This window comes from Pectobacterium colocasium (assembly GCF_020181655.1).
Lineage (GTDB): Bacteria > Pseudomonadota > Gammaproteobacteria > Enterobacterales > Enterobacteriaceae > Pectobacterium > Pectobacterium colocasium.
In genome coordinates this window covers 3,975,094-4,090,436 of the sequence record NZ_CP084032.1, presented here as the reverse complement: position 1 = coordinate 4,090,436, position 115,343 = coordinate 3,975,094, and the positions used below count along the sequence as shown (strand labels likewise).

Annotated in this window: 96 protein-coding genes and 1 riboswitch (2 of these 97 only partly in view); of the genes, 52 read left to right on the top strand and 44 right to left on the bottom strand. The window is 53.0% G+C overall.

What is annotated here, in order from left to right; translation table 11 throughout:
• On the bottom strand, positions 1-471 hold the beginning of the coding sequence (gene lptD, locus LCF41_RS18465; protein ID WP_225085814.1) for an LPS assembly protein LptD. It extends 1,938 nt beyond the left edge of the window; only the first 471 of its 2,409 coding nucleotides appear in the window; the start codon lies at positions 469-471; its stop codon lies off the left edge, out of view.
• 149 nt (positions 472-620) lie between these two features.
• On the opposite strand from lptD, the gene djlA reads away from it, so the two are divergent.
• Complete coding sequence (gene djlA / locus LCF41_RS18460) at positions 621-1,496, top strand: co-chaperone DjlA (RefSeq protein WP_225085813.1); 876 nt, start codon at positions 621-623, stop codon at positions 1,494-1,496.
• An 81-nt stretch (positions 1,497-1,577) separates the two neighbouring features.
• Here the strand turns inward: djlA and rluA are convergent, their stop codons facing one another.
• The 4 genes from rluA to LCF41_RS18440 all read right to left on the bottom strand — a co-directional run bounded on the left by rluA (position 1,578) and on the right by LCF41_RS18440 (position 9,671).
• Entirely contained in the window at positions 1,578-2,231 is a 654-nt protein-coding gene (rluA, locus tag LCF41_RS18455) for a bifunctional tRNA pseudouridine(32) synthase/23S rRNA pseudouridine(746) synthase RluA (protein WP_225085812.1), read from the bottom strand.
• 168 nt (positions 2,232-2,399) lie between these two features.
• Complete coding sequence (gene rapA / locus LCF41_RS18450; RefSeq protein ID WP_225085811.1) at positions 2,400-5,303, bottom strand: RNA polymerase-associated protein RapA; 2,904 nt, start codon at positions 5,301-5,303, stop codon at positions 2,400-2,402.
• Positions 5,304-5,578: 275 nt separating this feature from the next.
• Positions 5,579-7,945: a DNA polymerase II gene (locus LCF41_RS18445; RefSeq protein WP_225085810.1), complete on the bottom strand. Its 2,367-nt coding sequence runs from the start codon at positions 7,943-7,945 to the stop codon at positions 5,579-5,581.
• 127 nt (positions 7,946-8,072) lie between these two features.
• A complete protein-coding gene (locus LCF41_RS18440) occupies positions 8,073-9,671 on the bottom strand; it encodes a sensor domain-containing diguanylate cyclase (RefSeq protein WP_225085809.1) in 1,599 nt (532 codons plus the stop codon).
• 146 nt (positions 9,672-9,817) lie between these two features.
• Here LCF41_RS18440 and LCF41_RS22210 point away from each other — a divergent pair, with 146 nt between their 5' ends.
• The gene (locus LCF41_RS22210) at positions 9,818-10,588 is read left to right on the top strand and encodes a DedA family protein (RefSeq protein ID WP_250160540.1); all 771 of its coding nucleotides are present in this window, start codon (positions 9,818-9,820) and stop codon (positions 10,586-10,588) included.
• A 117-nt stretch (positions 10,589-10,705) separates the two neighbouring features.
• Here the strand turns inward: LCF41_RS22210 and ilvN (LCF41_RS18425) are convergent, their stop codons facing one another.
• Both ilvN (LCF41_RS18425) and ilvB read right to left on the bottom strand, forming a co-directional pair.
• Entirely contained in the window at positions 10,706-11,035 is a 330-nt protein-coding gene (gene ilvN, locus LCF41_RS18425) for an acetolactate synthase small subunit (RefSeq protein WP_225085808.1), read from the bottom strand.
• A 5-nt stretch (positions 11,036-11,040) separates the two neighbouring features.
• On the bottom strand, positions 11,041-12,705 hold the full coding sequence (gene ilvB, locus LCF41_RS18420) for an acetolactate synthase large subunit (RefSeq protein WP_225085807.1): 1,665 nt from the start codon (positions 12,703-12,705) through the stop codon (positions 11,041-11,043).
• 515 nt (positions 12,706-13,220) lie between these two features.
• Here ilvB and LCF41_RS18415 point away from each other — a divergent pair.
• Complete coding sequence (locus LCF41_RS18415; RefSeq protein WP_225085806.1) at positions 13,221-14,843, top strand: family 43 glycosylhydrolase; 1,623 nt, start codon at positions 13,221-13,223, stop codon at positions 14,841-14,843.
• Between the two features lie 4 nt (positions 14,844-14,847).
• On the opposite strand, the gene thiQ is transcribed toward LCF41_RS18415, so the two are convergent.
• The 4 genes from thiQ to sgrR form a co-directional block, all read right to left on the bottom strand.
• Positions 14,848-15,558 carry a thiamine ABC transporter ATP-binding protein ThiQ gene (thiQ, locus tag LCF41_RS18410; RefSeq protein ID WP_225085805.1) on the bottom strand — a complete coding sequence of 237 codons (711 nt, stop codon included), beginning with the start codon at positions 15,556-15,558 and terminating at the stop codon, positions 14,848-14,850.
• Positions 15,545-17,152 carry a thiamine/thiamine pyrophosphate ABC transporter permease ThiP gene (gene thiP, locus LCF41_RS18405; protein ID WP_225085804.1) on the bottom strand — a complete coding sequence of 536 codons (1,608 nt, stop codon included), beginning with the start codon at positions 17,150-17,152 and terminating at the stop codon, positions 15,545-15,547. The genes thiQ and thiP overlap by 14 nt, the downstream gene beginning before the upstream one ends.
• Positions 17,128-18,111, bottom strand: a complete 984-nt coding sequence (gene thiB, locus LCF41_RS18400; protein ID WP_225088223.1) for a thiamine ABC transporter substrate binding subunit — start codon at positions 18,109-18,111, stop codon at positions 17,128-17,130. The genes thiP and thiB overlap by 25 nt, the downstream gene beginning before the upstream one ends.
• A gap of 80 nt (positions 18,112-18,191) precedes the next feature.
• A riboswitch (TPP riboswitch) is annotated at positions 18,192-18,288 on the bottom strand.
• 37 nt (positions 18,289-18,325) lie between these two features.
• Positions 18,326-19,984 carry an HTH-type transcriptional regulator SgrR gene (sgrR, locus tag LCF41_RS18395; protein ID WP_225085803.1) on the bottom strand — a complete coding sequence of 553 codons (1,659 nt, stop codon included), beginning with the start codon at positions 19,982-19,984 and terminating at the stop codon, positions 18,326-18,328.
• Positions 19,985-20,074: 90 nt separating this feature from the next.
• Between sgrR and sgrT the strand changes: the two genes are divergently transcribed.
• On the top strand, positions 20,075-20,239 hold the full coding sequence (gene sgrT / locus LCF41_RS18390) for a glucose uptake inhibitor SgrT (RefSeq protein WP_225085802.1): 165 nt from the start codon (positions 20,075-20,077) through the stop codon (positions 20,237-20,239).
• A gap of 184 nt (positions 20,240-20,423) precedes the next feature.
• Here the strand turns inward: sgrT and tnaA are convergent, their stop codons facing one another.
• Positions 20,424-21,824, bottom strand: a complete 1,401-nt coding sequence (tnaA, locus tag LCF41_RS18385) for a tryptophanase (protein ID WP_225085801.1) — start codon at positions 21,822-21,824, stop codon at positions 20,424-20,426.
• 107 nt (positions 21,825-21,931) lie between these two features.
• On the bottom strand, positions 21,932-22,042 hold the full coding sequence (gene tnaC / locus LCF41_RS18380) for a tryptophanase leader peptide (RefSeq protein ID WP_225085800.1): 111 nt from the start codon (positions 22,040-22,042) through the stop codon (positions 21,932-21,934).
• A gap of 526 nt (positions 22,043-22,568) precedes the next feature.
• Between tnaC and LCF41_RS18375 the strand changes: the two genes are divergently transcribed.
• The 4 genes from LCF41_RS18375 to LCF41_RS18360 all read left to right on the top strand — a co-directional run bounded on the left by LCF41_RS18375 (position 22,569) and on the right by LCF41_RS18360 (position 26,410).
• A complete protein-coding gene (locus tag LCF41_RS18375) occupies positions 22,569-24,188 on the top strand; it encodes a methyl-accepting chemotaxis protein (RefSeq protein WP_225085799.1) in 1,620 nt (539 codons plus the stop codon).
• A 238-nt stretch (positions 24,189-24,426) separates the two neighbouring features.
• Positions 24,427-25,266, top strand: coding sequence for an AraC family transcriptional regulator (locus LCF41_RS18370; protein WP_225085798.1), 840 nt, complete (start codon positions 24,427-24,429; stop codon positions 25,264-25,266).
• A gap of 101 nt (positions 25,267-25,367) precedes the next feature.
• Entirely contained in the window at positions 25,368-26,102 is a 735-nt protein-coding gene (locus LCF41_RS18365) for an AzlC family ABC transporter permease (protein ID WP_225085797.1), read from the top strand.
• Entirely contained in the window at positions 26,099-26,410 is a 312-nt protein-coding gene (locus tag LCF41_RS18360) for an AzlD domain-containing protein (protein ID WP_225085796.1), read from the top strand. Before LCF41_RS18365 ends, LCF41_RS18360 begins: the two co-directional genes overlap by 4 nt.
• 319 nt (positions 26,411-26,729) lie before the next feature.
• On the opposite strand, the gene leuD is transcribed toward LCF41_RS18360, so the two are convergent.
• The 5 genes from leuD to leuL form a co-directional block, all read right to left on the bottom strand.
• Positions 26,730-27,332, bottom strand: a complete 603-nt coding sequence (gene leuD / locus LCF41_RS18355) for a 3-isopropylmalate dehydratase small subunit (protein WP_039545752.1) — start codon at positions 27,330-27,332, stop codon at positions 26,730-26,732.
• A 13-nt stretch (positions 27,333-27,345) separates the two neighbouring features.
• Positions 27,346-28,746: a 3-isopropylmalate dehydratase large subunit gene (leuC, locus tag LCF41_RS18350; RefSeq protein WP_225085795.1), complete on the bottom strand. Its 1,401-nt coding sequence runs from the start codon at positions 28,744-28,746 to the stop codon at positions 27,346-27,348.
• Positions 28,747-28,748: 2 nt separating this feature from the next.
• Positions 28,749-29,840 carry a 3-isopropylmalate dehydrogenase gene (gene leuB, locus LCF41_RS18345; RefSeq protein WP_225085794.1) on the bottom strand — a complete coding sequence of 364 codons (1,092 nt, stop codon included), beginning with the start codon at positions 29,838-29,840 and terminating at the stop codon, positions 28,749-28,751.
• Positions 29,840-31,438, bottom strand: a complete 1,599-nt coding sequence (gene leuA / locus LCF41_RS18340) for a 2-isopropylmalate synthase (RefSeq protein WP_225085793.1) — start codon at positions 31,436-31,438, stop codon at positions 29,840-29,842. The genes leuB and leuA overlap by 1 nt, the downstream gene beginning before the upstream one ends.
• Before the next feature lie 99 nt (positions 31,439-31,537).
• The gene (leuL, locus tag LCF41_RS22460; protein ID WP_225088222.1) at positions 31,538-31,621 is read right to left on the bottom strand and encodes a leu operon leader peptide; all 84 of its coding nucleotides are present in this window, start codon (positions 31,619-31,621) and stop codon (positions 31,538-31,540) included.
• Between the two features lie 228 nt (positions 31,622-31,849).
• On the opposite strand from leuL, the gene LCF41_RS18330 reads away from it, so the two are divergent.
• The 4 genes from LCF41_RS18330 (at position 31,850) to cra (ending at position 37,522) form a co-directional block, all read left to right on the top strand.
• The gene (locus LCF41_RS18330; protein ID WP_225085792.1) at positions 31,850-33,655 is read left to right on the top strand and encodes an AMP-dependent synthetase/ligase; all 1,806 of its coding nucleotides are present in this window, start codon (positions 31,850-31,852) and stop codon (positions 33,653-33,655) included.
• A gap of 378 nt (positions 33,656-34,033) precedes the next feature.
• The gene (gene ilvI / locus LCF41_RS18325) at positions 34,034-35,752 is read left to right on the top strand and encodes an acetolactate synthase 3 large subunit (protein WP_225085791.1); all 1,719 of its coding nucleotides are present in this window, start codon (positions 34,034-34,036) and stop codon (positions 35,750-35,752) included.
• A gap of 2 nt (positions 35,753-35,754) precedes the next feature.
• Entirely contained in the window at positions 35,755-36,246 is a 492-nt protein-coding gene (ilvN, locus tag LCF41_RS18320) for an acetolactate synthase small subunit (RefSeq protein WP_005975253.1), read from the top strand.
• Positions 36,247-36,517: 271 nt separating this feature from the next.
• Complete coding sequence (cra, locus tag LCF41_RS18315) at positions 36,518-37,522, top strand: catabolite repressor/activator (protein ID WP_180778507.1); 1,005 nt, start codon at positions 36,518-36,520, stop codon at positions 37,520-37,522.
• Positions 37,523-37,618: 96 nt separating this feature from the next.
• Here the strand turns inward: cra and LCF41_RS18310 are convergent, their stop codons facing one another.
• Positions 37,619-38,056 (bottom strand): L-alanine exporter AlaE, encoded by a 438-nt coding sequence (locus LCF41_RS18310; protein WP_225085790.1) that lies wholly within the window; start codon positions 38,054-38,056, stop codon positions 37,619-37,621.
• An 883-nt stretch (positions 38,057-38,939) separates the two neighbouring features.
• On the opposite strand from LCF41_RS18310, the gene mraZ reads away from it, so the two are divergent.
• From mraZ to lpxC, 16 genes are all read left to right on the top strand, one after another.
• Positions 38,940-39,398: a division/cell wall cluster transcriptional repressor MraZ gene (gene mraZ / locus LCF41_RS18305; protein WP_015841733.1), complete on the top strand. Its 459-nt coding sequence runs from the start codon at positions 38,940-38,942 to the stop codon at positions 39,396-39,398.
• Between the two features lie 2 nt (positions 39,399-39,400).
• Positions 39,401-40,345, top strand: coding sequence for a 16S rRNA (cytosine(1402)-N(4))-methyltransferase RsmH (gene rsmH / locus LCF41_RS18300; RefSeq protein ID WP_225085789.1), 945 nt, complete (start codon positions 39,401-39,403; stop codon positions 40,343-40,345).
• Positions 40,342-40,662, top strand: a complete 321-nt coding sequence (ftsL, locus tag LCF41_RS18295) for a cell division protein FtsL (RefSeq protein ID WP_180741529.1) — start codon at positions 40,342-40,344, stop codon at positions 40,660-40,662. The genes rsmH and ftsL overlap by 4 nt, the downstream gene beginning before the upstream one ends.
• Positions 40,663-40,685: 23 nt before the next feature.
• Complete coding sequence (locus LCF41_RS18290) at positions 40,686-42,449, top strand: peptidoglycan glycosyltransferase FtsI (RefSeq protein ID WP_225085788.1); 1,764 nt, start codon at positions 40,686-40,688, stop codon at positions 42,447-42,449.
• A complete protein-coding gene (gene murE, locus LCF41_RS18285) occupies positions 42,436-43,941 on the top strand; it encodes a UDP-N-acetylmuramoyl-L-alanyl-D-glutamate--2,6-diaminopimelate ligase (RefSeq protein ID WP_225085787.1) in 1,506 nt (501 codons plus the stop codon). Before LCF41_RS18290 ends, murE begins: the two co-directional genes overlap by 14 nt.
• Positions 43,938-45,299 (top strand): UDP-N-acetylmuramoyl-tripeptide--D-alanyl-D-alanine ligase, encoded by a 1,362-nt coding sequence (gene murF, locus LCF41_RS18280; protein WP_225085786.1) that lies wholly within the window; start codon positions 43,938-43,940, stop codon positions 45,297-45,299. Before murE ends, murF begins: the two co-directional genes overlap by 4 nt.
• Positions 45,293-46,375 (top strand): phospho-N-acetylmuramoyl-pentapeptide-transferase, encoded by a 1,083-nt coding sequence (gene mraY, locus LCF41_RS18275; RefSeq protein ID WP_225085785.1) that lies wholly within the window; start codon positions 45,293-45,295, stop codon positions 46,373-46,375. The genes murF and mraY overlap by 7 nt, the downstream gene beginning before the upstream one ends.
• A 3-nt stretch (positions 46,376-46,378) precedes the next feature.
• Positions 46,379-47,695, top strand: a complete 1,317-nt coding sequence (murD, locus tag LCF41_RS18270; RefSeq protein WP_225085784.1) for a UDP-N-acetylmuramoyl-L-alanine--D-glutamate ligase — start codon at positions 46,379-46,381, stop codon at positions 47,693-47,695.
• Positions 47,695-48,897, top strand: a complete 1,203-nt coding sequence (ftsW, locus tag LCF41_RS18265; protein ID WP_225085783.1) for a cell division protein FtsW — start codon at positions 47,695-47,697, stop codon at positions 48,895-48,897. The genes murD and ftsW overlap by 1 nt, the downstream gene beginning before the upstream one ends.
• Positions 48,894-49,985 (top strand): undecaprenyldiphospho-muramoylpentapeptide beta-N-acetylglucosaminyltransferase, encoded by a 1,092-nt coding sequence (gene murG, locus LCF41_RS18260; RefSeq protein WP_225085782.1) that lies wholly within the window; start codon positions 48,894-48,896, stop codon positions 49,983-49,985. The genes ftsW and murG overlap by 4 nt, the downstream gene beginning before the upstream one ends.
• 62 nt (positions 49,986-50,047) lie before the next feature.
• Entirely contained in the window at positions 50,048-51,508 is a 1,461-nt protein-coding gene (gene murC, locus LCF41_RS18255; RefSeq protein WP_317630292.1) for a UDP-N-acetylmuramate--L-alanine ligase, read from the top strand.
• 8 nt (positions 51,509-51,516) lie between these two features.
• Entirely contained in the window at positions 51,517-52,437 is a 921-nt protein-coding gene (locus tag LCF41_RS18250) for a D-alanine--D-alanine ligase (protein WP_225085781.1), read from the top strand.
• A gap of 1 nt (position 52,438) precedes the next feature.
• Entirely contained in the window at positions 52,439-53,260 is an 822-nt protein-coding gene (ftsQ, locus tag LCF41_RS18245; protein ID WP_225085780.1) for a cell division protein FtsQ, read from the top strand.
• A 56-nt stretch (positions 53,261-53,316) separates the two neighbouring features.
• Positions 53,317-54,573 carry a cell division protein FtsA gene (gene ftsA / locus LCF41_RS18240; RefSeq protein ID WP_010298002.1) on the top strand — a complete coding sequence of 419 codons (1,257 nt, stop codon included), beginning with the start codon at positions 53,317-53,319 and terminating at the stop codon, positions 54,571-54,573.
• Between the two features lie 68 nt (positions 54,574-54,641).
• Positions 54,642-55,793: a cell division protein FtsZ gene (ftsZ, locus tag LCF41_RS18235; RefSeq protein ID WP_005975217.1), complete on the top strand. Its 1,152-nt coding sequence runs from the start codon at positions 54,642-54,644 to the stop codon at positions 55,791-55,793.
• A gap of 104 nt (positions 55,794-55,897) precedes the next feature.
• Positions 55,898-56,815 carry a UDP-3-O-acyl-N-acetylglucosamine deacetylase gene (lpxC, locus tag LCF41_RS18230; protein ID WP_137740178.1) on the top strand — a complete coding sequence of 306 codons (918 nt, stop codon included), beginning with the start codon at positions 55,898-55,900 and terminating at the stop codon, positions 56,813-56,815.
• A gap of 12 nt (positions 56,816-56,827) precedes the next feature.
• Here the strand turns inward: lpxC and LCF41_RS18225 are convergent, their stop codons facing one another.
• Complete coding sequence (locus LCF41_RS18225) at positions 56,828-57,355, bottom strand: DUF721 domain-containing protein (RefSeq protein WP_225085779.1); 528 nt, start codon at positions 57,353-57,355, stop codon at positions 56,828-56,830.
• 27 nt (positions 57,356-57,382) lie between these two features.
• On the opposite strand from LCF41_RS18225, the gene secM reads away from it, so the two are divergent.
• From secM to mutT, 3 genes are all read left to right on the top strand, one after another.
• Positions 57,383-57,898, top strand: coding sequence for a secA translation cis-regulator SecM (gene secM / locus LCF41_RS18220; RefSeq protein ID WP_225085778.1), 516 nt, complete (start codon positions 57,383-57,385; stop codon positions 57,896-57,898).
• A 113-nt stretch (positions 57,899-58,011) separates the two neighbouring features.
• Positions 58,012-60,714: a preprotein translocase subunit SecA gene (secA, locus tag LCF41_RS18215; RefSeq protein WP_225088221.1), complete on the top strand. Its 2,703-nt coding sequence runs from the start codon at positions 58,012-58,014 to the stop codon at positions 60,712-60,714.
• A 95-nt stretch (positions 60,715-60,809) separates the two neighbouring features.
• On the top strand, positions 60,810-61,205 hold the full coding sequence (mutT, locus tag LCF41_RS18210; protein ID WP_225085777.1) for an 8-oxo-dGTP diphosphatase MutT: 396 nt from the start codon (positions 60,810-60,812) through the stop codon (positions 61,203-61,205).
• Between the two features lie 63 nt (positions 61,206-61,268).
• Here the strand turns inward: mutT and yacG are convergent, their stop codons facing one another.
• The 3 genes from yacG to coaE form a co-directional block, all read right to left on the bottom strand.
• Positions 61,269-61,463 (bottom strand): DNA gyrase inhibitor YacG, encoded by a 195-nt coding sequence (gene yacG, locus LCF41_RS18205; protein WP_225085776.1) that lies wholly within the window; start codon positions 61,461-61,463, stop codon positions 61,269-61,271.
• A 76-nt stretch (positions 61,464-61,539) separates the two neighbouring features.
• Positions 61,540-62,292 carry a cell division protein ZapD gene (gene zapD, locus LCF41_RS18200; RefSeq protein ID WP_225085775.1) on the bottom strand — a complete coding sequence of 251 codons (753 nt, stop codon included), beginning with the start codon at positions 62,290-62,292 and terminating at the stop codon, positions 61,540-61,542.
• Positions 62,285-62,911 (bottom strand): dephospho-CoA kinase, encoded by a 627-nt coding sequence (coaE, locus tag LCF41_RS18195; protein WP_225085774.1) that lies wholly within the window; start codon positions 62,909-62,911, stop codon positions 62,285-62,287. The genes zapD and coaE overlap by 8 nt, the downstream gene beginning before the upstream one ends.
• 283 nt (positions 62,912-63,194) lie before the next feature.
• On the opposite strand from coaE, the gene LCF41_RS18190 reads away from it, so the two are divergent.
• Entirely contained in the window at positions 63,195-64,235 is a 1,041-nt protein-coding gene (locus LCF41_RS18190; protein ID WP_225085773.1) for a GMP reductase, read from the top strand.
• Between the two features lie 87 nt (positions 64,236-64,322).
• On the opposite strand, the gene hofC is transcribed toward LCF41_RS18190, so the two are convergent.
• From hofC to nadC, 4 genes are all read right to left on the bottom strand, one after another.
• On the bottom strand, positions 64,323-65,528 hold the full coding sequence (gene hofC / locus LCF41_RS18185) for a protein transport protein HofC (RefSeq protein ID WP_225085772.1): 1,206 nt from the start codon (positions 65,526-65,528) through the stop codon (positions 64,323-64,325).
• Positions 65,519-67,015, bottom strand: coding sequence for a type II secretion system protein GspE (gene gspE, locus LCF41_RS18180; RefSeq protein ID WP_225085771.1), 1,497 nt, complete (start codon positions 67,013-67,015; stop codon positions 65,519-65,521). Before gspE ends, hofC begins: the two co-directional genes overlap by 10 nt.
• A gap of 2 nt (positions 67,016-67,017) precedes the next feature.
• On the bottom strand, positions 67,018-67,464 hold the full coding sequence (ppdD, locus tag LCF41_RS18175; RefSeq protein WP_225085770.1) for a prepilin peptidase-dependent pilin: 447 nt from the start codon (positions 67,462-67,464) through the stop codon (positions 67,018-67,020).
• A 312-nt stretch (positions 67,465-67,776) separates the two neighbouring features.
• Positions 67,777-68,667, bottom strand: coding sequence for a carboxylating nicotinate-nucleotide diphosphorylase (gene nadC, locus LCF41_RS18170; protein ID WP_225085769.1), 891 nt, complete (start codon positions 68,665-68,667; stop codon positions 67,777-67,779).
• Between the two features lie 430 nt (positions 68,668-69,097).
• On the opposite strand from nadC, the gene ampD reads away from it, so the two are divergent.
• Positions 69,098-69,664, top strand: a complete 567-nt coding sequence (gene ampD, locus LCF41_RS18165) for a 1,6-anhydro-N-acetylmuramyl-L-alanine amidase AmpD (RefSeq protein ID WP_225085768.1) — start codon at positions 69,098-69,100, stop codon at positions 69,662-69,664.
• 4 nt (positions 69,665-69,668) lie between these two features.
• Positions 69,669-70,523, top strand: a complete 855-nt coding sequence (gene ampE / locus LCF41_RS18160) for a beta-lactamase regulator AmpE (protein ID WP_225085767.1) — start codon at positions 69,669-69,671, stop codon at positions 70,521-70,523.
• A 78-nt stretch (positions 70,524-70,601) separates the two neighbouring features.
• On the opposite strand, the gene LCF41_RS18155 is transcribed toward ampE, so the two are convergent.
• Positions 70,602-71,960, bottom strand: a complete 1,359-nt coding sequence (locus LCF41_RS18155) for an amino acid permease (protein WP_225085766.1) — start codon at positions 71,958-71,960, stop codon at positions 70,602-70,604.
• Between the two features lie 667 nt (positions 71,961-72,627).
• Between LCF41_RS18155 and pdhR the strand changes: the two genes are divergently transcribed.
• The 4 genes from pdhR (at position 72,628) to lpdA (ending at position 79,768) form a co-directional block, all read left to right on the top strand.
• Positions 72,628-73,392 carry a pyruvate dehydrogenase complex transcriptional repressor PdhR gene (pdhR, locus tag LCF41_RS18150; protein ID WP_015841704.1) on the top strand — a complete coding sequence of 255 codons (765 nt, stop codon included), beginning with the start codon at positions 72,628-72,630 and terminating at the stop codon, positions 73,390-73,392.
• A 141-nt stretch (positions 73,393-73,533) separates the two neighbouring features.
• On the top strand, positions 73,534-76,197 hold the full coding sequence (gene aceE, locus LCF41_RS18145) for a pyruvate dehydrogenase (acetyl-transferring), homodimeric type (RefSeq protein ID WP_225085765.1): 2,664 nt from the start codon (positions 73,534-73,536) through the stop codon (positions 76,195-76,197).
• A 14-nt stretch (positions 76,198-76,211) separates the two neighbouring features.
• The gene (gene aceF / locus LCF41_RS18140; RefSeq protein WP_225085764.1) at positions 76,212-78,107 is read left to right on the top strand and encodes a pyruvate dehydrogenase complex dihydrolipoyllysine-residue acetyltransferase; all 1,896 of its coding nucleotides are present in this window, start codon (positions 76,212-76,214) and stop codon (positions 78,105-78,107) included.
• Positions 78,108-78,343: 236 nt separating this feature from the next.
• Complete coding sequence (gene lpdA / locus LCF41_RS18135; RefSeq protein WP_039278363.1) at positions 78,344-79,768, top strand: dihydrolipoyl dehydrogenase; 1,425 nt, start codon at positions 78,344-78,346, stop codon at positions 79,766-79,768.
• Between the two features lie 62 nt (positions 79,769-79,830).
• Here the strand turns inward: lpdA and LCF41_RS18130 are convergent, their stop codons facing one another.
• Positions 79,831-80,727, bottom strand: coding sequence for a LysR family transcriptional regulator (locus tag LCF41_RS18130; RefSeq protein ID WP_225085763.1), 897 nt, complete (start codon positions 80,725-80,727; stop codon positions 79,831-79,833).
• 118 nt (positions 80,728-80,845) lie between these two features.
• On the opposite strand from LCF41_RS18130, the gene LCF41_RS18125 reads away from it, so the two are divergent.
• The 6 genes from LCF41_RS18125 (at position 80,846) to LCF41_RS18100 (ending at position 89,455) form a co-directional block, all read left to right on the top strand.
• Complete coding sequence (locus LCF41_RS18125; RefSeq protein WP_225085762.1) at positions 80,846-82,039, top strand: serine hydrolase domain-containing protein; 1,194 nt, start codon at positions 80,846-80,848, stop codon at positions 82,037-82,039.
• Entirely contained in the window at positions 82,036-83,220 is a 1,185-nt protein-coding gene (locus LCF41_RS18120) for an MFS transporter (protein ID WP_225085761.1), read from the top strand. Before LCF41_RS18125 ends, LCF41_RS18120 begins: the two co-directional genes overlap by 4 nt.
• Positions 83,221-83,417: 197 nt before the next feature.
• Entirely contained in the window at positions 83,418-85,325 is a 1,908-nt protein-coding gene (locus tag LCF41_RS18115) for a rhamnogalacturonan lyase (RefSeq protein ID WP_225085760.1), read from the top strand.
• 248 nt (positions 85,326-85,573) lie between these two features.
• Positions 85,574-86,197 (top strand): hypothetical protein, encoded by a 624-nt coding sequence (locus LCF41_RS18110; RefSeq protein WP_225085759.1) that lies wholly within the window; start codon positions 85,574-85,576, stop codon positions 86,195-86,197.
• A 245-nt stretch (positions 86,198-86,442) separates the two neighbouring features.
• On the top strand, positions 86,443-87,621 hold the full coding sequence (locus LCF41_RS18105; RefSeq protein ID WP_225088220.1) for a dienelactone hydrolase family protein: 1,179 nt from the start codon (positions 86,443-86,445) through the stop codon (positions 87,619-87,621).
• A gap of 121 nt (positions 87,622-87,742) precedes the next feature.
• Positions 87,743-89,455: a hypothetical protein gene (locus LCF41_RS18100; protein WP_225085758.1), complete on the top strand. Its 1,713-nt coding sequence runs from the start codon at positions 87,743-87,745 to the stop codon at positions 89,453-89,455.
• A gap of 98 nt (positions 89,456-89,553) precedes the next feature.
• Here the strand turns inward: LCF41_RS18100 and LCF41_RS18095 are convergent, their stop codons facing one another.
• Both LCF41_RS18095 and LCF41_RS18090 read right to left on the bottom strand, forming a co-directional pair.
• On the bottom strand, positions 89,554-90,882 hold the full coding sequence (locus LCF41_RS18095; protein ID WP_225085757.1) for an MmgE/PrpD family protein: 1,329 nt from the start codon (positions 90,880-90,882) through the stop codon (positions 89,554-89,556).
• Positions 90,883-90,991: 109 nt separating this feature from the next.
• Positions 90,992-91,975: a helix-turn-helix transcriptional regulator gene (locus tag LCF41_RS18090; protein WP_225085756.1), complete on the bottom strand. Its 984-nt coding sequence runs from the start codon at positions 91,973-91,975 to the stop codon at positions 90,992-90,994.
• A gap of 208 nt (positions 91,976-92,183) precedes the next feature.
• On the opposite strand from LCF41_RS18090, the gene LCF41_RS18085 reads away from it, so the two are divergent.
• A complete protein-coding gene (locus LCF41_RS18085) occupies positions 92,184-94,484 on the top strand; it encodes a TonB-dependent siderophore receptor (RefSeq protein WP_225085755.1) in 2,301 nt (766 codons plus the stop codon).
• Between the two features lie 104 nt (positions 94,485-94,588).
• Here the strand turns inward: LCF41_RS18085 and LCF41_RS18080 are convergent, their stop codons facing one another.
• Positions 94,589-94,900, bottom strand: coding sequence for an ArsR/SmtB family transcription factor (locus tag LCF41_RS18080; RefSeq protein WP_225085754.1), 312 nt, complete (start codon positions 94,898-94,900; stop codon positions 94,589-94,591).
• A gap of 248 nt (positions 94,901-95,148) precedes the next feature.
• Here LCF41_RS18080 and LCF41_RS18075 point away from each other — a divergent pair, with 248 nt between their 5' ends.
• The 3 genes from LCF41_RS18075 (at position 95,149) to yacL (ending at position 100,044) form a co-directional block, all read left to right on the top strand.
• Positions 95,149-96,549 (top strand): RtcB family protein, encoded by a 1,401-nt coding sequence (locus tag LCF41_RS18075; protein ID WP_225085753.1) that lies wholly within the window; start codon positions 95,149-95,151, stop codon positions 96,547-96,549.
• A gap of 368 nt (positions 96,550-96,917) precedes the next feature.
• Entirely contained in the window at positions 96,918-99,515 is a 2,598-nt protein-coding gene (gene acnB / locus LCF41_RS18070; RefSeq protein WP_180741566.1) for a bifunctional aconitate hydratase 2/2-methylisocitrate dehydratase, read from the top strand.
• A 169-nt stretch (positions 99,516-99,684) separates the two neighbouring features.
• Positions 99,685-100,044 (top strand): protein YacL, encoded by a 360-nt coding sequence (yacL, locus tag LCF41_RS18065; RefSeq protein WP_015841688.1) that lies wholly within the window; start codon positions 99,685-99,687, stop codon positions 100,042-100,044.
• A gap of 99 nt (positions 100,045-100,143) precedes the next feature.
• Here the strand turns inward: yacL and fsa are convergent, their stop codons facing one another.
• From fsa to LCF41_RS18045, 4 genes are read right to left on the bottom strand one after another with little or no spacing between them, the layout of a single operon-like run.
• Positions 100,144-100,809 carry a fructose-6-phosphate aldolase gene (gene fsa / locus LCF41_RS18060; protein ID WP_225088219.1) on the bottom strand — a complete coding sequence of 222 codons (666 nt, stop codon included), beginning with the start codon at positions 100,807-100,809 and terminating at the stop codon, positions 100,144-100,146.
• Between the two features lie 53 nt (positions 100,810-100,862).
• Positions 100,863-102,122, bottom strand: coding sequence for a PTS ascorbate transporter subunit IIC (gene ulaA / locus LCF41_RS18055; RefSeq protein ID WP_225085752.1), 1,260 nt, complete (start codon positions 102,120-102,122; stop codon positions 100,863-100,865).
• 16 nt (positions 102,123-102,138) lie between these two features.
• On the bottom strand, positions 102,139-102,426 hold the full coding sequence (locus LCF41_RS18050; RefSeq protein WP_015841685.1) for a PTS sugar transporter subunit IIB: 288 nt from the start codon (positions 102,424-102,426) through the stop codon (positions 102,139-102,141).
• A gap of 22 nt (positions 102,427-102,448) precedes the next feature.
• Positions 102,449-102,892: a PTS sugar transporter subunit IIA gene (locus LCF41_RS18045; protein ID WP_225085751.1), complete on the bottom strand. Its 444-nt coding sequence runs from the start codon at positions 102,890-102,892 to the stop codon at positions 102,449-102,451.
• A gap of 321 nt (positions 102,893-103,213) precedes the next feature.
• On the opposite strand from LCF41_RS18045, the gene LCF41_RS18040 reads away from it, so the two are divergent.
• Positions 103,214-104,404 carry a LacI family DNA-binding transcriptional regulator gene (locus LCF41_RS18040; RefSeq protein ID WP_225085750.1) on the top strand — a complete coding sequence of 397 codons (1,191 nt, stop codon included), beginning with the start codon at positions 103,214-103,216 and terminating at the stop codon, positions 104,402-104,404.
• Between the two features lie 45 nt (positions 104,405-104,449).
• Here the strand turns inward: LCF41_RS18040 and LCF41_RS18035 are convergent, their stop codons facing one another.
• From LCF41_RS18035 to LCF41_RS18010, 6 genes are all read right to left on the bottom strand, one after another.
• Complete coding sequence (locus tag LCF41_RS18035) at positions 104,450-105,139, bottom strand: SDR family NAD(P)-dependent oxidoreductase (RefSeq protein ID WP_225085749.1); 690 nt, start codon at positions 105,137-105,139, stop codon at positions 104,450-104,452.
• Between the two features lie 44 nt (positions 105,140-105,183).
• The gene (locus LCF41_RS18030) at positions 105,184-105,651 is read right to left on the bottom strand and encodes a NanQ anomerase/TabA/YiaL family protein (RefSeq protein WP_225085748.1); all 468 of its coding nucleotides are present in this window, start codon (positions 105,649-105,651) and stop codon (positions 105,184-105,186) included.
• 61 nt (positions 105,652-105,712) lie between these two features.
• On the bottom strand, positions 105,713-106,900 hold the full coding sequence (locus LCF41_RS18025) for a sialidase family protein (protein WP_225085747.1): 1,188 nt from the start codon (positions 106,898-106,900) through the stop codon (positions 105,713-105,715).
• A gap of 3 nt (positions 106,901-106,903) precedes the next feature.
• Positions 106,904-108,319 (bottom strand): sodium:solute symporter family protein, encoded by a 1,416-nt coding sequence (locus tag LCF41_RS18020; protein WP_225085746.1) that lies wholly within the window; start codon positions 108,317-108,319, stop codon positions 106,904-106,906.
• A 37-nt stretch (positions 108,320-108,356) separates the two neighbouring features.
• A complete protein-coding gene (locus LCF41_RS18015; RefSeq protein ID WP_225085745.1) occupies positions 108,357-109,241 on the bottom strand; it encodes a dihydrodipicolinate synthase family protein in 885 nt (294 codons plus the stop codon).
• A 173-nt stretch (positions 109,242-109,414) separates the two neighbouring features.
• Positions 109,415-110,551, bottom strand: a complete 1,137-nt coding sequence (locus tag LCF41_RS18010) for an iron-containing alcohol dehydrogenase (protein WP_225085744.1) — start codon at positions 110,549-110,551, stop codon at positions 109,415-109,417.
• Positions 110,552-110,787: 236 nt separating this feature from the next.
• Here LCF41_RS18010 and dtnK point away from each other — a divergent pair, with 236 nt between their 5' ends.
• The 3 genes from dtnK to LCF41_RS17995 all read left to right on the top strand — a co-directional run bounded on the left by dtnK (position 110,788) and on the right by LCF41_RS17995 (position 114,051).
• Entirely contained in the window at positions 110,788-112,116 is a 1,329-nt protein-coding gene (dtnK, locus tag LCF41_RS18005) for a D-threonate kinase (protein WP_225085743.1), read from the top strand.
• Entirely contained in the window at positions 112,109-113,089 is a 981-nt protein-coding gene (locus tag LCF41_RS18000; protein WP_225085742.1) for a D-threonate 4-phosphate dehydrogenase, read from the top strand. Before dtnK ends, LCF41_RS18000 begins: the two co-directional genes overlap by 8 nt.
• A gap of 146 nt (positions 113,090-113,235) precedes the next feature.
• Positions 113,236-114,051, top strand: a complete 816-nt coding sequence (locus tag LCF41_RS17995; RefSeq protein WP_225088218.1) for a DeoR/GlpR family DNA-binding transcription regulator — start codon at positions 113,236-113,238, stop codon at positions 114,049-114,051.
• A 63-nt stretch (positions 114,052-114,114) separates the two neighbouring features.
• On the opposite strand, the gene LCF41_RS17990 is transcribed toward LCF41_RS17995, so the two are convergent.
• Both LCF41_RS17990 and LCF41_RS17985 read right to left on the bottom strand, forming a co-directional pair.
• Positions 114,115-114,993, bottom strand: a complete 879-nt coding sequence (locus LCF41_RS17990; RefSeq protein WP_225085741.1) for a metal ABC transporter substrate-binding protein — start codon at positions 114,991-114,993, stop codon at positions 114,115-114,117.
• A 40-nt stretch (positions 114,994-115,033) separates the two neighbouring features.
• A protein-coding gene (locus LCF41_RS17985) for a metal ABC transporter permease (protein WP_225085740.1) crosses the window boundary here: on the bottom strand, positions 115,034-115,343 show its final stretch. The gene runs 545 nt beyond the window's last position; the window shows 310 of its 855 coding nt (coding positions 546-855); its start codon lies beyond the right edge, outside the window — the gene reads right to left on this strand; it ends in the stop codon at positions 115,034-115,036.

Here is a 115,343-nt window from a genome sequence, read left to right as displayed (position 1 = left end):
ACGGCCCACCATCTGATAGTCGCCTTCATAGACGTCGGTATCTTTGGTGTTCAGGTTGGCCCAGGCTTTAGGGCCTTTCAGGATAACCTGATTGTCATCATAGTGGACATTTCCCGTCGCGGTAATCGTCCGCGTGGGTGTGCCGCCCTGCGTTGCCGGATCCAACTGATTCAGTTCCACCTGCTCGGCAGTCATGACGCTGTTGCCCTGCTGGATGTTAACATTACCAGTGAATTTGGCGCTGTCTGGATAGTTGGCTTCGGTTTTATCGGCCTGAATGTTGACCGGTAGTTGATTGGGATCGCCAGTGACCAGCGGTCTGTTGTACGTGGGTACACCCAGCATGCACTGTTCAGCGAGATCGGCCAGCGCGTGCTGGCTGTAAAGCGCCGACCAAACCAGAGTGGCCAGCAGAGTTGGGAAACTTTTTTTCATACGCAGTATTAGGTGTTCCGTCATCAGGGGCATCATGCCGGCAAACGGTCAGAGACTATATCACTCGTTAGCGTTGCGCCAGTGTTAAATCCCCACCGCCTATACGCACCGCCGTTAGGTGCAAAGATAAATGACAGGTATGATAAAGCAATTTTTGGCTGACGGCATGAGGATTTGAGGAGTATATGCGGTATTGGGGAAAGTTGCTGGGGTTAGCATTGGGAATCGTCTCAAGCGCTGGCATCTGGGGAATGATCATGGGTTTACTGATGGGGCATTGGATTGACAAAGCCCGGGCATCGCGTCGCCGTGATTATTTTTCGGCTCAGTCTACTCGCCAGTCCTTGTTCTTTCTCACGACCTTTCAGGCTATGGGGCACCTGACCAAATCCAAAGGCCGGGTGACGGAAGCTGATATCAAGATTGCGACCAAAATGATGGATCGCCTTGAGCTATTTGGTGAAGCCAGAAGCGCGGCTCAACAGGCTTTCCGCGAAGGGAAGGCTGGTCATTTCCCTTTGCGCATAAAATTACGCAAGCTGCGCGATGCCTGTCTGGGACGCTTTGATTTAATTAAGATGTTTCTGGAAATTCAGCTTCAGGTCGCGTTTGTTGATGGTGTTTTGCACCCGAATGAGCGACGTGTGTTGTACGTGATTGCCGATGAGCTGGGCGTGACGCGCGAACAGTTTGAGTTCTTCCTGCGCAATATGGAAGGAACCTCGGGGCAACAGTCCCGGCAGAATCAGTCACGACAGAACGGTAAATCGCATCAGCGTCGTAATAATGGCTATTCCAACGGTCACTCTTATGGCGGTCAGCGTCCGGCGTCACCGCCACGTGGGCCAACGGTCGAAAGCGCCTGCCGTACGCTGGGGGTGCGCAGTAGCGATGATGCCGCGACGATTAAGCGTGCTTACCGTAAACTCATGAGCGAGCATCATCCCGATAAGCTGGTCGCCAAGAAGTTGTCGCCGAGGATGATGGAGATAGCCAAGCGCAAAGCGCAGGATATTCAGGCGGCCTATGAACTGTTGAAAAGCGCGAATCAAGCAAAATAACCCGCACCTTTCCCTTCTTTTTACTTCCCCGTTTTACCGCTCTACCACATTCGATGTGCAAATACCGTCGGCACGGTTGCCTCAGAAATCCGCTTCGCAACGAAAGTGCATCGGGGTATTGAAAGCCGGGTGCGTGATAGCCAATTCTTGTGCGTGCAGCAACAGGCGGGGCGCCATCGCTTTAGCATCAGGATGTGCATAAAAGCCATCGCCGAGGATCGGGTGGCCGAGTGCCAGCAGATGAACGCGCAGTTGATGGGAGCGTCCCGTAATCGGCATCAGCTTGACGCGTGTCGTACCGTCATCGTCGCGTGAGAGTACCTGATATTCTGTCTGTGCCGCTTTGCCTGTTTCAAAGCAGACTTTCTGTTTTGGGCGGTTCGGCCAGTCGCAGATAAGCGGAAGGTCGATGACGCCTTCATCCTGTGCCATATGCCCCCAGACGCGGGCAAGGTAGGATTTTTTCGGTTCGCGTTCGCGAAACTGGCGCTTTAGTTCACGCTCGGCGGCCTTTGTGAGTGCGACGGCAATGACGCCGCTGGTCGCCATATCCAGACGATGAACGGATTCGGCTGTGGGATAGTCAGCCTGAATGCGGCTCATCACGCTGTCTTTGTGTTCTGGCGCACGGCCGGGAACCGACAGCAAACCGCTGGGTTTATTCACCACCATGATGTGCTGATCCTGGTAAAGAATGTGCAACCAGGGATCGGTAGGCGGATTATAGGGTTCCATCGGAGCACCTTCAGACAACATATACTGTGTGATATTAGGGAGAACACGGGGATGAGGTTCCCGCAGGGAGACCTCGCCCCGTGGTATGCCCGTGTATCTCGATTTTGCAAACAACGTGTCTTTATAACAGCGGTATGAGGTTTATGCCTATACCGCTGTCAGAAACGTTTACTGGTGTGTAACCACCACCAGACGAATCGCATCCAGACGCCAGTTAGCCTCATGGAGATTGCTCAGCACCTGCTCACGCTGGTTTTCCAGCGCAGTCAGTTCATCTTCACGAATATTAGGGTTGACGGCTTTCAGCGCTTCCAGACGCTCCAGCTCGCGGCGCAATTGCAGGTCAGCCTGCTCCTGTGCGTCGGTAATCAGCTGGCGTGCCTGCGTTTCGACTAACGCTTCCGCCTGCTGCAACATCGCGTGAACATCGGCCTGTACCGCATTCACCAGCTTGCTGGACGTATGACGGTTTACCGCGTTGAGCTGGCGGTTGAAGCTCTCAAACTCAACCTGAGCCGCCAGATTGGTCCCTTTACGATCCATGAGCAGGCGAACCGGCGTTGGTGGCAGGAAACGGGTCAGTTGCAGGTGTTTTGGCGCCTGTGCTTCTACAACGTAAACCAGTTCAGCCAGCAGTGTGCCGACCGGCAGGGCTTTATTTTTCAGCAGCGACACCGCACAGCTTCCGGTATCGCCGGACAGCACCAGATCGAGCCCGTTACGGATGAGCGGGTGCTCCCAACTGATAAACTGTGCATCTTCGCGGGAAAGGGCCTGATCGCGATCGAACGTGATCGTACAACCGTCCTGCGGCAGGCCAGGGAAATCCGGCACCAGCATATGATCGGATGGCGTCAGGACGATCAGGTTATCGCTGCGATCTTCCTGATTGATGCCAACAATATCAAACAGGTTCAGCGCGAATGTCACCAGATTGACGTCATTATCCTGCTCGGCGATGGCCTGTGCCAACTGCTGCGCCTGTTCGCCACCGTTAGAATGCATTTCCAGCAGACGATCGCGGCCTTGTTCAAGCTGCTGTTTCAGGCTGTCGTGCTGCTGTCGGCAGGTGTGAATAAATTCATCCAGCCCTTGCTGTTCACCGACGGTCGTCATGCGCTCGATCAACTGCGTATGGTGCGCATCATAGATGGTGCGACCTGTCGGGCAGGTGTGCTCAAACGCGTCCAATCCTTCGTGATACCAGCGCACCAACATGGCCTGCGCGGTATTTTCCAGATACGGCACCAGAATCTGAATTTCTTTTGCTTGCCCGATACGGTCCAGACGGCCGATACGCTGTTCCAGCAGATCGGGGTTAAACGGCAGATCGAACATCACTAAATGGCTGGCAAACTGGAAGTTACGGCCTTCAGAACCGATCTCTGAACAGATCAGCACCTGTGCGCCTTCTTCTTCGGAAGCAAAATACGCGGCAGCGCGGTCACGTTCCAGAATTGACAGACCTTCATGGAAAACGGCGGCGCGAATCGCTTCACGCGTACGCAGCACTTGCTCCAGTTGTAGCGCCGTGGCGGCCTGCGCACAGATCACCAGCACTTTTTCATCACGGTTGGCGGTCAGATAGTTCAACAGCCATTCCACGCGCGGGTCGAAGTTCCACCAGGTCGCATCGTCCCCTTCGAGCTGTTGATAAATTTGTTCCGGGTACAGCATGTCGCGGGCGCGCACTTCCAGCGTCTTATTCGCGTTCATAATGCCGGATACTTTAATGGCCGTTTGGTACTGGGATGGCAGCGGCAGACGGATTTGATGCAGGATACGCTTTGGGAAACCTTTAACCCCCTGACGCGTGTTACGGAACAACACGCGGCTGGTGCCGTGGCGATCCATCAGCATGGCGATCAGTTCCTGACGCGCCTTCTGATTATCATCGCTGTCGCTGTTAATGGCTTTTAGCAGCGGTTCGATGTCCTGCTCGCCCAGCAGATCGCTCAGCGCATTCAGTTCAGCCGTTTGGGCTTTTTCACCCGCTAATAACAGCGTGACCGCATCGGCGACCGGACGATATTGCTGCTGCTCGGCAAGGAATTCCTGATAATCGTGGAAACGGTTAGGATCGAGCAGGCGTAAACGCGCAAAGTGGCTCTGTTGACCAAGCTGTTCCGGCGTTGCGGTTAACAGCAGAACGGCCGGAGTGGCGCGTGCCAGCGTTTCAATGGCCTGATATTCCGGGCTAGGGCTTTCTTCGCTCCAGACCAGATGGTGAGCTTCATCCACCACCAGCAGATCCCAATCTGCGTTGACGAGTTGCGAAAAACGCTGGGCGCTGCGCTGCACAAATCCCAGTGAGCAGATAACGAGCTGTTCGGTTTCAAACGGGTTGCTGCTGTCCAGTTTGGCTTCGGCATAGCGCTCGTCGTCAAACAGTGAGAACAGCAGATTAAAGCGGCGCAGCATTTCAACCAGCCACTGATGTTGCAGGGTTTCCGGTACGATAATCAGCACACGACTGGCACGACCCGCCAGCAACTGCTGATGGATGATCATACCGGCTTCAATGGTTTTCCCCAGACCGACTTCGTCCGCCAGCAAGACGCGTGGCGCATGACGTTGGCCGACTTCGTGAGCGATATGGAGCTGATGAGGGATGAGGCTGGCACGCATGCCGCGTAACCCGACCTGTTGCTGTAGCGCCTGCTCGTTTTGATGCTTGCGGGCGCGATAGCGCAGGGCAAAGCGATCCATACGATCAATCTGCCCGGCGAACAGACGATCTTGCGGTTTATTGAACGTCAGTTTGCTGTCCAGAAAGACTTCACGCAGTTCTGCTGGCGTTTCATCATCCAGACGCTGGCCGCAATACACCAGTAACCCTTTTTCTTCTCGCACGTCATCAACTTTGAGTTGCCAGCCTTCATGGCTGGTGACGGTGTCGCCGGGGTTGAACATCACGCGGGTGATGGGGGCGTCGCTGCGGGAATAAAGTCGGTTTTCACCGCTGGCAGGAAAAAGCAGCGTTATCATACGCGTATCGACGGCAACAACCGTTCCCAGTCCAAGTTCGCTTTCCGTATCGCTGATCCAGCGCTGACCAAGTGTAAAAGGCATAAATTCTTAGCTCGATTTTCGTCTGTTCGGGGGAATGTCTGATTACATTACCGGGTGCCGATAATGTTGCTGATGCAAATTCAGAAAGGGCGTTATGGTAATGGATGACGGTGCGTTCGTCACCCCTCAAACTTGCTGTACCGCGAATTAACCCCTTTCATTTAAAGACAGAAATACGCGTCACTTAAAAACATAAATATGCGCCACTCAAAAACATAACTACCGGTCATGTAAAAACAGGAATACCCGCTAGCTAACGCCTTGATCCCTGACGTTTAAAACAGACCCATCTGGCCTGTTACCAGTGTAGCAAAATCATCATGCAGGAAAGGCAAAATAGCGTCCGCGACTGGCTGGAGCTGGCGTTCGACATAATGCTGATAATCCAGCGGCGAATGCCGGGTTTCCAGCGGCTCGGGGCCATTCACGGTCATCACATAGCTGATCCAGCCGCCGTTTTGGTATTGCAACGGCCGCCCCTGTTGGCGGTTATAGTCATCGGCGATTTTTGCGGCTCTGGCATGGGGCGGCACGTTGCGTTGGTAATCATCCAGTCGGCGGCGTAAGCGTTTACGGTAGATCAGCAGATCGTCGAACTCCCCGTTCAGGGTGCGATCGACATAATCCCGCAGCCACTCCTGATACGGCTGTTGTTGAAAAATCAGCAGATAGAGCTGCTGTTGAAACTGTTGCGCTAGCGGTGTCCAGTCAGTGCGCACGGTTTCCAGCCCTTTGAACACCATCTTTTCGCCTTGCGGCGTGTCGATGAGCCCGGCGTAGCGCTTCTTGCTGCCTTGCTCGGCACCGCGAATCGTTGGCATCAGGAAGCGGCGAAAGTGCGTCTCAAACTCCAGTTCCAGCGCGCTGGTCAACTGCTGGGTGTCGTGCAAGTGCTGTGTCCACCACTGGTTAACGTGCTGCACCAGCGTTTTGCCAATCGCTGTCGCTTCTTCTTCGCGATGCGCGTGTTTCAGCCAGACGAATGTGGAGTCGGTATCGCCATAAATCACTTGATAGCCTTGTTCTTCGATCAGTTCGCGCGTTTTGCGCATGATTTCATGGCCACGCAGGGTGATGGAGGAGGCGAGGCGCGGATCGAAGAAGCGGCAGCCTGTGGCACCGAGTACGCCGTAAAAGGCATTCATGATGATCTTGAGCGCCTGCGACAGCGGCTTATTATTGGTGCGCTTCGCGGCTTCACGCCCTTGCCAGATTTGCTCGACAATCGCGGGCAGGCAGTGCTGCTCGCGGGAGAACCACGCACCGCGAAAGCCGGGGACGGCGTGCTGTGCGTCTGGATTTTGTGTTCCCACAGCCAACCCGACCGGATCGATTAAGAATGTACGGATGATGGAAGGGTAGAGGCTTTTATAATCCAGCACGAGCACCGAATCATACAGGCCGGGACGCGAATCCATCACAAATCCACCAGGGCTGGCTTCAAGCGCGACATCGCCCAGATTGGGCGCCACGTAACCCATGCGGTGCATGCGCGGTAAATAGAGGTGGGAAAAGGCGGCAACGGAACCGCCGCTGCGGTCTGCTGCTAGTCCGGTGACGCTGGCGCGTTCCAGTAAGAAAGGCAGCAGTTCGGTTTTGTCGAAAATACGCGTGACCAGTTCGCAGTCTTGCAGGTTATAGCGCGCGAGCGCGGGTTTATCTTCGGCAAAACGTCGGTCAATCTCATCCATCCGCTGATAGGGCGTGTCGATGGCTTTGCCTTCCCCCAGCAGGGACTGCGCAACAAATTCCAGACTAAACGACGCAAAATTCCACGTCGCGGATTTGAGCGCTTCAATGCCGTCAATAATCAGGCGGCCCGTGGCGCTGGCAAAGAAATGCCCTTGCTTAAAACCGTGTTCCCGCCATTCTAACGCCTGCCCATTGCGCCCCAGCTTGAGCGGAATGTTGTAGCGCTCGGCATGTTTCTGCAAGACGCGCAGGTCAAACTGCACCAGATTCCAACCGATAATGGCATCGGGATCGTGCTGCTGCATCCAGACATTCAGCTTCTCCAGCAATTGCGGGCGGCTGGCGACGTACTCCAGCGTAAAATCCTCCTGCTCGGCTGGCGTGCCGTTCGGCGGGCCGAGCATGTAAACCTGACGCTGCCCGCAGCCTTCCAGCCCGATGCAGTAAAGCTCGCCGTGGCGGTTGGTTTCGATATCCAGCGACACCAGCCTGAGCGTCGGGCGGTAATCGGGATGAGGTTTCATTCGAACATCCGTCAGCAGGCCGTCTGACGTGGGCGTACCGCTAAACCACACCGGTGCCGTGATAAAGCGTTCCATCAGAAAGCGCTCCGTCGGGCGAATATCGGCTTCGTAGATTTGAACGCCACCTTCACGCAGCAATTTCTCTAGCCGCAGCAACTGCCGGTATTGTGGGCAATACAGCCCCAATAGCGGCTGATGGTGGAAATCCTGCATAGCGAGCGGTTTTAACTGCCAGCGTTTTTCCTGCTGTAAGAGCGTTCTTGCACGAGTTTCCTGCTGGGCGGGAATAAAAGCAATGGCCTGCTGTAGCGGCAGACGAGCCAGTTGCGGCCCCTCATCGGTGGCCAGCCAGAATTCAACCTGTGTACCAGTTGGTGTGTCATTCCAGTGGCGGGTCAGCAGAAACCCCTGACGAACCTGAGTCACTAAGCGGCCTTTTATAGCGAGCGGGATAAGAAAGGATAGTAGGAGTAAGTATGGTTATTTATACAGGTGATGTCCAGCGTCCTGCGACATCACCGATATACCGATATAAAGAGGAGAGGAATTGGTGTTAACTCTCGTTGCCGGAGGCAGACACCACGCGGTTGCGGCCTTCTTGTTTGGCTTGATACAGCGCTTCATCCGCCAGTTTGAAGGTGCGCTCGATCGACATGTTGTTGACGCCCGGTTCCCACAGGGCAACGCCTAATGAGATGGTGATATTACCCACGACAGGAATGGTTGCTTCCTCCATGCGCTGCCGCAAGCGTTCAGCAATGCTAAGTGCGATATCGAGGCTGGTTTCCGGCAGCAGGATCAAAAATTCTTCACCGCCGCTGCGGCATAGAATGTCGGAATCGCGTGAGCTGGTACGAATAAGCTGTGAGAGATAGCGAATGACATTATCGCCGACATCATGACCGTAGGTGTCATTGATGCGCTTGAAGCGATCGATATCCAGCGCGATGATCGAAAAACTTTTTTGTCCCATCTGCCAGTAGCGCAGAACGCTATCCAATCCACGGCGATTGAGCAACTCGGTCATCGGGTCTGAGTGTGCCTCCGAACGTAACTTACCAATTTTGCGCTGAAGTAAATCGATGCCGAGCAGCATAGCCTGTTTAAGCTGAGAGGCCTCGAAATACCAGGAGGGAATATTTCTGATGTCGTCGGAGACATCCGTCGCATCCATCTTATTGGCGCTGCGCGCCAGCAGCCACAGCGGCTGGGCGATGAGCCGGGCAAGCAGCCAAACGCCGAAGATAGTTAAAAATGCGAGAGGGAGCGTGTGGCGCAGGACATTTAGCATCAGGCCATCCAGCGGTTTCAGCGTAATGTCCGTTGGACGGAGCGCTACAATCTGCCACTGCGAGGTCGACTCAACGGCATAGCCCGCTAGCATCTTCTCACCCAGATAGTTCACCATATGCTGGCTACCATTCTTCTCATGCTGTGCGTCGATCTCTAGGTTATTGGTCTCTGTTTTACCAATTCGCTCGATATCGCGGTGATACAGCATTTTTTTGTTCTTATCGATGACGTAAATATAAGAACCGTCGCGGTAATAATGTTTGTCCAAGAGCGTATTGAGAACGCTGGGCTGCTTGAGGTAGATCGATCCACCGATAAACCCTTTGTAACGGCCATCTCGCGTGAAGATCGGTGCAGATATCAGCACAATGAAGTTATTGGCGGCAGATAGATAGGGGTGGCTGATAAGAGGCTGCTTTTCTCGTAAGGCTTCGAGTGCGCCTTCGGTGGTCAGGCTTCTCCCAATCAATTGAAACGTATCGGGTGAGGTGGCTCTGACGATACCTTTTTCATCAGCAATAACGACAGAGTTGAAATTGCTGGTCTGTAGCCGCAGACGGTCGGCTTCTTTAAGCAGGCTGGCCTTATCATCCATCTGGGGGGCGACGATATTGGCGCTGTAGGCTAACTGCTGCTGGGCTTCTTTAAAAAAAGAGTGGGTCATCGCTGCGAGTTTGGTGGCATAAACCCGGTTGGCTTCAAGCGTGTTATCAATCAGCAGCTCTCGTTGGACGCGGTAGCTGGCATAAAAACTGTTTGCCAGCGTCACCAATGCGCTCGCTACTGCCAGAAGTAGGATAAGACGTCGTAATCCGAAATGGTTGAATCGTTTAAAAAACTTGAATTGTTTAAAAAACATAGTGGCAGTGTGGCACAGTGGCAAAAAATGACCGCTATCATAAGTGTTGGCGCCCGGAGGTGCAAAAGAATTGACCAACAATCAGGAGTTGACGGCTTCTGCTATGATCCAGACAATCCTTGTTTTTATAAAATACGGGTAGGTTTATGGAAGCGTGGCTGGATCATCTGGTTACCCAATCGTTAGCGTATTCACTGATCGCCGTCATGCTGGTTGCCTTTCTGGAATCACTGGCGCTGGTGGGGTTGTTGTTGCCGGGAACGGTGATGATGGCAACGCTGGGCGCGCTGATCGGTAGCGGACAAATGGGGCTTTATCCGGCATGGGCGGCCGGTATCATCGGTTGCCTGCTAGGTGACTGGATTTCCTATTTTATTGGCATGCGTTTTAAGGCACCCCTGCATAACTGGTCTTTCCTGAAAAAGTATCAGGCGTTGCTGAATAAAACCGAATATGCCCTGTATCAGCATCCGATGCCGACGATATTGATCGGGCGTTTTGTTGGCCCGACGCGCCCCCTTATTCCGATGGTGGCGGGGATGCTGGGGCTACCGCCTTATAAATTTGCCGTACCGAATATCATTGGTTGCCTGCTGTGGCCGCCGGCCTATTTCTTACCCGGTATTCTGGCTGGCGTGGCGATTGATATTCCCGCAGGGACGAACAGTACGGGGTTTAAGTGGTTGTTATTATTCACAGCTGTCGTCGTGTGGGTCGCTGGCTGGCTAAACTGGCGCTGGTGGCACAGCGATAAGCGCAAACAGCATGACTGGTTTAGCAGAACGATGCCGCTCAGACGTCTGCGTTGGGTGGCGCCTGGCGTGTCCATAGCGGCAGTCGCGTTGTTGATCGTGTTGATTCAGCATCCGCTGATGCCGGTTTATCGTCATCTGCTGTGGCAGGTATTAAACGGGTAAAAGTGTTAAACGGGTAAGCGTGGGCTGGCCGGGAGAGACCCGGCCAAACTATCTATATCGCGGTAAAATGCGTAGTGGTAAAACTCGTAGTAGTAAAGTTAATCACGGTAACATTCACTAGCGGTAAAATTCGGCGACCTGCTCGAAAATACGCATTTCTTCACCGTGGCGACGAACCTGAAGGACGTCCTCCAGCTTTTCCACCTGACTGATCATCTGCTGTAGTCGCTGGTCATCTTTAACCAGTAGCCAGATGCGACTTTCCTCGCCGCTTGCCAACGGCATACACAGAATGCCTTCCACGTTAAATGCCCGACGGGCAAACAGACCGCAAACGTGTGACATGACGCCAGGGTGGTTGCGCACAGAGAGCTCTAGCGTGACCTGATTTGACGTTACTGGTGTTAACGACATTGCTTGTGTTAGCGACGTTTGTTGAGTGGACATAGTCATTAATCTCCGATCATATCGATGTTTGCTGCGCCCGGTGGCACCATCGGGAAAACTTTCTCATTGGCGTCAATGCGTACGTGGATCAACGCGGGTCCCGGTTGATTCAGTATCTCCTGCAACGCGGCCTGTGGATCGGCGGCTGCGTTCAGATCGCAGGTCGCAAAGCCAAAACCTGCGGCAATCGCGAGGAAATTTGGACTGTAACGGTAATCGGCAGCGAAAATGCGCTGCTGGAAAAACAGATCCTGCTGCTGATGAACCAGACCGAGTGACTGGTTGTTCATCAGAACGATTTTGACGTTAAGCCCTTCTTCTGCCGCGGTTGCCATTTCCTGAATGTTCATCATCAGGCTGCCATCTCCAGAGAAGCACACAACGGTGCGCTCGGGTTCAGCCAACGCTGCGCCAACTGCCGCAGGCAAGCCAAAGCCCATCGTCCCAAGCCCGCCTGATGTCAGCCACTGACGTGGACGCCGCAGCGGATAAGATTGAGCGACCCACATTTGGTGCTGGCCGACATCGGTTGCGATGATGGCATCATCCGTCAGTGCCTGCGCCGTGGCCTGTACCAGTCCATAATGGCTTAAGGGATCGTCAGCATTCGGCATGTTGAACGGAAACTCCTCTTGCAGCCCGCTAACGGTGGTGCGCCATACGTCACGCTGTTGCGGCGTAATCTGTGGCAGCAAGCGATCCAGCGCCTGTGCGACATCCGCGTTGATCGCCACGTGCGGTTGGCGGATCTTGCCCAATTCTGCGGGATCGATATCGATGTGAATGATGCTGGCCTGCGGGCAAAACTGTTCCGCTTTGCCAATCGCGCGATCGTCAAAACGCGCACCCAGCACAATTAACAAATCTGCCTGCTGTAAGATCAGATTGGTTGATCGTGCGGCGTGCATCCCCAGCATCCCGAGCGACAGCGGGTGATCGACGTGCATCGCACCCAGCGCCATCAGCGTCATGGTGGTTGGCAGGCTGGAACGCTCCGCCAGTTGAACCGCCTGTTCGTGCGCGGCGCTGCTAATGATTCCACCGCCCAGATAGAGCACCGGACGCTGAGCCGCGTTAATCATGGCAGCAGCCCGCTCGATCTCCTGCTGCGCGATGGTGGGTGGCGTATCGAGAGGAAAGACGCCCGGCAGTTCGCTTAGCTCAATGGTTGCAGTCTGGATGTCTTTTGGAATATCGATCCACACCGGGCCGGGACGCCCCGACTGCGCGATACGAAAGGCTTCCGGGATCACGCGTGGCAGATCGTTGATGTCGCGAACGAGATAGTTATGTTTGGTGACGGGAATAGAGATGCCGTAGGTATCGACTTCCTGAAACGCATCGGTGCCGATCATGCCAGAAGATACCTGTCCGGTAATACACACCAGCGGGATTGAATCCAGTTTGGCATCGGCAATCGCGGTGAGCAGGTTGGTTGCGCCCGGCCCGCTGGAGGCCATGCAAACGGCGGCACGCCCACTTGCACGCGCCATACCTTGCGCCATAAACCCAGCGCCTTGCTCATGGCGAGCCAAGACGTGGCGGATCGTCTTACTTTGTCCCAGAGCATCATATAACGGCAGCGCCGCGCCGCCGGGAATACCCGCTACGGTGGTGATGCCCTGCTGTTCGAGCAGCCGAACAATTAACTGAGCGCCTGTATAACGCATGCTTACATCCTTCATCAGGGCCGGTGCGGTGTCGGAGCGGGGAGGGTTGAAACAAGAAACCCCGCTCGGCTGGCGCCGGCGGGGTTTGAGAATCTGGTTTGGATTCGGAACCCGTTACGGCGCGCTGCCGACGACGACCACGACGACTGCCACGCGCACGACGACGACCGCGTCAACATGCGCGGTGCTTAGTAGTGCTGAAGTGGAAGAAGAGTAGTGCGTCACGGGAATCCTGTTTACTTATGTTATGTACTGTTATTTATGGTCGGGTGTTGTATTCGAATGAATTATCAATCGACAATTTATATAAGCACAGCAGTACAAAAAGACACAATACCTACAAGGTATAAAAACTGAATATGTCGAACTGGTCACAGTATATTGAAAATTTGACGGTGTGATTACCGCTTGATTTTTCGCCGCAGAACCAGAGAAGCGTGACTGTTTTCACAATTGGAACAGGGTTTCAATGTTATAAATTATAAAATAATCATTGGGATAGTGGGTGGTGACAAATGGGTGTGTCCCGAGCGGTAGGGAAAGGCGTATTAAGCGGTATCTTATTGATGACAATGGGTATCGGCACGGTGATGGCCTGTCAGGCTGGCCCTGCCAACGAATGGAAACGGGGTATTGAATATCAGCGTCAGGCGGATTTGGGCAATGGCTGTTATCTCAATCCGATTATTGCGGGCGATCATCCTGACCCCACGATTATCAAAGACGGGGATGATTATTACATGACGTTCTCGTCATTTGACGACATCCCCGGGCTGCTGATTTGGCATTCACGCGATTTAGTGAACTGGGAACCGCTTGGCCCCGCGATCGCGACGCCTGTCGATGCAATCTGGGCACCGGATTTGGTGAAACACGACGGCAAATATTATATCTACTTCACCACGAACCGGATTATCGACGCCAAAGGAACGAAAAAGAAAACGCTGTATGTGATCACCGCCGATAATATCCGTGGCCCGTGGACGCCACCGAAAGACACGGGCTTGAAAAATCCGGCCAGCGATCCCGGCCACGTGGTGGGAGAGGATGGCAAACGTTACATCTTTATGTCTGGCGGTAATCGCGTGCAATTAACGGACGATGGGCTGTCGACAGTCGGTGACATGGCGGTGGTTTATCAGGGATGGCAGTACCCGGAAGAGTGGGATGTGGAAAGCTTCTCGCAGGAAGGGCCGAAGATGCTGCGCCACGGCGACTACTTCTACATGGTGCTGGCGGAAGGTGGCACGGCCGGGCCGCCGACCGGACACATGGTGATTGCCGCACGCTCCAAATCGATCAACGGGCCGTGGGAAAACTCGCCGCATAACCCGATTATTCGTACGCAGGATCGTTCAGAGAAGTGGTGGTCGCGCGGCCATGCGACGCTGATTGAAGGGCCGGATAAAAATTGGTACATGGTGTATCACGGCTATGAGAACGGCTTTATGACGCTGGGGCGGCAGGCGATGCTGGAGCCGATTGTCTGGGGCGATGACGGCTGGTTCACGTCCGCCGGGTTTGATACCGGTAAGCCGATTCGCAAACCGGCAGGGGGCGAAGCGGTGCCGCACGGTATCGGCTGGTCTGATAGCTTTACCGACGAAAAATTTCCGGCACGCTGGCATTTCTACCGCGCCAATGTGGAAGAGCTAAAACGGGTTACGCTTAGCGACGGCACGCTGCATCTGAAAGCAAAAGGAACGTCGCCGAAAGACAGCGCGCCGCTGACGATGATCCCCGGCGATCAGGCTTACCAAATTGAGGTCACGGCGAATTTTGCCCCTGGCGCACAGGCTGGTTTACTGCTGTTCTACAACGCGAAGCTGTACGTCGGGCTGTCGTTTAATCAGGATGGCACCGTCATGCACCGCTATGGGCTGGAAAGAGCGGAGAAGAAACTGCCGCACATCACAGGCAATGAGGTGCAGATTCGGATGAAAAACGATCGTCATATCGTGACGTTTTACACCCGAACGTCGGATCAGGAAGCGTGGAAGAAATACCCGGTGCAGATGGAAGTCTCCGGCTACCATCACAACGTTGCGTATGACTTCCTCAGTTTGCGACCCGCCTTGTATGCGTCGGGCGAGGGCGAGGTCACATTCAGCAACCTGCGCTATCAGGCGTTGCCTTAACGCCTCAATCCGCAGACGGGCGTGAAATTCCCAGGATGGCGGCTGCATCGGCGCTGCCATCCTGTAGCGCTTGAGTCGGCCCGTCATAATAAATTTTTCCGTCCACGATCAGCACCGTACGTTTTGCGATCCGCATGGCATCATCCAGATTGTGGGACACCATCAACAGCGTGAATTCACGCTCCTGACACACACTTTCAACCAGATCGAGCATTTCCTGCCGCAGCGCCGGATCGAGAGCCGAGAAGGGTTCATCCAGCAGTAGAATGTGCTGGTGACGAACCAGACAGCGTGCTAATGCCGCGCGCTGGCGCTGCCCGCCGGAAACCTGAGACGGCAGACGATCCAGAAGATCCGCCAGACCAACCCGGTCGGCGATCTGGCGTAGGGTTTCACGCTGTGCGGCATTGAGACGCAGGCCGGGATGGAGCCCCAGCGCGATGTTCTGCCCGATCGTCAGGTGAGGAAACAGGTTATTTTCCTGAAACAGAATCGAAACCGGCCGTTTCGCGGGAGGCGTCTCGCGGTGAGAAGCGCCGTTCAGCAACAACTCGCCACTGTCTGCCATCAGGAAACCGGCAATCAGATTCAGCAGCGTACTTTTCCCTGCGCCGCTAGGGCCGAGGATAGCGATGCGCTCGCCCGGTTTGACGTGAAAATCAAAACGCATGGGCAAGTGCTGATAGAAGTAGGTCAATTTCTCAAGCGCGATCATGACGGCCTGCCAGTTTCTCAATCAGGGTAAATAACATAAAGCACAGCAGCATTAACAGCAGCGCCGTGACCGCGCCGTCGGCGCTGCGATAGGAACCAATTTGCTGGTACAGGTAGAACGGCAGCGTGCGGAATTGCTCATTGCCAAACAGCGCGATGACGCCAAAATCACCGAGTGACAGCACGCAGGAAAAGGCTAACGCCTGCGCGAGCGGTTGCTTCAGGGCGGAAAGCTCGATCAGTCTCAGCCGTTGCCAGCCGCGAATGTCCAGCGAGGTGCAGAGTCGATTGTAACGTTCGGCGACGTCCAGCATCGGATTTTCCAGCACCTTGATCGCATAGGGAATCGCCATCAGCGCATTAGTGAGCACCACTAGTGCGTAGGGGGATTGCGGCAATCCGATGCTGTTATTCAGCAGCAGGAAAAAGCCGGTTGCCAGCACAATACCGGGCATGGCGAGGATGAGCATACCACTCAGGTTCATCAACTGCCCGTAGAGCGGCTTCTGACGTAGCTTGAGCTCACGGCTGCTCCAGAGCAACATCATGGTCAGTACCAGACACAGGAGCCCCGCACCCAGAGCAATACGCAGCGAGGTCAACAGCGTTTGCCAGAGCACAGGTTGTTGCAGCACGGTAACCAACGAGCGGTTCACGCCATCGACCACGACGGCCAGCAAGGGAGGGATGACTAACAGCAACAGCGCGCCAATCAGCAGGCCGTCGATGAGGCGGCTTACGGCGCTATCCTGCGGGTTGCGCCAGGCAAGCTGCTGTGTGCTGCCGACGGGCAGAATGCGACCTAGCCGCTGGCTCAGTAGCACCAAACCCAGACAGCAAACCATCTGAATTAACGCCAGCAGCGCCGCGCGTGCCGGATCGTAATCAAAGCTTAATGCCTGATAGATAGCCAGCTCAATCGTCGTTGCCTGTGGGCCGCCGCCCAGCGACAGCACCGTCGCAAAGCTGGCAAAACAGAGCATAAAAATCAGTGCGCCGGTCGGTAAAATCTGTCGGCGCAGGGCGGGCCACTCCAGCAGACGGAAATGCTGCCAGCTGTTCATGCCCAGGTTTGCAGCCAACTGACGCTGTTCGGTGGCGATGCCTTCCAGCGACTGCAACAGCAATCGGGTTGCTAGCGGCAGATTGAAGAAGACGTGCGCCAGCAGGATGCCCTGCAATCCATAGGGAGAAAATGTGTATTTCAGGTCAAACCAGCCCAGCGCGGAGGCCAACCAGCCTTGTCTACCATATACACTGAGCAGGCCAAACACGGCGACCAGTACGGGCAGTACCAGCGTCATCGCGCACAGGCGCAGCAGCCAGCGGTAGCCGGGAAAGCGCCGTCGATACAGCGCTCTGGCGAGAAAAATGGCCGGAACGGTAGAAAACAGCGCAGAGAGAAACGCCTGCCAGAAGGTAAACCGAATAACATGCCAGAGATAGCTGTCATGCCATAGCGTGCGCCACTGGCTTTCGGGCGCCTGTAGCCACAGGGCACCGAAAGCCAGTGCGGCAACGGAAATTAACAGCGTTGTGGCCAGCAGCCCCGGCCACAGACGTCCGCCGATTAGTGGCTGACGGCGCGTTGCCATGCCTGAATCCACTGCGTCCTTTTATCGGCCACGTCCTGCGCGCTGAACTGCATGGCTTTTTCCGGCACCGCGAGCGTGGCGAAGCCCGCTGGCAGGTCAGTTTTAACCGCAGGGTACATCCAGTTCGTGGTGGGGATAGCCTGCTGGAAGGTTGGGCTCAGGATGAACTGCATAAAGCGTTTTGCCAGTTCGGGATTTTTGCTGGAAGCCAGCTGCCCGGCGACTTCAATTTGCAGATAGTGCCCTTCGCTGAAGGTTGCTGCTGCGTAGTTGTCTTTCTTCTCTTCAATGATATGGTAGGCCGGTGACGTGGTGTAGCTCAGCACCAGATCCGCTTCCCCTTTCAGGAACAGACCATAGGCTTCGCTCCAGCCTTTGGTGACGGTGACGGTTTTCTTCGCCAGTTTCTGCCACGCTTGCGGCGCATCATCGCCGTATACTTTCTGCACCCATAGCAGCAGACCCAGACCCGGCGTGCTGGTGCGCGGATCCTGATAGATCACTTTCCACGGCTCGTTGCTGTCCACCAGCTCATGCAGGCTTTTCGGCGGGTTCTTTAGTGTGTTTTTGTTATACACAAACGCGAAATAGCCGTAGTCGTAAGGGACGAAGGTCTTGTTGTCCCAACCGCCTGGCACCGTGACGGCACGGGTGTCCTGATTGTGCGGCGCAAACAGGCCGGTTTGCTCTGCCGCCTGCAACAGGTTGTTATCCAGCCCCAGAATGATATCCGCTTTGCTGTTCTTGCCTTCCATACGCAGGCGATTCAGCAGTGAAGCGCCATCTTCCAGCGCGACGAAATTCAGTTCGCACTCGCACTCTTTTTCAAATGCGGTCTTGATGACGGGCCCTGGCCCCCATTCGGAAGCGAATGAGTCATAGGTATAAACGGTAAGCGCAGGCTTGGCGAAGGCTGAAGCAGAGAGCAGTAACAGGCAAGGCAGGCTGGTTTTCAGCACGGTGGCTGAACGGTGTAGTAATTGATTTAACACTTTGCACTCCTGAGAATCATAGGGTGGCAAAGGACTTCGAGGCAGCAATAAGCCGCACTCTCAAATCCCTTCGCCGGTATTAACCGGATCAGGTTCGACGGGTATCTTCTCAGCGAAAAATCTTCCGCACCCCGTTGAGAACGGCACATTGTAAAGGGTTAAGCCGCGCAGCGAAAGGCTCTCAGCGTTCCGGCGGTGCAAACCAGGCAGATTTAAAATCAAACCAGCCCAGCATGTTCATCCTGACCCCGCGCATGCTGCGCTGTCCCTGAAGTTGCAGCCAGTGGTGCAGCAAAGGGTGCAGTTGGCCGCTGGCGATCAGCTTTTCACACCATTCCGCCATCGGCAGTGAGTGATTGCGCCACTGCTGTGCGTCCGCATGCAGATCGTCATCCAGACAGTGCTGCACCAGCGGGAGTTCGTAGAGCATCGCGAACAGGGAGAATTCGAGCGGCAAATAACAGTTCACGCTGCTAAACCAGATATCGCTCTCGGCATTGCCTTGATACCAGTCTTCGTAGCTGACCGTCTGGATATGCAGCGTGACGCCGTGCTGCGCCAGTAGTGTGCGCATAATCTCGCTTAATATCCGGTATTCAGGGTGTGCCTGATAGAACGTGAGTGTGACCTCCGTCAGCCCTTTCGGAAGGGATTGCGGCACATCGGGATGGTGATGGTGCCAGCGCGGGAGCAGGCTGTAGGCCGGTGACCAGTCACGCTGATTGCTGGTATTGGCGTGGTTGAGTAGCGAAATTGGGTTAAATACCTGCCTGAGCCACTGCTGTGCTTCTGGCTGTGATGCTAACGGTGAGCGTTTGTCGAACAGCAGGAAATAGCCGCCTTCTTCCATCCGGCTTTCCAACTGTTCGTGACGAGAATTGTCAGACTGTAGCTGGATGGAGACCGGCATTTCCTCCGGTTCGTCCGGTAGAACCCAGATATTGACCTCATCAATTAACGCCCGATAGCCAAAATAATCATCGAAGGCACGAATTTTCAATTGATTACTGTTATTACGCACCACGGCATACGGGCCAGTGCCGATCGGGTGCTGGGCAAAATCCGGTAGCGTTTGCCACTCTTGCGGCAAGATCATAGCGTGCACGCTACCTAATAGCCACGGTAGCCATTTATCCGGGCTGTGTAGCCGAATATCAATGACGAAGGGCATCGGTGAGGTGACGGCTTCAATATGAGAAAAGAGCGGAAACGGAATAAGACGAGAGAGTGACGTAGTGATGTCGTCCATTGTGAGCTCTCGACCATGATGAAAACGGATTGCCGGGCGCAGGTAGAAGCGCCAATGCAGGGGGGAAATACTCTGCCAGTGATGAGCCAAATCGGGTTCAATTTCCCCGTTTTCCTCATTTATATTGGTGAGTCCGCTGAAAATTTGCCGTGCGATGTGCATTTCTGAACGCCGTAGCGCTGAACCGGGCAGTAAATTGCGTAACGGACGGTAATAGAGGATGCGCAGAATATGCTTTCCTTGCCGGAAACTCCGCCCAAGATGGGCGAGTAACATCTGACGTACGGCTTCTTTATCACCCACCAACTGTACCAACTGCTCAATGCGATCCTGTTCTAGCAGATCCTCGGCCCGCTGCTGCTGGAGGGCCAATCCGGTATACACAAAAGAAAGCTGCGAACGTTTTCCTCTTCCGGCTTCTGCCTGCCACACGAGCCAGCCTTCCTGTTGCATTGCGTTCAACAGTGAACGAATATGGCGGCGAGAACAGTTCAGCACTCCGGTTAACTCTTGCAAGGTGGTGTCGGTGACCTGCCCCTGAAAGTGTTGCCACAGGCGGATGAACTGTTGTTGTAGACGAGGAGAAGACATAAAAGAGGAACTCCCTGCACCAAAGTCATCAATTTATCTTTCCCTATATTACGTCGATACTTTCTCACAAGGAAAGAGAGGAGGTGGCTGATGGCGATTTCCCGTTTGTACCTGTTCTATCAAAACTACTTATCGAGCTGTAAAGCAACGTGGTTGCGATGGATGTCTCCCCAGCAGCGCATCGCGTTATTGCAGCAGGCGACGCAGTGGCACCTGAAAGAGATGTCTGATGATGAGTACCGTCATTGGCTCTAGGTGGTCGAAACAATTTATTCTGTGTAAAAATTTTTTAAGTAAAACAATGTATTCTGAGTAATGGTGACGTTTCACCAGCCAGCGAATTTTTCGCTGGCTTTTTTTATGGTGTTTGCCTGCCGACTCGATATCGTGAATAGCGCTGATGCCCGCAGAGAAAGGCGTCGGGCATGCTGATAGCTGGTTATTCCACCGGTTTTAGGCGGGCGACAAAGTGCCGTAGTACGGGCGGTTCATAGGTGAACGTTAGCCCTTTAATATCGCTGGCGCGGGCTTTTAGTGTGATAAGGGCATCTGCAATATAGTCCATGTGGTCGTTGGTATAGACTCGACGCGGGATGGTGAGGCGCAGCAGCTCAAGCGGTGATGCTTTCTGTTGCCCGGTATCAGGATCGCGCCCCAGCAGAAGCGAGCCGATTTCAACGCTGCGGATACCGGCTTCCAGATACAGCGCATTGTTAAGCGCCTGTGCCGGAAACTGCTCTGGTGGAATATGGGGCAATAGCCGCGCTGCATCGACAAACACAGCATGTCCACCAACTGGGTACTGAATCGGAATTCCTCCGGCTTTCAGGCGTTCTCCGAGATAGGCGACTTGCCCAATGCGATAGGCCAAATAGTCTTCATCCATCCCTTCTTCCAGCCCGATGGCGAGCGCTTCCATATCTCGTCCAGCCAGTCCGCCATAGGTGACGAAACCTTCCATTGGAACGCAGCGAATGCGCACCTCGTTAAACAGGTCTTCATCACTACGGAAGCAGCATAATCCGCCGATATTGACCATCGGATCTTTCTTTGCGGACATCGTTAGCATATCGCCGTATTCATACATCTCATGCACGATGGCTTTAATAGATTTGTCCGCATAGCCCGCTTCACGCTGTTTGATAAACCAGGCATTTTCGCAGAAACGTGCCGAATCAATCACTACGGGGATGTGGTGCTGTTGTGCAATACGGTAAACCTCGCGCATGTTGCTCATCGAGACAGGCTGACCGCCGGAACTGTTACAGGTTACCGTGGTGATGATGGCGACGACATTCTCCGCACCATGCTGTGAAATCACGCTTTGTAACTGATCCAGATCGAAATCGCCTTTCCAGTCATAAGCCGTGTTGGTATCAAAGGCTTTTGGCGTAACGACGTTAATGGCCCGTGCGCCGTTTAGCTCGACGTGTGCAGCGGTGGTATCGAAGTGAAAATTGGAAATGAAGACGGGTTTTTTCGCGCCGCCAGCCCGCTGTTTCTTAGCTATCAAACACGGAAATAAAATCTGTTCGGCACCGCGTCCTTGGTGGGTGGGAATCGTAAATGGGTAGCCCAGCAGCGTTTCGACTTTTTCACACAGATGGTAGTAATTACGTGACCCCGCGTAAGCTTCATCACCCATCATTAAACCGGCCCACTGGCGGTCACTCATCGCGCCGGTGCCAGAATCGGTCAACAGGTCGATGTAGACGTCTTCGCTACGCAGTAGGAAAGGGTTATACCCCGCCTCTGTCAGCGCTTTTTCACGTTCCGCCTGCGTTGTCATGCGGATGTTTTCTACCATTTTAATGCGGAATGGTTCAGGAATGCGTTTCATGCCATCGATCTCCAGAAAAATTCTCCAGAAAAAAGAGTCCGTTGCGACACGTTATGTGACGCTGGGAAAGGAATACAGCAACGGGAAGCGATCAGCGCGGTGCTGATTCAGGCATGATGCGGGTGAGGAAAATCATTGGTGAGGCGATGGTCGATGTTAAACCAGGCCCGGCAATCGCCAGAGATGCTTAAACGGTAACGCTGAATCGTGCGCGCCATAGGCTCCTCTCACTCATTGAATCACTGATGTTTAGCATAGTATGTCGGTGGAAAAATACCATGATCGACACGACAACCTTGCCACTGCTTTTATCCGCGTGCGGGATCTTTGTTAGCCCGTGTGTGCCGTGGGATTTTTATATTCAGAATGGATGAAGGATAAACTAATCAGCCACGTTGAATGTCAGAGGGGGATTGTTTTCAGAAAAATAGAATGAATTTAATTTTTACTTCTATAGTTAATATTACTGTAATAATAGTGACTAAGATAATTCACTAACATTGTGTGATAGTTTATTTTTTGAATGATTTTTAATTGAAATAATAATCGTTGAAATGACGTTTTTTCGTGATGACGATCTTATAGGTGAAATTATTTTTTAGTAATGACTGTTTTTCTTCTTGTATTTAACGCAGATTGTTACAATCTTTAAATATTATGTAACATGTGGCGAAGTGCTATTTTTCGCCGCTTGTCTGCAATTTACTTCACAGCAATGTTTTGAATAACCCGATGGATGTAAAAATGAGCGATGTCCCTTACCAGTCAATAGCGATTTATGAGCAACCAGAATCCCGGCATTCCGCTTCCGGATTGCATAACATCAAACTGACGCCACTTTTCATCGTTGTTTTTTCTGGTGTTTTACTGCTTTTTGCCTTGGCGATCTCCACATCATCGTATTTTCTGAAGCAGGCCGAACTGTCCTTAAATGACTCTACGCTGGAATTAAATGTGCGAATGGAGTTAGTGGATAGTGCTAACCATATGCGTGCAGCGCGTATGAATTTGCTTCATGCGGTAAATCATTTACGTAATGGCCTTACTGATAACTATAACGCCAGCATGAAAGCCGCAGAGGAGCGCCTGTCGCTGTCTCAGCAAATGTTTAATGGATATCAAAACAGAACGGCTCGTTCTGATGTCGAATTTGCTCGCGATAATGAATTAAAAGCACGTTATAGCGATTATGTTGAGCGCGGGATAAAACCTATGTTTGACATCGCGAAAAAAGGGAATGTCGAAGAACTCAACGCGTTTGAATCGACGGTGATGTCTAAATTGGATGATGACTATGATGTGCCGTTGAAAGCGTCTTATCTTTATCGGATTGAGATGGCAAAAAATATTAATGTGACGGCAGAAAGGAATTCGACACTGGGATATACGCTCATGACGGGTGCCTTTATTTTAGCCATCGTATTAACGGGTATGACGTTCTTAGTCATTCGTCTGATTATTATTAACCCAATTCAGTATTGGGTATCACGCATACAGGCGATTGCACACGGCGATTTAACGCGCGCGAGCGTGGCTGTAGGCAGCAATGAAATCGGCATTCTGGGGAGCAATATCCAGCAAATGCAGGATTCGCTCTCCGAAACGGTTGGCTCGGTGCGTGATAGCGCTGAGTCGATTCACAGCAGTTCGACGAAAATCGCTGTCGGCAATACGGATTTGTCTGCTCGAACGGAGCAGCAGGCCGCGGCGCTGGCGGAAACGGCGGCCAGCATGGAACAACTGACGGCTGCGGTGAAGCAGAATACCGATAATGCGCACCATGCCAGCGTTGTGGCGACGGATACCTCAGCCAAAGCGGTGAACGGCGGCAGCATTGTGGAACAGGTTGTGGGTTCTATGTCGGAGATTGCCAGAAGTTCGGACAAAATTTCTGAGATTATCGCGCTCATTAACGGGATTGCATTCCAGACCAATATTCTGGCGTTGAATGCGGCGGTTGAAGCGGCCAGAGCGGGTGAGCAGGGCAAAGGCTTCGCGGTGGTAGCAGGAGAAGTGCGTAATCTGGCACAGCGCTCGGCTAACGCCGCAACGGAAATTGCCGCGTTGATTAAAGAATCCGAAACCAGAGTGACGGAAGGAACGACCTTGGCGTCCGAAGCGGGTAAAGCGATGGCCGAGATTGTCTCTGAAATTAATAACGTCACCCGTATTATCAATGAGATAGCGCTGGCTTCTGATGAACAAAGCAGTGGTATCAATCAGGTGTCGTTAGCGATATCAGAAATGGATCGGGTCACGCAACAGAATGCGACGCTGGTGCTGGAGGCTTCCTCGTCTGCCTCCTCGCTGGAGCAGCAGGCCGAGCGGTTGAATATTGGGGTGTCCCGATTTCATCTGATGTAATCCGGTTGGTAAATGTAATCCAGTTGGTAAAAAGGCCAACGTGGTAAAAGACACGAATCATCATCCATAGCCAGCGGTTTTGTCGCTGGCTTTTTTTCGCTGTTTTTTCCAGCATGGGGATATGAATCTGCTTCTGATAGAATCAGTGAACAGGTGCGCGGTTGATGGCGATAAAGAAGTATGCCGATGTCGCTTCTCTGCCAGAGCAATTTTGTACAAACGATAAGAGGGTTAACGCGTGCATAAAAAGCCGGTAGTGCAAGAGCAGACACACTTCAGACATCTGGAGGCGCTCGGCGGGCTGGATATGTTGCAGGCACAATATTATCAGCAGCGCTTTCCTCGTCATGTCCATGATACCTATTGCATTAGCGTGATTGAGCAGGGCGCTCAGCGTTTTTATCGTTCTGGTGCAGAGCATGTTGCGCCCAAAGGCGACATCATTCTGGTGAATGCGGACGATGTGCACACGGGAAGCTCGGAGGTCGAAACCGGCTGGGCTTATCGTGCTATTTATCCGCATCCCGATCTTTTTCACTCGATTAATCAGGATCTGCAACGCTCAAAAGATTCCATTCCGTGGTTCCCCGACGCCGTTGTCCACGACCCTGGCCTGTCGGATCAGTTGCTGATGACGTTCAATATGCTTGCTCAACCGGGCAATCTGTTATTGAAAGAAACGCTGCTGTTGTCGTCATTAACCTGGCTGACGATGCGCTATAGCAAGACGCGCCTGACGCCACAGACGCTGCCCGTTGCGACCCAAAATATACTGAATGTTAAAGCCTTTATGGACAGCTACCCCGAGAGGGAACTGGCTCTCGTTGAATTGGCAGCGCTGGCCGAACTCAGCGTCTGGCACTTCTTACGACAGTTTAAAGCGGTGGTGGGGATTACGCCTCATGCTTATTTGATTCAGGCTCGTCTGCGCAAAGCTAAAGCATTGTTGCGCAAAGGCGATGCGATCCTCGATGTTTCCGTACGGTGCGGTTTTACCGATCAAAGCCACTTCCATCGCCATTTCAAAAATTCTCTGGGGCTGACGCCAGGCGAGTTTGCGAAAGGTAATTCACGCTAAACGCTATCCCTATTCTGGGCGCAGCAAATTCATCCAATACTCTTAAAAAACGTTTTGTTAGTTTTCCCGCTATCGATTTATTTATGGTAGTGCAATGTTATATGGAAAATACCGTAGTCCATTCATCTTCTGTAGCAAAAGACACAATTAGCCCTTGGAAGCACTTTATGACCGGTGTGGTTGAGATGCTGCCGCTCTGTTTATCCGTTGTGCCCTGGGGTATTCTGGCCGGCTCGATGGCCATCCAGTCGGGATTATCCGTCGGACAAAGTATCGGGATGTCCGCTATTATTTTTGCAGGGGCGGCACAATTAGTTTCGTTGGGATTGCTGATGTCTGGGGCGAATGTCGCGACACTATTAATCTCCGTTTTTTTTATTACCGCACAACACCTAATATATGGCCTGACGTTACGCGAATATGTTTCAACGTTAAGATTAAGCAAACGTCTTCCTATCGGATATTTATTATCGGATGAGCTTTTTGCACTCAGTGAAAAGAAAGACAGGAAGAATAATTTTAGTGCCAGTTATTTAGTGGGCGCAGGCCTGACCTTTTATATTTCTTGGAATATCTTCAGCATTATGGGGGTGGTGATGGCGTCTTCTGTGCCTGATTTGGATAAGTATCACCTTGATTACTCTATCGTTGCCACGTTCATTACCATCGTTGTGCCGATGATAAAGAAGATCAGTACCTTCTCTGGCGTCCTGTTTTCTCTGCTGCTATCGATGCTATTGAGTTATTTCAAGATAGAAGGTGCCATCGCTATCGCTGGTGTTGGCGGCATGTTTTTCTCTGTATTCATCGCGACCGTGCTTAAGGAGGAAAAATGAGTTGGTTATTGATATTCGTTCTGGCAGGGATCGTGTTTTTTAATCGCTATATCTTTCTCGAACCTGCGGTGCCGGTAAAAATTCCGGTTTTACTCCATCGAGCATTAAAGTATTCCGCGCCATGCTTACTCACCGCGATTTGTGGGCCAATTATCTTGATGGAACACGGCGTGATTCGCGCATTTCCTGATAACCCGTATTTTCTCGGCGCGATGGTGAGTGTGGTGATTTCCTTTTTTATCAGAAATATTGTGGTCGCGGTACTCTTGAGTATGCTGGCTTTTTATTTGATTGCCGGGTTGCTGTAATCCACGTCATTCTTCCAAAAGAAAAAGCCCACAGGAAGTCATGCAGGCTCAGGCTGTTGATAAACCTATTTGCCGAACGAAAACGGTAGTAACGGAATAGAAGAGTAAAGCGTTTGCGCCATGGACAAAAACGTCAGGAACGTTTTTGAACGTCGCTTGCGACGACCCTGCAAGGGTGAATCTCAGGGATGAGATTCATATCTGCGCAATCCGAGCGCACAGGGATGTGTTTACAGCGTCTTTACGATCTATCCGTTACTACCGCTCTATGGACTTTGTCAGCCCTGAAGAGGGCTTCAGAGCTATTTGTAATCTCAAATCAGTTCAAAAAGGCAGGCTGATTCTTTTCATACTCGGTGATAGACGCTTCGTGTTGCAGTGTCAGTCCGATGCTGTCCAACCCGTTTATCATGCAGTGACGGCGGAAACTGTCGATTTCAAACGGATAGCTTTTGCTGCCCGCCTGCACGACCTGATTTTCCAGATCGACCGTGAAGTTAATGCCTTCCTGCCCGTCAACCAGCTTGAACAGCTCGTCTACTTCCTCGTCGCTCAGTTTCACCGGCAGCAACTGGTTGTTAAACGAGTTGCCGTAGAAGATATCGGCGAAGCTTGGCGCGATAACGACTTTGAAGCCGTAATCGGTCAGCGCCCACGGCGCATGCTCACGGGAAGAGCCGCAGCCGAAGTTTTCCCGCGCCAGCAGGATACTTGCCCCTTTGTAATGCGGCTTGTTCAGCACAAACTCAGGGTTAGGCTGTTGACCCGCATCGTCCAGAAAACGCCAGTCGTGGAACAAGTGTTGGCCGAAACCGGTACGCGTCACCTTTTGCAGAAACTGCTTGGGAATGATGGCGTCGGTATCGACGTTAGCGGCATCCAGAGGAACCACCAGACCCGTGTGTTGAGTAAATTTAGCCATGTTGGTTTCTCTCTTAATTCAACTCGCGGACGTCAGCAAAGCGACCCGTCACCGCGGCAGCCGCAGCCATTGCCGGGCTGACCAGATGGGTGCGGCCTGCGCGCCCCTGACGGCCTTCAAAGTTACGGTTACTGGTTGAGGCGCAACGCTCGCCGGGGTTCAGGCGGTCATTGTTCATCGCCAGACACATGGAGCAGCCCGGTAAGCGCCACTCAAAGCCTGCTTCGATGAACACTTTATCCAGCCCTTCCAGCTCTGCCATGGTTTTTACCGGGCCGGAGCCGGGTACAACGATAGCCTGTACGCCAGCGGCGACTTTGCGCCCTTTGGCGATTTCTGCCGCAGCACGCAAATCTTCAATGCGCGAGTTGGTGCAGGAACCAATGAAAACCTTATCGATCTTCACGTCGGTCAGTTTGATGCCGGGTTGCAGATCCATATAAGCCAATGCTTTGGCGGCAGAGGCGCGCTCTACCGGATCGCTGAAGGAATCTGGGTTAGGGATTTCCTGATTGACGGCGATAACCTGACCGGGGTTGGTGCCCCAGGTGACCTGCGGTGCGATCTGAGCAGCGTCCAGCGTGACAACCGTATCGAACTGCGCATCATCATCCGATTTCAGCGTGTTCCAGTAGGCAACGGCAGCGTCCCAGTTGGCGTCTTTCGGCGCAAACTGACGGCCTTTCAGGTAGTTGAAGGTAGTTTCATCCGGCGCGACCAGCCCGGCTTTCGCCCCCATCTCTATCGCCATGTTGCACAGCGTCATACGACCTTCCATGCTCAGTGCACGAATAGCGGTGCCGCAGAATTCAACCACGTGACCGGTGCCGCCTGCGCTACCGGTTTTACCGATGATCGCCAGCACAATGTCTTTTGCGGTGATGCCGTGTGGCGTATCGCCGGTGACTTCAATCTTCATGGTTTTGGCGCGACCCTGCTTCAGGGTTTGTGTCGCCAGCACATGTTCCACTTCCGACGTACCGATGCCGAAAGCCAGTGAACCAAATGCGCCGTGCGTTGCCGTGTGCGAATCACCGCAGACAATGGTCATGCCCGGCAGCGTCATTCCTTGCTCAGGCCCAATAACGTGAACGATGCCCTGATACGGGTGGTTCAGGTCATACAGCTGAACGCCGAATTCCGCACAGTTTTTGATCAGCTCCTGCATCTGAATGCGGGCCATCTCGCCACTGGCGTTGATGTCTTTGGTCTGCGTGGACACGTTGTGGTCCATCGTCGCGAAAGTTTTCCCCGGTTGACGAACCTTGCGGCCCATCGCGCGCAGGCCGTCGAACGCCTGCGGGGAAGTCACTTCGTGTACCAGATGTCTGTCGATATACAGCAGCGGCGTTTCGTTTGGCGCTTCATGAACCACGTGCGCTTCGAACAATTTTTGATATAACGTCTTACCCATGGTTATGCCCCTTGCGCCACAAAACGCGCAATCACGTCGCCCATTTCATTGGTACCGATCGCGTTGCTGGTACTTGCCAGATCGGCGGTACGGTAACCTTCAGCCAGTGCGGTATTGACCGCTTTTTCGATCGCGTCTGCGACATCATCCGCACCCAGGCTGTAGCGCAGCAGCAGCGCCAGCGACAGAATCTGCGCAATCGGGTTGGCAATGTCTTTACCTGCGATATCCGGCGCGGAGCCGCCAGCAGGCTCGTACAGGCCAAAGCCTTGCTCGTTCAGGCTTGCGGAAGGCAGCATGCCCATTGAACCGGTGATCATGGCGCACTCGTCGGACAGAATGTCACCGAACAGGTTAGAACACAGCATCACGTCAAACTGAGACGGATCTTTAATTAACTGCATCGTCGCGTTATCAATATACAGATGAGACAGCTTCACATCTGGATAGGCTTTGGCGACTTCATTAACGATTTCGCGCCACATAATCGAACTTTGCAGCACGTTGGCTTTATCAATAGAGGTCACGATGCTGCGACGTTTGCGAGCGGATTCAAACGCGATGTGCGCGATACGCTCAATCTCGAAACGGTGATACACCTCGGTATCGAAAGCACGCTCATACTGACCGCTACCTTCACGCCCTTTTGGCTGGCCGAAGTAGATGCCGCCCGTCAGTTCGCGGACGCACAGAATATCAAAGCCTTTCGCGGCGATGTCGCTACGCAGTGGGCAAAACGCTTCCAGCCCCTGATACAAGCGAGCAGGGCGCAGGTTGCTGAACAGTTTGAAGTGTTTACGCAAAGGCAACAACGCACCGCGCTCCGGCTGCTCTGCCGGTGGCAGGTGTTCCCATTTCGGGCCGCCCACGGAACCGAACAGAATTGCATCGGCCTGCTCACAGCCCGCAATGGTTGCCTGCGGCAGCGGTGTGCCCTGACGGTCAATGGCGATACCGCCAACGTCATATTCGCTGGTGGTAATGCGGATGCCAAAACGCTGACGTACCGCATCCAGTACTTTATGGGCCTGCGCCATTACTTCCGGGCCAATGCCGTCTCCGGGTAAAACGGCGATATGGTAGCTCTTTGTCATCACACTGTTTCCTGACTGTTTTGTTGTTTGCTATCGTTTTGTTGTTGGCTATTGTGCTGCTGCAGACGTTGAATTTCTTTTTCTACCTGCTGAGCACGTTTGATGTTGTTTAATACATTTACCATTGCCTGTGCGGAAGATTCAACGATATCCGTCGCCAGACCGACGCCGTGGAAACGGCGGCCCTGATAATCTGCAACGATATCAACCTGACCCAGCGCATCACGACCCTGACCTTTGGCAGTCAGTTGGTATTTAACCAGTGAAATCTGATAACCGGTAATGCGGTTGATTGCCTGATAAACGGCATCGACCGGGCCATTCCCCGTCGCGGCTTCTGACTGGGTCTCTTCGCCGCAGATCAGTTTGACGGAGGCGGTTGCCATCACACTGGAGCCGGACTGAACGCTGAAATAATCCAGATGGTAGAACTCAGGCTCTTCCTGCTGACGGTTGATAAAGGCCAGCGCTTCCAGATCGTAATCAAAGACCTGACCTTTCTTATCTGCCAGTTTCAGGAAGGCGGAGTACAGATCGTCCAGATTGTAATCGCTGTCCTGATAGCCCATTTCTTCCATGCGGTGTTTCACCGCGGCGCGACCGGAACGGGAAGTCAGGTTCAACTGCACTTCTTTCAGGCCAATGGATTCCGGCGTCATGATTTCGTAGTTTTCACGGTTCTTCAGCACGCCATCCTGGTGAATACCGGAAGAGTGAGCGAAGGCGTTGGCACCTACCACCGCTTTGTTAGCAGGGATAGGCATATTACAAATCTGGCTGACCAACTGGCTGGTGCGGTAGATTTCCTGATGATTGATATTGGTGTGGACATTCAGGATGTTATGGCGGGTTTTGATCGCCATGATGACTTCTTCCAGTGAACAGTTACCCGCACGTTCGCCGATACCGTTCAATGTGCCTTCTACCTGACGAGCCCCGGCGTGCACCGCCGCCATAGCGTTGCCGACGGCCAAACCCAGATCGTCGTGGGTGTGAACAGAAATAATGGCTTTATCGATATTAGGAACGCGTTGGTACAAAGAGGAGATGATGTTGCCGAACTCATGCGGCATGGTATAGCCGACGGTATCCGGGATATTGATAGTGCGGGCGCCGGCGTTGATGGCAGCCTCAACCACGCGACACAGATCCGGGATTGGCGTACGGCCTGCATCTTCGCATGAGAATTCGACATCGTCTGTATAGTTACGCGCGCGTTTGATCATGTAGATGGCGCGTTCGATCACCTCGTCCAGCGTGCTGCGCAGCTTGGTCGCGATGTGCATCGGTGAGGTTGCGATAAACGTATGAATACGGAAGGCGTCTGCGACACGCAGCGCTTCTGCGGCGACATCGATGTCCTTTTCGACACAGCGGGTCAGGCCGCACACACGACTGTTTTTGATGTTGCGGGCGATGGTCTGAACGGATTCAAAGTCGCCGGGAGAGGAAACTGGAAAGCCCACTTCCATAACATCAACGCCCATACGTTCCAGGGCGAAAGCAATTTGCAGCTTTTCTTTTACACTCAGACTCGCCTGTAAAGCCTGCTCACCATCGCGTAATGTGGTATCAAAAATAATGACTTGCTCGCTCATCGGTTTAGTTCCTTGTCGTGTCTACTTGTACTTGGCGCTCGGCGAGTAAAAAAAAACCCGCGCATCAGCGCGGGTTTTTTGTATCGTGTGGCGAGAAACTTAGTTCTGAATTCTGCCCACAAACCTACCGCGCAAGAAGGATGCGTTTAGTAGTAGGCTTAGTAGGACAGTAAAGTTGAACATGGTGTCTCGTCATCTAAAATTCGGTGTTGCTTTATTGGTACGCGATTATCAGGGATATGTCAACTTTTGATTGGTGTGATGCGCGTCAAGTAAACCAGCGATAGCCAGCGGCGAATGCACGAAAGAACGTTGCGGTTTTGAACAATGGCGGTAGACTGCACGCCAAATAATGTACAGCTGTACGCTGAAACGCTGTCGACTTCACTTCCCTTATAAATTCTTTTACAGATGACTAATCATTTACAGCCATATCATGTGGTGCACCGGGTTCAAGATCGGATCAATCAGTGTGCGGGTCGTATTGCGCTGCGCGAGTGGACGCCTGCGGGCGAACAACAGCTCACCTGGACACAGGCCGGACAGCGTATTCGGCGGATTGCCAGCGCGCTCCTGGCGCTGAGAGTCGACGTTCAGGAACGAGTTGCGATTTTCTCTCATAACTCGATGAATTGGTCGCTGGCCGACCTGGCGCTGCTGCACCTGCGTGCGATCAGCGTGCCAATCTATGCCACTAATACGGCGGCACAGGCGGCGTTTATCATCAATGATGCCGATATCCGTACGATATTCGTTGGTGGTCAGGAGCAGTTGGATGCGTTGCTGTCGTTACGCGAGAGCTGCCCGCAACTGCGAAATATTATCGTGATGGATGACGGCGTTAACCTGCGCGGTAGCGACATTGCGCAATCTCTACAGGAATTTGAAGCGCAGGCCGTAGACGATTTCTGGCGTGACGAATGGCAAGCGCGCATCGACAGTCGCGACCTCAACGATCTGTTTACGCTGATTTATACCTCTGGCACCACCGGTGAACCGAAAGGCGTCATGCTGGATTACACCAACATGGCGATGCAACTTAAGTTGCACGACGATCGCCTGGATATGTCGGAAAACGATGTATCACTTTGTTTCTTACCGCTTTCTCATGTATTTGAACGCGCGTGGAGCTTTGTCATTATGCATCGTGGCGCCCAGAACGTGTATCTCAACAACACGAATCTGGTTCGTGATGCGATGCAGGCGGTCAAACCTACCGTGATGTGCGCTGTACCGCGTTTTTATGAGAAAGTTTACAGCGCAATTCATGAAAAAGTGGCGCAGGCTCCCTGGTATCGTCAGCGGCTATTCAACTGGGCGGTGACGCAGGGGCGGCACGTCTTTCTGGCGAATCAGGCTGCAAAAAAGGCGGGGTTCTTCCGCCGCGTTATGCATCGCTATGCCGACCGTCTGGTGTTAGGGAAACTGCGCCAGCTTCTGGGAGGAGAAATTCGCTTTATGCCCGCAGCGGGCGCGCGACTGGATGACAACATCATTCTGTTTTTCCGCGCGATCGGGATTCGCATCATTTACGGTTACGGCATGACCGAAACCTGTGCTACGGTTTCCTGCTGGGAAGAGAGCCGTTTCCGCTTAGGCTCTATCGGTACGCCGCTGCCGGGTATTGAAGTTCGTATTGGTGAGGAAAACGAGATTCAGGTACGCGGTGCGACCATCATGCGGGGTTATTTCCATCGCCCGCAGGAAACCGCAGAAACCTTTACTGAGGACGGCTGGTTGAGAACTGGCGATGCGGGAGAGCTGGATGCCAACGGTAACCTGTTTATTACCGAACGCTTGAAGGATCTGATGAAAACGTCGGGCGGTAAATATATTGCCCCACAGCATCTGGAAGGGACGCTGGGACAGGATCGTTTCATCGAGCAGGTGGCGATTATCGCGGATACGCGCAAGTACGTGTCTGCGCTGATTGTTCCCTGTTTCGAAGCACTGGAAGAATACGCTCACTCCATCAATCTGAAGTACCACGATCGGCTGGAATTGCTGCGTCACAGCCATATTATTGAGCTGTTCGAGCAGCGCCTGCGGGAGATGCAGAAGGAACTTTCTCGGGTTGAGCAGGTGAAGAAATTCACGCTGTTGCCTATACCATTTTCGATGGAGGAAGGGGAGCTGACGCCAACGCTCAAGCTACGCAGGAAGATTATCAACCAGCGTTACCAGTTGGAAATTGATGCGATGTACGCAGAATCCTGATGGTGTTGGAGGCCGGATAACCCGTTTCCTGAAAAGAAAAGGGATTTTTCGGCCTCAAGATTTCGCTCTGTAATTCATGGCCTTCATGGACGATCTCTCAGGTCTGACGGTTCCCTGTCAGTATTTTATCTCAGTTCTTTTTTCCCTCACGTTCAATTTCCCCTGGTCCTGATTAAGGGCGGTGGTTTTTTGCCGTTTGTCTGCGTCATAATCTGGCGTTATGTTAATGGGTTATTAGTCACCCCTATAATATTTCGTCTTCTTGTACTAAAAATTAACAGTATTAACACTTAACTTTATTAACTTAAGGTGAGCGCGGGGATTTCCCCCGGTCAATACAGAAGCGGATTCCGCTTTCTGAACAAAAGAGGCAAACCCATGGAGATGTTGTCAGGCGCCGAAATGGTGGTCCGATCGTTGATCGATCAGGGCGTAAAACATGTGTTCGGTTATCCGGGCGGTGCGGTGCTGGATATTTATGATGCCCTGCATACGGTCGGCGGGATCGAGCATATTTTGGTGCGGCATGAGCAAGGTGCGGTACATATGGCCGATGGCTATGCGCGTGCGACGGGCGAGGTCGGCGTTGTGCTGGTCACGTCCGGCCCTGGTGCGACCAACGCCATTACCGGTATCGCCACGGCGTATATGGACTCCATTCCTATGGTGGTGTTGTCCGGTCAGGTTGCGACTTCGCTGATTGGTTATGATTCCTTTCAGGAATGCGACACGGTTGGGATTTCCCGCCCTATCGTGAAACACAGCTTTTTGGTCAAAAAGACCGAAGATGTCCCAACGATCCTGAAAAAAGCGTTTTATCTGGCGTCCAGCGGGCGTCCGGGCCCGGTCGTCGTCGATTTGCCGAAAGACATCATGAATCCGGCAAATAAGCTGCCGTACGTCTATCCTGAAAGCGTCAGCATGCGTTCCTATAATCCGACGGTTCAGGGGCACAAAGGCCAGATTCGTCGTGCGCTGCAAACGCTGCTAGCGGCAAAAAAACCGATTATCTACAGCGGCGGCGGCGTGATTAACGCGGAGTGTCACGAAGAGCTGCTGACGCTGGCGGAAAAACTTAACCTGCCAGTGACCACTTCTCTGATGGGACTCGGTGGTTTTCCCGGCACACACCGTCAGTGCCTCGGTATGCTGGGGATGCACGGGACGTATGAAGCCAATACGGCGATGCATAACGCCGATGTGATTTTCGCCGTGGGGGTGCGTTTCGACGACCGTACGACGAACAATCTGGCAAAGTATTGCCCGAATGCGACCGTACTGCACATTGATGTCGATCCCGCGTCGATTTCCAAAACGGTCAACGCCGATATCCCTATCGTTGGCGACGCTAAACAGGTGTTAACCCTGATGCTAGAGCTGCTGGAACAGGATGGCGCGCCGCAACAGTTCGATGCGCTACGCGACTGGTGGCAGGGCATTGAGCAGTGGCGTGCCCGTCACTGCCTGAAATACAGTACCGAAGGCGAGAAAATCAAACCGCAGGCGGTGATTGAAACGCTGCATCGTCTGACTGAAGGCAAAGCCTATGTGGCATCAGACGTTGGTCAGCACCAAATGTTCGCCGCGCTGTATTATCCGTTCGATTTACCGCGTCGCTGGGTGAACTCCGGCGGATTGGGCACGATGGGCTTTGGCCTGCCTGCGGCATTGGGTATCAAGCTCGCGCTGCCAGAAGAGACCGTGATTTGCGTAACGGGCGACGGCAGTATTCAGATGAATATTCAGGAGCTTTCTACGGCACTGCAATATGATTTGCCCGTTGTGGTCATCAACCTGAACAACCGCTTCCTCGGTATGGTGAAGCAGTGGCAGGACATGATTTACTCTGGCCGTCATTCCAGCTCTTACATGGAATCGCTACCGGATTTCGTCAAGCTGGCTGAAGCATACGGCCACATCGGGATTTCTATCGATACGCCGGACGAACTGGAAAGTAAGCTGTCGCAGGCGCTGGCGCAGAAAGATCGTCTGGTGTTTGTTGATATCAACATCGACAGCAGCGAGCATGTTTACCCCATGCAGATTCGCGGTGGGGCGATGGATGAAATGTGGTTGAGCAAAACGGAGAGGACCTGATCATGCGGCGGATTTTGTCAGTATTACTTGAGAATGAATCAGGTGCCTTGTCACGTGTCGTCGGCCTGTTTTCACAGCGCGGTTACAACATCGAAAGCCTGACGGTAGCCCCAACCGAAGATCCTACGCTGTCCCGTATGACGATTCAGACGGTAGGTGATGAGAAAGTGCTGGAGCAGATCGAAAAGCAACTGCACAAGCTGGTGGATGTTCTGCGCGTCAGTGAACTGGGACAAGGTGCTCACGTTGAGCGTGAAATCATGCTGGTGAAGCTGCAAGCCACAGGATATGGCCGCGAAGAAGTGAAACGCTGCGCCGATATTTTCCGCGGTCAGATTGTTGATGTGACTGCCTCGCTTTACACCGTACAGCTTGCCGGCACCAGCGATAAACTGGATGCCTTCCTCAGCGCCGTGCGTGAAGTGGCCGAAATTGTTGAAGTAGCACGTTCTGGGATCGTCGGCGTATCACGCGGCGATAAAATCATGCGTTAATCGACTTTTCGCTGCTTTTTCCTTTCAGAGGCTCGATAATAGTATCGGGCCTTTTTATTTCCCTTATCTTATATAGGCGCAATATATTTCAGGTTAAAAGACGTCCATTATTGATATGACAGCTTGAAATATGCGGGTAACGTGATAAAAGCAGTTGCCGTACAAAAGCTTCTGCTGTTAGATCTACGCCATATCCATGATGATTTTATGGTCATCACACTATTTATTATTTATCCGGCCTATTTATTTTCCGGCCTACTAAGGGGTTACCGTGAAACTGGATGAAATCGCGCGTCTTGCGGGTGTTTCACGCACGACAGCCAGCTATGTTATTAACGGGAAAGCAAAACAATATCGCGTGAGCGATAAGACCGTTGAGAAAGTTATGGCTGTCGTCAGGGAGCACAATTATCATCCCAACGCCGTCGCGGCTGGATTACGTGCTGGACGCACACGTTCAATTGGTTTGGTTATTCCCGATCTGGAAAATACCAGCTATACACGCATCGCCAATTATCTGGAGCGTCAGGCCAGACAGCGCGGATACCAGTTATTAATTGCGTGTTCAGAAGATCAGCCGGACAACGAGATGCGCTGTATTGAGCATCTGTTACAGCGTCAGGTTGACGCTATTATCGTTTCTACCGCATTACCCCCCGAGCATCCGTTTTATCAGCGCTGGATAAACGGCAACCTGCCGATTATTGCGTTGGACAGAGCGTTAGATCGCGAGCACTTTACCAGCGTGGTTGGAGCCGATCTTGAAGATGCCGAAATGCTGGCGCAGGAATTACGCAAAGTGCCTGCGAAATCGGTACTGTATCTTGGCGCTTTGCCTGAGCTTTCTGTTAGCTTTTTGCGCGAGCAAGGGTTCCGTCAGGCGTGGGCGGGCGATCCGCGTGAAGTCAATTATCTTTATTCCAATAGTTATGAGCGCGTAGCCGCCGCTGCTGCGTTTATGGATTATCTGAAAAATAACCCGATGCCTGAAGCGCTGTTCACGACGTCATTTCCGTTATTGCAGGGAGTGATGGACGTTAACCTGAAGATTAACGGACGTTTGCCGAATAATCTGGCTATCGCGACCTTTGGGGATAATGAACTGTTGGATTATCTGGAATGCCCGGTATTGTCTGTCGCTCAGCGCCATCGTGAAGTCGCGGAACGCGTACTGGAGCTGGTGTTGGCCAGTCTGGATGAGCCGAAAAGACCGAAGCCCGGTTTGAATCGTATCCGGCGTAACCTGTACCGTCGTGGCTCATTAAGCCGCGTATAATCTCTCTGCCTTCCTGCGCCATAGATGACTATGGCGCTTCTTCTTGACGACTCGCTACTGCTCAATCTCAATTCACAACCCACTCTTACTTCGCTTTTATGGCAATGCCACGCGGAATAGCCGACGGCAATATTCCAGGAAATAACCGTATATCACGCCTGTCACCATCGATATCACCAGATTACTGGTAACGGCCGTCAGGATTTGCGCGGGATTCGCCCCGATAGACCAGAGAATGATGGCGTAAACCGGGGATTGGAAACTGACATAGGCAAACAGATCGCCAAGGCTGCGTACCAGAAAATGCTCACCACCGTGACGTCTGGCTATATTCAACACGCGATCGCGATACAGCCCGTACGGCCAGGCAATCGCAATATTAACGGGGATAGACAGTAAACGTGAAGACAGAGATTGCTCGAAGCTCATCCCTGAAAGCATGATTTCTATCGCCATCCCAGTAATGAAACAATAGACAACGAGCGCAAAGGTATCTGCGGTGGCGCTTCGCAATCGTGACGTCGGGGAAAACATACCGTGTTGCTCCATTCTTAGGGCGGATAAACTGATGTAATGGTTTTGTATGGTTTTTTGTCATGACTTATTTTATTTGTGTAGTTTACATCACTGACTTATTGGCTTTGTACTAGGTAAAAATATTTATTTGTGCGCATTTTTTATACTTTCCCGCTACTTTATATCTATCCGATAAGTTTCCCGTTTTTTTATCGCGGTAAGAGATTTAAAATTTTTTAGAAACAATATGTTATGGTTTTTTAGGGCAAGGTGTTTCCGCGAGGGGGTAATGGTATTAAAGGAAGTGAGTAAATGACCGATAAAAGAGGGCTGCTTATGGCATCCACTCATGCTTCTCTTGGGAGGATAAATGAGACACGTTGTGTGACCCCACTTTCTGAGCCAGCATGGCCGTTCAGGGAATCGTTAGTTGCGGGTTTGGCGGAGCATTAAGTCAGGTAAATCGGCTGATTCATCAAGAATCGATGAGGCTGATGTTAAAAATGTGACATTGAGCAACTGTCAGCTGCGCGGTATGATTCTGCGCGCGCATGCAGCCCTTGGTATTCAAGGTATTCTGGGTGAGTAAGACAATTCTGAAAACGGTTGTCTTTGGTATCAGCGTATGACAGTAAAAATAATCGAGATGCCGTAGTGAATAGCGATATGTTTGTAATGTTCCCATTCTGTTATGAATTTTTCTCAAATTATCATGACGTTAATCTTCGTTAATTTTGACTCCTTATTCCTTTTACCTCTATGCCGGCTCCAATTCATTCAGGAATAATCCCAAAGCGCGCCAGCTCTGGCTTGACAAGGTTTTCATACCCTCCGTACACTCTTAAAGGTGGGAATTTGTGGGGTAAAGTGGTGAAAAAGGTGATGAAGGGGTAACTCAGGTATGTTTCGTGGGGCTACGCTGGTTAACCTCGACAGTAAAGGGCGCCTTGCTGTGCCTACCCGATATCGGGAAATGCTGAACGGGGAATCGCAAGGTCAAATGGTTTGCACCATTGATCTGCATCAGCCATGCCTGCTGCTTTATCCCTTACCTGAATGGGAAATTATTGAACAAAAGCTGTCTCGCTTATCGAGCATGAACCCCGCTGAACGCCGCGTTCAGCGCTTGTTATTAGGGCATGCCAGCGAGTGCCAAATGGATAGTGCAGGGCGTTTGTTGATTGCGAATACGTTAAGGCAGCATGCGGACCTTAAAAAAGAAGTGATGCTAGTCGGGCAGTTCAACAAGTTTGAACTGTGGGATGAACAGACTTGGTATCAACAGGTCAGGGATGATATTGACGCTGAACAATCGACTCAGGAACCCTTATCTGATCGGTTGCAGGACCTATCGCTATAGTCATGCTGGAAAATTATAAACATACCACCGTCCTGTTGGATGAGGCCGTAAATGGTCTGAACATTCGCAGTGGCGGCATATACATCGACGGCACATTTGGCCGTGGTGGTCATTCTCGTCTGATTCTCTCCCAACTGGGGCCGGAAGGACACCTGTTAGCTATCGATCGCGATCCTCAAGCTATTGAAGCTGCTAAAGCGATTGACGATCCTCGTTTCTCTATTATTCACGGGCCGTTTTCCGCCATCGCGGAGTATGTTGCGGAGCTTGGTCTGACCGGGCAGATCGATGGTGTTCTGCTCGATCTTGGCGTTTCTTCTCCTCAGCTTGATGACCCTGAACGTGGGTTCTCATTTATGCGCGATGGCCCGCTGGATATGCGTATGGATCCGACGCGCGGCTTGTCCGCTGCCGAATGGCTGATGAAAGCGGAAGCGGACGACATTGTCTGGGTTTTGAAAACGTTCGGCGAAGAGCGTTTTGCCAAGCGCATTGCCCGCGCGATTGTAGAACGTAACCGCACTGAGCCGATGACGCGGACAAAAGAGCTGGCCGAATTGATTGCGGCTGCCAGCCCGGTGAGAGAAAAACATAAGCACCCGGCGACGCGCAGCTTTCAGGCGATCCGCATTTATATCAACAGCGAGCTGGAAGAGATCGAGCGTGCGTTAGAAGGTGCGTTAAGCGTACTGGCTCCGCAGGGACGTCTGTCAGTCATTAGCTTCCACTCATTAGAAGATCGAATTGTGAAACGGTTTATTCGCCACCAGAGTCGTGGGCCACAGGTGCCTGCTGGCTTACCGTTAACAGAAGAGCAACTGCGTAGTCAGGGCGGGCAGACGTTAAAAGCCGTCGGAAAGAAATTGATGCCTTCGGAAGCAGAAATTGCAGAAAACCCGCGCGCGCGCAGTTCTGTGCTGCGGTTCGCTGAGAGATTGCCTGCATGATCGGTAACGAGCGGCACACTCTGGTTGGCGTCATCGGTGAGGATCTGCTGCGTAATGCAAAGCTCCCGATGCTGCTGATGATTGCCGTACTGGTTTCTGCCGTTTTTGTGGTGACAACAGCACACAAGACGCGTTTGCTGACAGCAGAACGCGAGCAGCTTCTACTGGAGCGTGATGCGTTGGATATCGAATGGCGAAATCTGATCCTGGAAGAGAACTCACTTGGGGATCATAGCCGCGTTGAGCGGATCGCGACGGAAAAACTGCAAATGGGGCATGTCGATCCGTCACAGGAAAATATTGTGGTTAAGCAATGAACTAAATAGGCAACCAGTTAAGCATGAAAGCAGCCCGTACAGGAAAGTTAAAGCGCCAGGAAGATCAAGCCAGCTTTGTTAGCTGGCGTTTTGCGTTGCTTTGCGGCTGTATCCTGCTTGCGATGTTTGGTCTGATGGCTCGTGCGGCTTACCTCCAGGTGATCAATCCAGACAAACTGGTGCGTGAAGGGGATATGCGTTCCCTGCGCGTACAGGAAGTGCCGACGGCACGCGGTATGATTAGCGATCGCGCGGGTCGTCCTTTAGCTGTCAGCGTACCGGTGAATGCCGTTTGGGCGGATCCGAAAGAAGTGAACGATCGTGGTGGGATTACGTTGGATACGCGCTGGAAAGCCCTGTCTGACGCACTTGATATCCCGCTGGATCAACTGGCTACGAAGATCAACGCTAACCCGAAAGGGCGCTTTGTTTACCTTGCGCGTCAGGTGAATCCTGCCATTGGCGAATACGTCCATAAACTGAAACTGCCGGGCATTAATCTGCGACAGGAATCTCGCCGGTATTATCCTTCCGGGCAAGTGACCTCTCACCTCATCGGCTTCACTAATATCGATGGACAAGGCATTGAAGGGGTAGAGAAAAGCTTTGATCGCTGGCTGACCGGGCAACCCGGTGAACGCACCGTGCGTAAAGACCGATTTGGCCGCGTCATTGAAGATATCTCCTCGGTTGATAGTCAGGCTGCACATAATCTGGCGCTGAGTATTGATGAGCGTTTGCAGGCGCTGGTTTACCGCGAACTTAACAACGCCGTTGCCTTTAACAAAGCGGAGTCAGGCACGGCCGTGCTGGTTGATGTGAATACCGGTGAAGTCCTGGCGATGGCCAATAGCCCGTCTTATAACCCGAATAATCTGGCGGATACGCCGAAAGAGATTATGCGTAACCGCGCCATCACCGATATCTTCGAACCAGGTTCTACGGTGAAACCGATGGTGGTGATGACGGCGCTGCAACGCGGTGTCATCAAAGAAAATAGCGTGCTCAATACGCTACCTTATTACATTAATGGTCATGAAATCAAAGACGTGGCACGCTATAGCGAATTGACGCTGACGGGCGTGCTGCAGAAATCGAGTAACGTCGGTGTTTCCAGACTGGCGTTAGCGATGCCTTCCTCTGCGCTGGTAGATACTTACTCGCGTTTTGGATTAGGAAAAGCGACCAATTTGGGGTTGGTCGGAGAAAGCAGTGGCTTATACCCTCAAAAACAACGGTGGTCTGACATAGAGAGGGCCACCTTTTCTTTCGGCTACGGGCTGATGGTAACACCGTTACAGTTAGCGCGAGTCTACGCCACGATCGGCAGTTTCGGCATTTATCGTCCGCTGTCGATTACGAAAGTTGATCCACCCGTTCCCGGCGAGCGTGTTTTCCCTGAAGCGCTGGTACGTTCCGTGGTGCACATGATGGAAAGCGTTGCGCTGCCCGGCGGCGGCGGTACCAAAGCCGCCATCAAAGGCTACCGTATCGCGATTAAAACCGGTACGGCTAAAAAGGTCGGCCCGGATGGCAAATACATCAACAAATATATTGCCTATACGGCTGGCGTAGCTCCAGCCAGTAACCCACGTTTTGCTCTGGTTGTCGTGATCAACGATCCGCAGGCAGGGAAATATTACGGCGGTGCAGTTTCTGCGCCAATCTTTGGCGCCATCATGGGTGGCGTTCTGCGTACGATGAATATCGAACCGGATGCGTTGCCGTCGGGCGACAAAAACGAGTTTGTAATTAATAGAGAAGAGGGATCAGGTGGCAGATCGTAATTTGCGCGATTTACTTGCGCCGTGGGTGCAAGACACTCCGGCGCGCGCGCTGCGGGAAATGACATTAGACAGCCGCGTTGCGGCTGCCGGGGATCTGTTTGTCGCGATTGTCGGGCATAAAACAGATGGACGGCGCTATATTCCGCAGGCAATTGCGCAAGGCGTAGCAGCGATCGTGGCCGAAGCAGAAGGTGAGGCTGCTGATGGCACCGTTCGCGAAATGCACGGTGTGCCAGTGGTCTATCTCAGTAATCTGAACCAGCGGCTTTCCGCACTGGCAGGCCGCTTTTATCAGCAGCCGGCGGAAAAGTTACAGCTGATCGGCGTAACGGGAACCAACGGAAAAACGACGACGACTCAGCTTCTGGCGCAGTGGAGTCAGGCACTAGGCGAAACAAGCGCCGTGATGGGCACTGTCGGCAATGGCCTACTGGGTCGTGCGATTCCAACAGAGAATACGACGGGATCCGCCGTTGATGTTCAGCAGGTGTTGAGCCAGTTGGTCGAGCAAGGTGCGACATTCGCCGCAATGGAAGTCTCTTCCCACGGGTTGGTGCAGCATCGTGTCGCGGCGTTGCCATTCGCGGCAGCGGTGTTCACTAACCTGAGCCGCGACCATCTTGATTATCACGGCGATATGGAGAGCTATGAAGCGGCCAAATGGGCGCTGTTCGCCGAGCATCGCGTGGGGCAGATGATTATCAACGCGGATGATGAGGTCGGGTTGCGCTGGTTGGCGAAGCTGCCGGATGCCGTAGCTGTAACCATGGAAACCTCTCCTCTTCTTAAAAGTAAGCTGGTTCCTGGCTGCCGTGGGCGCTGGCTGAAAGCGACACAGATTGATTATCACGACAACGGGGCCACGATTGCGTTTGATTCAAGCTGGGGGAACGGCGAAATCGAAAGTCGCCTGATGGGGGCGTTTAACGTCAGCAATATGCTGTTGGCGCTGGCAACGCTGCTGTCTCTCGGCTATCCGCTCGACAAGTTGGTCATTACGGGCTCTCAATTGCAACCCGTGTGTGGCCGCATGGAAGTTTTCCATACTGAAGGAAAACCTACTGTCGTTGTTGATTATGCCCACACGCCGGACGCGCTGGAAAAAGCGCTCGACGCTGCACGTTTGCACTGTCTGGGGAAACTCTGGTGTGTGTTTGGTTGCGGCGGCGATCGTGATAAAGGTAAGCGCCCACTTATGGGCGGCATCGCAGAACAACTGGCCGATCGTGTTGTGGTTACGGATGATAACCCGCGCAGTGAAGAACCTCAGGCGATTGTTGCCGATATTCTCTCCGGGCTGCTGGATGCCGGGCGGGTTCAGGTGATTCACGGGCGTGCTGAAGCGGTTACCAGCGCGATCATGCAGGCGCAGGAAAATGACGTCGTGCTGGTTGCAGGCAAAGGGCACGAAGATTACCAACTGGTTGGCAATCAGCGTCTTGATTACTCCGATCGTATCACCGTTGCCCGTCTGCTGGGGGTGATTGCATGATTCGCGTCTCCCTGCAACAGCTTGCCACGGTGCTGAATGCGCAACTGATTGGTGAAAGCATTGATATTGAAGATGTTTCAACCGATACGCGTAAGCTGGCGTCTGGCTGCCTGTTTGTCGCGCTGAAAGGCGAGAAATTCGACGCGCATGATTACGCTGCTGATGCGGTAACAGGCGGCGCGGCGGCTCTGTTAGTCAGTAAGCACTTACCTATTGATGTGCCACAACTGTTGGTAAGCGATACGCGTTTGGCTTTGGGGCAATTGGGCGCCTGGGTTCGCCAGCAGTCAACGGCGCGCGTAGTCGCCCTGACCGGCTCTTCCGGCAAAACCTCCGTTAAAGAGATGACGGCGGCGATTCTGCGCCAGTGTGGTTCTGTGCTGTATACCGCCGGTAACTTCAATAACGACATCGGTGTGCCGCTCACGCTGTTGCGTCTGACGGCGGAACACCAGTTTGCGGTGATTGAACTGGGGGCAAATCATATTGGTGAGATTGCCTATACCACCGATCTGGTGCGGCCGGAGAGCGCGCTGGTCAACAATCTGGCTGCCGCGCATCTGGAAGGTTTTGGTTCATTGGCTGGTGTAGCACAGGCGAAAGGTGAGATTTTTGCCGGTTTGCCAGCAGACGGCGTGGCGATTGTGAATGCAGACAGCAATGATTTCCCGCACTGGCAGGTCATGCTGAATCATAAAACCGTCTGGCGTTTCTCACCGCAGGCCGCTTGCGATATCGATTTTTTTGCCAGCGATGTAGACGTTTTGGCGCAGGGTACGCGCTTCACTCTGCACACGCCATTTGGTGAAACGCAGGTTCTGCTGCCTTTACCGGGTCGACATAACATTTCTAATGCACTGGCGGCGGCTTCGCTGGCGATGTCCGTCGGGGCGACGCTGGAAGCTGTTAAAACCGGGTTATCCCAGTTGCAGGCAGTGCCGGGGCGGCTGTTCCCGATTGCCTTGTCTGAAGGCAAGCTGCTGCTGGATGACAGTTATAACGCCAACGTAGGTTCTATGACAGCGGCGGCACAGGTACTGGCGGAGATGCCGGGTTACCGTGTGATGGTCGTGGGTGATATGGGCGAGTTGGGGGATGAAGCCCCTGAGTGCCACCGTCAAGTAGGCGAAGCGGCGCGTGCTGCGGGCATCGATCGCGTATTGAGTGTAGGAACATTGAGTGAATTGATCGGCACTGCCAGCGGCAATGGTGAGCATTTTCAGGATAAAGCTGCACTGGTTTCACGTTTGAAGGTGCTGATGTCAGAACATAACGTCATCAGTGTATTGGTTAAAGGCTCACGCAGTGCTGCAATGGAGCAGGTTGTACATGCATTACAGGAGAATGCGCAATGTTAGTATGGCTGGCCGAACATTTGGCCAAACTTTATACCGGCTTTAACGTCTTTTCTTATTTGACGTTCCGCGCCATTGTCAGCCTGCTGACCGCATTGGTTATTTCCTTATGGATGGGGCCGCACATGATCGCCTGGCTGCAACGTTTGCAGATTGGTCAGGTGGTGCGTAACGAAGGGCCTGAATCACATTTCAGCAAGCGCGGCACCCCAACGATGGGGGGCGTGATGATCCTGGTGGCGATTATCGTTTCCGTTTTGATGTGGGCGAATCTGTCTAACCCGTATGTCTGGTGCGTACTGCTTGTGTTAGCGGGCTACGGCGCAGTTGGCTTTGTTGATGATTACCGCAAAGTGGTCCGTAAGGATACTAAAGGGCTGATTGCCCGCTGGAAATATTTCTGGCAGTCCGTGATTGCGCTAGTCGTGGCTTTCAGTATGTATTCCATCGGTAAAGATACGCCGGCTACGCAACTTGTTGTGCCGTTCTTCAAAGATGTGATGCCGCAACTGGGCTTGCTCTATGTTGCGTTGGCCTACTTTGTGATTGTCGGTACCAGTAATGCCGTAAACCTGACCGACGGTCTGGACGGGTTGGCGATCATGCCGACCGTGTTTGTGGCCGCTGGTTTTGCGCTGGTCGCATGGGCAACAGGGAACATGAATTTTGCCGGCTACCTGCATATTCCGTATATCCGCCATGCCAGTGAGCTGGTGATTGTTTGTACTGCGATTGTGGGCGCGGGGCTTGGGTTTCTGTGGTTTAACACCTATCCGGCGCAGGTTTTCATGGGGGACGTGGGGTCTCTGGCGCTGGGCGGCGCGTTGGGCACTATCGCGGTTCTCCTGCGTCAGGAATTTTTGTTGGTGATTATGGGTGGCGTCTTCGTGGTCGAAACGCTGTCGGTGATTCTGCAAGTTGGGTCCTTTAAGTTGCGTGGGCAGCGGATTTTCCGCATGGCGCCGATTCATCATCATTATGAACTTAAGGGCTGGCCGGAACCGCGCGTGATTGTGCGCTTCTGGATTATTTCGTTGATGCTGGTGCTGATTGGCCTGGCAACGCTGAAGGTACGATAAGACATGGTGGACTATCAGGGTAAAAAAGTTGTCATTATCGGGTTGGGTCTGACTGGGCTCTCCTGTGTTGATTTCTTTCTCGCACGCGGTGTGGTACCGCGCGTGGTGGATACCCGTATCAGTCCGCCGGGTCTGGATAAACTGCCTGAGCAGGTAGAGCGACACCTCGGCAGTCTGAATGAAGACTGGCTAATGAACGCGGATTTGATCGTTGCCAGCCCCGGTGTGGCGTTGGCGACACCGGTTTTGTGTGATGCTGCCGACGCTGGTATTGAAATCGTTGGCGATATCGAGCTGTTCTGCCGTGAAGCGCAGGCTCCGATTGTGGCGATTACCGGTTCTAACGGTAAAAGTACGGTGACGACGCTGGTCGGTGAAATGGCGCGTGCTGCAGGCTGGCAGGTGGGCGTTGGCGGTAATATCGGTCTTCCCGCGCTGCAACTGCTTGATCAGCCCGCTCAGCTTTATGTGTTGGAGCTGTCGAGTTTCCAACTGGAAACGACGAGCAGCCTGCACGCGACTGCGGCAACCATTCTGAACGTGACGGAAGATCACACCAACCGTTATCCGTTTGGTCTACAGCAGTATAGGGCAGCGAAATTACGCATTTATGAACACGCAGAGTTGTGTGTGGTAAACGCTGATGATGCGCTGACCATGCCAGTTCGCGGTGCGGATGCGCGCTGCCGTAGTTTTGGTGTCGACGTGGGCGATTATCATCTTAATCGTCAGCAGGGAGAAACCTGGCTGCGGGTAGACGGTGAGCGCGTGCTTAACACCCGTGAAATCAAGCTTGTTGGCCAGCACAACTATACGAATGCATTGGCGGCGCTGGCGCTGGCTGATGCCGTGAAGATTCCGCGAGCTTCTGCGCTGACGGCGCTGACGACGTTTACCGGGTTGCCGCATCGTTTTCAAATGGCCTTCGAGCGCAACGGCGTACGGTGGATTAATGATTCTAAAGCTACGAACGTAGGGAGCACTGAAGCTGCACTGAGCGGGTTGACCGTCGAAGGCACGCTGCACCTGCTGCTAGGTGGTGATGGAAAATCTGCCGACTTCTCACCACTGGTGCCGTATTTACAGGGTGAACACGTTCGTTTGTATTGTTTTGGTCGTGATGGGCAGCAACTGGCTGCGTTACGCCCGGAAATTGCTGAACAAACAGAAACGATGGAACAGGCGATGCGTGTCATCGCCGAACGCATCAAGCCAGGTGACATGGTGTTGCTGTCGCCTGCTTGCGCAAGTCTGGATCAGTTCCGCAGTTTTGAACAGCGGGGCGATGAATTCGCTCGTCTGGCGGAGGAGTTAGGCTGATGCGGTTCTTCGGGCTGGCGTTTATCGAACGCATCAAGAGCTGGGTTATGGGAACACGTGAAAGCGATACGCTGAGCGTGGTTCTCTATGACAGGACGCTGGTGTGGTTGACGCTTGGGCTGGCCGTGATTGGTTTTGTGATGGTGACGTCGGCTTCTATGCCAGTAGGACAACGCCTTGCCAGCGACCCGTTCCTGTTTGCGAAACGTGATGCGATTTATCTCGGGTTGGCATTTGGTTTGTCGTTAGTCACGTTGCGTATCCCGATGGAGATATGGCAGCGCTACAGCCCGGTGCTGTTATTACTTGCGATGGTCATGCTGTTGGTGGTGCTGGCGGTGGGAAGCTCGGTCAACGGTGCATCCCGCTGGATTTCGCTGGGGCCGTTGCGTATTCAGCCTGCGGAATTGTCCAAGCTGGCGCTGTTTTGCTACCTGTCCAGCTACATGGTGCGCAAAGTTGAAGAAGTGAGAAATAACTTCTGGGGCTTTTGCAAACCGATGGGCGTGATGGTGGTGTTGGCGGTGCTGCTGCTGGCGCAGCCTGACCTCGGCACCGTGGTTGTGCTCTTTATTACAACGCTGGCGATGCTGTTTCTGGCTGGTGCCAAGATGTGGCAGTTTCTGGCGATTATCGGCTGTGGCGTGTTTGCCGTTGGCCTGTTGATTGTCGCTGAGCCTTACCGTATGCGACGTGTGACGTCTTTCTGGAACCCGTGGGACGATCCGTTCGGCAGCGGCTACCAGTTGACGCAATCCCTGATGGCATTTGGGCGCGGTGAATTTTGGGGACAAGGGCTGGGGAATTCAGTACAGAAACTGGAATATTTGCCGGAGGCGCATACCGATTTCATTTTCTCTATTTTAGGTGAGGAACTCGGCTATATCGGTGTGGTTTTGGCGTTGTTAATGATATTCTTCGTCGCTTTTCGCGCGATGTCTATCGGGAAGCGGGCGCTGGAGATCGATCAGCGTTTTTCGGGCTTTCTGGCGTGCTCGATCGGCATCTGGTTCAGCTTTCAGACGCTGGTGAACGTAGGCGCGGCGGCGGGGATGCTACCGACGAAAGGGCTGACGTTGCCGCTGATCAGTTACGGTGGTTCCAGTTTGCTGATTATGTCGACGGCGATTGTTTTGCTGTTACGCATTGATTTTGAAACGCGCCTGACGAAAGCGCAGGCGTTTACGAGAGGTGCCCGATGAGTGGCGAAGGCAAGCGTTTGATGGTGATGGCTGGCGGTACGGGCGGACACGTATTCCCTGGACTCGCGGTTGCGCACCACCTGATGGCGCAGGGCTGGCAGGTTCGCTGGTTAGGTACGGCGGATCGCATGGAAGCCGATTTGGTGCCTAAGCATGGTATCGAAATTGATTTTATCCGCATTTCTGGATTGCGTGGTAAAGGCATTCGGGCGCAGTTAAGCGCACCGATTCGTATTTTTCAGGCAGTACGTCAGGCGCGGGCGATTATGCGCCGCTACAAGCCTGATGTGGTGTTGGGGATGGGCGGTTACGTTTCCGGCCCCGGCGGTTTGGCCGCCTGGCTGTGCGGCATTCCGGTCGTGCTCCATGAACAGAACGGGATTGCAGGGTTGACTAACCGCTGGTTATCCCACATTGCCAAGAAAGTATTGCAGGCGTTTCCGGGCGCATTTCCCAACGCAGATGTGGTGGGGAATCCGGTCAGAACTGATGTGCTGGCGTTGCCTGCACCAGAAACACGATTAGCCGATCGCTCAGGCCCTGTGAGGGTGCTGGTTGTTGGTGGTAGTCAAGGCGCAAGAGTGCTGAACCAAACGCTACCCGGCGTAGCAGCACAGTTGGGTGACCGTATTACGATTTGGCATCAGGTCGGTAAAGGTGCGTTATCAACCGTTCAACAGGCTTATCAGGATGTTGGACAGACGCAGCACAAGATTACCGAGTTTATTGATGATATGGCGGCAGCTTACGCCTGGGCGGACGTTGTGGTGTGCCGTTCCGGCGCATTAACCGTCAGTGAAATTGCGGCGGCTGGGTTACCCGCATTGTTTGTGCCGTTCCAGCACAAAGATCGGCAGCAGTACTGGAACGCGCTGCCGTTGGAACACGCAGGCGCAGCAAAAATTATTGAGCAGCCACAGTTTAACGTGGCTGCTGTCAGCGAGGTGCTGTCCGGTTGGGATCGCGCAACCTTGCTGACAATGGCGCAGAAAGCCCGCGCAGTGGCGATTCCAGATGCAACCGATCGGGTTGCTGCGGAAGTCAGTGCAGCGGCAGGCAGTCGGGCCACACATGTGGCTCACGGTTAATTAATACAGCGTGGTCGGGCAGAAGGCTGTGCGACGACGCAACAAGGTAGCGATAGAATAAAGTGAATACTCAACAACTGGCGAAACTACGTTCAATCGTGCCCGAGATGCATCGCGTCCGGCACATACACTTTGTCGGCATCGGCGGTGCTGGCATGGGTGGTATCGCCGAAGTGTTGGCCAATGAAGGTTATGAAATTAGCGGCTCCGATCTGGCACCGAATGCGGTGACGCAGCAGTTAACCGAACTCGGCGCGCAGATTTATTTCCACCACCGTGCGGAGAACGTTCTGAACGCCAGCGTGGTGGTGGTATCGAGTGCGATTACTGCGGATAACCCTGAAATTGTTGCCGCGCATGATGCACGTATTCCGGTGATCCGCCGCGCCGAGATGTTGGCGGAACTGATGCGTTTTCGTCACGGTATCGCGATTGCGGGGACGCACGGCAAGACAACGACAACGGCGATGGTCACCAGTATTTACGCGGAAGCGGGACTGGATCCGACGTTTGTGAACGGTGGATTGGTTAAGGCGGCGGGAACGCACGCGCGTTTGGGCTCAAGCCGTTACCTGATTGCAGAAGCAGATGAAAGCGATGCATCTTTCCTGCATTTGCAGCCGATGGTGGCGATTGTGACCAACATTGAAGCCGACCACATGGACACCTATCAGGGCGATTTTGAGAACTTGAAGCAGACGTTCATCAATTTTCTGCACAACCTGCCATTTTACGGGCAAGCGGTGATGTGTATTGATGATGCGGTCATTCGTGAACTGCTGCCACGTGTGGGTCGTCATATCACCACGTATGGTTTTAGTGATGATGCCGATGTGCGGGTTTCAGGCTATCGCCAGGTTGGCGCGCAAGGGCACTTTACGCTGGAACGGAAAGATAAACCGCTGCTAACCGTCACGCTGAATGCACCGGGGCGTCACAATGCGCTTAACGCAGCAGCTGCGGTTGCCGTGGCGACCGATGAAGGCATTGATGATGAGGCGATTCTGCGTGCGCTTGAACGTTTTCAGGGCACGGGGCGCCGCTTCGATTTCCTCGGTGAATATCCGCTTGAGTTGGTGAATGGACAAAGCGGTACGGCAATGTTGGTGGATGATTACGGCCACCATCCGACGGAAGTCGATGCCACAATTAAAGCTGCCCGTGCAGGGTGGCCGGAGAAGCGGCTGGTCATGATTTTTCAGCCGCATCGCTATACGCGAACCCGCGATTTGTATGACGATTTCGCGCATGTGTTATCACAGGTTGACGTGCTGCTGATGCTGGATGTGTATTCTGCCGGCGAATCGCCAATTCCGGGGGCGGACAGCCGTTCGCTGTGCCGTACGATTCGCGGAAGAGGTAAGATTGATCCGATTCTGGTGACGGATGTGGATACTTTACCGGAACTGTTGTCACAGGCGCTGCGAGGTGAAGACCTGATTTTGGTTCAGGGAGCCGGCAACATCGGTAAACTGGCGCGTAAACTGGCTGATTCCAGATTACAGCCGCAGATGAGTGAATGAGGAACATCATGACTGAGAAAGTTGCTGTATTGCTTGGTGGAACCTCTGCCGAACGTGAAGTGTCGTTACTTTCCGGTCAGGCAGTGCTGGCTGGTCTTAAAGAAGCGGGCATCAATGCACATGCGGTTGATACCCGTGACGTCTCTGTGACGACGCTGAAGGAAGAAGGCTTTACCAAAATTTTCATCGCCTTACATGGTCGTGGTGGCGAAGACGGTACATTGCAGGGTGTTCTGGAATTCCTGGGGCTGCCTTATACCGGTAGCGGCGTTATGGCATCTGCGCTGACGATGGATAAACTCCGCACCAAACAGGTGTGGCAAGCGGTGGGATTACCAGTATCACCTTACGTGGCATTGGATCGTCGCCAATATTCAGAAACGGCGGCAAACGCATTGTTGGCGAAATTCTCTCATCTTGGGTTGCCGCTGATCGTCAAGCCTAGCCGCGAAGGTTCCAGCGTCGGTATGAGCAAAGTGAATACGCTGAGCGAACTGCCCGCGGCACTGGAAGAAGCCTTCCGTCACGATGACGATGTTCTGGTCGAGAAATGGCTGAGTGGCCCAGAGTATACCGTTGCTATCCTGGGTGATGAGGTGTTGCCTTCTATTCGTATTCAGCCTGCCGGTACGTTTTACGATTATGAAGCGAAGTATCTATCGGATGATACGCAGTATTTTTGCCCGAGTGGTCTGCCGGACGAACAAGAACGGGCGTTAGCTGGATTGGCGATGGCGGCCTATCGTGCGGTGGGCTGTCGCGGGTGGGGACGCGTCGATTTTATGTTGGATAACGACGGTGCCTTCTATCTGCTTGAGGTAAATACGTCTCCCGGAATGACGAGCCACAGTCTGGTTCCTATGGCGGCGCGTCAGCGTGGCCTGACGTTCTCGCAACTGGTCGTGAAAATTTTGGAGCTCGCTGGCTGATATGTCGCAGGCAGCCCTGAATACACGCGGACGAGAGCCTGAAACGAAAGGAACACGTCGCAGTAATGGAGGCCAATTGGCAGGGATGATTTTCCTGCTGATGGTGATAGGGACTATCGTCTGGGGAAGCTGGATGGTGGTGGGATGGATGAAAGATGCCAGCCGTTTACCGCTCTCCCGCATGGCTGTAACAGGGGAAAGACAGTACACCACCAACGACGATATCCGTCAGGCTATTTTGTCGTTGGGGTCGCCGGGCACGTTCATGACACAGGATGTGAATGTGCTCCAGCAGCAGATTGAACGTTTGTCGTGGATAAAACAGGCCAGCGTGCGTAAGCAGTGGCCGGACGAATTAAAGATTCATCTGGTTGAATATGTTCCGGTAGCACGTTGGAATGATCAGCTAATGGTTGATGCGGAAGGAAATTCGTTCAGTGTACCTGCCGAACGTATTGGCAATCGCAAGATGCCGTTGCTGTATGGCCCGGAAGGTAGCGAGACAGAAGTGCTGGAAGGCTATCGCACAATGAGTCAGACGCTAGCCGCCGGGAAGTTTACGTTAAAGACGGTTGCGATGAGTGCGCGACATTCGTGGCAACTGGGATTAGACGATGATACTCGCCTTGAATTGGGGCGGGATGATAGGGCCAAACGTCTGCAACGCTTTATCGAGCTGTATCCGCTGCTACAGCGGCAGGCTCAGAGCGAAAACAAACGTATCAGCCATGTGGACTTGCGGTATGACAGCGGGGCCGCGATAGGTTGGGCTCCAGCCTTGCTTGATCAACAAAACGGCGATCGGCAACGAGTTGGTCAGTAACAAGACATTGATCAGCAACAAAACAGTAACCAGAAACAGGCACAGGCTAAACAACAATGATCAAGTCGACGGACAGAAAACTGGTAGTTGGGCTGGAAATTGGTACAGCAAAAGTGGCTGCGCTGGTAGGGGAAGTTCTGCCCGATGGCATGGTCAATATTATTGGCGTAGGCAGTTGCCCGTCACGCGGTATGGATAAAGGCGGCGTAAACGATCTGGAATCAGTCGTTAAATGTGTTCAGCGCGCTATTGATCAGGCTGAGTTGATGGCAGACTGCCAGATCTCCTCCGTATATCTTGCGCTGTCGGGAAAGCACATCAGTTGCCAGAATGAAATAGGGATGGTGCCTATTTCGGAAGAAGAGGTTACGCAGGACGACGTGGAAAGCGTGGTGCATACCGCCAAATCCGTGCGCGTGCGTGATGAACATCGGGTTCTCCATGTGATTCCACAGGAGTACGCGATCGATTATCAGGAAGGGATTAAAAATCCGGTTGGCTTATCCGGGGTACGTATGCAGGCGAAAGTCCACCTGATAACCTGCCATAACGATATGGCGAAGAACATTGTTAAAGCCGTTGAACGTTGCGGTTTAAAAGTCGATCAGCTGATTTTTGCGGGACTGGCTTCCAGTTATGCGGTGCTGACAGAAGATGAACGTGAGCTGGGTGTGTGCGTAGTGGATATCGGTGGCGGTACAATGGATATCGCGGTCTACACCGGCGGCGCATTGCGACACACTAAAGTGATTCCGTATGCGGGCAATGTGGTTACCAGCGATATTGCCTACGCGTTTGGTACGCCGCCGACGGATGCCGAAGCGATCAAGGTACGTCACGGTTGCGCATTAGGCGCGATTGTCGGCAAAGATGAGAATGTGGAAGTCCCGAGCGTTGGAGGACGTCCACCCCGCAGTCTGCAAAGACAGACACTGGCGGAAGTGATTGAACCACGTTACACCGAGCTGTTGAACTTGGTGAACGATGAACTTTTACAGTTGCAGGAGCAGTTACGTCAACAAGGCGTGAAACACCATCTGGCAGCAGGGATTGTGCTGACGGGCGGTGCCGCGCAAATAGACGGTCTGGCGGCCTGTGCGCAGCGTGTGTTCCATACACAGGTGCGTATTGGACAACCAATGAATATAACAGGGCTGACGGATTATGCCCAAGAGCCTTATTACTCAACGGCGGTTGGGTTGCTGCATTACGGAAAAGAATCTCATCTGGGTGGTGAGCATGAAGTCGAAAAACGAGCCTCAGTGAGCAACTGGTTCAAACGAATCAACAGTTGGTTGAGGAAAGAATTTTAATTTTATCAAAGAGATCACCTGGCACAGTTTTATGATCTCGCAGTTACAGGCACAAACGGAGAGAAATTATGTTTGAACCAATGGAATTAACCAACGACGCGGTGATTAAAGTCATCGGCGTCGGTGGCGGCGGCGGTAATGCCGTTGAACACATGGTGCGTGAGCGCATCGAAGGCGTCGAATTCTTCGCAGTTAACACGGATGCGCAGGCATTGCGTAAAACGGCTGTCGGCCAGACGATTCAGATCGGTAGTGGCATCACAAAAGGTCTGGGCGCTGGCGCTAACCCGGAAGTCGGCCGTAATTCGGCTGAAGAAGATCGTGAAGCACTGCGTTCAGCACTGGAAGGTGCGGACATGGTGTTTATCGCCGCGGGTATGGGCGGTGGTACAGGTACAGGGGCTGCACCGGTTGTGGCCGAAGTCGCAAAAGACCTGGGCATTCTGACCGTCGCTGTGGTGACCAAGCCTTTCAACTTTGAAGGTAAAAAGCGTATGGCGTTTGCGGAGCAGGGTATCGCCGAGCTGTCTAAGCACGTCGACTCGCTGATCACCATTCCAAACGACAAACTGCTGAAAGTGCTGGGACGCGGTATCTCCCTGCTGGACGCATTTGGCGCGGCAAACGATGTGCTGAAAGGCGCGGTGCAAGGTATCGCCGAGCTGATCACTCGTCCGGGTCTGATGAACGTCGACTTTGCTGACGTGCGTACCGTGATGTCCGAAATGGGTTATGCCATGATGGGTTCCGGCGTTGCGCGCGGTGAAGACCGTGCAGAAGAAGCCGCTGAAATGGCGATCTCCAGCCCACTGTTGGAAGATATCGATCTGTCCGGCGCGCGCGGCGTGTTGGTCAACATCACGGCGGGCTTTGACCTGCGTCTGGATGAGTTCGAGACGGTGGGTAACACCATCCGTGCATTCGCGTCTGATAATGCGACAGTCGTAATCGGTACGTCGCTTGACCCAGAAATGAATGATGAACTGCGTGTAACGGTCGTTGCAACGGGTATCGGCATGGACAAACGTCCTGAGATTACGCTGGTGACGAACAAGCAGGCCAGCCAGCCTGTGATGGATCATCGCTATCAGCAGCACGGTATGACGCCACTGGCGCAAGAAAAACCGGCTGCCAAAGTGGTTAACGACCAGAATCCGCAGACAAATAAAGAGCCAGACTATTTGGATATCCCGGCGTTTCTGCGTAAGCAGGCAGACTAATTTGCTGCCAGATAACGTTGGAATCTCCGCTCTTTGTGCTAAACTGTGCCACCGAGCCTGGTGTATACTAGGTCGGTAGGTTCAGTAACATGCGAGATAAAATGATGATCAAACAACGTACACTAAAACGTATTGTTCAGGCGACTGGTGTCGGGTTACATACCGGCAAGAAGGTCACGTTGACTATGCGTCCTGCACCGGCAAATACCGGGGTCATCTATCGCCGCACAGACTTGAATCCCCCGGTTGATTTTCCGGCTGATGCAAAATCCGTGCGTGATACCATGCTCTGTACTTGCCTGGTTAATGAGCATGACGTGCGTATTTCTACAGTGGAGCATCTTAACGCTGCGCTTGCAGGGTTGGGCATTGACAATATTGTCATTGATGTTGACGCACCAGAAATTCCAATCATGGATGGCAGCGCCAGTCCGTTCGTTTACCTGCTGTTAGATGCGGGTATTGAAGAGCTGAACTGCGCCAAGAAATTCGTGCGTATCAAACAGCCAGTTCGCGTTGAAGATGGCGATAAGTGGGCTGAAATGAAACCGTTTAACGGCTTCAGCCTGGATTTCACCATTGACTTCAACCACCCGGCGATTGATGCGGGCAACCAGCGCTATCGTTTGGATTTCTCTGCTGATGCGTTTGTTCGCCAGATCAGCCGTGCGCGTACCTTCGGCTTCATGCGCGATATCGAATACTTGCAGTCTCGTGGGTTGTGCCTGGGCGGCAGTATGGATTGTGCCATCGTCGTTGACGATTACCGCGTACTGAACGAAGACGGTCTGCGTTTTGAAGATGAGTTTGTCCGCCATAAAATGCTGGATGCCATCGGCGATCTGTTTATGTGTGGTCACAACATCATCGGTGCATTCTCTGCGTTTAAATCCGGCCATGCTCTGAACAACAAATTGTTGCAGGCTGTGTTGGCCAATCAGGAAGCGTGGGAATACGTGACCTTTGAAGACGACGCTGAAATGCCGCTGGCGTTTAAAGCACCGTCTATTGTGCTAGCGTAACGCTTCACGCCGTTACTTCTTATTACGACTGGTTTTACTGGTACCCTCTCCGGCCAGTGAAGCCAGTCGTTCTAATATCTTTCTGAGTTTTTCCGGGCTGTTTCCTGCTAACGTCCTCAATGTTTCCGCACTTTGTTCGCTCAACTGACGCAGCGGTTTGTCATCGACATTTTCCGTCGCTGAAATGTCACTATTTTTCACGATTTCATGCCCTTTTGCGGCAAGCGTTGGATTAATCCTGATGTCGATTGAAGCCAATGATGGTAGTATTTGTGCGCGTAAGGCAGAGAGCAGCGCAGGTTGTTCGTAACGTAACCGCATCAGCCAACTGGCGTTGGCGGTTTCCAGTATCAGTAAACCTTGCCGGTAGTTAGCGACGCGGCACCATGGGTGCAACGGTGCAGGCAGTAATCCGCGTACGGCACGGTTGAGTTTTAATAAGGCGATAGCGCGCTGTTGCACATCTCGTAACGGGCCTTTACCCGACGTGGATGCGCTATCAAACAGAAATTCCAGTGATTGTGGGCGGCTATCACGCATAGACCTGGCTCCGGTGGATGTTAACTCGTGATTGGTATTCTAAATCGTTGGCGACAATTTGGCAGACGTTATTTCTGGCCGCATCTCTTATTGGGGATGGTCGCGGCGAGTCTTGGTCTGCCGACAAGTCTGAACGAATCACAGGATATCACCTCACTCCCTAATTCGACCTCCAGCGTCAGCCGCCAAAATAACGTATCGCTGAGCCTCACCGACTTGGTGTCGTTAAAGGAAGCGCATCGGCGCTCGTCCTACAGCGTTGATTACTGGCATCAGCATGCGATTCGTACGGTAATTCGCCACCTTTCTTTTGCGTTGACGACACCGCAGACGGTCAATGCACAGCAGGTTGACGATCTGCAACCCCATTCTCTGGTTTTGCTGGATACGCTCAACGCGCTGTTAACCCAAGATTCTCAATATCCTTTTGTGATTTCCCCCCACGCTGGGCGAGTCACTTTCTATCCTCAGGCACATCATCAAATTGGCATCTGGCTTGCCCAAATTCGCGGCATCCGTGCAGGGCCATACCTTCTCAGCTGAACGTGTAATGGATAATTAGCTGAAGAAATTTCTCTCGTTTTTCACTGAGTTTCTCAGTTTTTCGATGTTGTGTTGCCACTGGATACGTGGCACTTGTGAGATTAAAAACTATTATGGTCATGAATATCCTAACCAAAATTTTTGGTAGTCGTAACGATCGTACGCTGCGCCGTATGCGTAAAAACGTCGATGTCATCAATCGCTTAGAACCTGAAATGGAAAAGCTGTCGAATGAGGAACTGCAAGCGAAAACGCTGGAGTTTCGTGTTCGTCTGGAAAAAGGTGAGTCTCTGGAGAACTTGTTGCCGGAAGCCTTCGCAGTAGTACGTGAATCCAGTAAACGTGTATTTGGCATGCGTCACTTCGATGTACAGCTTATCGGCGGTATGGTACTGAACGAGCGTTGCATTGCGGAGATGCGTACCGGTGAAGGTAAAACACTGACGGCAACGTTGCCTGCTTACTTGAATGCGCTGACGGGCCGTGGCGTACACGTGGTGACCGTGAACGATTATCTGGCACAGCGTGATGCCGAAAATAACCGCCCGTTGTTTGAATTCCTTGGCCTGAGCGTTGGTATCAACCTGCCGGGGATGCCTGCTCCTGCGAAGCGTGAAGCCTATGCCGCAGACATTACTTACGGTACCAATAACGAATACGGTTTTGACTACCTGCGCGACAACATGGCGTTCAGCCCAGAAGAGCGCGTGCAGCGTAAATTGTACTACGCGCTGGTGGATGAGGTTGACTCCATCCTGATCGATGAAGCGCGTACGCCACTGATCATTTCCGGTCCGGCTGAAGATAGCTCCGAACTGTATATCAGCGTCAATAAAATTATTCCTCACCTGATCCGTCAGGAGAAAGAGGATTCAGATACCTTCCACGGTGAAGGTCACTTCTCTGTTGATGAAAAAGCGCGTCAGGTTAACCTCACCGAGCGTGGTCTGGTTCTGGTCGAAGAACTGCTGGTGAAAGAAGGCATTATGGAAGAGGGAGAATCACTGTACTCCCCAACGAACATTATGCTGATGCACCATGTAACCGCCGCACTGCGTGCGCATGTGCTGTTTACCCGCGATGTCGATTACATTGTGAAAGACGGTGAAGTGATCATCGTTGACGAGCACACGGGCCGTACCATGCAGGGGCGTCGCTGGTCCGACGGCTTGCATCAGGCGGTGGAAGCAAAAGAGAAGGTAACGATTCAGAATGAAAACCAGACGCTGGCTTCCATTACCTTCCAGAACTATTTCCGCCTGTATGAAAAATTGGCGGGTATGACCGGTACGGCAGATACTGAAGCGTTCGAGTTCAGCTCTATTTACAAGCTGGATACGATTGTGGTGCCGACCAACCGTCCGATGATTCGTAAAGATTTACCTGATTTGGTCTATATGACCGAGCAGGAAAAAATCGATGCCATCATTGAAGATATCAAAGAGCGTTCAGCAAAAGGTCAGCCGATTTTGGTCGGTACGATCTCCATCGAGAAATCGGAAGTGGTTTCTCATGCGCTGGAAAAAGCGGGTATCAAACATAATGTGTTGAACGCGAAATTCCACGCCATGGAAGCTGATATCGTTGCTCAGGCGGGTCAGGCTGGCGCGGTGACCATCGCGACCAACATGGCCGGTCGTGGTACGGATATTGTCTTGGGCGGTAGCTGGCAGGCGGAAGTGGCGCTTCTGGAAAACCCGAGTGACGAGCAAATTGCAGAAATCAAAGCGGCCTGGAAAGTGCGTCACGATGCTGTATTAGCTGCGGGTGGTTTGCACATTATCGGTACGGAGCGCCATGAGTCTCGTCGTATCGATAACCAACTGCGTGGTCGTTCTGGTCGTCAGGGGGATGCGGGTTCATCACGTTTCTATCTGTCGATGGAAGATGCGCTGATGCGTATTTTTGCCTCCGATCGCGTTTCTAACATGATGCGTAAGCTGGGCATGAAGCCAGGTGAAGCCATTGAGCACCCGTGGGTCACGAAGGCGATTGCTAACGCTCAGCGTAAAGTAGAAAGCCGTAACTTTGATATTCGTAAGCAATTGCTGGAATACGATGATGTGGCAAACGATCAGCGTCGTGCGATCTATACGCAGCGTAACGAGTTGTTGGATGTATCTGATATCAGTGAAACCATCACCAGCATTCGTGAAGATGTGTTCAAAGCGACGATCGACAGCTACATTCCACCGGAATCTCTGGAAGAAATGTGGGATGTCGAAGGACTGGAACAACGTCTGAAGAACGATTTCGATCTGGATATGCCGATCAAGGCGTGGCTGGATAAAGAGCCCGAGCTGCATGAAGAAACGCTGCGTGAGCGTATTTTCCAGCAGGCGCTTGAGGTTTATCATCGTAAAGAAGACGTGGTTGGCGTTGAAGTTATGCGCAACTTCGAGAAAGGCGTGATGTTGCAGACGCTGGACTCCTTGTGGAAAGAGCATCTGGCGGCAATGGATTACCTGCGTCAGGGCATCCATCTGCGTGGCTATGCACAGAAAGATCCGAAACAAGAATATAAGCGTGAGTCGTTCTCCATGTTTGCCGCGATGCTGGAATCACTGAAATATGAAGTGATCAGCACGCTGAGCAAAGTCCAGGTGAGAATGCCGGAAGAGATCGAAGCGCTGGAGCAGCAGCGCCGTGAAGAAGCCGAACGTTTGGCACGGCAGCAACAGCTGAGCCATCAGGAAGAAGACAGTCTGAATACGGGTTCACCGGCGCAGGCGGATCGTAAAATTGGACGTAACGATCCTTGCCCATGTGGTTCAGGCAAGAAATATAAGCAGTGCCACGGCCGCTTACAGAAATAATTGACCGCTGAAATCAGCGAATAAAATGTGATAAGTGCAAAAGAAAGGCGGTCATTGACCGCCTTTTACTTGATAAGAACCTGATAGGAAGTGTCATGACGCAAAAACAGTTATCCGTCGCGGTAGGCATCATTCGCAATGCGGAACAGCAATACTTCATTGCTCGTCGCCCAGATGGCGTTCACATGGCAGGGATGTGGGAATTTCCCGGCGGTAAAATTGAAGAGGGAGAAACGCCAGCACAGGCGCTGATTCGTGAACTGTGTGAAGAAACGGGCATCGATGCTGTCGCGCTCCAACCGCTAAACGACAAAACATTTTCTACGCCAGAAAGAATCATTACGCTTCATTTCTTCCTGGTTGAAACATGGCAGGGGGAACCCTATGGTCGGGAAGGGCAGGAATCTCGCTGGGTGAGCGTAGAAGAATTACGTGAGGAAGAATTTCCGCCAGCGAATGCGGAGATGATCCGCTGGCTGAAATCGTTTTAAGCGGCTTTACTTTTGCCTGTCTGAAAATCCCTGCCTGAAAACTATAGTGGCGAAACGTGGTTGTTACCGCGTTTCGCTCCAGTCTTCACTATCAGAAACCATATCATCACTGGGGATGCGCTTTTCTTCATCAGCCCATTCACCTAAATCGATGAGCTGACAACGCTTACTGCAAAACGGGCGATAGAGGCTGGTTTCATCCCAGACGACCGCCTGTTTGCAGGTTGGGCACTTCACCGTCGTAATTTCTGTTGTCATAAGGTTCTTTTCACTCTATTTGATACGTAATCCATACCTGATGCTTAACACATTTTGTCTGTCGGTGACGCTGGGGTTAGCAGCAGGCCAGCTCAAAGGTTAAACGAGGAGGAATGTGGCCGTTTTCGCTATCTAATGGTAGAAAACGGATGGCATAGCGTGTTTTATGGCCAGATATTTGCGGGTAGAGCTGATGTGCCTGTTCAAGACGCAAGCGCAGCAGATCGGCATCGGAAGCATTGTCTTGAAAGAAACCATTCAGGCTGATTTGCGGGCGAAACGTACCGGAGTGGCGGATCAGTTCCAGGATCATATCCAACGCGTGTTTAAGCGGAGATAGCGAACCAAGCCAGCCAGAAACCAGCTTCTCACGAAGTTCCTGGGGCTGATGCAACCAGCTATGCAGCGTCGGTAAGTCGAAACTGCAACACCCGCCGGGAATACCGAGCCGCTGGCGTACCATGCCAATCAGGCGATCTTCCCGTAAGAATTGCCCCATCCGCGGTGCCGCCATCAGCGTGCTGGCCAGATCTTTCAACTGGCGTCTCAACGTATGGATGCGTTCCATGTCTACGCCCGGCACATCACTCCATTGCAGCAGTTTTTGCTGTTGTCGCTCTAGTTCCTTCAGCAGTTCGGTACGCACATCTCCACGTTCCAGCACATCAAGCAGCTCGGCGATAGCACGAAAAAATGTCAGCGCGCTTCCCATATCGGTCAGGCAGTGGTTTTGATGCAGCTGCTGCAATAATGATTCGATACGCAACCAGGTACGTGTTTTTTCGTTCAGCGGGTATTCGAATAAAATGGTTGAGGAAGCGTCACTCATTCTTAGTCATCCTGTCGGCTGCGGAGGCGGCTAGCTCAAGGTAATGGCGGTGTAATCCCGCAACCTGTGACGCCAGCTCGCTTGGGCATCGACTGTTGTCAATAATATCATCGGCATAAGCCAGGCGCTGTTCTCGGGTTGCCTGTGCTGCCAGTATGTTTTCTGCTTGCTGCCGACTGATGCTATCGCGAGCCAGCGTGCGTTCAAGCTGTGTCTCTCTGTCTACATCAACGACCAGAATACGCTGCGCTCGCTGTTGTAAACCGTTCTCCACCAGCAGGGGGACGACCCATAGAATATACGGTGCGGATGCCGCCTGAAACTGGGCCTGTGTTTCCTGATGGATCAACGGATGGAGTAAATTATTCAGCCACTGTTTCTCCTCTGGCGAGGAAAAAATCCGTTGGCGTAGTGCGGTGCGATTCAATGAACCATCGATATTGAGTATAGCGTCGCCAAACCGGAGCCTGATGGCATCCAGCGCGGGTTTCCCAGGCTCGACTACCTGACGCGCGATGATATCCGCGTCAACGATAGTGGCCCCTAATTTGGCAAATTCATCGGCTACGGTACTTTTGCCGCTGCCGATACCGCCCGTTAAGGCTACGATGTATGTCATTGCACCCGTGTTGAAAAGTTAACATTGCTACTATTTTCAAGGGGGGAGGAATACCTTCCCGCTCCTCTAAAGCCAATCAGGCATCAACCGCAGTTTGTTTCACGCTATCACGTTGCTCGGCGATAGGTAAATTTCTCTGATTTTATCCCAAATAAAGTGAAAATCGCAGTCTTGCCGCAGGATTATTCCTGCGTATGATAACGTCACTGGTAAAGGGCATTATTTTTTTCACTCAGCAGCAATACTGAGTATTCCGCCGTCACTCACCAGGAGCTCGAACCTCATGCGTATTGAAGAAGATTTAAAGTTAGGCTTTAAAGACGTTCTCATCCGGCCAAAGCGTTCGACGCTGAAAAGCCGCTCCGACGTTGAACTGGAACGTCAATTCACCTTCCTCCATGCCGGGGGCAACTGGTCCGGTGTACCAATTATCGCAGCTAATATGGACACTGTGGGTACGTTTAGCATGGCGGAAGCACTGGCCTCTTTTGATGTTCTGACTGCCGTTCATAAACACTATTCTGTCGAGCAATGGTCCCAGTTCGTGCAACGCGTACCGGCATCGGTGCTGCGTCATGTTATGGTCTCGACCGGGACGTCTGACGCTGACTTCATCAAGTTAAAGCAGATTCTGGCACTGTCATCCGAGCTGAAATTTATCTGTATTGATGTGGCAAATGGCTACTCTGAACACTTTGTGACCTTCCTGCAAAAAGCGCGTGAGGCTTGCCCAGACAAGGTTATCTGTGCAGGAAACGTCGTGACCGGCGAAATGGTGGAAGAACTGATCCTCTCCGGCGCTGACATCGTGAAAGTTGGTATTGGCCCCGGTTCTGTCTGTACGACGCGCGTTAAAACAGGGGTTGGCTATCCTCAACTTTCCGCAGTGATTGAATGCGCCGATGCGGCACATGGTCTTGGTGGACAAATCGTGAGCGATGGCGGCTGCGCCATGCCGGGCGATGTCGCGAAAGCATTTGGCGGCGGAGCCGATTTCGTCATGTTGGGCGGTATGCTGGCAGGGCACGATGAATGTGAAGGCACCATCGTCGAAGAAAACGGCGAGAAAATGATGTTGTTTTACGGCATGAGCTCTGCGTCCGCGATGGAGCGCCATGTTGGCGGCGTAGCGGAGTACCGGGCTGCGGAAGGAAAAACCGTGAAATTGCCCCTGCGCGGTCCGGTAGACAATACCGTGCGCGATATTCTTGGCGGCCTGCGTTCTGCCTGTACCTATGTTGGTGCATCCCGTTTGAAAGAGCTGACGAAGCGTACGACGTTTATCCGCGTGGCTGAGCAGGAAAACCGTATTTTCAACGGGTAGCTGCTGTTTCGCGCCGTCTTTCTGCCGCTAACGGTAGCGGGTACGGTGTAGCGTAGCTTGTCGCTTTTTGGTGCCGTATTGGTCGGTTCAAGCTCCGGCCAATACATTCCCCAGTTGGAAGATAGGCAAATACATGCCAACCACCAGCGCCCCAACCATTCCCCCTACGACCATCATCAGCAGTGGTTCCAGCGTTTGGGTCAGCATATCGGCCTGCTGTTGTACCCGTCCTTCATGCCATTCTGCCAGTTGCATAAAGATCGCATCCAGCGCTCCGGTTTCTTCCCCAACCCGAATCAACTGTGGACAGGGTGCAGGGAACAACGTGGCGTGATGCTGTGTGGCATGATATAGCGATGTGCCCTGATGCAGCTGCGCCTGCATCTGTTGAATCGCATCCTGATAAAGTGGATGACGGATTGTCGCGGCGGCATCCAGCCCTTCAGTCAGCGTCAAACCGGCCTGTTGTGTCATAGCGAGAATATTGAATATCTGGTTCAGCGACTTACCACGTAACAGACTGGATACGATGGGAAGCTTCAGCAGCCATTCTTGTTCTCTGGTTTTCCATAAGGGTCTTTTCTGCCTTAAACGGACATATCCCGCGATCAGGCTACTAAGAGAAAGCAACCCAATTAATCCGTAGCTTGTGATGACTTCTGACAGAGAAAGCAACTGTCGAGTAAACCACGGTAACGGTGTATCAAATGAGGAGTAGAGCGTCGCGAATTCGGGTAGAACCAGTGTTAACATCATCATGCTGACCAGCACAGCGATTGCCAAAACAAAGCAGGGATAGCGTAGTGCTTTGATGACTTTCTGTTGCAGTCTGGACTGCTTCTCTTGCTGTTGCGCCAACTGTAGGCAGCACACGTCCAGCTTCCCGGTCAACTCGCCGACGGCAATAAGGGAACGATACAGAACGGGAAAGATATGCGGGTATTCCTGTAACGCCTCAGAGAACGAATTTCCCTGCGCAACACGGGTTCGGATATCCCGTAATACACAGCGCCAACCGGGGCGCTCATGTTGTTCCGATACCAGTTTTAGGGCGTCCAGCAGCGGCAATCCGGCTTGTAGCAGGGCTGCAAGCTGTTTGATTAACTCGCCTAGCTGTTCGCGCTTCCAATAGCGGCTCGACAGATAATGGCCTGCCTTTACGATGAGCGGCTGGTAGCCTTGGGTTATCAGGCTTGCATAGGCATGCTGGCGTTGTGTGCTAATGAGTTCGCCATCGATAAACTCACCTTCGGACGTAATAGCCTGCCAGTGATATAAACGCGCTAGCCGCATTGTACCTCCTGATTCATGGCGTACTCATCGCCCACAACACGATAAACTTCAGCGAGTGAGGTTAGGCCGTCATTGACCCGTTCAAGCCCTGCGGCCAGCAACGTTGGGAAACCAGAATGGCGAGCCAGTGCCGATAATTCCCCTGCGCTGGCGTTGCCTGCTAACGCTGACTGAAAATCCGGCGTGATGGGCAGTAATTCATAGATCGCGACTCGACCATAGTAGCCAGAGAAACAGTGGCTACAGCCGCGGGCTTGCCAATGGTGCAGTGGCCCTTGCCATACGTCGTTTGGCAGTGAAAGGATCGGCTCTCCCAGCGTTTTGCAGTGCGGGCATAACCGACGTACAAGGCGTTGTGCGATGATGAGTTTTAATGCCGCGGCTAACAGATAACCGGGGATGCCCAGATGACTGAGGCGGGTCAGCGTTTCTACGGCAGAATTGGTATGCAATGTGGACATGACCAGATGGCCGGTTTGTGCCGCTTTTACTGCAATTTCTGCGGTTTCGACATCGCGGATTTCGCCGATCATAATCACGTCTGGATCCTGTCGCAGCAGCGCACGTAATACTCGGCCAAACCCCAACTCGGCTTTAGGATTGATTGCCGTTTGGTTGATGCCCTGCAAAGGGATCTCGACGGGATCTTCTACGCTACAGATATTGCGGCTGCACTCGTTCAGCCAGCGTATCGCGCTGTAAAGCGTGACGGTTTTTCCACTGCCTGTCGGACCCGTGACTAACAGCATCCCCTGTGAGGCGCTCAGTACGTTAATCACCTGCTGTAATGCTTTTGCGGTAAGCCCGAGTTTATCCAGCACCAGCTCCTGCTGGTGTGTTTGCAAAATACGCAACACGACTTTTTCTCCCTGCTGCACAGGGAGCGTAGCGATACGCAACGAGTAGGCTTGTTGATCCAGCATCAGGCTGAACTGGCCATCTTGCGGTAACCGCCGTTCGGCGATGTTCAACTTGCCCATGATTTTTAGCCGCGCGGTAATACGGTTTGTCAGTTCAGGAGGTGGGGCGGAGATGGCTTGTAGCACGCCATCAATGCGTAGCCGCACGCGATAGCTGTCCGGTAACGGTTCAAAGTGAATATCAGAGGCGCGCCGTTGAACGGCGAGACGCAGTGTTTGATGGATAAATTGTGCCACGGGGGAGTCGTCGCCATGATCCTGCTGCCCGCTGCTGCTGTTATGAGTACTGAAATTGTGATAAGTGCTGGCATGGTAGGTTTCTGCTGGCTCGGCAACGGCGTTCACGGGGTTAAGCTGCTGTTCCATTCTGGCCTGTGGCCATTGCTCCACCATAATGCGGCGATTGCTGGCGAAACGCAGCGCGGCAATCATCTCCTCGGAAGGAGACATTGTGACGGCGACCGACAGCGTTTGGTCATCAAGACTAAGCAATAATGCCTGATAACGTCGGCACAGCGTCTGTAGCTCGCTGAGCGTATGCTCGGAGGAGAAGGATGAGTCTGTCATGATTAACCTGCTGTGTTATCGAAACGGAAAACGTCCTGGCAGGCGGATTGCAGGCTCTCTGCGCCGCCATCTGTGGCGCAGTTTTTCGTCCAGCGTGAAGCGCCAGTTTCGGTATCCCACGTTGGCGTCAGAATAACGCGCAGCCCTTGCAGAGTGGATTGTCCGGTGAGCGTAATCACCCCTTGGGCGACGCTAACGGCGCTGACATAGCGTGAGGATTTGCTCCCAGGAATGCCCTGGTTACCTGCGTTGCAGGCCGTAAAGCCGGCATTTTCCAGACCGCAGAGATCGACCGGTGTTTTGTAAGACACCATGGTTTGCAGCATGTCCGTCAGCGCTGCTTTTTGCAGATAGCCTTGATAGGCGGGGACGCCAATCGCGCTGAGGATGGCGACGATCGCAATGACGATCATCAGCTCAATCAGTGTGAATCCTTGTTGTGTTGTCATGTTGATTTCCCTGTTGTTGCATATAAATTTTTTGGCAAACAAATCCATACGGATAGCCGGCAGCATAGAAAAGGGCGTGATGTCTGACGAGTGGGGAAAATCAAAACAGGAAAGCGCTCCGACGTGTTTTTAGCGATTTGCAGAACGTTGAAAAATTTTTGCGGGCAGATACGCAATTTTCGTTCTATCAGCAAAAAACGTTTGCGCAGAGCAGGACGTTTTCATTATTACGATGGTGGGAAGAATGGAGATTCATTCAGTCGCGAGAACGAGGTGCGAGAGGGCACCTCGTCGGAAGAAAAAGAAGAACGATTAGATAAAGCGCATGGATAAATCGAGTGCCTGCACGTGCTTGGTCAATGCTCCCACCGAGATATAGTCCACGCCGGTTTCTGCATAGCCACGCAGCGTGTCGAGGGTGACATTACCGGATATCTCCAGCAGTGCGCGGCTTTGTGTGATGTTAACGGCTTCCCGGATGTTATCCAGACTGAAATTATCCAGCATGATGATATCAGCACCCGCTTCCAGCGCCTGCTGTAACTCATCCAGCGATTCGACCTCAACCTCTACCGGGACATCACCGCGCAGAGACTGGGCTTTTTCTACTGCATTTTTGATGGAGCCAGCAGCGATGATATGGTTTTCCTTGATCAGGAACGCATCGGATAGGCCGAGCCGATGGTTGTCGCCGCCGCCGCATGAGACGGCGTATTTCAGCGCGGTGCGCAGCCCCGGCAGCGTTTTGCGGGTGTCCAGCAATCGGGTGTGTGTTCCCTGCAATACCGCGACATAGCGGCTGACTTCCGTTGCGACGCCAGACAGCGTTTGCAGGAAATTCAGTGCCGTGCGTTCGCCAGTCAGAAGCTGTTTGGCTGGCCCCGTAATGTCACACAGCGTTTGGTTGGGGACGATAGCGTCGCCGTCGACGACGTGCCAGGTAATGGTTGTCGTGTCGCCCAATTGAGAAAAGACTTCCTCAAGCCAGCGCGCACCGCAGAATATACCCGCTTCACGCGTGATAATGCGTGCGCTGACGGTCTCGTTATCGGGTAACAGAAGTGCGGTAATGTCTTGATTAGCATCGACGATGCCACCTAAATCTTCACGCAATGCCAGTTGCACACTGGCGGGGATATCTTGTGCAATACGAGCGAGCAAGGCCTGTTGGCGTTGTTCCTGACTGTAGCGACGCGTTGACATGACAAAACTCCGAAGGGGGATTCGGAGGTCTATGCTACCTTGTTTATATCAGGACATCCAGAATGAATAATTATTACAATTCAATCTGTTACTGTTATTTTTCGGCGGCCATCGCGGGTCGCCGGAAAGAGAAGGTGATTTTAGAAGTTGTAACCGACGACCAGATAGTAACCCCAGCCGGTAGATTTCACCTGGCTGACAGGGTATGACGAGTATAAGAGCGGACAAGAAAGCGGCGTGAGCATCACAAAATGAACGGTAAAATCTATTGATACTCTGTTGAATAGATAGGATGGCGCTAAACATGGTATCTTGGATACAAGGGCTTTTGGGCTACCCTGGTTTATTACGTTAGAAATGTTTATTACGCTAGAAATGCGCTTTTACGCCTCATTCAGCCGGCAAACGATACGATGCGAGGTTATCGCCGATGCTTTTGGAAAATGGCTGGTTATCTGACATTACACACACGCCTTCACCGCATTATGATGGTCGCCCGAATAATGAGGTGCCTTCCTTACTGGTGATCCACAATATCAGTTTGCCGCCCGGTGAGTTTGGTGGTCCCTATATTGATCAACTGTTTACGGCGACGTTAGATCCCACCGCGCATCCCTATTTCGCCGATATTTCCCATCTACGTGTTGCGGCGCACTGCCTGATACGCCGTGACGGACAAATCACACAATATGTGTCGTTCGATCAGCGCGCCTGGCACGCTGGTGCTTCGGTGTTTGAAGGCCGCGAACGCTGTAATGATTTTTCTATTGGTATTGAGCTGGAAGGGACGGATACGCTGCCTTTTACCCTGGAGCAATATCACTCGCTGGTGGCGATTACACGTCTATTAATGCGGACTTACCCCATCACGCTATCGCGCATTACCGGACATAGCGACATCGCTCCGGGCCGTAAAACCGATCCCGGCCCAGCATTTGACTGGGACGGCTATCATCGTCAGCTACAAGAACATTGGACAGAAACAAAGGGAGCCTAGATTAATGACGCTGTTTACACTGTTGCTTACGCTGGCCTGGGAGCGCTTGTTCAAACAGGGGGAACACTGGCAGATCGATCATCGGCTTGAGGTCGTATTCCGGCACGTTCCATCCCCGTCTTTATTTCAAACGCTGTTTCTGACGTTGTGCAGTATGGGCATCGTGGCTGGCCTGCTGTGGCTCACCAGCGGCATTCTGTTCGGCTTGATTTCTCTTCTGCTGTGGATTGTTATCAGCCTGATGTGTATTGGCGCAGGCGATATTCGCCAGCACTATCGACGCTATTTACAGGCAGCGCAGCGTGGCGAGGCGGATGCCAGCCGGGAAATGGCGGCGGAACTGGCGTTGATTCACGGTCTGCCCGTTGGCACGGGGGAAAGCGAGCAGTTGAAAGAACTGCAAAACGCGCTGCTGTGGATAAATTTCCGCTTTTATTTGGCCCCATTGTTCTGGTTCATCGCGGCTGGGCCATATGGGCCGATTGCGCTGATGGGATATGCATTTTTACGTGCCAGACAGACCTGGCTTGCTCGCCATCACACCCCGTTGGAACGTGCGCAATCTGGTGTGGATAGCTTGCTGCATTGGCTTGACTGGATTCCTGTGCGTTTGGCTGGTGCCGCTTACGCTTTGCTGGGGCACGGTGAAAAAGCGCTGCCTGCCTGGTTCGCTTCGCTGGGGGATTTTCGCAGTTCGCAATATTGGGTACTCACTCAACTGGCGCAATTTTCTCTGGCGCGTGAACCTCATATTGAGCCTGTCGAAACGCCCAAAGCCGCCGTGACGCTGGCTAAAAAGGTGACGTTGGTGCTGGTAGTGGTGGTCGCGATTCTGACGATATACGGTGCGCTGGTGTGATTTCTAACCGTTTGCCAGAGATAAAAATGGCCGACAAACGTCGGCCATGAAAACGGAGGCGGTGAACGTGGAAATATGTTACTTCGCCTGATTTTTCTTTTTGATAAAGTAGCCCACGCCCAGAATAACCAGCCAGACGGGAATCAGTAGAACGGAAATCTGAATGCCCGGCGTCAGGAACATAATGACCAGTATGCCGGCCAGGAACAGCAGGCAGAGGTAGTTACCCAATGGGTAAAACAGCGCCTTAAACTTGGTCACCGTACCTTCTTTGTCCTTTTGTGCACGGAACTTCAGGTGCGCCAGACTGATCATCGCCCAGTTAATCACAAGAGCGGACACAACCAGCGCCATCAGCAGTTCGAAGGCTTTACCTGGAATAAGGTAGTTAATCAGCACGCACAGTGCTGTCGCCAACGCGGAGATCCCGATAGCAACAACTGGCACACCGCGACGATCGACAGTTTTCAGTACTTTCGGCCCATTACCCTGTTTCGCCAGACCGAACAGCATACGGCTATTGCAGTACACACAGCTGTTGTAAACGGACAGCGCGGCGGTCAGTACTACGATATTCAGCACCGTCGCCACGACGTTACTGTTCAGTTCATGGAAGATCATCACGAACGGGCTACCGCCTTCTACAACCTTGCCCCATGGGTAAAGCGACAGCAGGATAGCGAGCGAACCGATGTAGAAAATCAGGATGCGGTAGATTACCTGATTGGTCGCGCGTGGAATGCTTTTCTCTGGGTCATCCGCTTCTGCTGCGGTGATCCCCACCAGTTCCAGCCCGCCAAATGAGAACATGATAACGGCCATCGCCATCACCAGACCGAGCACGCCGTTCGGGAAGAATCCGCCCTGCGCCCAGAGGTTGGTCACGGTGGCCTCTGGCCCGCCTGTACCGCTGAGCAACAGCCAGCCACCGAAGACGATCATGCCAATAATCGCGGCGACTTTGATGATGGCAAACCAGAACTCCATCTCACCGTAGACTTTGACGTTTGCCAGATTGATGGCGTTAATCAGCAGGAAGAACACGGCAGCGGACACCCAGGTTGGAATGTCTGGCCACCAGTACTGGACGTAAATTCCTACGGCGCTGAGTTCGGCCATGGCGACCAGAACATACAGCACCCAGTAGTTCCATCCTGATGCGAATCCCGCGAAATCGCCCCAGTATTTATAAGCAAAGTGGCTGAACGATCCGGCTACCGGCTCTTCAACCACCATTTCGCCCAACTGGCGCATAATGAGAAACGCGATCAGCCCGCCAATCGCATAGCCTAGCAGAACCGATGGCCCAGCCATTTTGATTGTTTGCGCAATACCAAGAAAGAGGCCAGTACCTACCGCGCCACCCAAGGCAATCAACTGAATATGACGGTTTTTCAAACCACGTTTTAGCGTGCCGTCTGTTTGTTGATCATCCATCAAATTTAACCCTCTGCCAGTGCAGTAAAAAATACGGTGTGAACGAGCACGCGTATTAGTGACTGTACGTTTGTGTAATTTTATTTTTACGGAGTGGTATTTCTTAAAATAAGAAAATATCTACCGTTTGCCAGAGAATAGTGGTAAGTGCGCAAAATTGCACTGATTTCTTGTTGCCTGATAATTAAAAACTATCGCTACATCAAAATTTTTACCGTTTCCAGATTAAGTCCCTGACTACGAGAGAATGGGTAGGAAATGGTGTGTTTGATACCTCTTTGGTTTTACTCCTTTTTATTATCTCTTTATCCCTGCGGTAAAAACGGTGCTGACCAGGGTGAGGGCTGGCGGGTAATTTCTTTTTTTAAAGAATAAAAATTCTTATTTTTTGAATTAAAATTCATTGTTTACGCATTTAAACGGTTCAGCAATGCCTGCTTCACGTTTCAAAAAAGTTAAAATATAGACAGAGGGGATTAATGGTAATACCACAGGTGGGCTATCACTTTGCCGCAGGTTTCTCGTGCATTTGTTAAAATCTGGTGGGATTGGTGATTTAGCTCAAGGTCCTTATGGACAGAAGGTGAATACTTTGTTACTTTAGCGTCACGTTTTTTAAATTGGTATTACCAATTGACTCCGCGCCATTCGCAGAGAAGAATTCATTATGGCATACAGCAAGATCCGTCAGCCCAAACTGTCAGATGTGATTGAGCAACAGTTGGAGTTTCTGATACTTGAGGGAACCTTGCGCCCCGGCGAGAAGCTCCCACCGGAGCGCGAACTGGCAAAACAGTTCGATGTTTCCCGCCCTTCTCTGAGAGAAGCCATTCAACGCCTGGAAGCCAAAGGTCTCCTTTTGCGCCGTCAGGGTGGTGGTACCTTCGTTCAAGCCAATCTATGGCAAAGCGTCAGCGATCCGCTGGCAGAATTACTGAGCACACATCCCGAATCACAGTTCGATCTTCTGGAAACGCGTCATGCGCTGGAAGGCATTGCTGCCTACTACGCTGCACTGCGTGGCACAGAGTCGGACCTGCAACGTATCCGGGATTGTCATGCCGTGATTGAGAAGGCGAGGGAAGCGGGCGATCTGAACGCCGAGTCAGAAGCCGTTATGCAGTATCAGGTTGCTGTAACAGAAGCCACGCATAATGTGGTTTTGCTGCATTTGGTGCGCTGTATGGGGCCGATGCTCGAACAGAACGTGAGGCAGAATTTTGAATTGCTTTATTTGAGCCGTGAAGTGTTGGCTCAGGTTAGCATTCATCGCGCCAGCATTTTTGAGGCGATTGTTGCCCGTGAGCCAGAGAAGGCGCGCGAAGCATCACACCGTCATCTGGCGTTTATTGAGGAAGTATTGCTGGATCTTAACCGGGAACATAGTCGGCGCGAGAGATCGCTGCGTCGGCTCCAGCAACGCAAGGACTGAGCCCCCGTATTTTGGTGCTCTGAATGCGGCAATCACGACGATGAGCCTGTCTTCATGCGTTTTGCTTATGGCTACCTTAAGCCAGAATGCAGGAAGACAGGCTCCAACAAACCAACTTATTAGAGAAGATAAGGAATAACCATGTCAGATCGTTTAAATAATGACGTGGATCCGATCGAAACCCGCGACTGGCTGCAGGCGATCGAATCGGTCATCCGTGAAGAGGGTGTTGAACGCGCCCAGTTCCTGATTGATCAGGTTCTGAGTGAAGCACGTAAAGGCGGTGTCAGCGTTGCTGCTGGTACGGCTGCACGTCAATACATCAACACCATCGCAGTGGAAGACGAGCCGGAGTACCCTGGTAATCTGGATCTGGAACGTCGTATTCGCTCAGCAATCCGCTGGAACGCGATCATGACGGTACTGCGTGCTTCGAAAAAAGATCTGGATCTGGGTGGCCACATGGCTTCTTTCCAGTCTTCCGCCACTTTCTATGAAGTGTGCTTTAACCACTTCTTCCGTGCTCGCACTGCTCAGGACGGCGGCGACCTGGTCTACTTCCAGGGCCACATTTCTCCGGGCGTTTACGCTCGTGCCTTCCTTGAAGGCCGTCTGACCGAAGACCAGATGAACAACTTCCGTCAGGAAGTTCACGGTAACGGTCTGTCTTCTTATCCGCACCCGAAACTGATGCCGGACTTCTGGCAGTTCCCGACCGTTTCTATGGGGCTGGGCCCGATTGGTGCTATCTACCAGGCTAAATTCCTGAAATATCTGGAAAACCGTGGTCTGAAAGATACCTCTAAGCAAACCGTTTATGCTTTCCTGGGCGACGGTGAAATGGACGAACCAGAATCCAAGGGTGCGATCACTATCGCGACCCGTGAAAAACTGGACAACCTGGTGTTCGTCATCAACTGTAACCTGCAACGTCTGGATGGCCCAGTTACCGGTAATGGTAAGATCATCAACGAGCTGGAAGGTATCTTCAGCGGCGCTGGCTGGGATGTGATCAAAGTCATGTGGGGCGACCGTTGGGACGAACTGCTGCGTAAAGACACCAGCGGTAAACTGATCCAACTGATGGAAGAAACCGTCGACGGTGACTACCAGACCTTCAAATCTAAAAACGGTGCCTATGTGCGTGAGCACTTCTTCGGTAAATACCCGGAGACGGCAGAACTGGTTAAAGACTGGACCGACGATCAGATTTGGTCACTGAACCGTGGTGGTCACGATCCGAAGAAAGTCTACGCTGCACTGAAAAAAGCGCAGGACACCAAAGGCAAACCAACCGTTATTCTGGCGCATACCATTAAAGGTTACGGTATGGGCGACGCGGCTGAAGGTAAGAACATCGCTCACCAGGTTAAGAAAGTTAACATGGATGGCGTGCGTTACTTCCGCGACCGCTTCAACGTGCCAGTGTCTGATGATGACATCGAAAAACTGCCATACATCACTTTCGATAAAGAGTCTGAAGAATACAAATACCTGCACGAGCGCCGCCAGGCGTTGGGTGGCTACCTGCCGTCTCGTCAGCCGAACTTTGATGAGAAACTGGATCTGCCAACGCTGGAAGATTTCAGCACCCTGCTGGAAGAGCAGAACAAAGAAATCTCTACCACTATCGCATTTGTTCGTGCCCTGAACGTGATGCTGAAGAACCAATCTATCAAAGATCGTCTGGTTCCAATCATCGCTGACGAAGCGCGTACCTTCGGTATGGAAGGCCTGTTCCGCCAGATCGGTATTTATAGCCCGAAAGGCCAGCAGTACACCCCGCAGGACCGTGAGCAGGTTGCTTACTACAAAGAAGACCAGAAAGGTCAGATTCTGCAGGAAGGTATCAACGAACTGGGCGCAGGCTCATCCTGGCTGGCTGCTGCAACGTCTTACAGCACCAACAACCTGCCAATGATCCCGTTCTACATCTACTACTCCATGTTCGGTTTCCAACGTATTGGCGACCTGTGCTGGGCAGCGGGTGACCAACAGGCGCGTGGCTTCCTGATCGGTGGTACTTCAGGTCGTACGACGCTGAACGGCGAAGGTCTGCAGCACGAAGATGGCCACAGCCACATTCAGTCGCTGACCATCCCGAACTGTATCTCCTACGATCCAGCATTCGCCTATGAAGTCGCGGTAATCATGCATGACGGTCTGCACCGCATGTACGGTGAAGCGCAGGAAAACATTTACTACTACATCACCACGCTGAACGAAAACTACCACATGCCTGCGATGCCGCAGGGTGCGGAAGAAGGTATCCGTAAGGGTATCTACAAGCTGGAAACGGTTGAAGGTAGCAAAGGTAAAGTGCAACTGCTGGGCTCCGGTTCTATCCTGCGTCACGTACGTGAAGCGGCTCAGATTCTGGCGACAGACTACGGCATCGGTTCTGACGTATTCAGCGTGACTTCCTTCACTGAACTGGCACGCGAAGGCCAGGATTGTGAGCGTTGGAACATGCTGCATCCGACCGAAACGCCACGCGTACCTTACGTAGCTCAGGTTCTGAGCGATGCGCCAGCGGTTGCATCTACTGACTACATGAAGCTGTTTGCTGAGCAAATCCGTAACTTCGTCCCGGCTAGCGATTATCGCGTACTGGGTACTGACGGTTTCGGTCGTTCTGACAGCCGTGAGAACCTGCGTCACCACTTCGAAGTGGATGCGTCTTACGTCGTGGTTGCGGCTCTGGGTGAACTGGCTAAACGCGGTGAAATCGATAAGAAAGTGGTTGCAGATGCCATCACTAAATTCAACATCGATGCAGATAAAGTTAACCCGCGTCTGGCATAAGAGGTAAAGATTACATGGCTATCGAAATCAACGTACCGGACATCGGTGCAGATGAAGTTGAAGTCACCGAAGTGCTGGTGAAGGTTGGCGACAAAGTTGAAGCTGAACAGTCGCTGATCACGGTTGAAGGTGATAAGGCTTCTATGGAAGTCCCTTCTCCGCAGGCTGGTGTCGTTAAAGAGATTAAAGTCTCTGTTGGCGACAAAGTTGAAACTGGCAAACTGATCATGATTTTCGATTCCGCCTACGGTGCAGCTGACGCTGCACCTGCTAAGGCAGAAGAGAAGAAAGAAGCGGCGCCGGCTGCTGCTGCACCTGCAGCAGCGGCTGCGAAAGACGTCAACGTACCAGATATCGGCGGTGACGAAGTCGAAGTGACCGAAGTGCTGGTTAAAGTAGGCGACACCGTTGCGGCTGAACAGTCTCTGATTACTGTAGAAGGCGACAAAGCGTCTATGGAAGTCCCGGCACCGTTCGCGGGTACGGTTAAAGAGATCAAGATCAGCACCGGCGATAAAGTGTCTACCGGTTCTCTGATCATGGTATTCGAAGTGGCGGGTGCTGCACCTGCTGCTGCTCCGGCACAAGCCGCGGCTCCAGCAGCAGCTGCGCCAGCGGCCTCTGCGGCGAAAGAAGTCAACGTACCGGATATCGGCGGTGACGAAGTCGAAGTGACTGAAGTGATGGTTAAAGTTGGCGATAAAATCGCGGCTGAGCAATCACTGATCACCGTTGAAGGTGACAAGGCTTCGATGGAAGTCCCTGCGCCATTCGCGGGTACGGTTAAAGAAATCAAAATCAGCACCGGCGATAAAGTGAAAACCGGTTCACTGATCATGGTCTTCGAAGTGGAAGGCGCTGCACCTGCGGCGGCGCCGGCTGCCAAGCAAGAAGCAGCGGCTGCACCAGCTCCAGCGGCAAAACCTGCTGCTGCACCAGCAGCGAAAGCTGAAGGCAAGAGCGACTTCGCTGAGAACGATGCTTACGTTCACGCCACGCCGGTTATCCGTCGTCTGGCACGTGAATTCGGCGTGAATCTGGCGAAAGTGAAGGGTTCTGGTCGTAAAGGCCGCATCCTGCGCGAAGACGTTCAGACTTACGTGAAAGATGCCGTGAAACGCGCTGAGTCTGCGCCTGCCGCTGGCGCTGCTACCGGTGGTTCTCTGCCGGGGCTGCTGCCGTGGCCGAAAGTCGATTTCAGCAAGTTTGGTGAAGTTGAAGAAGTGGAATTGGGTCGCATCCAGAAAATCTCTGGTGCCAACCTGAGCCGTAACTGGGTGGTGATCCCGCACGTTACGCACTTTGATAAAACGGATATCACCGATCTGGAAGCGTTCCGTAAACAGCAGAACGTGGAAGCTGAGAAGCGCAAACTGGATGTGAAAATCACCCCAGTTGTCTTCATCATGAAAGCCGTTGCTGCTGCTCTTGAGCAAATGCCACGTTTCAACAGTTCACTGTCTGAAGACGCTCAACGTCTGACGCTGAAGAAATACATCAACATCGGTGTTGCGGTTGATACCCCGAATGGCCTGGTGGTTCCAGTGTTCAAAGACGTGAACAAGAAAGGCATCATTGAGCTGTCTCGCGAACTGATGGCGATCTCCAAGAAAGCCCGTGACGGTAAGCTGACTGCTGGCGAAATGCAGGGCGGATGCTTCACCATCTCCAGCCTGGGCGGTATCGGGACTACGCACTTTGCGCCGATCGTCAACGCGCCTGAAGTGGCTATTTTGGGTGTGTCTAAGTCCGCGATGGAACCGGTCTGGAATGGTAAAGAGTTCACTCCGCGTCTGATGATGCCGATGTCTCTGTCCTTCGACCACCGTGTCATTGACGGTGCTGATGGTGCTCGCTTCATTACCATCATTAACAACACGTTGTCTGACATCCGCCGTCTGGTGATGTAATCGAAAAGCCGGCCTGACGGCCGGCTTTTTTCTGATAAGCTGTTATTTGTTACAGCGATCAGTGATTAAGGACAAATCGTTAGTCGCTTGTTGTTTCAAAATTGTTAACGATTTTGTAAACTACTGCGGCAAAGACACGTCCCGGTGGAAGAGGGCGTTATTAAGAATGCACCCTCAATCAGAATGATGACGGGTGTGACGTCACAGACCCGCCGGAAAACAATTAAGAGGTCATGATGAGTACTGAAATTAAAGCTCAGGTAGTGGTACTTGGTGCCGGCCCCGCGGGTTACTCTGCTGCATTCCGCGCGGCGGATTTGGGGCTGGAAACCGTACTGGTAGAGCGCTACTCCACGCTGGGTGGGGTGTGTCTGAATGTGGGTTGTATTCCTTCTAAAGCCCTGCTGCACGTCGCTAAAGTTATCGAAGAAGCCAAAGCGCTGGCGGAACACGGTATCGTGTTCGGTGAACCTAAAACCGACATTGATAAAATCCGTCTGTGGAAAGAAAAAGTTATCACCCAACTGACCGGTGGTCTGGCTGGCATGGCGAAAGGCCGTAAAGTTAAAGTGGTTAACGGTCTGGGCAAATTCACCGGTGCCAACACGCTGGAAGTTGACGGCGAAAACGGCAAAACGACGATCAACTTCGATAACGCGATTATCGCTGCGGGTTCACGTCCGATCCAACTGCCTTTCATTCCTCATGATGACCCACGCGTATGGGATTCTACCGATGCGCTGGAGCTGAAAAGCGTCCCTGGACGTCTGCTGGTTATGGGCGGCGGTATCATCGGTCTGGAAATGGGTACCGTTTACCACGCTCTGGGTTCACAGATCGATGTCGTTGAAATGTTCGATCAGGTGATTCCGGCAGCTGACAAAGACATCATCAAAGTCTTCACCAAGCGTATCAGCAAGCAGTTCAATCTGATGCTGGAAACCAAAGTGACGGCAGTAGAAGCCAAAGAAGACGGCATCTATGTGACGATGGAAGGCAAAAAAGCGCCTGCCGAACCACAGCGTTACGACGCGGTTCTGGTGGCTATCGGTCGCGTACCGAATGGCAAAAACCTGGATGCGGGCAAAGCGGGCGTGGAAGTTGACGATCGCGGTTTCATCCACGTTGATAAACAAATGCGCACCAACGTGCCACACATCTACGCTATCGGCGACATCGTCGGTCAACCGATGCTGGCGCACAAAGGCGTGCATGAAGGCCACGTTGCTGCCGAAGTGATCTCCGGTAAGAAACATTACTTCGATCCGAAAGTGATTCCTTCTATTGCCTATACCGAACCGGAAGTGGCGTGGGTGGGGCTGACTGAGAAAGAAGCGAAAGAGAAAGGCATCAGCTACGAAACCGCGACCTTCCCATGGGCAGCGTCTGGCCGTGCCATCGCCTCTGACTGCGCTGACGGTATGACCAAACTGATTTTCGACAAAGAAACTCACCGTGTTATCGGTGGTGCGATTGTCGGTACTAACGGTGGCGAACTGTTAGGTGAAATCGGTCTGGCGATCGAAATGGGCTGTGATGCAGAAGATATCGCATTGACTATCCATGCGCACCCAACGCTGCATGAGTCCGTTGGTCTGGCTGCTGAAATCTTTGAAGGTAGCATCACTGACCTGCCGAACCCGAAAGCTAAGAAGAAGTAAGTTCTCGTAGGTTCGATTAGCGTGAATTCAATCCGGCACCTTTTACAGGTGCCGGATTTTTTTTACGTATTGGATGCGGGAAATACCCTCGCGCAGAGGAAATCCACGAGTGCCCGCACTTTGGGCGACGGATGTTTGCTGGCAGGCCACAACACATGGAAGACGCCGTTGCGTTCCACATAGTCGGTCAGAATCGGTTGTAGATGGCCGCTGGCCAGCAGTTTATGAATGGAGAAGTCTGGCAGGTAGGCGATCCCCAGCCCTTGCAGTGCGAAGCAGAGGCGCGTTTCGATGTTGTTGCAGACCATCGAGGTAGGCAATGGCAACTCTGGCTCGCCGGGGGGAAGCCGCAGCGCCCACGGTTCCAGCTTGCCGCTGTTGGGAAAGCGATAGTGCAGGCAGGTGTGCTGCATCAAATCGGCAGGTTTCTGAGGCGTACCGTGCCGAATAAGGTAGTCCGGCGCGGCCACCACCATAAAACGAAAAGTGCCCAATTTACGTGCGGTGAGGCGTGAATCAACGGGGTCTCCTGTTCGTACCACGGCATCGAAACCTTCCTCAATGACGTCCACCATGCGGTCGGTGAAGTCCAGATCCAGTTCTATCTCGGGATACTCGCGCATGAACTCACCGAGTACGGGGAGCACCAGTGAACTGACCAACGGCAGGCTTACCCGCAGGCGTCCGCGTGGAACGGCGCTGGTCTGCGACAGTTCCAGTTCTGCGGCCTCGATTTCTGCCAGAATACGCCGGCTACGCGCCAGAAATAGTGATCCTTCAGCCGTCAGTGTGATGCTGCGCGTACTGCGGTGAAACAGCCTCACGCCCAGTTTTTCTTCGAGCCGTGCGACGCTTTTGCCTACCGCGGACGCGGACACGCCCAGTAGACGACCCGCAGCAACGAAGCTGCGCGTTTCGGCCACCTGTATAAACACCACAAAGCCGTTCAGGCTATCCATACACCCTCTCTCTATTGCGGACAATTTGTTCCGCATACCTAGGAACTGTATCCCACTTTTTCTTTAATGGGTGATTTTTTATCGTAGCGGGAATGCTCATTGATGAAAGGAATATTTCGTGATAACTCCCGCATTTCCTCTGTATACCCGTGCTGCAATAGCGCCTCTCTCTGCCCGAATTCAGGCCACCGTTCAACAGGCGTTGGACGAACGTCGTTTGGTCGGTGCTGTCGTGCTGGTTGTGCGCAACGGAGAATTGATTCATCAGCAGGCCGCAGGATGGGCAGACCGGGAGAACGCCCGTCCTATGGCGCTGGACGCCATCTTCCGGTTGGCCTCCGTTAGCAAGCCCATTGTGTCCGTGGCAGCGCTGGTGCTTGTGGCGCAAGGCCGGCTCGATCTGGATGAGGACATCACTCGCTGGATACCGACGTTCCAGCTACGGCTGGCCGACGGCAGCCCTGCGCGCATCACAGTACGGCAGTTGCTTAGCCACACTGCGGGTCTGGGCTACCGCTTTTTCGAAGCCCATGCGGACGGCCCTTACGCACAGGCGGGGGTCTCCGATGGTATGGATGCCTCCGGCATCAGCTTGACTGAGAACCTGCACCGCATCGCCAGCGTTCCCCTGCAATACGCGCCGGGAACGGCCTGGGGTTATTCGCTGGCAACGGATGTATTGGGCGCCTTGATTGAACGCATTCACGGTACGTCATTGGACGAGGCGGTTCGCCAACTGGTGACCGACCCGCTGGGCATGCACGATACCGGTTTTGTTGTACGTGACCCATCGCGCCTGACTACCGCTTACGTGAACGACACGCCGCAGCCACATCGCCTGGCCGAAGGCGAAACGGTGTCTCCCTTCGAAGGCGCAATCGGTATCGCGTACAGCCCCGCTCGCATCCTTGATTCTTTAGCCTTTCCATCCGGTGGCGCGGGCATGGCGGGCACAGCCTGGGATCTATTGCGCCTGCTGGAAGCCCTGCGTACAGGAGGCGGTATCCCTTTGCCTGACGGGTTGATTGAGGAGATGGGGCGCGATCAGACCGGTGGTTTGGAACTGCCCAATGCGCCGGGCTGTGGTTTTGGCCTCGGTTTCTCGGTCTTGCGCGATCCGCAGTTAGCCGAGTCGCCGGAATCATTAGGCACCTGGCGTTGGGGGGGCGCCTACGGCCATTCATGGTTTGTCGATCGATCGCAGGGGTTGAGCGTGGTGGCTTTCACCAACACGATGTACGAAGGGATGTCGGGGCGTTTTGTCACTGAACTGCGCGATGCCGTGTATGGCGAACTGGAGGCAGCACGATGACGGCTTCAATGACGGCGACACACCATGACAGACTGCCCGTTGCCTCACTGTTGGCGCTGGCTACGGCAGCTTTCATCACTATCCTGACCGAAGCGCTGCCAGCAGGCCTGCTGCCGCAGATGGCGCAGGGACTGGCGGTATCCGAAGCCTGGGTCGGGCAAACCGTCACTATCTACGCCATGGGTTCTCTGGTGGCCGCGATCCCGCTGACCGCCGCTACGCAAGGTGTGCGTCGCCGCCTGTTGCTGCTGTCAGCCATTGCAGGTTTCGCTGTCGCCAATATGATTACGGCGCTTTCCGGCAGCTATATGTTGACGATGGCGGCGCGTTTTCTGGCAGGGGTTTCAGCCGGGCTGCTGTGGGCGCTGCTGGCGGGTTATGCGGCGCGTATGGTGCCTGAACACCAGAAAGGGCGGGCTATTGCGATAGCGATGGTCGGCACGCCATTAGCCTTGTCGCTCGGCGTGCCCGCGGGAACCTTTCTTGGCAACGTGATCGGCTGGCGAATGTGTTTCGGTATGATGAGTGGTTTGGCCTTAATACTGATGTTGTGGGTACGTATTCAGGTACCGGATTTCGCTGGGCAATCTGCTGGCAAGAGGCTATCTCTGGGACGTGTGTTCACTATGGCAGGCGTGCGCCCCGTGCTATGCGCAGTGCTGGCCTTTGTGCTGGCGCATAACATTCTCTACACCTACATTGCGTCGTTTCTCGCGGCGGTGGGCATGGTTGCACAGACTGGTCTGGTACTACTGGTCTTCGGCGTCACATCACTACTGGGCATCTGGATCGTCGGCGTGCTGATTGATCGCTACTTGCGAGCCCTGACGCTTGCCTGCTCGGCATTGTTCTGCCTGTCCGTACTGGCACTTGGCGTGGCAGGCGATGTACTGGCTGTGGTCTATGCAGCAGTGGCCGTCTGGGGGGTAGCCTTCGGCGGTGCGGCGACGCTATTCCAGACGGCTCTTGTCAGAACGGCTGAAGGGGGGACCGATGTGGCGCAGTCTATGTTGGTTACCGCCTGGAACATGGCTATTGCAGGGGGAGGCATCATCGGTGGTGTTCTGCTGGAGCGCCTCGGCGTTGCCGCCTTCTCTCCGGTGCTGTTGGTGCTGTTATTGATTGCGTTCGTTGTGGTGTGGTCTGCCAGACAACACGGTTTCCCCGTGGCGCGACGGTAAAGCGTTAAAGTGTCGTTTTTTATCTGTACTTTTTCCTAGCGCAATAAACTGTTTATTTATCATACATAGACGCCATGATTTCTTGCCTTGTTTTCGTGATTGATAATTACGCTGCCGTACTAGTCTGGCGTGGACATGCCTGTATGTAATTTGTACAACTGGAATAAGGGCATTCTTCACGTTATCAAGGAGAGAAAATGAAACGCTATTTATCAACGCCGCGGGCAGGCGTCATGGCTGTTGCATTGCTTGCTGCGCTGCTGGGCGGTGGTCAGGCTGGGCTGATAACATCGGCCCATGCGGCAGGAAAAAGTAAGCAGATTGAATTGCTGGATCGCGGACTGTTTGCATTCAAATCATCGGAACATGTTTTTTTGAGCTGGCGACTTTTCGCTACGGACCCCGAAAACATCGCTTTTAATCTCTATCGAGATGGTCAACTCATCAATGCTTCCCCTATCAGTACAACGACCAACTTTATCGATCCCGACGGTAAAGCCGATTCTACGTATGCGATACGCCCGGTCATTAACGGCGTTGCAGGGAAAGAGGAGGTCGCTAAATCGGTACTGAATGGTCAACGTTATCTGTCTATCCCGTTAAAGAAACCGGCCGATGGGGTGACGCCAAAGGGTGATACCTATTCCTATGAGGTGAATGATGGCTCGGTGGGCGATCTGGATGGCGACCGCGAGTATGAATATGTGATCAAGTGGGCACCGAGTAACTCGAAAGATAATGCGCACTCTGGCTATACCGGCAATGTGTATATCGATGCCTATAAACAGGATGGAACACGGCTGTGGCGCATTGATTTAGGAAAGAACATCCGATCTGGAGCGCATTACAACGATTTCATCGTGTATGACCTGGATGGTGATGGCAAAGCGGAAGTGATGATGAAAACCGCCGATGGGACGGTGGATGGTACAGGAAAGGTTATCGGTAATAGTCAGGCGGATTACCGTAGTAACAACGGTTATATTCTCACCGGGCCTGAATACCTGACAGTATTTAATGGCAAAACCGGGAAGGCGATGGCGACAGTAGATTATCTTCCCGAACGTGGTGATGTGTGCGGTTGGGGAGACTGCTATGGCAATCGCGTTGACCGTTTTCTGGCGGGTGTCGCCTATCTTGATGGCGAGCGCCCCAGCGCGGTGTTTTCTCGCGGCTATTATAAACGTGCCGTGGTGGTTGCGTGGGACTGGCGCAATGGCAAGCTGACAAAACGCTGGACGTACGACAGCGGTACCACTGGTGATGTGCTGAATACGGCGTATGGGCAAGGTGCGCACCACTTTCGTACCGGCGATGCGGATGGGGATGGGAAAGACGATATTATCTTTGGTGCCGCAACGATAGGCAGCAACGGAAAATTATTGAATTCCACTGGCTTGGGTCATGGTGATGCGTTGCACTTTGGCGTTCTCGATCCTTCTCGTTCCGGTAAGCAGGTCTTTATGGTGCATGAGTCCGCGAGCCAATATGGCAAGAACGCGATGGAAATGCATGATGCGGCTACGGGCGAGATCCTCTGGGGATACAGTAATGGGTCTGGTGGCGATAACGGGCGCGGCGTCTGTATGGATGTCGATCCTGCCCACCTGGGAGTGGAATGCTGGTCCTCACAAGGCGGGCTATTTAACGCGAAAGGCGAACAGATCTCTGAGAAAAAACCATCTCACATCAATTTTGGTATCTGGTGGGATGGCGACCTGCTGCGTGAAACATGGGATCGTGCGGTGATTGATAAGTGGGTGCCGTCCAAGTCGGCATCGACTCGGCTGTTCAGTGCTTACACCTACAATTCGGGAACGTCGATAAACGGGACGAAAGCGACACCCGTTTTGAGTGCTGATCTGTTTGGCGACTGGCGCGAAGAGTTCATCATTCCCAAGTCTGATAGTAGCGAGCTACAGATTTTCAGTACCACGACGGAAACGACATACCGTATGCCGACGTTGATGCATGACCCGGCCTATCGGACACAGGTTGCGGCGCAGAACGCGGGCTACAACCAGCCGCCACATACCAGCTTCTATCTTGGAGAAGGAATGACCTTTCCGGTGAAGTGGGAAAGTGTTTATACCGTACCTAAATAATGTGTTCTCGGCACGATCGCGATCGTGCCGATTTTCGTTCAATGTATCGGGTTATTTTGAGGGAGTATCGTGGGTTAGTGCGAACTAAATGATTCCCCGTTCAGCCCAACGCAAGGTTAACGAGGATAATACTGCTGCGAAAATTGGCTAATAAACACGCATGATGTTTGATATTATAGACATCCAACGATGTGCAACAGGCTATGCTTATAATGTCACCAGTCCTCAACGATAGCGGGAGTTTTGATATGGCGATTCTTCCAATGTCATATAGCCCCGCCACTATGGCGCGGGAATATCGGAAAATTGGCGAAACGAGTGTGAATGGTCGCGCCGTGGATATTTATATCCATACTGAGCGGCATCACGCTGTTGCCATATATGGAGAACCTGATGATGTTAACGGTGATTTACGGCATGTTGTTGTTGCAAAGATCGACCTGAAATCCCGTAACAGTGACAACGATGCTGAAACTATTTTGGCCGTCATCGGTTACTACGAGAACTTGCAACCGATGAATGATCATCTCACTCAGGTTGAAGGCGTGATTGTCACCAAACGTGAACGAAATGCTAATGTCGCCAGTGCCATGTATAAGGCGCTCATTAACGACGGTATTGTGCTGGTTAGCGATAACGTTCAGTTCCCTGGAGGGAAAGCGTTGTGGGCGCGTATGGCACGTAAAGAGGTTGGCATTGAGGTATTTGTGTTCGACTCAGAACAACGTACTTTCTGGCCGTATGACGGAGAACGGATTCGATACGATGGTCGCAGCATTCCCGAAAGCGATATCTGGAGCCTTGCACCGAATGAATCGCGAAAAGGAGTGGTGCTGGTGGCTGAACGCAAACGAGACGAATCGGCCGCCTGAGGTCGTTCTGCTCTGAGACATTAAGTGATCTTAAATCGTTAACTATGCAATAAATCGTTAACTATGCAATAAATTGAATACTTTGATCGCTGGCGTGTGTGGTATTCCTCCTTGGGTCTACGATGCCGCGACGAACCTTTTTTGCCAGATGCTTCGCAGAATGCGCCCTCCGTCCGTTTATTTTTAGCCGCGTCAATTACAATCAAACTTCAAAAAAGAAACGATGTTTTGTTTTTGAGGTTATGATGAATCTGAATACCTTACGCACCTCTGTCTGGCTATTGGCTGCTTTGCTGGCGAGCCCTTCACTGATGGCGAACGACATGAACCCTACGATTCAACCCGCGACGGATCAGGCGGTGACGGATGAAGGTCTGCCTTCATTTTATCCGCAGCTTAAACAGCAGATGACCTACTCGGACTCCTGGCTATCCGGGAATTTTACGGATTTTAGCCAGTGGCAATCCCAGTCGAGAAAAACGCTGCGTGCGCTACTGCTGACGCCGGATTCCACCAAAGACTTCGCGCCACAAGCGATAGAAAAACAAGATCGCGGCAGCTACATGGCGGAGAAAATTGCCTTCAACCTGACCGATGAAAGTCGTGTAGACGCGTTGCTCCTGACGCCAAAAAGCGCGGGGCCGCATCCCGCGGTCATCCTGCTGCACGATCACGGCGCGAAGTTTGATATTGGCAAAGAGAAGATGATCAAGCCGTGGGGGAATGACGCACAGCTTGATTCTGCACAGGCATGGGCCGATAAGTTTTTCACCGGGCGCTTTGTCGGGGATGAACTGGCGAAACGGGGCTATGTGGTGCTGGCAGTGGATGCACTCGGTTGGGGATCGCGCGGGCCGATTAAATATGAGCAGCAACAGGCGTTGGCGAGCAACTTCTTTAATCTGGGGCGCTCGCTCGCGGGTCTGATGGCCTACGAAGACATGCGGGCAACGGACTTTTTAGCATCGCTTGAGCAGGTTGATAAGCAACGTATCGGCGTCGTGGGGTTCTCCATGGGCGCCTATCGCGCCTGGCAGCTCGCAGCGCTGTCGGATAAAGTCGCGGCGACGGCGGCGGTGTCATGGATTGGCACGTACGACGGTCTGATGACGCCGGGTAACAATGTGCTGAGAGGACAGTCGGCGTTCTATATGTTGCATCCGGGGCAACCGACACGCTTTGATTTCCCGGATGTGGCGAGCGTTGCCGCACCAAAACCGATGCTGTTATTTAACGGTGGCAAAGACAAACTGTTCCCGACGCAATCCGTTGAAGATGCCTACGCGAAAATGCACAAGGTGTGGCAATCTCAAGGGGCGGACAGCAAGCTGCAAACCAAAATATGGCCTGAGCTGGGACACGTGTTCTATCAGGAGCAACAGGAAGACGTCTTTCGCTTTCTGGACCAATGGCTAAAACCCTAGCCGCCAGTGCCTGAAGTACGGCGTGTGTAATAAGTTTTTGATAACATCAGCTTACTGATACATGATTCGCCTCTGCGTGCCGCGGCATTCAGGGGCTTTTTAGTTTTACAGGGATGCAGTGATGAAGAAATACCTGGGTGTTTTAATCATGATGTTATGGCTGTCGGGCTGTAACGGAGAAGAAACGCTTCGCGAGGGGAAATATCTGGTTGAAGATATCCGCGTGGTGTTTGATAACAGCGAACATAAAGAAGCGAATAAAAACAGAGATGAGCTTCAGGATCATATTAAGCAAAACCTCAAAAGCATTAAAAACGACCTCTATTTTAATCTGACGCCGACGCAGGTGAGCTATTACAGCGCAGAGGGTGAATATACCGAGGAGATGAAAGACAACCGCATACAGGTCAACGGTATGTGGCACACGCTAAAAATCACCGGGAAAAACACGGTGCAGTTCGTCTCGGATAAAAGCGCTGCCTGTGCGTTTTATTATTGTGAAATCACTATGGTCTTGAAAAAGACGGAAGAACAGTCACCCGATTTACTTAAGATCAAGCAACGTTTTGACGAACATAAAAAAGCCTATCAGGCGTGGCTTCTTGCAGAGAAAGCAGCATTCAACCACGCGCCAATGAACGATTTTCCTGGTATTCCTTTTCATCCTGAAGATGACTTTACGATTAAGCTGCCGTTTAACCTATACGACAAGCTGAGTTTGCAGGAATACGGGACTTATGTGCGCAGAATGGGGCGTCTGCTTATCGATCGGGAAAATAAAGACACGCAGATCTATACCTATCGCGATCGGCAACATCACACCGACGTTGACCTGTTTACCGTGAGTGCGGCGAAAGCAGATTTTAATCTGGCATCGTGGCTGGAAGGGCAAAAGGGCGTGTTGTTCCAATCGGAAAACGGGGCGGCATACGATAATCAACAGGGCAAACTGGAAGCCGTCTATTTTCAATATGATGAGGCTAAGCAACGCTATTTTATCGGGTTAGCGAATGCTGAAGACTCCGTTGCGTTAGCCAACGCGTTTGCCGTATTGCGGACAATGGATGAACGCTACCGCGGTGAACAGACGTTGTCGATGTACGATCTGGCATTATCTCAGCAGGCGTTGGAAGCAAAGTATGGTGTAACGATCGCTGAAGAATTTGCAATTGCCGATATGCACAAGGCGATCTGGAAAGAACTTGAACAGCGCATGGAAAAGCCGGAACGCTTTATTAAACGGAGCATGTCAAAAACGCGTATTGAGATAAAGTTTCCGTCGGAAAGCTTTAAATATGACATTTATTTTAAGGTTTCTCCTCAATCTATTCCCGAGCTCATGGCTGAAACCAAAGAGATCGTTCCTGAAGGAAAAGAAGTCGATAACATTTTTATTTATGGCGACAGCGCATTTGTCGGCTATGAATACGATGTGAATGTGGGAAGTGGGCTTACATTACAATTTCTAGTGCCGAAAGATGCGGGAACGCCGCTGGAACGCCTGATGTTCCTGCATGTATTACGTCAGCTTGATGTGACGCGTTTCCCCGCTATTTCTGCACAAGAGAAAAAGAACCTGTTTACCTATGGCGAAGCGACATCTTTTAAAAACAACCTTGATAATCGCTACTTCAAGGTAGAAGAAGGTCTCATCGACAGCACGGGTAAGCTGATCGTCAAGAATCCTGATGATGGCTATTTTGAGTTTACCTATCGCTCTCCCCACATACTGGCGACCCACTATAAATCAGAGGGGGAAGGGAGTTACTCCAGAGTGCCGGGCGTGACGGTATTTGATGACAAAGGGAAATGGCTTTCCCATCAGGCCGATTGAGTGGATATCGCGGAACGCTGATATTGGCGCTGACGATAAGAGGATTATCGACAGCGCATGCAACACAGAACCGTTATTGCGGTTTGAGTCGTGAGAAATTAAAACAGCAGCCCCAGTAAATAGCGTAAATCGCCTGCTTGTCGTAATGCGCAGCGGTCAGCGATCTGGTCGCTGTCGAGGTGCGTCAACGAACCGAGCGTTTGTTGCAGCTTGGCACGGAGGTCAGTGGATCGCGACGAGGTTTCCTGACGTGTGGTGCGCTGGATTAACGTACTGCCGTTACGCAGGTGCAGTGTCACCTCATGAAAGCGTGCTTCCGGGTCAAGCTCATCGGGCGGCGCAGTTTCATCGGCGCGGCGTATGACGCGATTCGCCAGCGCAGAGATCGTTGCTTCAACCGGTGCTTCCGAAAAATGCGCCAGCTTCAATTCCCCTTCAATTAGCGCCGCTGCAATCACATATTCCAGACTGAAGCGCGCTTCTACACCGTTTGTCGCGTTACGGATAAACGGCGCCACATCGCCACCCGGCGGGAACGTCACCGTGATCTGTTCGATAGCATCGGCCAGATCGGCATCCGCGCCATTCTGTTTATGCCACTGTTCCCGCAGGGCAAACGCGGCTTCGGCCGCACTGTGGGTGCCGCCACACGTTGGGTAGCGCTTGAACTCCAGACCGGGAGACAGCATGCGCCACGGCGTGCCCCAGTTTTCAACCAGCAGTTCCGGTTGGTGTTGTTGATCGCCGTGCGCCGCAAGAAAGGCGTCAATGACCTGTTGTGTGTTGCCCTCGAAGCCCGCCAGTCCGAGTTTGACCGCTGTTAGCCCCGCTCTGGCGGAAAGCCCGGCATGTAGCGGTTTGACCGCTGAACCAAACTGCGCCCTCAGCCCTGCGGCCTGTGTGGCGGCTAAGCCAAGAATGATCTGCGTCTGCTCCACCGAGGCGCCAGCCAGGCGTGCTGCCGCAGCGGCCGCGGCGATAGCACCGAGCGTCGCCGTGTTGTGGTAGCCGAGGCTGTAATGGCGCGGGCCACATGCCAGCCCGATTCTGCCTGCGGTTTCCACGCCAATCACGTATGCCGTCAAAAACGTCTCTTCCGTTACGGATGAATCCTCTGCGGCAAGGGCAAACAGTGCGGGCAGAATGACGGTACTGGGGTGTCCACGAAACGCTGGATGATAATCGTCAAAGTCCAGCACGTGACCGGAATAGCCCAGGATCAGACTACGCGTCAGGCTGTCCGTGCCGCTGAATACCTGCTTTAACGGCGCAAGCCCGCTATCAGCAATGGCTCCTTGTGCGATCGGGAGCGCAGTAGAGATGAAGTCAGTCACTCCGTCACGGGCGGCCTCTATTGCTTCCCGATTGGGTTCGCTATGGATGATGTGGTGGGCAAGCGTTGCGGTGATATCAGTCTGATTGGTCATGGGTCGTCATGTGTGCTGGCAGAAAAATAGTAATTTACTGCGCCTTGTTGAATAGCGATTAATAACCAAACGGAATAATAAATTCCATTTGGTTATTAGTGCTTCGGCGTCAGAAGCGGTCTTTTAACTGCCCCGGTGTAATACCAAATGCACGTCGTAGCGCGGTGGCAAAGTTAGCGGGGCTGTTGTAACCGGCGATGCTGGCTGCTTGTGCAATACCGATACCGTCTTTCTGCAAAGCCAACATGGCGCGCTGTAAGCGGCAGTTACGCAGGTACTCAAACACGCTCATATTGAACGTCTGGCGAAAATGGCGCTGTAGCGTGCTTTCGCTCATGTTGACGCTTTTGGCGATCTCACTCATCGAAAGATGGTCGGCGCTGCCGCTTTCCAGCATATCTCTGATCTGTTGAATGCGATGGTAGCCGCGCAGGGTGACGCCGCTGCTTTTCTCCTGCGCCACGCTGGCCGTTAATGACGTCAACGCCTCAATAATCAGGCTCATGCACTGCGTTTCCAGATAGAGACGCTGGAGCGGTGTTTGGCAAGGTTCAGCGTCCAGCGTTTGTAAGGCAATAGCCAGCGCCTGCCGGGACGGTGTCCACAGGTGTGTCGCCAGATGGGTCTGTGTGAAATCGTGGATGGCCTGCCAGTCGCCAACGGTGTCCATCATGTTGCCGTAAAGCCATTCTCTGTCGAACGTCAGCGTAATCGTTCGTTCATATTCATCACGCTTGCCGATGCGGGTAAACATCGTCGGTTCCGTCAGCGCAATCAGCGAGGCCGGTTGGCTCTCTCCCAGATGTAACTCCTGATGGCCAAATGAAATATGCGCATTGCCGCTCACCACGATGGCGAGTTTGATTGCGTCATCCAGCAGGTTTTGGGTTTTCATATTGTGGCGATTAATCACATCTGCGGTATGCAGGATCAGATGCGGATTAAGCTGCACAACGGTGAATGACCCAAAGAGCACCGGTGTGTTATCGATCAACCGTGGACCGATGAAACGGTAATTATTCGCCACCAGACTGGATTGCTGAACGATGTGATCTTTATAGATCGGCTTTGATGACTGCGTGAAGCTGCGCACGTGATTACCTACCTGATTAAACCCTTCGACCTGCGCCTTCCATTTTGATGCTTTGGCAAAACATTTTGCTGCTAGAGCAAACCCCGTCCTGAATGACAAATGTAACAATGACCGCGCCAAAATGGTAATGCAAATACTTCTCAATAGCATTTTTCGTTGAGGACGTCACATGGCGAGGCCTCATTTCTTACAGGGCAGGATAATTTTGATGAAACTACCACAATCGCGTCGTTATCTGGCGACGCTCATTGGCGTTAGCTGCGGGATGACATCGTTTCTGAGCGCTGCGCAGACCTCGACCACGTCTTCAACAGAACCTGCTTCTCAGGTGCAAAATCAGGACGAAACGAAAACATCGGGCGACACGATGGTGGTAACGGCCGCAGAGCAAACCCGTCAGGCTCCCGGCGTATCGGTGATTACGTCTGAGGATATCAGCAAGCGTCCACCTGCTAACGATCTGTCGGATCTGATTCGTACCATGCCGGGCGTTAATCTATCCGGTAACTCAACCAGCGGCCAGCGCGGTAACAATCGCCAGATCGATATTCGCGGTATGGGGCCGGAAAACACCTTGATTTTGGTGGATGGCAAGCCAGTATCAAGCCGTACCGCCGTGCGTTATGGCTGGCGTGGCGAACGTGATACCCGTGGTGACACCAACTGGGTGCCTGCTGATATGGTCGAGCGTATTGAAGTGCTGCGTGGCCCGGCGGCGGCACGCTATGGTAACGGTGCCGCGGGCGGCGTAGTCAATATCATCACTAAGCAGCCAAGTCAGGAATGGCACGGTACCTGGAATACCTATCTGAACGCGCCGGAGCATAGCTCGGAAGGCGCCACCAAGCGTACCGATTTCAGCCTGATGGGCGGCCTGACCGACAACCTGAGCTTCCGTCTGTACGGTAACCTGAACAAAACCCAGGCTGATGCACGCGATATTAACGAAGGGCATCAGTCTGCACGCGCAGGTAATCAGTCAGCTTCCCTGCCTTCCGGGCGTGAAGGGGTACGTAATAAGGATATCAACGGCCTGCTGCGCTGGGATATGACCCAGCAACAATCGCTAGAGTTTGAAGCGGGTTCCAGCCGTCAGGGCAATATCTATGCGGGTGATTCGCAAAACACTAACACTAACCCGCTAGTTGTCAGTAATTATGGCAAGGAAACCAACCGCATGTACCGCCAAAACTTTGCGGTTACGCATCGCGGTTATTGGGACAGCGGCGTCAGTTCTACGTCGTATCTGCAATACGAACGTACGCACAATACCCGTATCCTTGAGGGGCTGTCCGGCGGCTTAGAAGGTATTTTTGATACCAATAATCCGAACCAATTCGGCACCATCAAACTGGATAATTTTACCGCGCACAACGAGGTCAATCTTCCGCTGAATCTCTGGGTCGACCAGGTGTTAACGTTCGGGGTGGAGTGGAACGAACAGAAGATGACGGATCCGGTGTCGAACACGCAGACGACAACCGAAGCGGGGAGTGTAGGATCGCTGAGCAGCAGCGGCCGCAGTGAGAAATCTGCCGCGCGTCTGGCTTCTGCTTTCGTGGAAGATAACGTCGAACTGACGGATAGCACCATGTTAACGCCGGCGCTGCGTGTCGATCATCACAGCACGGCAGGCACCAACTGGAGCCCGTCGCTCAACCTGTCGCAGGAATTAGGTGACGACTATACGCTGAAGTTAGGTATCGCCCGCGCTTACAAAGCGCCAAACCTGTACCAGACCAACGAGAATTACCTCCTCTATAGCCGTGGGCAGGGCTGTGCGGGTGGGACGTCCTGCTATTTGATCGGTAATGAAAACCTGAAAGCGGAAACCAGCCTGAATAAAGAGATTGGTCTGGAGTTTCATCGCGATGGGTTGATCGCGGGCATCACCTACTTCCATAACGATTACCGTAACAAAATTGAAGCAGGCAACACGGTTATCGGTAAAGCGGTGGGCGGAACCAATAATCAATATGCCAACGCCAATATCTTCCAGTGGGGCAATGTGCCGAAAGCGGTTATTCAGGGGCTGGAAGGTAACCTGACGGTTCCTGTTACGGAGACGATCAACTGGCGTAATAACCTGACCTGGATGCTGGAATCGAAAAATAAAACCACGGGCGATTATCTGTCGATTACGCCGGAATTTACCCTGAATTCCTCGGTGGACTGGCAGGCGACGGAGAAGCTCTCTTTCCTGGCTGATGTGACCTGGTATGGCCGTCAAAAGCCGAAGAAATATAACTACAAAGGTGAACGTGTAACCGGTAGCGCGACCAACGAGTTAAGCCCTTATGCGCTGTTCGGGTTAAGCAGCACCTATACGTTTAACAAGAACCTGAGCGTGACGGGCGGCGTAGAAAACCTGTTTGATAAACGCCTGTTCCGTGCCGGTAATGCGCAGGATGTGGTGAACAATAACGTGGTGACCATCGCGGGAGCCGGTGCTGCAACCTATAACGAACCGGGTCGGACGTTCTTTGTGAGTGTGAAAACGTCGTTCTAAATCATAACGCCCCACGTAATCATCAACGCCACGGTGCCATTGTACCGTGGCGTTTTTTATGGCGAGTCATCCCTGTCTGTCATCCTGTGGGGACGTTACGGATATCAGGGGCAGAAAAGGGTTTTCAACGTGGCGACGAGGGCTTCTACATTCTGATTTTCGATGCGGTAGTACAGCGTTTGAGATTCGCGTCGATAGCTAATCAACTCTTCCTCACGCATTTTCGCCAGATGTTGTGAGAGAGCGGACTGGCTGAGCGGGATGTGCTCAAGCAGCGCACCAACCGACATTTCCTTGCGCTCGATGAGCAGGCAAAGTACCAGCAGCCGGTTTTCGTTACCCATCGCGCGCAGCAGCGCCGCCGCTTTTTCCGCACCGTCCTGCATGAATTCGCGATCCGAATTGCTTAACGTCATGTTCATACCATCCTGCGTGACAGGCTAATTTAGTGATGACTAATGTAGCCAGTTTACTATAACGCGAAGGCAATGACGACGTTCGACAGTGTAGCGGATGCGAGGATAGCGCGACGTCGTGACGGTTTACAATCGTGCCAGTTCTACCTAGAATAGCCCGATATCCTTTCCTGAATCTGCTGCTGCAGGAAAAACAACCTTCTCCTCGAAACGGGAGGAGCGTTTTTTTGTTTTTTCCAGGTAGCACCATGTCTACATTTACTCGCTTACAAAAACGTTTATCCCGTTTGGGGATAGACACTGATTACCAACATTCTATTTATCATCTTCGCAGGCAGCATGCAGAAGCGCAGGTTCTGTTGCCGGAAACCTTGCCGCTGGAAGAAAAGGCGGTTCAGCAACTGCTGGATTTCGCCTCGGTACACCTACCGGGCAGCGATGCACGCGTCTGTGCCGCTCGTGCCACGCCGGATTTTCACCCCGGTACGCTTGCGCCCGTCGGCAGCATTGTCGCCACCACGGAGAATTTCGTTATCCCTGCGGCGATTGGGACGGATATCAACTGCGGTATGCGTTTGCTGACCACGGGCGTGCAGCATACGGATGCTGATGCGCACAAACCGGAGCTGATTCAGGCGCTCAAAAACACGTTACTGCTGGATCAGCGCGATGTTCCCGTAACGCCAGATTCGTTTTCTGCTCTCTTTGACGAAGGGCTTTCGGCGTGGCTGGCTGCACTGCCCTTGCAGGGACTCTGGCAGGAGGTGGACTTCCGGCGTTTATCGACAGAACTTGCCTTGATTGCCGGAGCCGAGGCTGTCCGCGCCCACAGTCGCCATGCGCCTGAGCCATTTTTTGCACCGCGCGAGATTCTTCGTCCTTCCAGTTTGGGTACGGTTGGGTCGGGTAACCATTTCGTTGAGTTGCAAATTGTTGACGCTGTTTTGGACCGACATGCGGCGTATCAGGCTGGCGTACAGGAAGGCGAAGTCGTGATTATGATTCATACCGGTTCACGGGACGTCGGCTTTTATGTCGGCCAACGTGGGATCGATAAAGCACGAGCCTGCTGGCCAGCGGGAGAAAAATACCCGGCGTCCGGCCTGTTTGGTCTGGTTGATGAGCAAGCGACGGACTATATGGAAGCCATGGGCGTGGCCGCCCGCTATGCGTGGATCAATCGGATCGTGCTGACGGAACTGATTCGCTCATCCTGGAAACAGGTGTTTGCGCGCGATACCAGCAAGCTGGTGGTCGATCTGTCGCATAACATCATTCTGCCGGAACATGGGATGAACCTGCATCGGAAGGGCGCGACCCCGGCCAAAGCCGGAGCGTTCGCGCTGATTCCTGGTTCGATGGGGGACTACTCTTATCTCGTCACGGGGAAGGGGAATCCCGATTGGCTGTGGTCGTGTTCACACGGCGCGGGGCGTGCCGAGCGTCGGCAAAGTATGCGTAATAAGGTTGATACGGTGAAGTCGGCAGATGCGTTGCCCTGGCAATGTATCACGCTGAAGGATGAACGCCTGCGGGAAGAGGCACCAGCGGCCTATAAGCCGGTTACGCCTGTGATTGATATTCAGGAACAGTCAGGACTGATTCAACCCGTGGCGCGGCTGCGGCCGTGGTTGACGTTTAAGGCGTAATAGAACATTGATACCGTACATCAGCATAATTAGTGTTTGAGCATAGCGAGTGTTCGAGCAATGTTTACGTGCGAGCATAGATAGTTAGTGTTCGAGCATAGTTAGTGTGCGCCGTCAGGGGGGCATGCTATTCTGCTGATGTCGGTATTTTTCAGTGAGAGCGAAATTGGGCACATCACGCAGTTGAATAAAAATTAATGTTGCTATTATGTGAACGAATTAACAATCAATTCAAATCCTGATATGCTGACGAGGCTGGACCGGACACTCTACTACCTTACATCCACACGCTGACACCCAGGCATGGACACCACAATTGGGAACAAGAGCGCCGGCATAATGAAGACAATGAGAGCGAGGAGAACGTCGTGCTAGAAGAATATCGTAAGCACGTAGCCGAGCGGGCTGCGCAGGGGATTGTTCCTAAACCGTTAGATGCCACGCAGATGGCCGCGCTGGTTGAGTCACTCAAGAATCCCCCGGCAGGCGAAGAAGAAGCATTGCTTGATCTGCTGATTAATCGCGTCCCTCCCGGCGTTGATGAAGCCGCCTATGTAAAGGCCGGTTTTTTGGCTGCCGTCGCTAAAGGCGAAGCCACTTCCCCCTTGGTTAGCCAGGAAAAAGCGGTTGAGCTGCTGGGTACCATGCAAGGGGGTTATAACATCCATCCGCTGATTGATGCGTTAGACAATGACAAGCTGGCACCGATTGCCGCCGAAGCGCTGTCCCACACGCTGCTGATGTTTGATAACTTCTACGATGTGGAAGAAAAGGCGAAAGCGGGCAATGCGCACGCCAAGAAAGTGATTCAATCCTGGGCTGATGCCGAGTGGTTCCTGTCCCGCCCGAAACTGGCGGAAAAAATTACCGTTACCGTTTTTAAAGTCACCGGTGAAACCAACACGGATGACTTATCTCCTGCACCTGATGCCTGGTCACGCCCTGATATCCCTCTGCACGCGCTGGCGATGCTGAAAAACGCCCGTGAAGGTATCGATCCCGATCAGCCTGGCACTGTTGGCCCGATCAAACAGATCGAAGAACTGAACAAGAAAGGCTTCCCGCTGGCTTACGTCGGCGACGTTGTCGGTACAGGATCATCGCGTAAATCGGCGACCAACTCCGTGTTGTGGTTCATGGGCGAAGATATCCCTTATGTTCCGAACAAACGCGGTGGTGGCGTGGTGCTGGGCGGCAAAATTGCCCCGATCTTCTTCAACACGATGGAAGATGCCGGTGCGCTGCCGATCGAAGTGGATGTGAACGATCTGAATATGGGCGATGTCATTGATATTTACCCGTATGAAGGCGAAGTTCGCCGTCATGACACCAATGAAGTCCTGGCGACGTTCGCGCTGAAGACCGACGTATTGCTGGATGAAGTGCGTGCCGGTGGCCGTATTCCACTGATTATCGGTCGCGGACTGACCTCCAAAGCGCGTGAGTCTCTGGGCTTGCCGCACAGCGATGTCTTCCGTATTTCCAAAGCGGTTGAAGCCAGCAAAAAAGGCTTCTCGCTGGCGCAGAAAATGGTGGGTCGTGCCTGTGGCGTCGCGGGTATTCGCCCTGACGAATACTGCGAACCGAAGATGACCTCTGTCGGTTCACAGGACACCACTGGCCCAATGACCCGTGATGAGCTGAAAGACCTGGCCTGTCTGGGCTTCTCCGCCGATCTGGTGATGCAGTCATTCTGTCACACTGCCGCCTATCCAAAGCCGGTTGACGTGACCACGCACCACACGCTGCCTGATTTCATCATGAACCGTGGCGGCGTATCGCTACGTCCGGGTGATGGGGTTATCCACTCCTGGCTGAACCGTATGCTGCTGCCGGATACCGTTGGTACGGGCGGTGACTCCCATACGCGTTTCCCCATCGGTATTTCTTTCCCGGCGGGTTCCGGTCTGGTGGCGTTTGCTGCCGCGACGGGCGTAATGCCGCTGGATATGCCAGAATCCGTTCTGGTGCGCTTCAAAGGCAAAATGCAACCGGGCATTACCCTGCGCGATCTGGTTCATGCCATCCCGCTGTATGCCATCAAGCAAGGCCTGCTGACCGTTGAGAAGAAAGGTAAGAAGAACATCTTCTCTGGTCGTATTCTGGAAATCGAAGGTCTGCCAGATCTGAAAGTCGAGCAGGCGTTTGAACTGACCGATGCCTCGGCGGAACGCTCTGCGGCGGGTTGTACGATCAAGCTGGATAAAGAACCGATCATCGAGTATCTGAACTCCAACATCGTACTGCTGAAGTGGATGATCTCCGAAGGCTATGGCGATCGCCGTACGCTGGAGCGCCGTATTCAGGGCATGGAAAAATGGCTGGCCGATCCGCAGCTGCTGGAAGCCGATGCCGATGCTGAGTACGCGGCGGTGATCGACATCGATCTGGCCGACATCAAAGAGCCGATCCTGTGTGCGCCGAACGATCCGGACGATGCTCGCTGGCTGTCTGACGTGCAGGGCGAGAAGATTGATGAAGTCTTCATTGGTTCCTGTATGACCAACATCGGGCACTTCCGTGCGGCAGGTAAACTGCTGGATAGCCACAAAGGCCAGTTGCCGACCCGCCTGTGGGTTGCGCCGCCGACCAAGATGGATGCGGCACAGCTGACCGAAGAAGGTTACTACAGCGTGTTTGGTAAGAGCGGAGCACGTATCGAGATCCCAGGCTGTTCGCTGTGTATGGGTAACCAGGCGCGCGTGGCGGATGGGGCGACGGTAGTTTCTACCTCGACGCGTAACTTCCCGAACCGTCTGGGAACTGGTGCCAACGTGTATCTGGCGTCTGCTGAGCTGGCGGCGGTGGCGTCTCTGCTGGGTCGCCTGCCGACGTCAGAAGAGTACCAGACCTACATGTCTCAGGTGGATAAAACCGCGCAGGACACCTATCGCTATCTGAATTTTGACCAGTTAGGCCAATATACCGAGAAAGCCGATGGCGTGATCTTCCAGACGACTGTCTAACTCGCTATAGTTCGCATCTCTACACCGAAGGAGGCCTACACAGGCCTCCTTTTTTCTGCCTGCTTGACTGATGGCAACAGGGACGCCTTAAAGGTGGAGATGCATCACGACGGTAGAGAGTAGAGGTGACTAAACTGAATAGAAGAAACATCACAGTGAGGATGACATCATGGACTATGAATTTTTGCGGGATGTGACGGGCCAGGTCATCGTTCGTATGTCGATGGGACATGAAGCGATCGGGCACTGGTTCAATGAAGAAGTAAAAGGCCAGCTAACGGTCTTAACTGATGTTGAAGAAGCGGCACGTTCTGTGGCTGGCAGCGAACGGCAGTGGCGGCGCGTGGGTCATGAATACACGCTGTCGTTGGATGAAGAAGAAGTGATGGTGCAGGCAAATCAGCTGTCTTTCACCACGGACGAGCTGGAAGAAGGCATGAGTTATTACGACGAGGAAAGCCTGTCTTTATGCGGACTGGATGATTTTCTGACGCTGGTGGAAAAATATCGCGAGTTCGTCCTGCATTGATGCTTTTGGCAACACAACCGCATTTGGCCATGCGATCGTGTTGAGAACACGGTTATGTTGGACACACCACCCGACAGACGAGTGGTGTTTTTCCATCAATCAGCCAAGATCGGCATGGCCGAAACGTGCCTGCCAGTCATGATCGAATCGGTTAAGCGCATCGTCAACCGCAGGGTCTTGTAGGAACAGCTCGGCAACCGCAGGGTCAACCGTAATAGCCCGACACCCCGCCAGCAGGCAGTCCAGTACCTGACGTGGCGTCCGAAAGCTGGCTGCCAGCACCTGAGTGTGCGGACTGTGCAGGTTAATCAGGGTTTGCAGTTCTTTTACGAGCGCAATCCCGTCTCCGCCCTGTGCATCAATGCGATTGACGTAAGGGGCGATATAGCGAGCCCCCGCCAGCGCGGCATAAAACCCTTGTCCCGCGCCGTAGACGGCGGTGCCGAGAGTAGGAATATCCAGCGCCGTCAAATGCTTAATGGCACGTAAACCGCCATGCGTCACTGGGACTTTGATGACCAGAGAAGGAATCACGTCTCTGAGTTTCAGCGCTTCCTCGACCATGACGTCAGGATCGCGTGCCATCACCTGAGCAAACAGCTGGCCTTCCGTGCCGATAATGGCCTGCATGTCCCGTAGCACGGTATAAATATCGGATTTTCCGCGTGCGACAATACTTGGGTTGGTGGTCACGCCTTTAATCGGTAACACGCCAGCAAGTCGTTCTACTGCGGCCACATCAGCCGTATCTAAATAGAATTCCATCATTTCCCCCGTTAACGAAAACTCGTGTTGCGGATGACATTCATCATGCGGGCTTAGCGCACGATAATGCCCAGTAGAATACCTACTGCGCCGAAATCGGAATCACTGAACGTGGTGTTTGCCAGTCCGATACTGCCCAACACTGGCAACAGGAAAACAGGCAGGAAGGTAATCAGCAGTCCATTGGCGAAAGAGCCTAAAATCGCACCGCGACGCCCGCCGGTGGCATTACCGAAAACGCCAGCAGCTGCGCCGACGAAGAAGTGCGGCACCACGCCGGGAATGATCACTGTCATACCTAACAGATAGAGCAGCACCATACCGACCACCCCGGCTGCAAAGCTGCTCAGGAAGCCGACCAGCACGGCATTTGGTGCGTAGGGGAAGACGACAGGGCAATCCAATGCCGGTTTAGCATTGGGGACCAGTTTGTCAGAAATGCCTTTAAACGCAGGCACGATTTCCGCAATGACCATCCGCACGCCTTGCAGCACGATGTACACGCCGGCGGCAAAGGTAATGGACTGAATCAGCGAAAACATAAACCAGTTTTTCCCACCGGCGTTCATCGTTTTCACCGCTTCCGGGCCAGCAAACAGACAGGTAAACATGAAGATGAAAAACATGGTAAAAGCGATGGCGACCGGCGTATCACGCAGGAACAGCAGGCTTTTCGGTACTTCCATGTCTTCTGTTGATTTCTCTTTATTACCAAACTTGCTGCCGATAAACGCTGACAGCAGCTGTGATATTGCAGAGAAGTGACCAAAGGCGACGTCATCCGAGCCTGTGACTTTCTTCATATACGGGTGAATAATGGCGGGGAACAGTACCATCGAGACCCCAACGACCAGCGATCCAACGGTAATCAGCAGCACACCTTTCATACCCGCCGTTGCCAGAATCACGGCAACCATCATCGACATAAACAGCGTGTGGTGGCCAGTCAGGAAAATGTATTTCCACGGCGTAAAGCGGGCGATCGCGATATTAATAACCATCGCGAAGAACATGATCATCGCCATCTCGGTGCCGAAGTTCTTCTGTGCGACGGCGACAATGGCTTCATTGTTAGGTACCACACCGGCGATACCAAACGCGTGGTGGAAAATCTCGGCAAAATCACCCAGCGAGGACACAATCAGGCTGGCACCTGCGCCGAGAATCAGGAAACCCATCACGGTTTTCACGGTACCTTTGATGCACTCTGTGGCTGGTTTTTTCTGTGCAATCAGGCCGATAAGCGCAATTAAACCGACCAGGATCGACGGTTCAGACAGCACATCACTCATTAAAAAACGGAAGAATTCCATTTTTGATCCCCCCAGCTTATAAGGCGCCAAGTTCTGTTAGAGCGACCGACAGGCGTTCTTTCATCGCCACTTTGTCGATCATGTTATTCAGGGAAACAATTTTTCCCCCTACCGCCTGCGCGATGAGCTGATCGGCAATATCTTTGGTACCGACGAAGATGTCGCTGTCCGTGCCTTTCGCAGACCCCAAATCCACGTGATCCACATCAGCAACCACGCCGAGCTCTTTAACGATGTTTTTAATGCTCATTTCCATCATCAGGCTGGTACCCAGGCCGTTACCGCATACGACTGTAATTTTCATAATCTGTGTCCTCTGGTGGCGATTAATAACGAGAAATAACGGAAAGCACCTGCTCTACGTCCGTCGCGCGGAGTAACGCGGCGATGTCATCAGGTGTGTCGAACAACTGAGCGAGCTGTGAAATAATATCGATGTGGCTATTGCTGTCCGTGGCGGCCAGAACAATCAGCAAATGAACGGGATCGTTGCCTTCAGAATGGAACACCACGCCTTCACGAATCAGCGTCAGGCTGACGGCGAGTTGATTCACGCCATCTTCCGGGCGCGCATGCGGCATGGCAATCCCAGGGCCGACGACATAGTAAGGGCCGATGGCCTCATGAGAGCGATAGATCGCCTCAAGATAGGTAGGTTCAATTGAACCGTTATCTAATAAAGGCTTACAGGACAAGGCGATAGCGTGACGCCAATCATCACAGGCAGGTAAAATCTGAACAACGTCTGGTGTTAGTAAAGTGTTAAGCATTGGAGTCACCTCTGTATCATTCTGAACGCAGGATAGTGTGGCGATGGCGAAAATAATGTGATTAATCTCTAAAAAGATAGCGCTAACTGATATGCCTATCATTAACTGTGACCGACTTAGCACAAGTGGGGCCATTATTTGTTCCCCCGTGTCGCCGCAGGCACACTATGAGCAGCGCTGACAGGGCGTGAATGACGCAGTAAGGAAGTCGGGGTTGTTCGCTCGTTGCCGACTCCTTCACGCTAGCCTGAAGGCAATGACGTTACCGGCTGTTATCGCGAGCGTGCGATGAGAAAAATGACGAATGGAGAGGAAGTGAGCATGCGTAAGCGTCGTAGTACCGGTAAGGTTACGCTACAGGATGTCGCCGACTACGCGGGCGTCGGGACGATGACGGTATCGCGCGTGATGCGCAAACCCGATCTGGTCTCTGAGAAGTTACGCAGCAAAGTGGAACTGGCCGCCAGAACATTAGGCTATGAACCCAATCAGGAAGCCAGTCAGCTTACCGAGAGTACGAGTCGCGTCACGCTACAGGATATTGCAAACCATGCGGGTGTCGGCGCGATGACGGTGTCCCGCGCATTGAGGGAGCCGGGGCTGGTCTCCGATGCCACGCAGAAGAAAATCAATGAGGCGATAAAAACGCTGGGCTATGTACCAAACCAGGCCGCAGGCGCGCTGGCATCAGCCTATCAGCCTGCTATCGCGGTGCTTTATCCTTTTCAGCAAGATCGCGCCAGCGTGCGTTTTGTGCAGGCATTACAGCAGGCGGTTGGCAAACATCATGTGTCGTTAATCATGGGCTGCCATGAATATCGCCAGCATACCGAAGCGGGAATGGTCGAAAAGCTCCTACAGCAGCGGCCAGCGGCGCTGGTGTTATTCAGCGCACAACTCTCACAGCGAACCCGAGACATTATTCAGGCCAGTAACGTGATTACGGTGAATGTATCCGGTGCTGACGTGCTGAGTGCGAATATCAATATTGATATCGCCCTTGCCGAAGCGGCGGAACAACTGACGATGTCGCTGTTGGAAAAGGGGTATCGTCACGTGGCTTATATCGGCGCGCATACGGATAACCGTTTGCAAAAACAGCAGCTGAACGGCTGGAATAAAGCCATGCTGGCGCGCTATCACAATGCGGATTTGAAAATTACGATCCCGGAAGCCCCCAGCCTACAGTTTGGCCGCTATGCGATGACGGAACTGCTGCAAAGCCAGCCGGAGCTGGATGCGATTATCTGTAGCCATGAGGAAATTGCGCTGGGCGCACTCTTTGAATGCCAGCGCCGCCTGATGAAAGTTCCTTACGATCTGGCGATTGCCTGTCTGGATGGTTCTGAACAATGTGAGCATACGTTCCCCGCGCTGACCGCGATGCGGCTTGATTATGAAAAACTGGGCGCGGAGGTCGGGCGTCTGGTACTCGCCATGATGGACAACGACGAACATCCACCGGTAGTGGAAAAAGTGAAGTTTATCTTTGAACCTCGCGCCAGCAGCTAGCTAAACCGGCCTGTAGAGCCGGTTTGGAACGGAAATTGTGATGAATTACAGCGACGCACCACCGCACATCACCAACTGCTGGCCGGTAATAGCCGCGGCAGACGGGGAGAGCAGATAACCCACCAGATCGGCTACTTCCTGTGGCTGGATGAAGCGCCCAATCGGTGGCAGTTTTGGCGGAGAACTCTGGCGACCCGGCATGGTCAGCATCGGGGTTTCCGTTGCGCCCGGCGCGACGATGTTTACCGTAATGCCACGCGGAGCCAGTTCCGCCGCCCAGCTTCTTGCCATGCCGATCATCGCGGATTTCGTCGTGACGTACTGGCTGCGCCCTGCTGAACCGTTCGACGTGCGGCTGCCCAGCAGCACGATGCGCCCGCCTTGCGGCAGCTTATCGACCAGACGGTCCGCGAGCACCTGTGCTGCCTGAATATGCAAGCGCCATAGCGTTTCACCGTCTTCCAGCGAAAGCTGACCGAGCGGGGCGGCTTTCATAATGCCCGCGGCATGAATGACGGCATCAACCTGCGCAATGTTGTCCAAAATGGCCGTCAGCGCGGGCGTATCCATAATATCCACTGCGCAGTGGGTAAAGTGTGGATGTGAATAATCACCCGGCTTGCGCGACAGGCCGGTTACCCGCCAGCCTTCCGCCAGTAATTTTTGTACGATGGCGGCACCAATCCCTGAGCTGCTGCCGGTAATCAGGGCGTGTTTAGGGGCTGTCGCTGACATGTGTCTCCTTAATCAAACTTAACGGCTTTGATGCCCATTCTGAATTACAACAACGTGACGGGGATTTTAAACACGGCTTTTTTGACCGGAGCAGGGCTGTCGTTAATGGCACACAGCGCCTGATGGGCTTCACCCGGATAGAACGTGACGAAGTCGCCTGCCCGCAGATGGATCTGGTGCGGCACCTGTGGGTTATCCAGAATGTAGAGATCCGGTTTACGCTCGGTCGCGGGCTGACCATGCACATCATTCAGACCGTAACCGATAATTTCCTCCCCTTCCAGAATCAGTTGGATATCGAGGTAGTTACTGTGAAATTCAGTATGTCGCGTGGCACGCGGTGCGGTGTTCACGGTACCGATGCTGTAAAACCAGTCGGCACCTTCCGGCTGGTAGCGGCCTTCGGGTAGCGCATTCAGTTCATCTAACGACATGCCCGGTGCGGACAGAATGGTCCACAGTGCATCGGGCAGCGTGGCGAGTTTGAGGGCGTTTAGGTTTCCTGCAATCATAATCGAGTCCTGAAACTAGCGGGGGAGTACCCCCGCTGACAAAGAGAAAAAGTAGCGCGGTTTAGTTCGCTTTGACCCACTCCTCGCTCACCACGACATGCTTGATCGCCTGACGGAAGTAGGTGAATGCCACGTGCAGCTTACCGTCCTGTGCCTGCTTGACGCTGGGGTAAGAGAACTCGCGGTTCAGCTTCTCTGTGGAGTTATTGGTCATGCAGTAGCCGTCACCCACTTCGATATTACGCTGCCACGGCCAGCTTTTGCCGCCGTCTTCCGAAATGGCGAGCGTCATCGGCGCGCGCGGAGCACCCCAGAAAGCGCTGCGGCTGCCCGCTTGCACTTCCGGCATTTTGGCATTGCTGGCTTTGTCCTCTTCATCCTCGATTTCATCGTACAGCGACAGACGGCGCTCGGTGGCATCGGCAGCGCTCATATGGTTGAACACCAGCGCCAGATGGCCATTCTCCAGCGTGGTCACCTGAATGGAGGAGTTGTTGTTCGGCAAATCGGTTGGCACAGGGTCTGACCAGGTTTTACCGCCATCCGTTGAACGACTTTGGTAGATGAAATCTGCCCAGCGACTGCGGTACAGCGCCAGCAGCGTGCCGTCCTGCAACGGCGTGATGTTCATGTGTACGCAGCCCGTGCTGTTTGGCACCGGATATTCCTGCCAGGTCTTGCCCTGATCGCTGGAGATTTTCACGGCGCTGTCATCGTTGTTACCAACCCATTTCTCACCCGGCTGAACGCGGCAGTAGAACACCGGCAGCAGCCAATCGCCGTTTGCCAGCACGGTGATGGGCTGGCGGATGAAGGTGCCCGGCTGATCGAGCAGCGTGCCGATTTCTCCCCAGGTAGCGCCGAAATCCGTGGATTGGCGGTAGCGCACAATGGCGGTGTCCTGATTACCGGATTTCTGCGCGGTATACAGCAGCCACAGCACGTTATCGGGTGCGAGGAACAGCACCGGGTTTTGCTCGGAACGGGTCGCGTCCTCGGACAACTTAACGGCTTTACTCCAGCCATCGCTGCCTTTCACCAGGCGGGATAGGTAGATAGAGATATCTGCAATGCCTTCCTGAGTGCCACCAAACCAGACGCACAGCACATCGCCGTTCGGCAGATGGAGCAGATTAGCGGCATGGTTCTGCGGGCATTCCGATGGAATGTAGGCATCCAGACGCACGGCATCGCCTTCTGCGTGATGAATTTTTCCGCTACGTTCTACGGTAATGGTTTCGCTACTCATGACTCAGGCTCCTGATTTATTTTCAGTTGGAGAAGTTTGGATTTTTTTCGCTTTGTTCGGAATGACGCTATCGATCGCCATGACGATAGCTGGGGTCACCAGTGCGACATACATGTTATCGATACCGTACGGGTTGCCGAGAATGTACCAGACGGACGTCACCACACAGGCTGATATCAGGCTGGCGTTGGCGCCGCGGGTGCTGTTAAAGAACGGCAAATAGAAGGCAATGATGGCGACCACCGAGATAGAAAGGCGGATTGCACGGGTAAAGAATGACAATTTCAGAACTTCAGGCACCAGTAAAACGAAGATCAATGGCAGGAATCCGATGATGAGCGAGAATACGCGCGTCATCTTCATCTCTTTTTCTGGTGTTGGGTTGTAATACGGAACATAAAAGTCTTTAACAATCAGTGAGGCAATCGCCAGTGCGACGGTACTCACACTGATAAATATGGACGCGACCAGTGATGTAGTAACCAGACCCGCAACCCAAGGATTCATATCCTGAAGGAAGATTGGCATGGCGTACAGGCTATTGATTTCTGGGTGAGCAAACTTCGCTGCGACACCGATAATGGCGATAGCCAGTGCAATCGGCATGCAGAAGAGGAAGGCGACCCAGGTTGCACGTTTTGCTGACGCGGCATCTTTGGTGGCGGAAATAGCCTGAATAACGAACTGGGTACAGAAGATAGAACCGATAGTCCCGATCAACCAGGCGAAAATGGTGCTGGCACCGATTTTACCGTCCCACGTCCAGTAGTAATCCGGCATTTGTTCGATCATTGGCTTGAAGCCGCCAGTCATTTTCAATGCAACGTACAGAATAATCATCACACCAACGTACTTCACGGCACTGTGGATCAACGTGACATAAGCCACGCCTTTTAAACCACCAAAATAGAAGTAGAAGGTACTCACGATCGCGGTGATCAGCGCGGCAACTGGCAGGGAGATGTGCAGTACGGTGGAGATGGCTGCCGCACCGCTGACGTAGTTACCTACGTTTACCAGCAGCAGGGCATAGATCATGATGATCGAAATGATGTTCTTGGTAGACGTACCGTATTTCTCGGCGATGGCGCCAGAGATGGTGACCTTTCCGGTATTGTAGATTTTCTTAACCAAAATCATCCCAAACAGCAGGAAACCGATGGCGGCGCCAATGACTGACCAGGAAGCGGCGATGCCGTTCTCAAAGGCAGACTGTGCCGTACCGACCGTTGATTTGGCGCCGATGAATTCGGTCATCAGCAGGATACCGACGATAAACGCCGGTAGCGCGCGTGACCCTTCCATGAACTCAGTACTTGATTTACTGCGTAATTTGAGCGTTAACCATGAGGTGAATGCGATATAAAACACAATCATCCCAATGATGATGAGGGTATCGGTAAAGTTAAAATGGTTCATATCTTCTCGGCCTTAAATGGAAATTGATATTTCTCTGTTACTGCGAGAATTGATTAAGGATGTTACGGATGTTGTCTTCATCCTGTGCGGAAAACTGGATCGGATAGCGGCTGACGCCGACATCTTCACCCATGATCGCCAGCGCTTTTTTCACCACGGCTGGTGAGAACGCGATGGCGTACAGTGTCTTACGCAACTCGGCAACCTGTTCTTGTGCCTGACGAGAGCCTTCGATGTCACCCGCGTTGAAGCGGTGCCAAATCTGGCTGATCGGTTCCGGTGCCACGTTAGCCAGCCCGGAAATACAGGCGGAGCAGCCGTCAACAAAGCCCTGGTGAATGAGCGAGTCTGGGCCATTCAGTACGTTAAAACCCTGTACACCTTTCACCGCTTGCACATAGCCGCTCAGGCTTTCATAGCTGCCTGCGCTGTCTTTGATGCCGATGATGTTCGGGTGATCTGCCAGCGTGCGGACGGTTTCCGGTGCCAGCGTATTCCCCGTGCGTGCAGGAATGTTGTAGAGAAACACCGGCACAGTCAGCGCATCGGCGACGGCGGTGTAGTGGGCAATCAGTTCTTCCTGTTTGAGTGGGATGAAATACGGGGTGATGACCGAAACGGCATCAACACCCAGCGCGGCGATGCGCTTACCGAGCTTGATGGTTTCCCGCGTGGAGATTTCACCGATGTGGCCGACAACCGGCACTTTTCCGGCAACTTCATCAACGCAGGTTTCAGTGACGGCGACTTTCTCATCGGTGTGCAGTACGAAAAACTCACCGTTGGTGCCGTTACAAAAAATACCGTTGCCGTAGCGCATCTGGCGCTGCACCTGAAGGCGCATGGCAGCGGGGTTAAATTCGCCCTGGTTATCAAACGGCGTGACGATGGCGGTCAGGACGCCAGTAATATTTTTACTCATTGTTCTTCCTCGTGACACGTAATCAAAAAGATGAAAAGTTAAAACCGTCCTACTTAAAACGAATGCCGGTCACTTAAGCCCACTATTAGGGGAAACACAGGGGGAGGTTCCCGCAGGAGGCCTCACCCCTGTGGTAGCCCCGTGTATCTCGATGCTTAAACGATCGCGTATGGTTAAAAGAGCGTCAGATAAACCTCACGGACATCGTCGGCACTGACCTGTGTCGGCACGTTTTTCATCAGGCGCTGCACCTGTAACGCGGCATCAACCAGATAAGGCAGGTGGTCTTTTTCCACGCCGAGCTGCTGTAAGGTGTTGGGCAGGTTGAGGCGTTTAACCAACTCGCTGAAATAGGTCACCAGCGCCTGTGCTTTTTCCGCGGTACTCAGCGCCAGATCGGCATCCGGCAGCAGGTCATACGCCTGTGCGAATTTGTCCTGTGTGGCGTCCTGCACGAAACGCATGCAAGGGGCGAGCAGGATAGCGTTCGCCACGCCGTGTGGGATGTGGTACTTGCCGCCCAGCGGGTAAGACATGGCGTGCACCAGATGCGTACCGGAGTGGGCAATGGCGGCACCGCCGTAGTAGGACGCCCACAGCATGTTCAGCTTGGCTTCCATATTGCCTGGCTCACGCACGGAGGTTTCGAGGTTGGCAAACAGCTTTTTCAGACCAATCAGCGCGTAGTTGTCGCTGACCGGGTTGGCAATCGTTGAAGTGAAACACTCAATCAGGTGGCAGAGTGCATCAATACCCGTTGAAGCGGCGATATGTGACGGCATGCTGATGGTCAGCTCCGGCACCAGCGCAACGTAATCTGGCAGCATCACCGGCGTGATAATACCGACTTTGGTCTCTTTTTCCGGGATCGCCAGAATGGCATTCGGCGTGGCTTCTGAACCGGTTCCTGCGGTGGTCGGGATGAGCAGGGATGTCGTGCGGCGGGTCGGTTTTTCCCCTGCCAGCAGGCTATCCAGCGTAACGGTGTCATCGCCTGCGCACAGTACGGAAAGCAGCTTGGCGACATCCAGCACGCTGCCGCCACCGACGCCGATCACCAGATCGGTCTGGGTTTGTGTGAGCTGGCTCAGTATCTGGGCAACGTCGTGCTGGCTTGGCTCGGCAGGAACATTATCAACCAACAGAACCTGCGGAACGGCTTGCTTAACTTGTGCGATCAGCGCCTGAACGTCAGGCAGCCCGACGATGTTTTTGTCGGTGACAAATAAAACGTGCTGTTTCCCTGCCAACAGGTGACTAATGTCCTGAAGTACCCGGTAACCGCTGAGGATAGTGCTATTGATGTTCATGCTTATTACCTTGCCTTTTCTCTTTCGCCAGAGCGTTATCGCTATGATGATAATGGTTGCGATGGTGATTACTTTCAGTCAAATGACGTGGTTCCCATCGCGCCTAAACGCCATTTGCCACATCGTGGTGATAATTTATAGGTGAAATTCCTTTTAAATAATTTGATATTGCTCACATATAATCAAACGTGATTCAATATAATCATTGTCAGGTAATCATGAACCGGGGATGGAGTATGTCGAACGTGCAGCAATCAGCAGAACAGGTATTAGTGGTCGCTGATGACTTTACGGGCGCCAATGATGCGGGCGTCGGTCTGGCGCAGCATGGCGCGCGGGTTAGCGTCGTCTTTGACGTTAATAAACTGCATGCGGATTTACTGGGTGACGCGGTGGTGATTAACACCGATAGCCGTGCGGTGAGTGAAGAGACAGCATTCCAGCGTACTACCGCAGCGGTTGAAGCATGGTTGACCGTCGGTGGTCAGGGCTGGATTGTTAAGAAAATTGATTCGACGCTGCGTGGGAATCTGGGTGCAGAAGTGACCGCTGCTCTTTTTGCCACCGGGATACCCATTGCGTTGATTGCGGCTGCGTCGCCGACGTTGGGACGCGTGACCCGCAAAGGCGAGGTCTGGGTAAATGGTCGTTTGCTTACCGACACGGAATTTGCCAGCGATCCCAAAACGCCAGTGGCCTCGGCGTCTATTGCGGCCCGTCTGGCGGAGCAAACTGCTTTACCGGTGGCGGAAATACACCTTGATGACGTTCGTCAGGCCAATTTAGCTCACCGTTTGCAGCAGTTGGCGGATGAGGGCGTACGTCTGATTATTCTTGATACGGATGTGCAGGACGATCTGGCGCATATCGTTGACGCCGTCAGAGCGTTACCGTTTCGCCCCTTGCTGGTCGGTTCGGCTGGCCTGAGCGAAGCGCTGGCAAACGCGCAGGACTTTACGCGCAAAACGGAGAAGCCGCTGCTGGCTGTCGTTGGGTCAATGAGCGATATTGCTCAAAAACAGATTGCGACCGTCAGATTGCGCAGCGATGTCACGCTGGTTGAGATCGATATCAACGCGCTCTTTTCATCCCATTCATCCACCGTCATGGCCTCCCAGTGTGAAGAGGCGGTAACCGCGCTGATGAACGGCCACCATTGCATTATTCGTACCTGTCACAACGAAAATCAGCGCTTCGAAATCGATGCGCGGTGCCAGCAGCTTGGGCTTAGCCGACAGCAGCTTGGCGAAACGATCAGCCACTATCTGGGGGAACTTACGCGCAGCATTGTTCAGGCGCTAGACAGCCTGACAGCGGACAGAACGAACCGGCGTCTGCCGGGTGGGCTGTATTTATCCGGTGGTGACATTGCGATTGCTGTGGCAACCGCACTGGGCGCGACCGGCTTTCAGATTAAAGGGCAAATCGCATCCTGTGTGCCCTGGGGATACCTGCTGAACAGCGTTGTCGGCACGACCCCTGTGATGACTAAAGCGGGGGGTTTTGGCAACGAAACTACTTTGCTCGACGTTTTACGTTTTATTGAGGAGAAGGTCAGTGAGTAAAATTATTGCGGTAACCATGGGTGATCCGGCGGGGATTGGACCGGAAATTATTATCAAGTCTCTGGCCGAAGGCGAGCTTTCCGGCGCGCCTGCCGTGGTGGTGGGCTGCGTACAGACGATGCGACGTATTCTGGCGCTGAATGTGGTGCCCGCCGTCGAACTGAAAATCATTGATAAGCCTGCCGATGCGGTCTTCGCGCCGGGTGTTATCAACATCATTGATGAGCCGCTGGAAGATCCTCAGGCGCTGGAGCCTGGTGTCGTTCAGGCACAGGCGGGCGATTTGGCTTATCGCTGCATCAAGAAAGCGACGGCGCTGGCGATGGCGGGTGAGGTCCACGCGATTGCGACCGCGCCGCTGAATAAAGAAGCGCTGCACTCTGCGGGGCATATTTATCCGGGCCACACCGAGCTGCTGGCTAAGCTGACCAACAGCCGTGACTACGCGATGGTGCTGTATACCGATAAGTTGAAGGTTATTCATGTTTCAACGCACATCGCGCTGCGTAAATTCCTGGATACGTTGAACCGCGATCGCGTGGAAACGGTGATCGAGATGGCGGATGTTTTCCTCAAGCGCGTCGGTTTTACCCACCCGCGTATCGCTGTTGCCGGGGTTAACCCGCACGCGGGCGAGAACGGCCTGTTTGGTGACGAAGAGATCACCATCGTGTCGCCATCGGTTGAAGCCATGAAGGCCAAAGGCATTGATGTTTATGGCCCGTGCCCGCCGGATACCGTCTATTTGCAGGCGTATGAAGGCCAGTACGACATGGTGGTGGCGATGTATCACGATCAGGGACACATTCCGCTCAAGTTGCTGGGCTTCTATGATGGGGTGAACATCACTGCCGGCTTGCCGTTCATCCGCACCTCTGCTGACCACGGCACGGCGTTTGACATTGCCTGGACGGGTAAAGCGAAGTCTGAAAGTATGGCGATCTCTATTCAGCTCGCGATGCAGCTGGCCTGATTCAGGCTAACTCATCACCGTTGATGACATGGTGTTGTAAGCGAATAAAACGCGATACAGTGCGCATTGCAGGATATCTTCCTTCCCGTGTTTGGGAAGGTTTCTGGTATCCTGCAATCAAGAATAGAGAGTTTAACAACAGCAAGATGGATATCGCCGTGGATCCTACATTAACCGATGCTTTCCGCATGAGCGGGGATAAAGTAAGAGGCCAGAGCCGTCTTGATCAGATTATGGATTATCTGAAAAGCCATAATCTGGTGACAGTCGATGAGCTGGTGTCCGTGATCGACGCTTCTCCGGCGACGATCCGTCGTGATTTAATCAAACTGGATGAGCAAGGCGTGATTAGCCGCAGTCATGGCGGCGTGACGCTCAATCGTTTTATTCCTTCCCAGCCGACCACGAATGAAAAATTACAGCGCAGTCTTCAGGAGAAGCAAGCGATAGCTCGCTATGCCGCAACGCTGGTCAAACCGGGCAGTGCGGTGGTACTGGATGCGGGAACGACCATGCTGGAGCTGGCGCGTCACCTGACGCATTTGCCGCTGCGCGTGATTACTGCCGATCTGCAAATTGCGCTGTTCCTGTCTGAGTTCAAACAGATTGAAGTGACAATTATCGGTGGGCGTATTGATGACAGCAGCCAGTCCTGTATTGGTGAGCATGGCCGTCGTCTGTTACGCAGTATCTACCCCGATATCGCGTTCATTAGCTGCAACTCGTGGAGCCTGGATAAAGGGATCACCACGCCGACGGAAGAAAAAGCGGGCGTGAAGCAAGATCTCGGTGTGAATGCCAGCCGCCGGATACTGCTGGCCGACAGCAGCAAATACGGCGCGTATTCGCTGTTTTGCGTGACGCCGCTGTCTGAGTTGACCGACATCATCACCGATAGCGCGCTGGCACCCGAGGTGCAGGTGCAGCTGAAAGGGAAAACGTTCAATCTGACGCTGGTGTAAGTGAAACGAGGTGCCATCCGTGGCGCTGTCTTTCCTGATACTCTGTGTGCTGGCTAATATGATTTATTTCATGCTAGCGGCAATGGTATCGACGTTGTGCTTAAACGCCGCCGTATAGGTTGCGGCGGGGCCCGAGGCGTCGGTCAGGGCTTCAGGGTACAGTTCACCGCCGGGCTTCGCGCCGCTGGCATCGGCGATTTGTTTCACCAGACGCGCATCGGTCTGGTTTTCAATGAAGTAGCTTTTCACTTTCTCTTGTTTAATTTGCTTAATCAGCGAGGCTACTTTTTTGCTGCTGGCTTCCGATTCGGTAGAGTAGCCCACCGGTGACAGGAACTTCACACCGTAGGCCTGGCTAAAATAGCCGAACGCGTCATGGCTAGTCAGCACCTTACGCTTTTCTGGTGGAATCGTGGCAAAGGTTTTCTTCGCGTAGCTGTCCAGATCCTGTAGCTGCCTGATGTAGGCTTCGCCCTGCTGACGATAGTAATCGGCATTCGCCGGGTCGGCTTTTACCAATGCGTTGACGATGTTGTGCGCGTAGACCACACCGTTGCTCATGCTGTTCCAGGCATGGGGATCGGTTTCCGTTTTGCCGTCTTCCACCATGGTGCGGGTGGCAATGCCGTTTGAGGCCGTCACGACGTCGCCACGGTAACCGGATGCGGTGACCAGCCGGTCGATCCACCCTTCCAGCCCCAGCCCGTTAACGAAAACCAGATCGGCGTGAGCCAGCGTTTTGCTGTCTTTCGGTGACGGTTCAAACTCATGCGGATCGCCATTCGGTTTCACCAGATCGGTCACGGTTACACGATCGCCACCGATATGGCTCACCATATCGCCAAGTACGGAAAAGCTGGCGACAACATCAAGATTCTTTGCCATCGCCAATGGGCTAAGTAGCAGGCCGGATAACGCGATAGCTAACAGTGAACGTTTCATTTTTCCCTCACAGAAAGTTGCAGATAACGAGATTCATCGGTCAACGACGCTGGCGTAACAGCCCACCGTGGTGACCAACACAGACCGAGAAACAGAAAAACAGCGTAATCGTCAGGATAATGGCGGGCCCGGCGGGCAGTTCGGCATAGTAAGACCACAGCAGGCCGATCAGGCTGGCGGCCATTCCTTGCAGCACCGCAATGCCGAGCATGACGGGCAGACGCTGCGTCCAGAAGCGTGCGCTGGCGGCAGGCAGCATCATCATGCCGACCGTCATCAGCGTGCCTAACAGCTGGAATCCGGCGACCAGATTCAGCACCACCAGCGACAGAAACAGGCCGTGAATCAAC

Bases quoted from the DNA above. Each gene is read 5' to 3' on its own strand.
- thiP (WP_225085804.1), bottom strand. From the start codon at position 17,152: ATGGCAACGCGCCGTCAGCCACTAATCGGCGGACGTCTGTGGCCGGGG.
- tnaA (WP_225085801.1), bottom strand. From the start codon at position 21,824: ATGAAACGCATTCCTGAACCATTCCGCATTAAAATGGTAGAAAACATC.
- mutT (WP_225085777.1), top strand. From the start codon at position 60,810: ATGACGCAAAAACAGTTATCCGTCGCGGTAGGCATCATTCGCAATGCG.
- LCF41_RS18115 (WP_225085760.1), top strand. From the start codon at position 83,418: ATGAAACGCTATTTATCAACGCCGCGGGCAGGCGTCATGGCTGTTGCA.
- thiQ (WP_225085805.1), bottom strand. From the start codon at position 15,558: ATGATCGCGCTTGAGAAATTGACCTACTTCTATCAGCACTTGCCCATG.
- LCF41_RS18120 (WP_225085761.1), top strand. From the start codon at position 82,036: ATGACGGCTTCAATGACGGCGACACACCATGACAGACTGCCCGTTGCC.
- rsmH (WP_225085789.1), top strand. From the start codon at position 39,401: ATGCTGGAAAATTATAAACATACCACCGTCCTGTTGGATGAGGCCGTA.
- ulaA (WP_225085752.1), bottom strand. From the start codon at position 102,122: ATGGAATTCTTCCGTTTTTTAATGAGTGATGTGCTGTCTGAACCGTCG.
- zapD (WP_225085775.1), bottom strand. From the start codon at position 62,292: ATGAGTGACGCTTCCTCAACCATTTTATTCGAATACCCGCTGAACGAA.
- LCF41_RS18035 (WP_225085749.1), bottom strand. From the start codon at position 105,139: ATGTCAGCGACAGCCCCTAAACACGCCCTGATTACCGGCAGCAGCTCA.
- rluA (WP_225085812.1), bottom strand. From the start codon at position 2,231: ATGGAACCCTATAATCCGCCTACCGATCCCTGGTTGCACATTCTTTAC.
- LCF41_RS18155 (WP_225085766.1), bottom strand. From the start codon at position 71,960: ATGGATGATCAACAAACAGACGGCACGCTAAAACGTGGTTTGAAAAAC.
- ppdD (WP_225085770.1), bottom strand. From the start codon at position 67,464: ATGACAACACAACAAGGATTCACACTGATTGAGCTGATGATCGTCATT.
- LCF41_RS18085 (WP_225085755.1), top strand. From the start codon at position 92,184: ATGAAACTACCACAATCGCGTCGTTATCTGGCGACGCTCATTGGCGTT.
- yacG (WP_225085776.1), bottom strand. From the start codon at position 61,463: ATGACAACAGAAATTACGACGGTGAAGTGCCCAACCTGCAAACAGGCG.
- LCF41_RS18100 (WP_225085758.1), top strand. From the start codon at position 87,743: ATGAAGAAATACCTGGGTGTTTTAATCATGATGTTATGGCTGTCGGGC.
- hofC (WP_225085772.1), bottom strand. From the start codon at position 65,528: ATGCGGCTAGCGCGTTTATATCACTGGCAGGCTATTACGTCCGAAGGT.
- LCF41_RS18080 (WP_225085754.1), bottom strand. From the start codon at position 94,900: ATGACGTTAAGCAATTCGGATCGCGAATTCATGCAGGACGGTGCGGAA.
- ilvN (WP_225085808.1), bottom strand. From the start codon at position 11,035: ATGTCCACTCAACAAACGTCGCTAACACAAGCAATGTCGTTAACACCA.
- LCF41_RS18365 (WP_225085797.1), top strand. From the start codon at position 25,368: ATGGAAAATACCGTAGTCCATTCATCTTCTGTAGCAAAAGACACAATT.
- sgrR (WP_225085803.1), bottom strand. From the start codon at position 19,984: ATGTCTTCTCCTCGTCTACAACAACAGTTCATCCGCCTGTGGCAACAC.
- LCF41_RS18010 (WP_225085744.1), bottom strand. From the start codon at position 110,551: ATGAACATCAATAGCACTATCCTCAGCGGTTACCGGGTACTTCAGGAC.
- LCF41_RS18105 (WP_225088220.1), top strand. From the start codon at position 86,443: ATGAATCTGAATACCTTACGCACCTCTGTCTGGCTATTGGCTGCTTTG.
- coaE (WP_225085774.1), bottom strand. From the start codon at position 62,911: ATGACATACATCGTAGCCTTAACGGGCGGTATCGGCAGCGGCAAAAGT.
- murG (WP_225085782.1), top strand. From the start codon at position 48,894: ATGAGTGGCGAAGGCAAGCGTTTGATGGTGATGGCTGGCGGTACGGGC.
- LCF41_RS18330 (WP_225085792.1), top strand. From the start codon at position 31,850: ATGACTAATCATTTACAGCCATATCATGTGGTGCACCGGGTTCAAGAT.
- LCF41_RS18250 (WP_225085781.1), top strand. From the start codon at position 51,517: ATGACTGAGAAAGTTGCTGTATTGCTTGGTGGAACCTCTGCCGAACGT.
- pdhR (WP_015841704.1), top strand. From the start codon at position 72,628: ATGGCATACAGCAAGATCCGTCAGCCCAAACTGTCAGATGTGATTGAG.
- LCF41_RS18415 (WP_225085806.1), top strand. From the start codon at position 13,221: ATGGGTGTGTCCCGAGCGGTAGGGAAAGGCGTATTAAGCGGTATCTTA.
- djlA (WP_225085813.1), top strand. From the start codon at position 621: ATGCGGTATTGGGGAAAGTTGCTGGGGTTAGCATTGGGAATCGTCTCA.
- rapA (WP_225085811.1), bottom strand. From the start codon at position 5,303: ATGCCTTTTACACTTGGTCAGCGCTGGATCAGCGATACGGAAAGCGAA.
- LCF41_RS18290 (WP_225085788.1), top strand. From the start codon at position 40,686: ATGAAAGCAGCCCGTACAGGAAAGTTAAAGCGCCAGGAAGATCAAGCC.
- ilvN (WP_005975253.1), top strand. From the start codon at position 35,755: ATGCGGCGGATTTTGTCAGTATTACTTGAGAATGAATCAGGTGCCTTG.
- LCF41_RS18440 (WP_225085809.1), bottom strand. From the start codon at position 9,671: ATGTTTTTTAAACAATTCAAGTTTTTTAAACGATTCAACCATTTCGGA.
- leuA (WP_225085793.1), bottom strand. From the start codon at position 31,438: ATGAGCGAGCAAGTCATTATTTTTGATACCACATTACGCGATGGTGAG.
- ftsZ (WP_005975217.1), top strand. From the start codon at position 54,642: ATGTTTGAACCAATGGAATTAACCAACGACGCGGTGATTAAAGTCATC.
- sgrT (WP_225085802.1), top strand. From the start codon at position 20,075: ATGGCGATTTCCCGTTTGTACCTGTTCTATCAAAACTACTTATCGAGC.
- aceF (WP_225085764.1), top strand. From the start codon at position 76,212: ATGGCTATCGAAATCAACGTACCGGACATCGGTGCAGATGAAGTTGAA.
- ftsA (WP_010298002.1), top strand. From the start codon at position 53,317: ATGATCAAGTCGACGGACAGAAAACTGGTAGTTGGGCTGGAAATTGGT.
- murF (WP_225085786.1), top strand. From the start codon at position 43,938: ATGATTCGCGTCTCCCTGCAACAGCTTGCCACGGTGCTGAATGCGCAA.
- LCF41_RS18040 (WP_225085750.1), top strand. From the start codon at position 103,214: ATGCGTAAGCGTCGTAGTACCGGTAAGGTTACGCTACAGGATGTCGCC.
- LCF41_RS18130 (WP_225085763.1), bottom strand. From the start codon at position 80,727: ATGGATAGCCTGAACGGCTTTGTGGTGTTTATACAGGTGGCCGAAACG.
- LCF41_RS18375 (WP_225085799.1), top strand. From the start codon at position 22,569: ATGAGCGATGTCCCTTACCAGTCAATAGCGATTTATGAGCAACCAGAA.
- fsa (WP_225088219.1), bottom strand. From the start codon at position 100,809: ATGGAATTCTATTTAGATACGGCTGATGTGGCCGCAGTAGAACGACTT.
- LCF41_RS18310 (WP_225085790.1), bottom strand. From the start codon at position 38,056: ATGTTTTCCCCGACGTCACGATTGCGAAGCGCCACCGCAGATACCTTT.
- leuD (WP_039545752.1), bottom strand. From the start codon at position 27,332: ATGGCTAAATTTACTCAACACACGGGTCTGGTGGTTCCTCTGGATGCC.
- ftsW (WP_225085783.1), top strand. From the start codon at position 47,695: ATGCGGTTCTTCGGGCTGGCGTTTATCGAACGCATCAAGAGCTGGGTT.
- LCF41_RS17995 (WP_225088218.1), top strand. From the start codon at position 113,236: ATGGATATCGCCGTGGATCCTACATTAACCGATGCTTTCCGCATGAGC.
- LCF41_RS18020 (WP_225085746.1), bottom strand. From the start codon at position 108,319: ATGAACCATTTTAACTTTACCGATACCCTCATCATCATTGGGATGATT.
- mraY (WP_225085785.1), top strand. From the start codon at position 45,293: ATGTTAGTATGGCTGGCCGAACATTTGGCCAAACTTTATACCGGCTTT.
- ftsL (WP_180741529.1), top strand. From the start codon at position 40,342: ATGATCGGTAACGAGCGGCACACTCTGGTTGGCGTCATCGGTGAGGAT.
- LCF41_RS18110 (WP_225085759.1), top strand. From the start codon at position 85,574: ATGGCGATTCTTCCAATGTCATATAGCCCCGCCACTATGGCGCGGGAA.
- LCF41_RS18225 (WP_225085779.1), bottom strand. From the start codon at position 57,355: ATGCGTGATAGCCGCCCACAATCACTGGAATTTCTGTTTGATAGCGCA.
- murD (WP_225085784.1), top strand. From the start codon at position 46,379: ATGGTGGACTATCAGGGTAAAAAAGTTGTCATTATCGGGTTGGGTCTG.
- lpdA (WP_039278363.1), top strand. From the start codon at position 78,344: ATGAGTACTGAAATTAAAGCTCAGGTAGTGGTACTTGGTGCCGGCCCC.
- tnaC (WP_225085800.1), bottom strand. From the start codon at position 22,042: ATGGCGCGCACGATTCAGCGTTACCGTTTAAGCATCTCTGGCGATTGC.
- secA (WP_225088221.1), top strand. From the start codon at position 58,012: ATGGTCATGAATATCCTAACCAAAATTTTTGGTAGTCGTAACGATCGT.
- dtnK (WP_225085743.1), top strand. From the start codon at position 110,788: ATGTCGAACGTGCAGCAATCAGCAGAACAGGTATTAGTGGTCGCTGAT.
- LCF41_RS18050 (WP_015841685.1), bottom strand. From the start codon at position 102,426: ATGAAAATTACAGTCGTATGCGGTAACGGCCTGGGTACCAGCCTGATG.
- leuB (WP_225085794.1), bottom strand. From the start codon at position 29,840: ATGACAAAGAGCTACCATATCGCCGTTTTACCCGGAGACGGCATTGGC.
- LCF41_RS18190 (WP_225085773.1), top strand. From the start codon at position 63,195: ATGCGTATTGAAGAAGATTTAAAGTTAGGCTTTAAAGACGTTCTCATC.
- ilvI (WP_225085791.1), top strand. From the start codon at position 34,034: ATGGAGATGTTGTCAGGCGCCGAAATGGTGGTCCGATCGTTGATCGAT.
- mraZ (WP_015841733.1), top strand. From the start codon at position 38,940: ATGTTTCGTGGGGCTACGCTGGTTAACCTCGACAGTAAAGGGCGCCTT.
- ftsQ (WP_225085780.1), top strand. From the start codon at position 52,439: ATGTCGCAGGCAGCCCTGAATACACGCGGACGAGAGCCTGAAACGAAA.
- leuL (WP_225088222.1), bottom strand. From the start codon at position 31,621: ATGTTCAACTTTACTGTCCTACTAAGCCTACTACTAAACGCATCCTTC.
- LCF41_RS18045 (WP_225085751.1), bottom strand. From the start codon at position 102,892: ATGCTTAACACTTTACTAACACCAGACGTTGTTCAGATTTTACCTGCC.
- LCF41_RS18360 (WP_225085796.1), top strand. From the start codon at position 26,099: ATGAGTTGGTTATTGATATTCGTTCTGGCAGGGATCGTGTTTTTTAAT.
- ampD (WP_225085768.1), top strand. From the start codon at position 69,098: ATGCTTTTGGAAAATGGCTGGTTATCTGACATTACACACACGCCTTCA.
- yacL (WP_015841688.1), top strand. From the start codon at position 99,685: ATGGACTATGAATTTTTGCGGGATGTGACGGGCCAGGTCATCGTTCGT.
- gspE (WP_225085771.1), bottom strand. From the start codon at position 67,015: ATGACAGACTCATCCTTCTCCTCCGAGCATACGCTCAGCGAGCTACAG.
- aceE (WP_225085765.1), top strand. From the start codon at position 73,534: ATGTCAGATCGTTTAAATAATGACGTGGATCCGATCGAAACCCGCGAC.
- LCF41_RS17990 (WP_225085741.1), bottom strand. From the start codon at position 114,993: ATGAAACGTTCACTGTTAGCTATCGCGTTATCCGGCCTGCTACTTAGC.
- nadC (WP_225085769.1), bottom strand. From the start codon at position 68,667: ATGTCAACGCGTCGCTACAGTCAGGAACAACGCCAACAGGCCTTGCTC.
- LCF41_RS18025 (WP_225085747.1), bottom strand. From the start codon at position 106,900: ATGAGTAGCGAAACCATTACCGTAGAACGTAGCGGAAAAATTCATCAC.
- LCF41_RS22210 (WP_250160540.1), top strand. From the start codon at position 9,818: ATGGAAGCGTGGCTGGATCATCTGGTTACCCAATCGTTAGCGTATTCA.
- LCF41_RS18015 (WP_225085745.1), bottom strand. From the start codon at position 109,241: ATGAGTAAAAATATTACTGGCGTCCTGACCGCCATCGTCACGCCGTTT.
- LCF41_RS18030 (WP_225085748.1), bottom strand. From the start codon at position 105,651: ATGATTGCAGGAAACCTAAACGCCCTCAAACTCGCCACGCTGCCCGAT.
- leuC (WP_225085795.1), bottom strand. From the start codon at position 28,746: ATGGGTAAGACGTTATATCAAAAATTGTTCGAAGCGCACGTGGTTCAT.
- LCF41_RS18095 (WP_225085757.1), bottom strand. From the start codon at position 90,882: ATGACCAATCAGACTGATATCACCGCAACGCTTGCCCACCACATCATC.
- ampE (WP_225085767.1), top strand. From the start codon at position 69,669: ATGACGCTGTTTACACTGTTGCTTACGCTGGCCTGGGAGCGCTTGTTC.
- ilvB (WP_225085807.1), bottom strand. From the start codon at position 12,705: ATGCGTTATACAGGCGCTCAGTTAATTGTTCGGCTGCTCGAACAGCAG.
- LCF41_RS18075 (WP_225085753.1), top strand. From the start codon at position 95,149: ATGTCTACATTTACTCGCTTACAAAAACGTTTATCCCGTTTGGGGATA.
- lpxC (WP_137740178.1), top strand. From the start codon at position 55,898: ATGATCAAACAACGTACACTAAAACGTATTGTTCAGGCGACTGGTGTC.